Consider the following 111,312-nt stretch of genomic DNA (forward strand, 5'->3'; position numbering starts at 1 on the left):
GTCGCGGCAGAAATACCCGTCTTCCCAGCGCCAGGTGCCACTGATGGCCCAGCCCAGGGCGGTGCCGTTGATCTTGCCGTCCGGCGTGACCTTCAGGGTCAGATTGTACAGCCCGATGCGCAGATCCTTGTCCTTGACCAGCGAGAGGAACTGATCCTTGTCGCGCACCGGTGAATAATCGTTGGCCTGCGCCAGACCGGGCAGGATCACCATCAGGACCGCAAACAGAAACCGTCGCATTCTTTGCCCCCGTGTTCAACGCATCTGGTATACGCAGGCTTGCAGGTTTTGGTTCACAACGGATGAATTATATACCCAGAACATCCATCATATCATAGTGCCCGGGTTTCTGGTCCTGCCCCCACAACGCCGCGCGCAGCGCACCCCGGGCAAAAATCGCCCGGTCGGTGGCCAGATGGCGCAGCACGATCCGCTCGCCATCGGCGGCAAAGATCACATCATGTTCGCCCACCACATCACCGCCGCGAATCGCCGAAAACCCGATGGTTCCCCGCTCCCTTGCGCCGGTCATTCCGTCGCGGCCCGACACCATGGCCGCGTCCAGCGTGACCCCGCGCCCCTCTGCCGCGGCCTGCCCCAGCATCAGGGCGGTGCCCGAGGGCGCATCCACCTTCATCCGGTGATGCGCCTCCACCACCTCGACATCCCAATCGGCATCCAGCGCCTGCGCCACCTTCTGCGTCAGCCGGACCAGCAGGTTCACCCCCAGGCTCATGTTGCCGGCCCGCACGATCACCGCATGCCGCGCCGCCGCCTCAAGGGCCGCGATATCCGCAGCGGTCAGCCCGGTGGTGCCGATCACATGCACCGCCCGGGCCTGCGCGGCCAGAGCGGCAAATTCCACGCTGGCGGCGGGCGCGGTAAAGTCGATCACGCCCTGCGCCTGCGCAAAAACCTCGAGCGGGTCATCGGTCACCAACACGCCCAAAGGGCTGCCGCCCAGACAGTCGCCCGCATCGCGCCCGATCCAGGCGTGGCCCGGTCGTTCCAGACAGCCCACCAGTCGCGCCTTGCCCGACCCGGCAATCGTGCGGATCAGCATCTGCCCCATCCGGCCCGACGCCCCTGTCACCACCAACCCCGGCAGATTCTGCATGGTCATTTCCTTTTTGCCGCCCGTTCCGCCGGCGCGGTGTAGCGCGAAGGCGCGCGGGGCAAAAGCCCGCCGTTGCGGGGCGATCAAAAACAGCTTACATGCCCCGCTATGTCGAACAAACGCAATTCTCAGGGCGATGGCCCCAATCAACGCCAGCTGCGCGTCGGCGAACTGATCCGCCGGACGCTGGCCGATGTGCTCAACCGGGCCGAAATCCATGATCCCGACCTGAACCGCATGTCGATCACGGTGGGCGAAGTCTCGGTCTCCAATGACCTCAAGGTCGCCACGGTTTACGTGATGCCGTTGATGGGCTCTGTCCCGGTCGAAGACGCCATCGCGGCCCTCGCCCGGAACAAGGGTGAGCTGCGCCACCGCGTCGCGTCGCAACTGACGCTGAAATTCGCGCCCGATCTGCGCTTCCGCCCGGATGAAACCTTTGACCGGCTGGACGAAACCCGCCGCCTGTTCTCGGACCCGAAGGTGGTCAAGGATCTGTCCGCCCCGGATGAAGACGATGCTGCGCCAGAGGGTGGCACGCCCCCCGACCGGGACGCCTGAGCCGATGCTGCGCCTCGCCGCCCTCTTTGCGCTCCTGATGCCGCAGGTGGCTGGTGCCACCTCCTGCGAAACGGTGCGCTTTGAAGGCAGTTCTTTCACGATGTGCGAAGTGGGCACGGATGAGGATCTGCGCCTGTTCCACACCGGCCCCTCTGGCCCGCTGGGCAGCTTTTCTGCGGTGAACAACGCGCTGGCCGCCGAGGGCAAGACCCTGGGCTTTGCCATGAATGCGGGCATGTATCACGAGGATCGTGCGCCGGTGGGCCTGTTCGTCGAAAATGGCGTCGAGCAATCGGCCATTGTCACCGCCGAAGGTCCGGGCAATTTTGGCCTGCTGCCGAATGGCGTGTTCTGCATCGGTGACAGGTTCCGTGTGGTGGAAAGCCGCGCCTTTGCCGCCAACCCGCCCGCCTGCCGCTTTGCCACGCAATCCGGCCCGATGCTGGTCTTGGATGGCGCATTGCACCCCCGTCTGATTCCCGACAGTGACAGCACCTATATCCGCAATGGCGTGGGGGTCAGCGCCGATGGCGCGCGGGCCGTCTTCGTGATCTCGAATGATCAGGTGAACTTTCACCGCTTTGCGCGGTTTTTCCGCGACGCGCTGGGCCTGCCAGATGCGCTGTATTTCGACGGAAAGATCTCGCGGCTTTATGCGCCTTCCATCCGCCGCAACGATTTTGGCTTTGCCATGGGGCCGATGGTCGGCACCGTCATCAACAGGAACTGAGCCATGGGCCGTGTGAAAAAAGGCCGTGCCGTTTCCGGCTGGGTCATCATCGACAAGCCGGCGGGCGTCGGGTCGACCACGGTGGTCAACAAGGTGAAATGGGCGTTTCAGGCGCAAAAGGCCGGCCATGCCGGCACGCTGGACCCCGACGCCACCGGTGTGCTTGCCATTGCGCTGGGCGAGGCAACAAAGACCGTGCCCTTCGTCACCGACGGGCTCAAATGCTATCACTTCCGGGTGGTCTTCGGGGCCTCTACCAGCAGCGATGATGCCTCCGGCACCGTTCTGGACACCTGCGACCTGCGGCCTTCGGATGCGGAGATCGAGGCCGCGCTGGCCGCGTTCCGCGGCGATATATTGCAGGTACCGCCACAGGTGTCGGCGGTAAAGGTCGATGGGGAACGCGCCTATGATCTGGCGCGCGACGGGATCGAGATGGATCTGGTGGCCCGCCCCTTGTGGGTGGAAAAGCTCGCCATTCTGGCGCGACCGGATGCGGACCATGTCGATCTGGAAATGATCTGCGGCAAGGGCGGTTACGTGCGGTCCGTCGCGCGCGATCTGGGGCAGGCTTTGGGCTGCCTCGGCCATGTCGCCAGCCTGCGCCGGGTCTGGTCCGGCCCGTTCGATGCGGACGGGGCCACGACCATGGAAGAGATTGAGCGTCTGGCCCGCACGGAAGAGATCGACAGCCTGCTGCGCCCGCTGGAACTGGGCTTGACAGACCTGCCAGAACTGCCGGCCACGCCGGAAGGGGCGGCCCGCCTGCGCAACGGCAACCCCGGCATGGTGCTGGCCTCTTCGGTGGAATGGGGCGACGAGGCCTGGGCCAGCCATCAGGGCCGCGCCGTGGCCGTGGGGGTCTACAAGGCCGGAGAGCTGCACCCCAGCCGGGTGTTCAACCTGTAAACCGGGTGCCGCCGCGCGGGGCATCGAGCCCCGCCCGGCGGCGTTGCCACGGAAAGGCCGTCTGGTGGCGGTCTTGGCACGACTGTTGGCGCGCGCCGCGCAAGAGCATTTGGGAAAGCTGCAATGCACAGTGACGGACTGGTCGAGCGGGCACATCAGAAGGGCGATGCGGCGTCCGAGGCGGTGTATTCACCCTGCGAGCGCTATCGCTATCTGCTGACGCGGGTCTGGGACCTGGCCGGCGCACGGGCGCTGTTTGTGATGCTCAACCCTTCCACCGCCACAGAGGTGCAGAATGACCCCACGGTGGAGCGGTGCGAACGCAGGGCACGGGCACTGGGCTTTGGCAGCTTCCGGGTGGTGAACATCTTTGCCTTCCGCGCGACAGACCCCCGGGTCATGCGCGCAGCCCCCGATCCGGTGGGGCCGGGGAATGATGCGGCCATCCTGTCATCGGTGCTGGACTGGCAGCCTGACCGGGTGATTTGCGCCTGGGGGGGGCATGGGGCCTATCTGGGACGGGGCGATGCCGTGGCGCAGCTGTTGCGCGGCACTGGCCAGCCGCTGTGGCATCTGGGGCTGACCGCCGCGGGGCAGCCGAAACATCCGCTCTACATCGGCTATGCCGAACAGCCCAGGCTGTGGCATTAACCGGCGCGCAAGCTGATCTGTTCCAGGTCAAGCTCCGGCGCGTTGCGGATCAGCGCCACGGCGACGCCATCCAGCATCAGCGTCACATCCCCGGAGCCTTCCACCGGTTCAGCGCTCAGCACAGGGGCCGAATGCAGGCTGGCGTCGTAAATCAGCACCAGCTGGTCCTCTGCCGGGTTGTAATCGGCAATCTCGGCCAGTGGCAGGCCCGGCCCGAACTCCTGCAGCTGGAACAGATCCGCCCCCTCGCCGCCCGTGCCGATATCGCCGGGCCCGAGCGCCAGCAGATCATCGCCTGCGCCACCGTTCAGCCAGTCCGGCGCGCCGTCGCTGGCCCCTTCAGACCCGCCCCACAAGGTATCATGCCCGGCCCCGCCATCCAGCGTGTCGCGCCCGGCACCGCCCATCAGAACATCATCGCCCGCGCCCCCGGCCAGCCAGTCATGCCCGATGCCGCCGTCCAGCCTGTCCTGCCCTTCGCCGCCCAACAGAGTATCCGCCCCGCCGCCGCCAGACAGCCGGTCATCGCCGTCGCCCCCGGCCAGCTGATCCGCGCCCCGTCCTCCCGACAGCCGATCATCCCCCGCGCCGCCGTGCAGCACATCATCACCGCCCTGACCAGAGAGGCTGTCATCGCCCGCGCCGCCCTCCAGCCAATCGCGCCCCGCGCCGCCCGACAGCCGGTCATCACCGCCGCGCCCGGTCAGCTGATCGGCCCCGTCGCCGCCCCACAGCCGGTCCGCCGCGCCCCCGCCGCTCAGAATGTCGTCGCCCGCGCCGCCGGTCAGATCCAGCGGCACCGGCACCGGCTCGGCAAGATCATCCGACACCGGCATCCCGTCCGCGACAAAGCCCGAAGGCGTGCCCGCGCCGATGCCGGCATCCAACTCCCTGCCCAGAAGCGGCGCGTCCGCGTCCTCCTCCGCATCGGCACCATCCTCCGCCTCATCCGGCGGGTCAGCATCGCGGGTCAGGCTCTCTGCCACGATCCCCGCACCAAGCGCCCCCATAATCGCCAGCAAAGCCAACATGACCCGTCCCCCTGACGCTGCCCGGTCTGCTCTGCCCGGTCCCTGGTCTGCCCTGCCGCTCAGGGCCTGCGCTGAAAAACCATGCGCGCCCCTTTGGCACAGGCCTCTCCCTGCGCCCAGACCATGACCCTAGAATCTTGATCCGTCGTTAACGCAGCCCCGGCCCGGGCCACAGGGGGGCTTTCCTTCGCGCGCGATTTCCCCTATACGCGCGCATCCCCCGGATTTCGGGGGGCCTATGGGTCTTGCTGGACGACATCCCGGCCTGCACCTCCACCCTTCTGCACAAGGAGATTTCCGATGTCGATCACCGTCGAAGAAAAAGCTCGCCTGATCAAGGAATACGCCACCAAAGAGAACGACACCGGCTCGCCGGAAGTTCAGGTGGCCATCCTGTCGTCGCGCATCGCGACCCTGACCGAGCATTTCAAGAGCCACAAGAAAGACAACCACTCGCGTCGTGGTCTTTTGATGATGGTCGCCCAGCGCCGCAAGCTGCTGGACTATCTGAAAGCCAAGGAAGAGTCCCGCTACACCGCCCTGATCGCCCGCCTCGGCCTGCGCCGCTGAGCGGAGCCGGGTAAGGTTTGCGGAACGCCCGCCCCGAAAGGGGTGGGCGTTTTGCGTTTGGGGGTGGACCTTCAGCGCGCTGTCTTTTTTAATAACCTTAGGAATCAAAACCCGAACGCAAGTTTATCGTAGAATGAGCATAGTTTTCTGTAGAAAGACGAGTATGGATCGATGAAATCACTCGGCTTGTGGTTTAGAATGAATTCCCGTAGAGCAGTGAGGTCTACATCTTTTGGGTCTTGATGGGGAATAAAAATTGCGACTTTTTCTGTAGCGGCATCTGCAATAATTTCAGCGGTTGTTTTTCCGGCCCAGTATTTTTCGTACTGGCCTTTGTAGGAAGGCAGCGCATAACTTTTTTTGCAATTTTTTCACAGACAGCGCGTACGGACGTATAAGGCGATCCTTTTAGATCCTCTGCGTTATTTATTCCAGCATCGCGAAGATATCGGAAAACAGGTATAAAGGTCGTGCTCGATCTCCGAAATATTGGGAAAGCAAGCCTAAGAAGTTTGTCTGAGTCAAAGACAGATTTGTCCTTGGCGAAATCGGTGTATATGTCAGAAAGATTAATGCCTTGGTAGCCACTCTCCGCGAGTGCCTTCTCCTCTTGCTCGGCGAGTTTTTCCTTCATATGAGATTGAGCTTGAGCAACACCTACGCCAACAACAAATTCCACTTCCTCGCTGGTGTCCAGTTCGTCAATATCGATTACTGACATTTTTTTCTCTGGATGCTCAGCTTTTACAAGCTCATACATTTGCTCCTTGCAGTATCGTAGTATGCGGGCGGGGATTTTTCTCTTATTTTCACAAATCGCGGCATAAACTTTAGAGAAATCATCTGTCTCAAGAACGGTGGCCGCAATGTTTCTCCCGCCCTCGCTAAATGTGAACTTTTGAACGGAATCTTCTTTTTCGTGTGCGCGTCGAATGAAAATAAGATTCTCACTGAATTGCTCCAATTTCTCTGGTGTGAGGCACTGCGCTATTGAAAATATGATAGATTGAATGTGAGGGTCTGTGACGGAGTATCCGACAAAGAAAATTGGATGCTCAATAAACAAAGTGATAAGTTTCGCTGCTAGATAGGGATTCTTCCCCTCGAAATTTTCATAGTCCTCTGCAGTCAGTACGAGACTCTTAGGTCTGCTTGCGCAACCATGAATTTTATATATTTCCGCAATGGCTTGCGGATTTGAGAATAATAACTCTTCTTGTCCAACGAACACACGGTACTCAGGGAATATTTCTTCAAGGAGGAAGTCCCAATTTGTTGTAATGATGCCATCGACATTGATTTCCTTCAATATGGACAACTCTTTTTGAATATAGTCTGCAGCGACTCCAGAGGTATCGACATCGGACAAATACTCGCATATCTCATTTTTTAATGCATCAGAAACTGACTTTGTGGTGCTCTTGTATTTTTCTCTAGACCCGGCATACTTAGCGTCTTTCCACCATACTTCATGAAAATCCTTTGCTATAAGTCCTGCAGCTTCCGGCAAGTTCCCATTTGCGGTAGCTGAATAATAGTCAAAATCACCGATTCGCTCGCAGAAGCGAGAAAGAAGGCCCCGCCAATCCTCCAAGCCGAGGTATCTTCTTGAAAAACCAGAACCCACGAAGAGAAATGGCGATCCAGGCTTTGATTTAAGTAGTTTTGTCGTTTCTTCTTTCAGGTTTACCATTCGCTCCGCGCTTTCTAAAAGACTTCAGTGCTCGCTGGTTTCAGGACAGTTTTGAACGCGAACGTGCAGTTGAGGATAAATTGGACTTTCGCAAACAATGTATCAATGTCAACTCAAGATGGTCCAGAGTGTCGCGCGACTAATGGAGGCTGAACTAACTTGCGGCGCAGAACGCTGAAGATGCGCTCCATAGTGTTATTCTATTGCGCTTTGTGTCCGCTGTACTGCGACGGAAGGACCGACAGTCTTCTTCCCCCATCAATCTTTAACAACCCCTTAAACCCCACACCCTAACCCCTTGATATCCCTTACTCCACCCTCTTGTAACACAGTGAGCACCACGCCTGCCCCTTGCATCCTTGCCCCCTTCAAGCTAACCCAAACCCGCATATTCCAGGGGGACGCGCGATGGACCTGACCACCCTTCGGGGCAAGTATATTGAGGCCGTGGCCGGTGCGGCCTCCGAGGCGGCGCTGGAAGAGGTGCGGCTGGCGGCCCTTGGCAAGAAGGGCGAGATCTCGGCGCTGATGGCGACCCTCGGCCGCATGGACCCCGAGGAACGCAAGGCCGCCGGGGCCGCGATGAACAGCCTGCGCGATGAAATCGACGCCGCCCTGCGCGCCAAGAAGGCGGGCCTCGCCGACGCCGCCCTGAACGACCGGCTGCGCTCGGAATGGCTGGACGTGACCCTGCCCGGCCGCCCCCGCCCGCGCGGCACCATCCATCCCGTCAGCCAGGTGATGGAAGAGCTGACCGCCATCTTTGCCGACATGGGCTTTGCCGTGGCCGAAGGCCCGCAGGTCGAAAGCGACTGGTACAATTTCGACGCGCTGAACATCCCCCCCGAACACCCCGCACGGCAAGAGCATGACACCTTCTTCATGCACCGGGCGGACGGCGACACCCGCCCCCCCCATGTGCTGCGCACCCACACCAGCCCGGTGCAGATCCGGGCGATGATGGACCAGGGCGTGCCGCTGCGGGTGATCGCGCCGGGCCGGGTCTACCGGATGGACATGGACCAGACCCATACGCCGATGTTCCACCAGGTCGAAGGCATCGCCATCGACCGCAACATCAGCATGGCCAACCTCAAATGGACGCTGGAAGAATTCTGCCGCGCGTTCTTTGAGGTGGACAAGGTGGAACTGCGGTTCCGCGCGTCACATTTCCCTTTCACGGAACCGTCGGCCGAGGTCGATATCCGCTACTCCAACGTCGGCGGCCAGCTGCGGATCGGCGAGGGCGACAAGTGGATGGAGATCCTCGGGTCCGGCATGATGCACCCCAAGGTGCTGCAGGCGGCGGGGGTGAACCCCGATGAATGGCAGGGCTTTGCCTTTGGCATGGGGATCGACCGGATCGCCATGCTGAAATACGGCATCCCCGACTTGCGGGCGTTTTTCGAGTCCGACCTGCGCTGGCTGCGCCACTACGGCTTTGCCGCGCTCGACATGCCTGATCTGGCCGGCGGCCTTTCCCGCTGAGCGGCCCTAGGGGCGCCGCGCCACACCCTCTGTCAGTGTATGCGCCTCCTGCGCGGCAAGGATAAAGCACAGCGCCGTGATCCCGATCATCAGGATCAAGGCCCAGGGCGATCTGGGGCGGCGTGACTTGGGTTTGTTGTGCATCGGATCCATCATGATCCGGAGCTAGCGCGTGGTCGTAGCAAAAATGTGGCGAACTCCCCCGATTTGAGAGGACAACGCGTTTCTGGGCCGGAAACCCCCTCCGCCCGGCTTTCCCTTGGGATCGCTTTGCGATAAGCCCGGGCGCAGGAAATCCAAGGGATATCACGATGAAATTCACCCTCTCCTGGCTCAAGGATCATCTCGACACCGCAGCGTCGCTTGATGACATTCTCTATGCCCTGACCGATCTGGGGCTGGAAGTGGAGGAGGTGGTCAACCCCGCCGCCAAGCTGGCAAGTTTCACCATTGCAAAGGTGCTTGCGGCAGAGCAGCACCCCGATGCCGACCGGCTGCGGGTCTGCAGCGTGCTGACGGATGAGGGGGAAAAGCAGATCGTCTGTGGCGCTCCCAATGCGCGTGCCGGGATCACGGTGGTTCTGTGCAAGCCGGGTGACCATGTGCCGGGCATTGATACCACGCTGGGTGTGGGCAAGATCCGGGGCGTCGAGTCGCATGGCATGATGGCGTCCGAGCGCGAGTTGGAGCTGTCTGACGAACATAATGGCATCATCGAATTGCCGTCGGGTGAGGTGGGGCAGCGGTTCATTGACTGGCTCGCTGCGCACCGGCCTGATGCGGTGGACCCGATGGTTCACGTCAAGGTCACGCCCAACCGGCCCGATGCGCTGGGGGTGCGTGGCATCGCCCGCGATCTTGCGGCGCGGGGAATCGGCACCTTGAAGCCCCTGACCATTCCGCAGATTGACGGGCAGTTCGACTGCCCGGTTGTGGTGCAGATCGACCCGGCGCTGAAGGCGAAGGGCTGCCCGCATTTTGCCGGCCGCCTGATCAGGGGGGTTACCAACGGCCCGTCTCCGGCCTGGCTGCAGCAGCGGCTGAAGGCGATTGGCTTGCGCCCAATTTCGGCGCTGGTGGACATTACCAACTATTTTACCTTTGGCCTGAACCGCCCGCTGCACGTCTTTGATGCGGCCAAGGTCAAGGGCGCGCTGCGCATTCATCCCGCCGAGGGGGGGGAGCAGATGCTGGCCCTGGATGGCAAGACCTATACGCTGCGTCCGGGGATGATGGCGATTTCGGATGATGTCGGGGTAGAGTCTTTGGCCGGGATCATGGGCGGTGAGGTGTCGGGCTGCACGCCGGAGACCACCGATGTGTTCCTTGAATCTGCCTGGTGGGATCCGATCACCATTGCCGCCACGGGCCGGGCGCTGAAGATCAACTCCGATGCGCGCTATCGCTTTGAACGTGGGGTCGATCCAGCCTTCACGCTGCCGGGGTTGGACCTTGCGACCCAGATGGTTCTGGACCTGTGCGGCGGCACGCCAAGCCATCTTGCACAGGATGGCGGGCCGATCGACACCAAGCGCGCCTATCGCCTGACTCCGGCGCGGGTGATTTCGCTGGTCGGGATGGATATCCCCGAAGCAGAGCAGCGGGCCACGCTAGAGGCGCTTGGCTTCACGCTCAACGGCGATATGGCCACCCCGCCAAGCTGGCGCCCGGATGTGCTGGGCGAGGCGGATCTGATCGAAGAGGTTGCTCGTGTCGCCTCGCTTACCAAACTGGTCGGGACGCCCTTGCCACGCGTCTTGGCCGGAGTCCCAAAGCCGATCCTGACGCCGCTGCAACAGCGCGAACGCAGTGCACGCCGCACGATTGCGGCGCTGGGGTATAATGAATGCGTGACCTATAGTTTCATCGATGAAGCGGCGGCAAAACTGTTCGGCGGCGGTGAAGATGCGGTGCGGGTGGATAACCCGATCTCGTCAGAGATGAGCCACCTGCGCCCCGACCTGCTGCCCGGTCTGCTCCGCGCGGCAGCCCGCAATCAGGCGCGTGGCTTCATGGATCTGTCGTTGGCGGAAATCGGCCCGGCTTTCTTTGGTGGTGAGCCGGGCGAGCAGCACCTGCAAGCCACCGGTCTGCTCATCGGGCATGTGGCGCCGCGGGATCCCTATGGCAGCCGCCGTCCGGTGGATGTCTTCGACGCCAAGGCCGATGCCGAAGCGGTGCTGTCCGCGCTTGGCGCGCCTGCGCGTGTGCAGATCACCCGCAAGGTGGCAGGGTGGTGGCATCCGGGCCGGTCGGGTGTGATTGGCCTTGGACCGAATGTGCTGGCGACCTTTGGCGAGGTTCACCCGAAGGTTCTGGCCGAAATGGGGATCAAGGGGGCGGCGGTGGCCTTTACCATTCTGGTCGCCAATATCCCATATCCCAAGGTGAAAACCCCCACCCGCCCGGCGCTGACCATCAGCGATCTGCAGGCGGTTGACCGAGATTTCGCCTTTGTGGTCGACAAGGAAGTTGAAGGTCTGACGGCGGTGAATGCGGCGCTTGGGGCGGACAAGACCCTGATTGCATCCGTGCGGATCTTTGACCAGTTCACCGGTGACAAGGCCGAGGCGCAAATGGGCGCGGGCAAGAAATCCATCGCCCTGACCGTGCGGTTGCAGCCAACAGACAAGACTTTGACCGAGGCCGAGATCGAGTCGGTGTCGGCGCGGGTAATTGACAAGGTGACCAAGGCCACCGGTGGTGCCCTGCGGGGCTGATCGGGCGCTCTGTCGGAAGGGGACGAAGAAACCGCCGCGCAGTCCTGCTGCGCGGCGGTTTCAGTCTGCAGCACAACCTGTGTGGCCTATCTGCGCGGCTTTCGGCGCCAGGTTGCCAGCCAGGCGTTGATGCGGCCAAAGACGCCCTTTGCCCGATCACGTGCAGCATCGGCGCGCGCATCAACCGAGTCCCATACCTCGCCCGCATCTGTCAGGACCGGGTCGATCGCCCGTTCGCGGAACTGCGCCCACATGCGCCAAAGCAGCAGCGCGACCAATCCCAGAAAGACGAAGAAAAAGATATTGAACCAGGGTATGATCGTCACATCCGGACCCTCGACCGGGCGGATGCCCACCGCGTTCGGGAAGATCGAAATCAGCTCGTTCCGCCAGCCATAATGCGTGATCACTGCCCATTTCGGCACTTCGGCATTTGACTTCAGATCATCGGCTTCGGTTTGCAGGCTGGCCGTATCAAATTTGAAATAAGGCGGCCAGCGCCAGCCGGTATCTTCGTTGCGATAGACCATTGGCCTGCCGTTAGGCCGGACAGATTGGATGAACTGCACATCGCGGCTTGCAAGAGTGCCGGACTGATCATCGGGCTGTGACCAGAACATGCTGGTCCAGTCGTTCAGATCCTGCCGTTCCTGATAGGTGCCGACGATGCGCACCACATCATGCTGAGGCAAGGTGTAGTGCAGGAACGATCCGAAGATCACAAAGATCATGGCCCAGAAGGCCCATTTTACATATCGCATCACACCCTCATGCGTAATTCACTAGATATAAGAGCGTGCCGATGGCAAGGAAAGGCAGCACGACCACGCCCCACAAAAGTTTGCGCCGCAGGCTGCCTTCATAGGCTGACATGCCCTCTTCGATGAAAGCACGGCGCATCGCATCTGTGGCCCCTTCCGGCGGATCAGCATCCCATTGTTTTTCCAAGGCTTCGCGGCGCACAGACCGGGAATAGATCAACAATGACCAGTAGGCGATGGCGGCAAAGGCCGACCAGAACACCAGCAGCCGCAGAAACCCTATCATCGCCGCCCCCGTGCCTTGCCCCATGGACCCGCCACCGGGCCAAGATCGCGGGCCGGTTTCAGGTTGGGCCGCGGATCGTCATCCATTCCCGGTTCGGGCCCGAACAGAGCCAGGCGGGCACCCTGCTTGTCGACCGCATACTCGCGTGCCAGAAACTCCGCCACATAGTGCCGTTTGCGGTCGGACCAGCGGGCGTAGCTGGCATAGAACAGCTCTTTGTGTACGATAAACATCTGGCGCACATCCATCGGGGCCAATTCGGACAGCAGCATGTTGACCAGGTCGCGGTCTTTGTGCGGTCGCGCCCGCAAGGTGTAGAAATAGGCAGGGTGTTCGCTGGTGATCCGCGGCCATGTGCCGCCCGCCTCTATCCAGCGCAAGAGGGCGGCAAGGGCCTGAAATTCGGCGGGCAGGTCGCCGCCAAGGGTATGGGCGATCTTGCGCAGCTCGGTCCGCCGCGCGTCTCCGATATCAAGGTTCAGCCTGTCCGCCGCCTCGACCAGGATGAAATCCATCTTTTGACGGATCACTGCTGCGGCATCCATGCCGCGGGCCTGAACGATGGGCTCGGCCAGTTGGTTCCGCTCCAGCCAGTCGGCAATCTGGTTGCGCAGGGACAGGTCGAACACCGGCAAGACCGGCCCCGCCCCGAGGGTTTCGCGCGGCTGGGCAGAGATGACGGCAGGCGCGGCCACGTCGCGGAACACATACAAGCCGCCGAAATGGCTGGTCCAGAAATTCGGCTGCTCGAACACCATCTTTGGCAGGTGGACAGGCACCCGCGTCACATCACCGGTTTTCTGGGCAAGGCTGATCATTTTGGCAATCAAAAGATCATCGCGCCAGCCATCCGGTTCTTGCCGGAACCGGTTGATCAGCGCGGCCAGCTTGCCCGCATCGGCGACATGACCACCGATTGTATCGGCCTCGACCGTGATGCGGCGGATGTCGAGCAGCTTGGCGGGGGTCGAGAGTTCATAGACCGAGTTCTGCAATTCCCCCGCCACCGCATCGCGGGCGGTCAGGGCAAAAAGCTGCGCCTCATTGGTGTCGATGAACTGACGGATGATCCCGCGGCTGGTTGAGAATTTGGCATTCAGCAAGGGCGCAGTCTTCTGCGCCGTGGTCAGCAGGATGAACTGCCGGTTGGCCCCGTTGGGGTTGAGATAAAGATCATCCCCCAACTCTGCCCCGATTTCCGGCGAATAGCCGGAGATGTCGATGTGAAAGTCGGTAAGCGCGGTTTCCCGCCCGCACAGATGTTGCATCGCCCGCTTGTAGCGGTCGATGAGGGCAGGGGAGGTGACCTCAATCAGGTTGCCGAACATCAGCCCCTTTTCAATCAACCTACGCATCGGCTGATCCCGCGTTCATCTGGACAAAAGTTGCCGTGGCGTCGTTCTGCAGAAGTACGGTCATGGCTTTCCCTCCATCCACCGCCGCTTCGCCTCTTCCGTCCGCCGATACTCCCGCACCATGCCTTCGATGGCCACCTCGTCAGACGTGTCGGCATAGCGGAAGTCGGAATCAGCGTAGCGGTTTACCTCTTGAATCACCATTTCCACCGTGATCGGTGTCATCAGGTCGCGGATCATGGTCAGTTTGTCTTCATAGGGTTTGAACAGGAACAAGTCCGGTTGTTCCATCCACTCATCCGGCAGCTCAAAATCCATCGCCCGCACCTTCACCGCATCGGTGATGTTCTTGATGGCGCGGCCGGTGAAACGCGCGTCCGCCTCCTGAATGGCTTTCAGATAGCGGCCAATCTTAGCGATCGTGTCCAAGGGGCCAAGATCGGCGGCAACCTTGTCCCAGACTCGCAGCAGCGCGGCTTCCTGCGGCCTCGCGTGGCCGTCATAGCTGGCGGCGACCGCCTTTCTGATTTCCTGTGCGGCAAACAGATCGTGGTCACCCAGCGGAATGGCGTGGGTCTTGCCCAGCAGCAGCGAAAGGATGTCGATGTAATCTTCCCGTGTCTGTGGTCCATCGACCAGAAACCGTGCCCCTGCCCGCTGGCGCAGGGCGTCGTCCACGTTTTCCGGGTAGTTGCTGAACATACCAAAGGTGCAGTTGCCGCGCACCACGGTGCCCGCCCCGGCGAAAGCCTGCATGAAGACTGCGGTCACTTCCTGCTGTCCGGCCGAGGATTGCCGGTCGCCGCGTTTGCCTGCGACCTGATCAATGTCGTCGATGGTGCCAAAGCCGATCACACCGGGGTCAAGCACGGTGTCGATAAAGGCCTTGGCATTTTGGCCGGATTTGCCCTGATAGCTGTCGATCTGGTCAATGCTGAAATTCTGGTAGCGGAAGGGATAGCCCGCGTTGGTGCAATACTCATTGAGCAGACCTGCCATCATCTGGATCAGCGTGGTCTTGCCGGTGCCCGGCTTGCCGTCCCCCATGAAGGTGAAAATGAAGCCGCCAAGTTCGGCAAAGGGGTTCAGCTTGCGCTCAAAGTCATAGGCCATCAGCATCTTGGCCAATCTCAGCGACTGATATTTGGCGATGTGATTGCCCACCACCTCATGCGGTTTCTTGAACTGCATGGTGATGGTGCTGCCCTTGCGCGCGCGGGCGGGCGCGAACCCTCCAATGGCAAGCCCATCCGCTTCTACCTTCCAGCTTGCGCTGGTGAACGCCTCCAGTCGGGGCGCAGTCTGCGCACGCAGGGCAACCTTCTCCATCAGCGCCTCGGCAAAGCCGGAGACGGTGGCAGCAAGGCGCGGCTCATCCGTGGCAAAGCTGGCGATGTCCTGATCCAGCTCCCACAGCACGCCTTGCAGGGCCAGCGGAGCGTTGTCGGTGAGAATTTCATCGACCGTGCCGACCTCGACCGCAAGGGGGCCCAGATGCGGGGCCAACAGATAGGCGGTGGCATTGGCAAAGGTGTAGAGCACCAGCAAAGCCTCGGCGGCCAGCAGATCGCTGAATTCGGAGCGTTTCAGGTCCGGCAGACGGCCTTCAAGGTTGGCCTTTTTCAATTCGCCCAAGGGTGATTGCGCGGCAAAGGTTTCGCCCATTGCCAGTGCGATGGCCACGGCACGGCGCAGGGCGTGCAGGACAGCGGCCTGGGCGGGCGAGACAAGACCATCTGACCCTGCTTCGACCCGCTCCACCAATCGAACGCCACCGGGCCGGGTGGTCGGGCGAGTGGTCAGACCCGGCGTGGTCGGGCGAAACCGGGGGCGGCTGCCAAGGCCGGGCGAACGCTCCTCTACCCGGACCGGGGCCGTTGCTTTTGCAAGGCGTGGCGCATGGTCAAACCCGGTCAGCAGGGCAAGCGCCGCTTCATACTGCGCCCGGATCAGCTCTTCCTTCAGTTCCATCGTGTCGCGCGGTGTCATGCTGCCCCCTAGCGTGTTGCGATGATGCGCCCGCCTGTGCCCACCACGAATTTGCGCACATCCCGAAACCCGGGCGGGTTCAGGTCGGCCAGCGCCTGATAGGGCTGCTCCGGCAGCACCACCATACGGTCCATCCGCGTTGTGCCGGTATCGGCGCCTTTGCCGGCGAAAGGGTCCAGCGCGAAGATCTGCCGCTCCACGGTGCTGAACCAGCCATCCTTGACCTGTTCCACCCTGTCGGCCTGCAAATCTTCAACCGTCCAGACCAGCGCCCAGTCCTGCCCCTCTGGCGCGCGGGCGGTGGCAAGCACATCGGAGATGGGCCCTGATTGCAGGGTAAAGCTGTGCGAATACATTGGGCCAAGGTGAACCCGGCACAGCCGTTTGGGGTGGAGGGTGCCGAAATCGGTGTCAAACCCCTGCGCGATGGTCAGCAGTTTCAGCCCAGCGGCGGATTGCGCCATCAGATGGTGCTGTGCCTGAGGCCAGCGGCTGTCATCTGTCGGCAGAGGACGTTTGCCGCTGTCTTCCAGGTTCAGCAGATAGACCACCGGCAGATTGATCTGCGTGTCATAGACCGCCCAATGCACCAGATAGTCGCGTCGGCCATTGCGGTCTTCGATCCACTGCGCATCAGGGTCGTTGCGGGCCAGAAACAGCCCGCCCTGCGCCAGAGCCTCATAGTACAGCCGCTGCGACAGGGCGAATTGCAGATCTGTGGGCAGGGCCAGATCGCCGACGATCCGGCGGATCATCCGGTCTTTCAGCTCTTCGACCGAGGCGCTGCCGGACAGGTGTTTGTCCACCTGGGCCGCATCGACCGCCATCATCATCACCTCCTGCGCCACCGGAAAACCGCTTTCGTGGCGGTCAAACGTCAGCCGCTGCGCCGCGTCTGCGCGCCCTGTCATCAGGTATTTGTAAGACAGGGCCCGGAAGGTTGTGGCAAGGGCCGTGATGTAACGGCCCATGACCCGGGCTTCGGTGCGCGTCAGTCTGCCCTCACCCTCCAATTCACCGGCAACCCGGCCAAGATGGCCGGTGATGCGGTCGAATTTGGCAAAATAGCGTCGGGCGACAGCCGTGTCATAAAGTTCGCTATGGTCACCCGTCAGCTGATCCTTGACCTGCTTTGCCACTTATTCCCCGTAAGCATTCTTGTCGTGCTTTTCGACGATTGCGGCAAAGCGGCGGTTGAAGCGTTCATCCGCCTTGGCCTTCTGCTCCAGGATTTTCCGGGCAAAGACCATGTGGCCCTCATGCGCCTCCAGCATCCCGGCCATACGGTCATTTGTGGCTGATCCGATGGCCGCCATGGCGGCCTGCGCCTCCTGATCGGTCTTCACGCCGATTTCGTTGATCCGGTGCGCAACATCCTGCTGCTGCGCGGTCTTCAGGCTGCTGGACAGGGCGTCATACAGCACCACGCGCTGCTTGGTGTCGGTCTGCAGCTTGTTGATCAGCACCAGCTGGGTGGCCGCCTGATTTTGCAAGCTGTCCATCCAGGTCTTGCCCTTTTCGATATACCGCTCCAGCGTCTGGCTCTTGGCCAGCTGAACCTGCTCGTCCTGAACCAACGCGTTGAATTTGGTGTTGATTTCGGCAAGCTGGGTTTCCAGCCTGGTGCGCATCGCGGCGTCCTGTTCGACACTGATCCGGTTTTCCAGATCAATGATCATCGGGTCCATTCCGGCAATCTCGGCCCGCACAGCCTCCAGCGCGGCCACGGTCTGCTCACGGTCTACCAGAGTCGCCGACAGGTTTGACTCCACGCTTTCCTTCTGGCCATTCAACAGATCAAGCTGACCCTGCAACAATTTGACGATCACGTCGGATTTTGCGATGAGGTCCTGCAGCTTGTCGTCGATGCTGGCAGTGCGCATCCGTTCCTGCCGCATGGACTCCGACTTGGCGCTGCTGAAGATGCCGACAAAGCTCTCCATCCCGGTTTTCGACCGCATCTCGTCGAAATCCTTGGAAAAGCCTTCTGTCACATCATCCAGCCCCATGATCAGCTCGGCGATATTGGCATTCATCAAATCGGTGTGCTTGTGCACATCTTCCAGCGTGGCATTTTCGATATCGATGGCTGCCTCGCCCTGATCCAGCTTTTGCCGGGACTGTTCGATCCTGCTGGTGATGGCGCTGATCTTGGCCTGCGCTGCAGCCACCTGTTTCTGGCTTTCCTGAATCTGCGTGTTGAAATCGGCCATCATATCCTCCGCTGGACTGCGCCACAGTGTTGATATGGGAATGTAAATATGGATTACATTCCCCATCATAGGGAAATTCGAATAAAAAATCACAAGACAGAGGCGACCGCAGCCCGCATGTCAGATACGCCAGTCTTGCCGCAGTCCGTGCTGGACGCCAAGACCCTATTCGCCCTGCGGCACCGACAACAGACGCAGCAAAAGGTCCGGGGGTTTGGCCCCGGACCGATGCAGTGTAACCTTACCAGACAGACTATTCCGCAGCGTCCTTCAGACCGAAGTCATAGCCAGAAACGCTTTTGGCCTCGAGGAACTCTTCCAGCCCCCAGACCCCGCCTTCACGGGCGCGGCCAGATTGCTTGACGCCGCCAAAGAATGACCCCGCGCCGCGCGATTTTCCATTCATCTCGACCATGCCGGATTTCAGCGCATGGCCCAGACGGTTGGCGCGACGGGCATCGCTTGTCTGCACATAGTTGGTCAGGCCATAGGGCGTATCATTGGCGATGCGGACCGCCTCGTCCTCGGTTTCGAAGGGGAGGATGGACAGCACCGGGCCGAAAATCTCTTCACGTTCGATGGTCATGCCGGACTTTACATCCGCAAAGACCGTGGGCTTGACATAGAAACCCCGGTTGAATCCTTCCGGCAGGCCGGTGCCACCGGCAACCAGACGTGCGCCTTCATCAATGCCCTTCTGAATAAGGCCCTGAATTTGGTCCCATTGGCGCTTGTTGACCACCGGGCCGATATGCGGCCCCGCTTCGTGTGCCGGGCCGACGGTGATGCTGTTGGCGACCTCGGCCGCCTTGGCAACCGCCTTGTCATAGACGCTGCGTTCGACCAGCAGCCGCGACGGCGCGTTGCAGCTTTGGCCGGTGTTTTCCATCATCCGGCGCACGGACCATTCCACGGCATCATCCCGGGCATCGGCGAACAGCAGGTTTGCACCCTTGCCCCCCAATTCCAATGTAACCCGCTTGAGCGTTTCGGCGGCGGCCTTGGAGATCGCCTTGCCCGCGCGGGTTGAGCCGGTAAAGGAAATCATCTCGACATCAGGGTGGCTGGACAGCTGGCTGCCCACCCCCGCGCCATCGCCGTTCACCAGATTGAACACGCCCGCCGGAATACCGGCGTCGTGGCAGAATTCGGCAAACATCATCGCATCCAGCGGGCTTTCCTCGGATGGCTTGAGCACGCAGGTACAGCCTGCCAGCATGGCCGGGATCGCCTTGAGCGCAATCTGGTTCACCGGCCAGTTCCATGGCGTGATCAGGCCAACCACCCCAATAGGCTCCATCACGACAGCAGAACCGGGGGCCTGCGCGCCCAGTGGACGGACCCATTCGATATGCTCGAAGGCCTTCAGAAAGTTCTGGGTGTGCCAAGGCAGGCAGGGGGCCTGTTCTTCTAGGGCAAAGTCAATCGGCGCACCCATTTCCATCGAAATGGCTTCGGCAAACTCTTGCAGCCGCGCCTCATACTGATCCAGGATCGCAGCCACCAGCCGGGCGCGTTCCCTTGGCGGGGTCGCGGCCCAGCCCGGCAATGCGGCCTTGGCAGCCGCCACTGCGGCGTCAGTATCGGCCTGATCCCCCAGCGAGATGATGGCGCAAGGCTCTTCATTCGATGGGTTGATCACCTGATAGTCGCGCGCGGTTGCCGGGGCGACCCAGGATCCGTTGATATAAAAATCGCGTTTCGTCAGCATTGGTGTGCTCCCGCTGTGAATTTGATCATATGGTGGACCGATGCCCCCAATGCCGCAAGCAGCTTTGCGACCTGCCCCGACGTTCGTCTGCCGTGTTCTGACCATTCTTCGTGTCAGATTGCGCGTTTCCCTGTCTTGCCATGGCGGGACTATACGGAAAAATCCTTTCGCCTTATGGCTTGTCAGTGGTCTGATGTTCTCATTCTTCGCCGTGCTAACGCCAGGGGATGCAATGACGTTCCAAAACCACTAACTTTCGTCTGACAAACGAAGGAGTCGTCCATGTCGATCCGTATCAATGACATTGCCCCAGATTTCACCGCCGATTCAACCGCCGGCACGATCAACTTTCACGAATGGCTCGGCGAGAGCTATGCCATCATCTTCAGCCACCCGCGTGATTTTACGCCGGTCTGCACCACCGAGTTCGGCGCAGTTGCCCAGCTGGCCGGGGAATTTGCCAAGCGCAAGACCAAGGTGATTGGCGTTTCGGTGGATTCTGTGCAGGATCACGGCAAGTGGAAGCGCGATATCGAGGCGTTCGCAGGCGCACCCGCCGATTTCCCGATCATCGACGATACCAGCCTGACCGTGGCCAAGGCCTATGACATGCTGCCCGCAGAATTCTATCTGCCGGCCGAAGGCCGCACCCCTGCAAATACCGCGACCGTGCGTACCGTCTATATCGTCGGGCCGGACAAGAAGGTGCGGCTGACCATGACCTATCCGATGTCAGTCGGGCGCAATTTTGCCGAGATCCTGCGCGCACTCGATGCGGTGCAGGCCACTGATGGTGTGCCGGTGGCCACACCGGCCAATTGGGTGCCTGGGCAGGACGTGATTGTAGCATTGTCCCTGACCGATGAGCAGGCCAAGGAAAAATTTGGCCCGCTGGATATCAAGCTGCCCTATCTGCGCTTTGCCAAGCAGCCGGGGTAACGCGCTGGAAAGAGCAGAGGTCCCGGATGTTTTCCGGGGCCTTTGTCACTGGGGGTAATCAAGTCCCCAAACCTGTGCCGCCTCACGCCGCAGGGTGGCGCGTTCGGCAGCCGAAAGCCGGGCAAGGGCGGCATCAGGGCAACCTGTCTCGCGCAATGCGCGGTGCCAGAGCTTGCGCAAGGACGCTGCGCTCCACGGCAAGGCCGCCTGTGTTGCCCATGCCCGCAGGGGAGGCGGCAGTCCGTCATGAGCTGCCATGGCATTGCCTGACCGCCATCTGGCCCGTGGAGAAGCAAGGTTACGCATCACGCCGCCTGCTGCCGCCGCCAGGTTGGGAACGGATCTGTCAAGCCTGCCCACAGGTGCGGTTCATAATCCACCGTCTCGACCAGTGCCGCATCCAGAGCCGCCGTCAGCGCAGCCTGATCCAGACCCGCGCCAATAAACACGATCTCTTGCCGCCGGTCCCCCCACGGGTCTTGCCAGTGCTGTGCCACTTCGGCCAGCGCGTCCGGATGGGTTGGCCACCGCTCCTGCGGCACCGATGCCCACCATCCGCCCAAAGGGGTGACGGAAGATATTGATCCGGCCAGAGAGAACTCTGCCACCCAATTCGGGCGCGTCGCCAGCCAGAAATGCCCCTTGGCCCGGATCACCCCCGGCAGATCCCCGTTGAGCACCGCATGCACCTTGCTGGGGTCAAAGGGGCGGCGCGCGCGATAGACGAAAGAGCTGATGCCATATTCGTCGGTTTCCGGCGTGTGATGCGCAAAGCCATACAACTCCTTGGCCCACAGCGGATGTTCCTGTGCGCGGTCAAAATCGAACAGACCGGTGCCAAAGATCGCCTCCGGGTCCACTCGGGAATGGTCCGCCTCGATCAGCCGCGCATCAGGATTCAGAGCACGGATGATCTTGCGTGCGGCGTCCACCCGGTCTGGCCCGGCATCGGCGCATTTGTTCAGAATGATAACATTGGCAAATTCAATCTGGGCCGTCAGCAGGGTGACCAGCGTGCGCGTGTCGCCTTCGCCCATCACTTCACCCCTGTCGGCAAGGAAATCATGACTGGAAAAATCGCGCAGCAGGTTGATGGCATCGACCACTGTGACCATCGTATCCAGTTCCGCCACATCGGACAGGCTGTCGCCCGCCTCATCCCGGAAATCAAAGGTGGCGGCCACCGGCAGCGGTTCGGCTATGCCGGTGGATTCGATCAGCAGGTAGTCAAACCTCCCCTCGGCCGCCAAGCGCCGAACCTCGACCAACAGATCATCGCGCAGGGTGCAGCAGATGCAGCCGTTGGTCATCTCCACCAGCTTTTCCTCGGTGCGCGACAGACCGGCCCCGTCGCGGATCAGGTCGGCGTCGATGTTCACTTCGCTCATGTCATTGACAATGACCGCAACGCGCCGCCCTTGGCGGTTGTTCAGCACATGATTGAGCAGGGTGGTCTTTCCAGCACCCAGAAATCCTGAAAGGACAGTGACGGGGAGGCGATCACGCATGGCTGCTCCTGATAGTTATGATATAACATATCTATCGTAGAGTGCGCGTGACCTCAAGCCGAAACATGCGTGGCGGTTTCGCGACTGCAAAAGCGGAGGGGCAGGTGGTTTGACGGACCGGCCCCTTGTCTCAGGCCACCTGGCGTTTGGAATAGAGCACCACATTCGCCCCGATCGGCACCAGGTCATACAATTGCTGAATATGGTCATTCACCAGACGTACGCAGCCATTTGAAACTGCCGACCCAACGGTCCAAGGTTCCGGTGTTCCGTGGATGCGCAGGAAGGTATCTCCGCGGCGCTCGTCAAACAGATAGAGCGCCCGCGCACCCAAAGGATTGCCGGGGCCGCCGGGCATGCCATCGGCATATTTGGCATAAGCAGCCGGATTGCGTGCGATCATGTCTTTGGTCGGTGTCCAGCTTGGCCATTCCTTCTTGGCTCCGATGGTGAACTGCCCCGCCTCATACAGATCACCCCGCCCGACACCCACAATGAACCGCAGGGCCCGGCGCGGCTCCAGCAGCCAGTACAGCGAAAACGTGTTCGGATCGACCAACAGCGATCCAGGTTCAAAGGCATCGCGCAGCCGGACGATCACCGGCGCGTGCTCTGGCGGAACGACATAGGTTGCAAGGTTGGGTTTGGACTGTGCAATCGCCGGACTGGCCAGCAAAGCGGCCGACGAGGTGAGAAACAGGCGGCGTGAGAGCTTGGACGACATGCGGCATTCCCCGTAAGTGTTTGGACAGTCTTGTCACAGATACGTTTCCAAGACACCCGTTGTGACCAAGCTCACGCGCATGTGTAGGATCTTGGTGGTGCCTTGGGTTCAGAATACAAAAAAGCCCCGGCAATCGCCGGGGCTTTCTGCAGGTCCTGGTCGGGGCGATTATGCCTCGGAGGACTCTTCCTTCTTTTCAGCGACTTCTTCGCCGGTTTCCTGATCGACCATCTTCATGCCAAGGCGAACCTTGCCACGGTCGTCAAAGCCCAGAAGTTTGACCTTCACTTCCTGGCCTTCTTTCAGGATCTCGTTCGGATGGGTCAGGCGCTTGTTGGCGATCTGGGACACGTGCACCAGACCATCACGCTTGCCGAAGAAGTTCACAAATGCGCCGAAATCGACCAGCTTGACGACCTTGCCGGTATAGATGCGGCCTTCTTCCGGCTCTGCTACGATCGAATAGATCATGTCATAGGCCCGTTTGATGGCCGCTGCGTCGCTGGAGGCAATCTTGATGATGCCTTCGTCGTTGATGTCGACCTTGGCACCCGAAAGCTCCACGATCTCGCGGATGACCTTGCCGCCAGAACCGATCACTTCCCGGATCTTGTCGGTCGGGATCTGCATCGTCTCAATCTTCGGAGCATACTGGCTGAAGGCCTGCGCCTGAGTCAGGGCCTTGGCCATTTCACCCAGAATGTGCATCCGGCCATCTTTTGCCTGCGCAAGCGCCTGCTCCATGATCGCGGGCGTGATGCCGGCAACCTTGATGTCCATTTGCAGGCTGGTGATGCCATTGGCGGTGCCTGCGACCTTGAAGTCCATGTCGCCGAGGTGATCCTCGTCGCCAAGGATATCGGTCAGGACCGCGTAACGACCATCATCTTCCAGAATCAGGCCCATCGCCACACCGGCGACCGGTGCCTTCAGCGGAACACCCGCATCCATCATCGACAGCGATCCGCCGCAGACCGAGGCCATCGAGGACGAGCCATTCGACTCGGTGATCTCTGACACCACGCGGATGGTATAGGGGAAGTCGGTTGCCGCAGGCAGAACCGCCTGAAGCGCGCGCCATGCCAGCTTGCCATGGCCGATCTCGCGCCGACCGGGCGGGCCGAAACGCCCGACTTCGCCGACCGAATAGGGCGGGAAGTTGTAGTGCAGCAGGAAGTTCGACCGCGAATTGCCATGCAGCGCGTCGATGATCTGCTCATCCTCACCGGTGCCCAGCGTGGTCACGACCAGGCCTTGGGTTTCCCCACGGGTAAACAGGGCAGAGCCGTGGGTCCGTGGCAGGATGCCGGTTTCCGATACGATCGGACGGACGGTCTTGGTGTCACGACCGTCGATCCGCGCGCCACCATTGATGATGTCGCCGCGCAGGATGCTGCTCTCCAGCTTCTTGATTGCCGAGCCGAGGTTCTCGTTGCCAAGGTCTTCCTCGGACAGCGCGCCCTTGATCGCCGAAACAGCGGCCGAGATGGCGTTGGTACGTTCCTGCTTGTCCTTGATGCCGAACGCGGCACGCATCTGCGCTTCGCCCGCAGCTTTCACACGTGCATAAAGCTCCGAGTAGTCGGCGGGCTGGAAATCAAACGGTTCTTTGGCGGCATCTTCGGCAAAGTCGATGATCAGGTCGATCACCGGCTGCATCGCCTCGTGGCCAAATTTCACGGCCCCCAGAATTTCGGCTTCCGAAAGCTCGTAAGCCTCGGATTCCACCATCATCACCGCGTCTTTGGTGCCGGCAATGACCAGATCAAGGCGCTGATCCGGGTTGCTGCGCAGGTTTTGCATGTCTTCGACATCGGGGTTCAGGACGTATTCACCGTTCGAGAAGCCAACGCGCGCGGCGCCGATCGGGCCCATGAACGGCACCCCCGAAACGGTCAGGGCGGCGGAGGCAGCGATCATGGCGAGGATATCGGGTTCGTTGACCAGATCGTGGCTCAGCACGGTCACGATCACCAGCACTTCATGCTTGAAGCCATCGACGAAGAGCGGGCGGATCGGGCGGTCGATCAGACGCGAGGTCAGCGTTTCCTTTTCAGAAGGACGGGCTTCGCGTTTGAAGAAGCCGCCCGGGATCTTGCCGGCGGCGTAATAGCGTTCCTGGTAGTGCACGGTCAGCGGGAAAAAGTCTTGTCCCGGCTTTGCCTGCTTGGCAAAAGTCACGTTGGCCATGACAGAGGTGTCGCCCATGGTGGCGATCACCGAGCCGTCGGCCTGACGGGCAACCTTGCCGGATTCCAGTGTAAGGGTTTCTTTGCCCCACTGGATGGATTTACGAGTCACGTTGAACATCTATCGTTCCCTATATGGAAGCACTCACGGCCCCTGCCGTGGCTTCCCTTTGCATGGCGGCCCCATTGCCGCCGCCCCCCAATCCTTTGCATGCGGCCGGGGGCGGGCCTCACGTCGCAGATTGTGGGGCCTTACAGGAAAATCGTCGCTTTGGGAAGCGGGCTGTGAGAGCCGGGTGGCTTCCCCCTGTGTTACAAGACCCTAAATCACATGAAATCAAAGGCTTGACCCTGTGGAATTCATGAGTTGTTAAGATTTGGGTCCGTCTGCCTGCGCCGTGCGACAGACAGATCAGCCCGGCAGGGTGACGATGATGGGGCCACTACGGGTTGCCACCACAGTGTGTTCATACTGCACAACCGCTGCGGCCGGCGTGCTGTAAAGCGTCCAGTCATCCGATGGTCCCTGTTCTGCCCATAGCCCACCGCGCGACAAAAACGGCTCGACCGTCAACACCAGACCGTCATGAATCCGCCGCCGGTCTCGGCGTGTAGGCCATGTCGGAATCTCTTCGGGGTCTTCATGCAGGGCCCGGCCCACGCCGTGACTGGCCAGATTGCGGATCAGCGTGTAGCCGCGCCTGGCTGCGAAGGCCCCGATGGCGTTGCCGATGCCGGCCAGCGGTTTGTCATGGCCGACCTGCGCGATGCCGATCTGCAGCGCGCGTTGCCCATCGCGGCACAAGCGGTCGGTGGCGGGTGACACCGGCCCCAGACCAAAACTGGAGCCCGTATCGGCGAAATATCCATCCTTGGACGCAGAGACGTCGATGTTCACAAGATCACCCGTCTGCAACACCCGGTCGCCCGGAATGCCGTGGGCCACTTCTTCGTTCACGCTGATGCAGGTGGCTCCGGGGAAACCGTAGGTCAATTCAGGCGCGGATTGTGCGCCGTCACGCTCCAGATGCGCGCGGCCGATCTGATCCAATTCGCGCGTTGTCATTCCGGGTTCCATGGCGCGGGCCATGGCGTGCAATGTGTTCGCGACGATACGGCCAATGTGCTGCAGTCGGTCGAGATCGTCTTGCTGGGTAATGGTCATGGGTACGATCCGCCTGAGGGCCAGCCATGAACATAGCTGGCCCGACACACGTCTGCAATCGAGGCAAGCGGCGCGCGCCGCAGGCGAGGCAGCGCGGCACCGCGATTTGCCTTAGTCGCGCCAGACCGGCAGATCCTGCACAGCGGTGCCGTCGGCGAGGGTCATGGCGCTGCCGTCAAAGGTGAAGGCGGTCAGCGGAATGACGCGGTCTTCCGGGCCATAATCTGCGACCGAGTCTTCGAACTCGACCACCAAGGCATCGGCCTGATCCGGCGTGCTGCCAACGACCTCTTCAACTTCGCCGATCTTGCGCCCGGCCACATCATAAACGTCCAGATCATCGGCCAGATCAGCGTTGATGTTGAAGCCGGCGAGGGGCGTCTGATCATTGACCTCATAGAGCCGGTCTTGTGCCAGAGCCGGGGTGGAGAGCAGGCCGAGGGCGACGACGAGGTGCATACGCATAAAGATATCCTTTCAATTTGATGCCCGAGACAACGCTTTTGGGGCTGTCGCGTTCCAAATGTTCCGGCATTTTGGCAGCATCGGTTGCCAGTGCCGCGCCCGCCCGCCCGCGCGGCCCTGCGCCAAAACAAAAAAGCCCCGCCTGAGGGCGGGGCTTTTCAAAGCGATCTTGAATCTGTCAGGCCAGAGCTGATTTCGCCTGGGCTGCGATGGCGTTGAACGCCTCGGGCTCGTGCACGGCGAGGTCGGCAAGAACCTTGCGGTCCACTTCGATGCCGGCTTTGGACAGGCCGTTGATCAGGCGCGAATAGGTCATTTCGATGTCGAACAGACGCACGGCGGCGTTGATCCGCTGAATCCACAGGGCGCGGAACTGACGCTTGCGAACCTTGCGGTCGCGGGTCGCATACTGCTGGGCCTTGTCGACGGCCTGCGTGGCGGTGCGGAAGTTGGTCGAGCGGGCGGCGTAGTAACCGGCGGCTTTCTTGATGACCTTGCGGTGACGTGCGTGGGTGACGACACCAGATTTAACGCGTGACATGGGTGTCTCTCCTCAGCGGTCGTAGGGCATGTACTTCTTGACGATCTTGGTGTCCGAAGCGGACAGCAACATCGTGCCAGAAGCATCGCGAATGAACTTGGTCGTACGCTTGATCATGCCGTGACGCTTGCCGGCGACACCAGCTTTTGCACGACCGGACGCGGTGAAGCTGAAGCGCTTCTTCGCAGCGGATTTGGTCTTCATCTTGGGCATTTCGATCTCCAATCGTCATATGCGCGACTCGGCATGCCTAAGTTGGCCGGCCCCGCAGGCTTTCCAGAACGGCTCCTATAGGGGGGGCCTGCCTTGGGCGCAAGGCAAAAGAGTCAGGCAGGCCTGAGCGCCGGGCAAAAGGATCAGTTCACGACACGGGCGATGACGCGAAAGAAGATATCAGGGATCTGCGCCAGAGCCACGCCGCCGGGCTTCTGGCCAAGGGCGATCACAACCAGCGTGCCGCCTATCAACAGAATGATGACAGCCGCCCGGGGTGGGCGGCTGTCGGCAAAGGCGGACACCATCGACGGGATGGACAGGGCCAGAAGCACAGCCCCTATGACGAAGATCACATCAGAGTCCATCGCCATTCCCCCGCTCAATATGGTGAGGGATTATTCAGGATCGGCTTTGTAAATCAATCGTTCATCACAGGGGGCCACGCGCAGGATGTTTGTGGTACCCTGCACATTGAAGGGCACCCCGGCGGTCAGCACGATCTGGTCAGTTTCCGTGGCAAAGCCATGCTGGCGCGCAGCGCGGACAGCCGAGATGACAGCCCCTTTGAACCGGTCCTGCTCTTCGGTCATCACGCAATGGGTGCCCCAGGTCAGGCACAGCCGGCGCGCGGTGCCGATCAGCGGGGTCAGCGCGATGATCGGAACGCGCGGGCGTTCGCGCGACACCAGGTTGACGGTGGTGCCGGTCTGCGAGAACACGGCGATGGCCTTGATATCGGCCGATTCCGCGATTTCGCGCGCGGCACCGACAATGCCATCGGCCACGGTGGAGCGGACCACCTGACGGCTGGACTCGATGATCTGGCGATAGGTCGGATCGCTTTCGACCGAGATCGCCACGTTGTTCATCGTGGTCACCGCCTCGATCGGGAATTTCCCGGCGGCAGATTCGGCGGACAACATGACGGCATCGGCGCCTTCATAGATCGCAGTGGCGACATCCGACACCTCGGCCCGGGTGGGCATCGGCGATTCGATCATCGATTCCAGCATCTGGGTGGCGACGATCACCGGCTTGGCGGCGGCGCGGGCCTTGCGGACCAGACGCTTCTGAATCGGCGGCACCGAATAGACCGGCAGTTCCACCCCAAGATCGCCACGCGCGACCATGATGCCATCCGACACCGCCAGAATGGCGTCATAGGCTTTGACGGCGGCAGGTTTTTCGATTTTCGACAACACCAGGGCGCGACCCTTCACCAGCTCTTTGGCTTCGGTCACATCCTCCGGTCGCTGGACAAACGACAGCGCGATCCAGTCAACGCCGATGCTGCAGGCAAATTCCAGATCCTTGAGGTCTTTGGCCGAGAGGGCCGCCAGCGGCAGCACCACATCGGGCACGTTCACACCCTTGCGGTTGGAAATTGCGCCGCCGACGGTGACGGTGCAATTGGCGTAATCGGTGCCGCACTCATCGACGATCAGGCGGATCTTGCCATCGTTGACCAAAAGAGAAGCGCCGGGTTCCAGGGCGGCAAAGATTTCGGGATGCGGCAGTTGCACCCGGGTGGCATCGCCAGGTGTGGCATCCAGATCAAGGCGGAACTTGTCGCCATCGGCCAGATCATAGGACTCTTGCGCAAAGGTCCCGACGCGCAGCTTTGGCCCCTGAAGATCGGCCAGAATGGCGATGGGCCGTCCGGTGTCCGCTTCGACCTGCCGGATCATGGCGTGGCGCGCGCGGATGTCGTCATGCGTGCCATGGCTCATGTTCAGGCGGAACACATCGGCCCCGGCCTCGAACAAGGCGCGGATCATTTCATAATCATTGGATGCGGGCCCCAGCGTGGCCACGATCTTAACATTCCGAAGGCGTCTCATGCCTTGTTCCTTCTTCGGTTATCACTTCGTGGTGGGCCACGGGTGGGGATAAAGCAATCGGACGTGCGGAGCAACTGGCGCTTTTGGCCCAAAGCGCCTAAACGGTTAAAAGCATGGCGGAGTAAAGAAAGCATGACGGAATTTCGCCCGGAAATCAGGCATGAGGCGTTTGAAGTCCTTGGGGCAACGCGGCCAGGGCCCTGGCTGGTGACCTGTGATCACGCCACGAACCGGGTGCCGGAGTGGCTGGGTGGCACGCTGGGGATTGCGGCCGAAGATATGGCGCGGCACATCGCCTATGATGTGGGTGCGCGCGGTTTGGCAATTGCCCTTGGTGAGGCACTGGACAGCCCGGTCATCTGTTCCGATTTCAGCCGTCTGGTGATCGATCCGAACCGGGGCGAAGACGATCCCACGCTGGTGATGAAGCTGTATGATGGCACGATCATCCCCGCCAACCGCCATGTCGGTCCGGCGGAGGTGGAGGACCGGTTGGCGCGGCTGTATCGGCCCTATCATGCGGCGCTGGCGCAGCAGGCCGAGGGGCGGGCCATCCTTGCCATCCATTCCTTCACCCCTTGCCTGAAAGGCCGTCCGCCCCGGCCGTGGCACATCGGCGTGCTGCACAGCCCGGAGGATGAGCGTCTGTCGCGTGCGTTGATCACAGAATTGCAGACGGTGCGCGACTGGTGCGTGGGCGATAATGAACCCTATTCCGGCCATCTGCCCGGCGATGCGATTGACCGCCATGCCTTGCAGGCGGGGCGGCACAACACCTTGATCGAGGTGCGCAATGACCTGATCGTGACCGCGGAGCAGCAGCAGGACTGGGCGCGGCGGCTGGCCCCGGTGCTGACGGCGGCGCTTGCAGCGGTGACGGGCTGAACACCGGGCCGGCGCGGTCTTGGCAACAGCGGCGCGGCATCAACGGCGATTGGATCGAATCCTTTGTCCAATCTTTCAAAGTTCTTGACCAGCCGGGCAAGCTGCTGTGCATTTGAAGCGAATTGGATGAAGCTGTTTTCCTTTTGTGGAGTGTGCCGTGGAGCTTTTGCTTTTTCTTCCCCTGTTGCTGGCTGGGGGGCTGGTGCTTGGCGGTGGCGGCGGCGGAGAGAACGATGCCTCGGATGAGCCTTCGGAAGAGGCGGGCGAGGTTCAGGTCGGAACGTCAGACGGAGAGGAACTGGCGGGAACGGTCCTGAATGACATTCTGCTTGGTGGCAACGGCCGGGATCTGATCGAAGGTCTTGATGGCAATGATGTCGTCGCCGGAGAATTTGGCAATGACATGCTGACCGGGGATGCTGGTGACGATATTGTTCTGGGCGGTGGCGGAAACGACCTGCTGGACGGTGCCAGCGGCGCTGACCTTCTGATCGGCGGCGCTGGAAATGATACGCTGTCGGGGGGCAGCGGCGATGATGTTCTGATCGGTTCCAGCGGATCGAATGTCCTGCGCGGAGGCGGCGGTGACGATACTCTGATCGGCTTTGAATATGACCGCCTTGGCGACCAACTGCAGGAGGTGTCAGGAGAATTGCGCGGCGCTTTGGACCGCAGTTTCGGCCCTTTGGTGACGGACCCGCAGCTGGACCGGGTGAGCAACAGCGTCACGTCGGGCAGTGTCGATGAGCGTGGCGCGGATGCTTTGTTTGGTGGCATCGGCGACGACCTGCTTTTGGGCGATGATGGCGACACCCTGACCGGGGGCGAAGGTGATGATGATTTTGACATCGCCTATCGGCCGGGCGATGCGGTGACCACGATTACGGATTTCGACTATCGGATTGAGAGTCTGTTTCTGTATGTGGATAATCCCGACAGTGCATCGGTCAGCCTTGTGGGCGATGGGCCGGACACGACATTAATCCTTATTGATGGCGTCGTGGCCGTTCGGCTGATCGGACAGTCGGTCGCGGATTTGTCGGCCAACACGCAGCCTTGGCTGGACCTGCAAGCCGCCTGAGTGCCCAGCCGCAGTCAGCCGCCCGCGCCTTGATCCTTTTGTTCTTATCGGACATGCTGACGGCAGGAGGCACACATGACCGATGATGACCAGACCCGAACCGAGCTTGAGGCCGCTGCGTTCCGCGCGCTGATGCATCATCTGCTGGAAAAGCGGCCCGATGTGCAGAACATCGATCTGATGACCATGGCCGGGTTTTGCCGCAACTGCCTGAGCCGGTGGTATCAGGAAGCGGCAAACGCGCGCGGGATCGAGATGGACAAGGCCGCCGCGCGCGAGATTGTCTATGGCATGCCCTATGAAGACTGGGTGGCGGCGCATCAGACACCTGCCGATGCCGACAAGCAGGCGGCGTTTGCCGACGCTTTTGCCACCAACGTCGGCAAACCGGAGTAAGGGCCGGCCCGCCTTGGGCCGACCGCCATGTCAGATCGCGGCTTTGCGCATTTCTTCGAGATAAAGCTCGCGCAGGCGCTGGGCGACGGGGCCGGGTTTGCCGGTGCCCACCGCTTTGCCATCAATTTCCACCACAGGCATGACGAAGATCGATGCGGCGGTGGAAAACGCCTCATCCGCGTTTTGCGCTTCTTCAATGGTAAAGGGACGTTCCTCCACCTCAAACTGCGCTTCGGCGGCAAAGCGCAGCACGGCGACGCGGGTGATGCCGTGCAGGATGTCGGTGGACAGCTGCCGCGTGATGATGCGGTTGCCCTTGACGATATAGGCGTTGTTCGAGGTGCCTTCGGTCACAGCCCCATCCTCGACAAACCAGCTGTCATCGACCCCGGCCTTTTTGGCCATCATCTTGCCCATCGATGGGTAAAGCAGTTGCACGGTCTTGATATCGCGCCGATCCCAGCGCAGATCGGGGATCGAGATGACGCGGAAGCCGGTTTTCGCGGCGGGCGCATCGGCGAGGTTGGGGATGTCCTGCGTGAAGGCCACGATGGTCGGCGGCAGGTCTGCGGGCGGAAATACAAAGCTGCGGTCGCCGGGATTGCCGCGCGTGACCTGCAGATAGATCATGCCCTGATCGATTTTGTTCACGGCCACCAGTTCGCGGTGCATGGCCACAAGCTCGTCATCCGAACAGGGCGCGGCGATGTCGAGTTCGGACAGGCTGCGGTGCAGGCGTTTGATATGGCCGTCAAAGTCGATCAGCTTGCCATCAAGGACCGAGGTCACCTCATAGACTCCATCAGCCATCAGAAAGCCCCGGTCAAAGATCGAGACGGTGGCTTCGTGTTCGGGCAGGTACTGGCCGTTGACATAGACGGTGCGGGTCATGGTGCACTCCCCATAGGGCCGGATGCGGCGGGTGGATGTTGCTGTGGGTTTGGGCCAGCGGGAGCGGCGCGTCAAGGTCTGCGAAGGATGCTGTTCATTCTGGCGAGTCATTCGGCGGATCAGGGGGCAGGCGCACGGACACGGCGCGATGCTGCATCTGCAAACAAGGGATTGCAAGCGTGCGCGCAATAATCTATCGCTGCCGTGCATAGTCGTGAAATTAACTTGCCTGAGGCCGCCGATGAGCTTTCGTATCCAACCCACACCGCCCGCCCGCCCGAACCGGTGTCAGTTGTTCGGCCCCGGATCGCGCCCGGCCTTGTTTGAAAAGATGGCGGCGTCGGCGGCGGATGTGATCAATCTGGATCTTGAGGATTCGGTTGCGCCGGGTGACAAGGATGCCGCGCGGGCCAATATCATTGCGGCGATCAACACGGTGGACTGGGGGACCAAAACCCTGTCGGTGCGGATCAACGGTCTGGATACGCCGTTCTGGTATCGCGATGTGGTTGATTTGCTGGAACAGGCAGGCGACCGGCTGGACCAGATCATGATTCCCAAGGTCGGCTGCGCGGCGGATGTCTATGCGGTGGATGCGCTGGTGACGGCGGTGGAGCGGGCCAAGGGGCGCGCCAAGCCGATCAGCTTTGAGGTGATCATCGAAAGTGCGGCCGGGATCGCGCATGTCGAAGAGATTGCCGCCAGCAGCCCGCGCCTGCAGGCCATGAGCCTGGGTGCGGCGGATTTTGCGGCAAGCATGGGGATGCAGACCACCGGCATCGGCGGGACGCAGGAAAATTACTACATGCTGCGCGAGGGGGCAAAGCATTGGTCGGACCCGTGGCACTGGGCACAGGCGGCGATTGTGGCGGCCTGCCGCACACATGGGATCTTGCCGGTGGACGGGCCGTTTGGCGATTTTTCGGACGACGAAGGCTTTCGCGCGCAGGCGTGGCGGTCGGCCACGCTGGGCATGGTTGGCAAATGGGCGATCCATCCCAAACAGGTGGCGCTGGCCAATGAGGTCTTTACCCCATCAGAGGCTGCGGTGACCGAAGCACGCGAGATTCTGGCCGCGATGGAGGCGGCAAAGGCGCGGGGCGAGGGGGCGACGGTGTTCAAGGGCCGGTTGGTGGACATTGCCAGCATCAAACAGGCCGAGGTGGTGGTGCGTCAGGCAGAAATGATCGCCGGGTGACGCTGTGTGGTGTCGGAGTCGTTGACAAGATGCCACGGGCTGGTCAATGCTTCGTTATGAGCGCCTGAAATACTGGCAGATTGAAAAGAATACCCGCGCTGCGCATCAGGGGAGAGGAGGCCCCCGCGCAGCAAACTGGGAGGATGCACGCCCCGAACCAGCGGTTCGGGGCGCTGCTGTTTTCAGAGGGTCCCGGGGGCAGGTCAGCGGCCTGCTGCAGATTGCGGGCGGCCGAAACGGGGCGCGGTTGCATTGCCCGGCAGGCAGAGGCATATAGTGCCCTGTCCTTCACGGAGTGCCCGATGAATTACCTTGAGTTCGAAAAACCCCTCGCCGAAATCGAAGGCAAGGCCGAAGAGTTGCGGGCCATGGGGCGCAGCAATCCGGAGATGGATATTGCCAAGGAAGCCGAGGCTCTGGACAAGAAGGCCGAGGCGATGCTGCGCGATCTGTACAAGGATCTGACGCCCTGGCGCAAATGTCTGGTGGCACGCCACCCCGAGCGCCCGCATTGCAAGGATTACATCGAGGCGCTGTTCAGCGAATACACGCCTTTGGCGGGCGACCGGAATTTTGCCGATGACCATGCGGTGATGGGCGGGCTTGCGCGGTTCAACGACCAGCCGGTGGTGCTGATCGGGCATGAAAAGGGCCATGACACCAAAAGCCGGATCGAGCGGAATTTCGGCATGGCGCGGCCAGAGGGCTATCGCAAGGCGATCCGGCTGATGGATATGGCAGACCGGTTTCGGCTGCCGGTGATCACATTGGTTGATACGCCCGGTGCCTACCCCGGCAAGGGCGCGGAAGAGCGTGGGCAGGCCGAAGCGATTGCACGCAGCACCCAGAAATGCCTTGAAATTGGCGTGCCGCTGATTTCGGTGGTGATTGGGGAAGGCGGGTCCGGCGGGGCGGTGGCCTTTGCCACCGCGAACCGGGTCGCGATGCTGGAGCATTCGGTCTATTCGGTGATCTCGCCCGAAGGCTGCGCGTCTATCCTGTGGAAGGATGCCGAAAAGATGCGCGAGGCCGCCGAGGCCTTGCGACTGACGGCGCAGGATCTGCAAAAGCTGGGTGTGATCGACCGGATCATCAAGGAACCCATGGGCGGCGCACAGCGCGGGCGGCGCGAGGCCATCGACGCGGTGGGCAAAGGCATCGAGGCGATGCTGAAAGAGCTGTCGGGCAAGAAGCCCGAGGCGCTGATCAAGGATCGCCGGTCGAAGTTCATTGAAATGGGAACAAAAGGTCTGGCGGCATGAGCCCTTGGATTCTGGTGCTGTTGGCCGGTTTGCTGGAAACCGGCTGGGCGATCGGGCTGAAATACTCTGACGGGTTCAGCCGACCGGTCCCGACGGTGTTGACCATCATCGGGGCTCTGGCCAGTTTCTGGCTGTTGTCGCTGGCGATGAAAGAACTGCCGGTGGGCACGGCCTATGCCGTCTGGGTTGGCATCGGCACGCTGGGCACTGCCATTCTGGCCGTGATCCTGTTTAGCGAGCCGGTCAATGCGGTGCGGGTTCTGGGGATCTTGCTGATCCTTGGCGGGATCATCGCGCTGAAACTGGCCTGAGGCTTTACCACATGGTCTTGGCGGCGCGGACGGGCCATGCGGTATCATAGGCGGTGCCGTCGATGCCACCATTGGTGATTTCACGCAGCATATCGCCCACGCTGGGCAGGCCCGCCGATTGGTCCCCCGATGTCCACAGCCCGGCGCGGATCAGCGCGCGGGCGCATTGGGAATAGACTTCGGCGATGGTGATCACAATCACGCTGCGGGGCTGTTTGACCTCACGGTTGAACCGCGCACGCAGGGTTGCGTCGGCGGTGACGATGGCCGTGCCGTTGACGCGCATGGCATTGACGCTGCCCGCCACCAGAAACAGCAGGCTGACCCGGCCATCGCGGATGATGTTGCGCAGGCTGTCAATCCGTTCATTCCCCTGCCAATCGGGCAGGGCAAGGGTGCGGTCGTCCAGCACCATGACCACCGGGCCATCATCGCCGCGCGGGCTGCCATCGGTGCCTTCCGGACCGACGGTGGTCAGCACACAAAAGCGGGACCGTTCGATCCATGTCCGATAGGCAGAGGTCAGACCGGGGGTGACCTTGCGCCGCGCACTTTCCCCGGCGGTGCCATAGAGCGCGTGCAGACTCTCAAGATCGGTGATCGGGGTCATGGCCTGCATCCTTGTACCTTGAATGGACAGGGAGGGTCATGGCGTGGTCAGTCAACCGGGTCAAGCGCCACGCTGCGCACCAGCGGGTTTGCCTGAAGCGCTGTGCCGAGCGCATCCAGATCCAGGGGGCCCTTGGGCAATCTGGCGGTGGTCGTCACCGTCACATGGTCTTCGCCCCGGTCGACTGCCATTGGCCCGGCTTTCAGCTGTGCATCAGCCAGAAGGGCCAGCAGATCGGCCGCACGAAACCCTGGCAGGGCCGAGACACGGATTTTGAGGCTGAGATGCGCGGGAAACAAGTGCTGCAGCACCCGCAACATGACCAGCACGCCCAGAACGATCAGCGTGCCGATGACCGCCAGTTCCAGCATGCCGGCCCCATAGACGATGCCCAGCGATGCCGTGACCCAGAGCGAGGCAGCCGTCGTCAGGCCCTGCACCGACAGACCTTCGCGGAAGATCACCCCGGCGCACAAGAAGCCGATGCCGGTCAGGATGGCATGCGGCATGCGGGACATGTCGCTGACAATCTGGGTGGCGGGCAGCAGCGTGGTATCCCAGTCCGCCTGCCGTGCCGCGATCAGCATCATCAGCGCAGAGCCGAAACAGACAAGCGTATGGGTGCGCAGCCCTGCAGGCTTGCCCTGCAATTCACGCTCGGCCCCGATCAAGGCCCCGGTTATCAGACTGCCCAAAAGTGGCACCATCAGCGGGGCCGTGTGGAGCGTTGCGTATAGGCTTTCCAAGGTCATCCTGTCTAACGCCGCCTTGGCCAAGCGGTTCCGCGCCGTTATGATTTATGAAACCCGGCCTCAACCAGCAAAGCGTCGGAGGTGGTTTCGATATCCTGTTCCAGCCGTTTCATGAAGTCTGCCACACGCAGGCCGGGGTCTATCCGGGGCAGGAAGTGCACCACGCAGGTGCCAGGCTTGCGTAAAATGCCGCGCTTTGGCCAGAAAACGCCGATGTTGGTGGCCACGGGCACGCAGGGTTGGCCAAGTTGTTCATAAATCAGGCCTGACCCGACCTTGTAGGGCTTGTCAACGCCGGGCGCGACGCGGGTGCCTTGCGGATAGATCACCAGCTGGCCGGGATCGGCGGCGGTACGGGCAACATCGGCCTTCATCCGCGCAATCGCGGCACCGCGCTTGCCCCGGTCGACGAAGACACAGCCGATGCGCTGGGCATACTGGCCCAGGAAGGGGGCATAGATCAGCTCGCGCTTCATGATGAACTTGCCGCGCGGGATGGCGTTGAAGATCACCAGAATGTCGAAGAAACTCTGATGCTTTGCTGCGACGATCACCTCATCGCTGGGCGGCGTGCCGCGCACCTCGACCCGCAGGCCCAGCATGATGCGGGCGGTAAAGATCACCCAGCGGCAATAGGTGTGGCAGGCGGCAAAAGCGCCCGCGCGCGAAAACAGCGCCCAAGGGGCAAAGATCACGGCCAGAATAGCCATGGCCAGATACATCTGGATGTTGAACAGCAAAGACAGGATCCAGCGGATGGCAAGCATCAGGTCAACCCTTTCAGGGTGCGGAAGGCGGCAGCGCGCGTGGCGGCGAATGCCAGAATGGAAACGACGGGTGGCAGCAGCAAGGGCAACAGCCAGCCCGCACCCTCGAACCCCAGCCCGGTCAGGAAGGCACCGGCCGCGTCGGCGCGGGGCAGCAGGGCGATGCCGATCATCGCCAGAACCGTGCCGATAGCCGCCCCGGTCAAGGCGCGCAAGGTGAAGCGGCGCACAAAAGCGCGGACGATATAGGCGTCTTTGGCACCGACCAGCCGCAGCACCCGGATCACAGGCAGGTTCGCCGCGAGGGCGGAATTGGCGGCCAGTGTGATCATCGCCGCGGTCGATCCGGCGATCAGAAACAGCGACAGCGCGCCCAACAGGCGCAGCCGTTCCGCCGCCTGCGCCATCGGGCGGCGCCAGCGGGTATGATCATCGAGCACCGCACCCGGCGCTTCGGCGGCAAGCCGCAGGCGCAGGCCATCGCTGTCATAGCCGGGTGACGCTTCCGCCAGTTCGATCAGCCGGGGCAGCGGCAGGGCATCGATCGGCAGATCAGGGCCAAACCAGGGTTCCAGCAGGGCGCGCTGTTCGGCGCTGTCCAGCGCACGGGCCGAGGCGATGCCGGGTGTGGTGGACAGCAGGGCCAGCACCGCGGCCACCTGTGTGTCCAGCTGTTCCGGCGGTGCCGAAATGCGGATGGTGGCGGTGCCCGCGAGGGCAGAGGCCCAGCGGTCGGCCAGCCGCCCCGAGGCCAGGGATAGCGCCAGGGCAAACACGGCCAGAAAGGCCATGGACCCTGAGGTGAACAAGGTCAGCTGTGCCGTAAAGCCCGAGGGCGGTACGACGCGGTCTGCCTGCCGGTCGGCAGCGAGCAAAGCGGGAAGGACCAGTTTCACAGATCGGCCCCCGCAAGCTGGACCCGGCGGTTCTGGATGCGCAGCACCCGTGCCGCCAATTGCGACTTGGCCTGTCGGATCAGGTTCATGTCATGGGTGGCGATCAGGATGGTCTTGCCCATCCGGTTCAGCTCGACCAGCAGTGTCAGCAGGCGCAAGGACATCTCCCAGTCCAGATTGCCGGTGGGTTCATCGGCAAGGATCACATCGGGCGACATGATGATGGCGCGGGCAAGGGCGGCGCGCTGACGCTCCCCCCCCGAAAGTTGCGGCGGCAAGGCATCGGCCAATTTGCCCAGGCCAACCCAGTCGAGCAAGGCTGTCAGATCCTGAGCATCGCCGGTGCGGCTGGCCACCGTCAGCGGGAGCGCCACATTCGTGGCGAGGGGCAGGTGGTCCAGAAACTGGCAGTCCTGATGGACCACGCCGATGCGCCGCCGGCTGAGCGCAACATCATCGCGGGTCATCATGCGCGCGTCTCGGTCAAAGATCGACACCCGCCCTGCCGTGGGCCGCAACTCGGCATAGGCAAGTTTCAGGAACGTGGATTTCCCTGCGCCGGACGGCCCGGTCAGAAAGTGGAATGATCCCGGCGCCAGCCGCAGGCTGACATCTGACAGCAATTCCCCGCCGCCGTAGTTGAATCCCACATTCTCGAACGCGATCACTCGGTGGCCTCCCATGGCATGGCGGCAGAATTGCGCAAAGCGGAGGCGGATACAATCGCGGACGGGCAGGACAGAGCGCCCTGTGTTGCGGATGCGCCGAAGGAACAGGGGTTTGCCGTGTCCGACAAACTCTTGGCCTTGCGCCACATCGTTGCTAGTGTTTGTTAACATCCGGGAATATCCGGGAAGGGGTTTTGTGGCATGCGCCTGATCTGTCCGAACTGCGACGCCCAGTATGAGGTGGACGACAGCGCCATTCCGGACACCGGGCGTGACGTGCAATGCTCGAACTGCGGCCATGCCTGGTTTCAGACTCCGGAGAGTTCCGAAGATGATCTGACCGATGCGCTGTACCGCGAGCCCGAGCCGGAAGCCGTGCCGGATGCGCCCGCCGCCGTGGCCCAGACCGATGCGCCCGATGACGACGCCGAGGACGAGGACGGTATGGACCCCCTGCCGCCACCACGGGCGGGGGCTGCGCCGGTCCGGCGCGTCCTTGACGCGGATGTTCTGGCCATTCTGCGCGAGGAGGCCGAACTGGAGCTGGCCGCCCGCAAGGCGGAGGCTGTGGGCATCGAGGTGCAGGGAGACCTGGGGCTGCCGCCGCCGGTGTCGCCGGTGGTGGGGTCAGCCGCCGCCGCTGCGGCCGCCACCGCCGCGGCGCGGACCGAAACCGACCGGCGGATTGCCACAATGAAGGGGGAAGCGGTGCCGCAACCGCGCGCGGCGGCGCGGCGCGATCTGTTGCCGGATATTGAAGAGATCAATTCCAGTCTGCGACCCAATGATGCCTCTGGCAGCCGGGACCAGGGGCAGCACCTTGCGGGGGCGTCTTCGGGATCGGGGTTCCGTTCGGGATTTGCCCTGGCGCTGTTGCTGGCGGTTGTGATTGTGGCGCTCTATGTGATGGCCCCGCAGATTTCGGCGCAGATACCAGGCGCCGCCGATGCGATGACATCCTATGTTGCCATGATCGACTCGCTTCGCCTGTCGATTGACGGGCTGATGCGGCGCGCGACCGGGGCGCTGAACGGCCTGTCGAGCGGCTAGGCTGCGACCCTGACCGGCGGATGATCCTTGCAGATGACGCGGCGTAGCGGGTGACAAGCCTGCCGCCGATGCGGCATTCTGCGGCAAGGTTGCCGGAGGACACCATGACCACCTACCCCCATCTGCTTGCCCCGCTGGATCTGGGCCATATCCGCCTGCGCAATCGTGTGCTGATGGGGTCGATGCACACGGGGCTGGAAGAAACCGGCGACTGGGACCGGGTGGCTGCGTTCTATGCGGCGCGCGCGGCGGGGGGCGTCGGGTTGATCGTGACCGGTGGCATGGCCCCGAACCGCGAGGGCGGGGTGTTTCCGGGCGCAGCGGGGTTGTTCAACGCTGCCGACATCGCCAATCACCGCCGGGTGACAGATGCGGTGCATGCGGCGGGCGGCTTGATCGCGATGCAGATCCTGCATGCCGGGCGCTATGCCTATGGCAAGGACTGCGTGGCCCCGTCGGCGATCAAATCCCCGATCTCGCCTTTCGTGCCACAGGCCTTGGATGCGGCGGGGCTTGAAAAGCAGATTGCCGATATCGTCACTGCCGCCGCCCGTGCGCGGGAGGCGGGCTATGATGGTGTCGAGATCATGGGGTCAGAGGGATATTTTCTGAACCAGTTTCTGGTGCGCCACACCAACCGGCGCACGGATGACTGGGGCGGCAGCTATGAAAACCGCATGCGCCTGCCGGTCGAGGTGGTGCGCCGCGTGCGGCAGGCGGTGGGCCCGGATTTCATTCTGATCTACCGGATCAGCCTGATTGACCTGATCCCTGACGGTTCGACCTGGGATGAGGTGGTGGAGCTGGCAAAGCAGGTGGAGGCTGCGGGCGCCACGATGCTGAACACCGGCATCGGCTGGCACGAGGCGCGGGTGCCGACGATCGCCACATCGGTGCCGCGCGCAGCCTTTACCTGGCTGACCGCGCGGCTGCGTCCGCATGTGGGGATTCCGGTGATCACGTCGAACCGGATCAACACGCCGGGGGTTGGGGAGCAGATCCTGGCGGCGGGGCAGGCCGACATGGTGTCGATGGCGCGGCCTTTCCTGGCCGATGCCGATTTTGTCGCAAAGGCGGCGGCGGGACGCGCCGAGGAGATCGCCCCCTGCATCGCCTGCAATCAGGCCTGTCTGGACCATACGTTCAGCGGCAAACTGACCAGTTGCCTTGTCAACCCGCGCGCCTGTCATGAGACCGAACTGGTCTATGAACCGACTGAAGCGCCCAAACAGGTGGCTGTGGTCGGCGCGGGGCCTGCGGGGATGATGGCGGCGCTGGTGGCGGCGGAGCGCGGGCACCGCGTGGTGCTGTTCGACCGGGCAGATCGCGTGGGCGGGCAGCTGCATCTGGCGGCATCCGTCCCCGGCAAGGAGGAGTTTCGCGGGCTGATCGCCTGGTTCACCACCATGCTGGGCCGGTCAACGGTGGAGCTGGTGCTGGGCACAAATGTGACGGCAGAGCGTTTGGCCGGGTTTGATGCGGTGGTGATCGCCACCGGCGTCGCGCCGCGTGACCCCGGGATACCTGGGCAGGACCGGGCCTTGGGCTATCTTGAAACCTTGCAGGGGGCCGCGGTCGGCCGGCGGGTGGCGGTGGTCGGTGCCGGGGGCATCGGTTTCGATGTGGCCGAATATCTTGTGCATCAGGGGGAAAGCCCGACGGTGGATCTTGCACTGTGGCGGCGCGAATGGGGTGTGGGTGACCCGGCAGAGGTGGCCGGGGGCCTTGCGGTGCCCGCGCCCGAGGCTCCGGCACGCGAGGTCTGGCTGTTGCAGCGCAAGGCGGAAAAGCCGGGGCGGGGTCTGGGCAAGACCACCGGCTGGATTCACCGCGCGGCCCTGGCGGCCAAAGGCGTGAAGATGCTGGGCGGGGTCACCTACAGGTCGATCACCGAGGCCGGGCTGCTGATCGAGCGGGATGGGGTGGAAGAGCTGCTGCCGGTCGATGATGTGATCCTGTGTGCCGGGCAGGTGCCGGAACGCGGGCTGGCCGATGCCCTGATGGCAAACGGGATCACGCCGTATATCATCGGCGGGGCCGATGTGGCGGCAGAGCTGGATGCCAAACGCGCGATAGATCAGGGGGCTCGGCTGGCGGCGAGACTTTAATAGTTGTTGGGATTGCCGGGCAGAATGGTGCCGGTGCCTTCATCGCCGGCAGAGCCGACCCAGACCACGCTGCGGCCCGAAACCCGGACGGCCCAGCAACTTGCCGGGTTGCCATCATAGCCAAAGCACATGCGGTTCCCGTCAATCGACCATTGACCAGAATAGTCGGGCCCCCGGATCGCGCCATCGGGCGCGTAATACTCGGTAAAGCCGCCCGAGGCGACCATCGAGCCGCGCACGGTATTGCCGACAATGGCCGCACGGATCGCGTCCGCCGAGGCGAGATCCTGTGCCAGGGCCGGCAGCGGCACTAGGGCAGCAAGGCAAAGCAGACTGCGGACGGCGCGCATTGGAACCTCTTTCACATGTTCGAAGGTTAACGCAGTACACAGCGGTTTCGAAACCCCGGCAAGGTCAGGTTTTCGGCACCGTGATGTGCAGTTTTGTTGCGAGGGCATCCAGCGTTGCGCTGCTCTGCGCGGTCCACTCTGCCTTATGCGACAGGAACAGCACAGCCTGACTGGAATGGATCGCCGCGTCAGACAGCACCTTGAGATGGTTGGCACGCAGGGTCTCGCCCGAGGAGGTGATGTCGGCAATCGCCTCGGCCGTGAGGTTCTTGACCGTGCCTTCGGTCGCACCCTGCGAGTCGACCAGCTGGTAATCGGCGACGCCATGGGTGGTCAGGAAATCGCGGACCAGCCGGTGGTACTTGGTGGCGATGCGCAGGCGAAAGCCGTGGGTGCGGCGGAAGGCGGCAGCGGCGGCGTCCAGATCATCCAGCGTATCCACGTCGATCCAGGCGACCGGGACGGCGATGATCAGATCGGCATGGCCAAAGCCCAAAGGGGCCAGTTCCGCCACCTGTGACGGCCAGTCGGCCAGTTTCTCGCGCACCAGATCAGAGCCGGTGACGCCCAGGTGAATGCGCCCGGCGGCCAGTTCGCGCGGGATCTCACCCGCCGACAGCAGCACAAGTTCCACACCGTCGATGCCATCGACCTTGCCTGCGTATTCGCGTTCCGCCCCAGACAGGCGCAGTGTGACGCCCCGCGCGCCGAACCAGTCGAAGGTTTTCTCCATAAGCCGACCCTTGGACGGCACGCCGATCTTGATCATGTCTGGCTCTCCATCAGGCGGGCCATCACCCCGGCGCGGATCACGCCGCCAACGGCAGGGATGGACCTTCCCTGGCCCAGGACGGCCGTCAAGGCATCATACCGCCCGCCGCTGGCCACCGGGGGCAGGCCGGGGTCGCTGGCGTGGAAGCTGAAGACAAAACCGTCGTAATATTCCAGCGTGCTGCGGCCATGGCTTGCCTCAAACGGCAGGGCCTCGACGTCGATGCCCTGAAGCTCCAAGGCATCAAGGCGCGTGGCGAACCTGTCTACCGCCGGGATGATGGCGGGCAGCATCGGCGCGATGCCGCGCAGGTGAAGCAGGGCTGCGCGTGACGGCGCTTGCAGCGACAGCAGATCATAAAGCAGCGCGGCTTCGGGCGCGTTCAGCGGCGGGGTCTGCGCGTCTTCGGTCAGCGCCTGCACGCGGGCGGCGATCTCGGACTCGGACCGCAGGCCGGTGAAGGTACCCGCCTGCGCGATCAGCGCGGCGGGGGTGCCTTGCGCCAGACGGTGAAGCAATTGTGCGCGCGCCTCGGGCAGCGGTGCGCGACCGGAAAACCGGTCAAGCAGGGCGCGGAAGCGCCGGGGTCGCCAGATGTGGCGCAGCAAGGCCTGTTTGCGCCGCTCGGTGGTGGCAAGGCCACGCACGGCGGCCATCAGAATGCCGATATCCCCGGTCACCGGCCGCACCATCAGGCCGTGATCGGCCAGCACCTGTGCGATAAGCGCAAAGACCCGGGCGTCGGACTGTTCCGGCTGATCGCGGCGGAAAATCTCGATCCCGGCCTGATGATATTCGGACGGGCGGTCGCCCGCGTGGGTCTGCTTGCGAAACACCGGGCCGGAATAGGCATAGGTGGCGGGGTCGGCCCCGTCTGCCATGTGTTGCTGCACCACGGGCACGGTAAAGTCGGGGCGCAGCATCATTTCGCCCCGCAGCGGATCAAGCGTCACATAGGCGCGGGCGCGGATATCCTCGCCATAAAGGTCCAGCAGGGTTTCGGCGGGCAGCAGGATATCGGCCTCGACCAGCGTGGCCCCCTGTTCGGTGAACCAGGCCGCCAGACGGTCGGAAAGGCTGCGTTCCTGCCCGGGCCTGCGCATCAGTTCTGGTCCAGCATCCGGCGCACGGCGGCGACAAGGTCGCTGCGTGGGACTTCCACCTGTGCGGGGCGGTCTTTCCATTCCTCCAGCGTGGCGTTCTGCGCGATTTTTGCGCCGAGGATCAGGTCTTTGAGGATGACCGTGCTCGCGTCGGCCTCGTTCCCGCCTTGGATGATGGCGATGGGGGCGTTGCGCTTGTCGGCGTATTTGAGCTGGTTGCCGAAGTTCTTCGGGTTGCCGAGATAGGTTTCGGCGCGGATGCCGGCGGCCCGCAACTCGCCGACCATGGCCATGTAATCGGCCATGCGGTCGCGGTCCATGACGGTGACGACGACCGGGCCGGTGGTGTCGGCACTGATCCGGCCCTTTGCATGCAGGGCGGCGAGCAGGCGGTCAACGCCGATGGAAACGCCGGTGGCGGGGACGGATTGGCCGGTGAAGCGTTTCACGAGGTCATCGTAGCGGCCACCGCCAGCGACGGAGCCGAACTGGCGCTTGCGGCCCTTTTCGTCGAGGATTTCGAAAGTCAGTTCGGCTTCATAGACCGGGCCGGTGTAGTAACCCAGGCCGCGCACGACGCCGGGGTCAATCACGATGCGGTCGGGGCCATAGCCTTGGGCAGCGAGGAGCGCGGCGATCTGTTCGAGTTCGTCGACGCCTTCGCGGCCAAGGGCCGACGCGCCCACGAGGTCTCGCAATCGGGCAACGGTGTCTGCCCCCGTTTCGCGTTTTGCCGTGGTGAACCCCATCACCACGTCTGCCTGCGCATCCGACAGCCCGGCCCCTTTGGTGAAGTCGCCGGAATCATCCTTCCGGCCCTCGCCCAGCAGCGCCCGCACGCCCTCGGCCCCCAGTCGGTCGATCTTGTCGATGGCGCGCAGGACGATGCCGCGTTCGGCTTCCTTGTCGTCGCCCGACAGGCCCGCCACCTCCATCACGCCGTTCAGCACCTTGCGGTTGTTGACCTTGACCACATAGTCGCCACGCTCGATCCCCGCTGCCTCCAGCGCGTCGGCCAGCATGGCGCAGATTTCGGCGTCGGCAGCGACGGAAGGCGCGCCCACGGTATCGGCATCGCATTGATAGAACTGGCGGAATCGGCCCGGTCCGGGCTTTTCGTTGCGCCACACCGGGCCCATGGCATAGCGGCGATAGGGCGACGGCAGGTCGTTGCGGTATTGTGCGGCGACGCGGGCCAAGGGCGCTGTCAGGTCATAGCGCAGGGCCAGCCAGTCGGCCTCATCCTCCTGCCAAGCGAACACGCCTTCATTCGGGCGGTCCACGTCCGGCAGGAATTTTCCAAGCGATTCAACGGTTTCCACCGCGCTTGTTTCCAGCGGATCAAAGCCATAGCGGTGATAGACCTCGGCGATCTTGTCCAGCATGGCTTTGCGCTGCGTGACCTCGGCACCAAAGTAATCACGGAACCCCTTGGGGGTTTCGGCGCGGGGTCGGCGGATTTTCGCGTCGGACATGGCGGTTTGGCCCTTCGATCTTTGCCGGGCATCCTGTAACGGATGGGGGGGATGGCGGCAAGCGGCACGGGGTGCGGATGGTGGACCGGGTTGACGGAATCGAGGAACGGGTGGCGCATCTGCAGCGGGCGGTTGACGATCTGTCAGATGTGGTGACGGCGCAGGGCAAGGAAATTGACCGGCTGACCCGCCTGGTCGGTCTGCTGGTGGAGCGTGAGGCCGAACGCGAGGCCGGGGCGGGGGAGACCCCCGCCGCAAATGTGAGGCCGCCACATTGGTAAGCAGAGGTGTGGACTTCCCGGCGCTGGCCCTGACGCTGGCGATCGGGGCGGCGGGCGGGGTGCTGGCGGCGGCTTTGGGGCTGCCGCTGGGCTATCTGCTGGGGTCGCTGCTGGCGGTTGGGGTGACGGCGGCGATGGGCTGGCGGCCGTTTGGCCGCACTGTCACGCTGCCCATGCGGCTGCGCATGTCATTCGTGCCGGTGATCGGCGTGGCGATCGGCGGGGCCTTCACGCCGGAGGTCGCGCGCGAGGCCTTGGGCTGGGGGCCAAGCCTGCTGGCGCTGCTGGTCTTCGTGCCGGTCGCACATGGGCTGGGCTATGTGATCTTCCGACTGGGGGGGCTGGCCCGTGTGGACGCCTATTTCAGCGCGCTGCCCGGTGGGCTGATTGAAAGCGTGCAACTGGGCGAAGAGGCAGGGGCCGATGTGCGGCTGCTGACGGTGTTGCAGTTCTTGCGCCTGATCCTGACGATCATTGCGGTGCCGCTGATCTTTCTGGGGGTCACAGGGCATTCGGTGGGCTCTGCTGCCGGGGTGCAGCTCACCGGGGCTGATGTGCCGCTGACCTTGCGCGATGTGCTGGTGCTGCTGGTCTGTGGCGGATTGGGCGTCTGGCTGGGGCGGTTGTGCCGGATCCCGGCAGCCATCATCACGGGGCCGCTGATCTTGTCAGCTTTGGCGCATGTGCTGGGCTGGGTGGAAGGCGTGCCGCCGGGCTGGTTGATCGCGTTGACGCAGGTGGTGCTGGGCACCGGTCTGGGCGCGCGCTTCGTCGGGGTGACCGGGGCGATGCTGCGACGGGCCGGGCTGCTGGCGCTGCTGAACGGCGCAGCGGTGATGGCGCTGGCCTTTGGCTTTGCCTTTGGCTTGCAAGCGGTGGTGGGGCAGCCGGTTTCGGCGGTGTTTTTGGCCTTTGCGCCGGGCGGATTGGCCGAGATGAGCCTGATCGCGCTGAGCCTGAACATCAGTGCGATTTACGTGACCACGCATCATGTGGTGCGGATCGCGCTGGCGGTGTTTGCCGCGCAGATCGGGGCGCGCTGGTTTTTGAAGCACTAGGGGCGGTTCTGGACAGGCTGCGCCTTGCATGGCACTACAGGCGCGACCCAAGGAAGGCCCGCCCGATGGCTGATACGATATTGCCTGCACTGACTGCCGAGGCGCATTGCCGCGCCGCGACCCGTGTGCTGCGCGTGGAGGGCGAAGCGCTTCTGACGCTGGCAGCGGCGCTGCCGGATGATTTCGCCGGCGCAGTTGCGGCACTGCTGGATCTGAAAGGCCGTGCCGTGCTGTCCGGCATCGGCAAGTCTGGCCATGTGGCCCGCAAGATTGCGGCCACGCTGGCTTCAACCGGGACGCCCTCGCTGTTCGTGCATCCGGCCGAGGCCAGCCATGGTGATCTGGGCATGGTGACGCCCGATGACATCTGCATCCTTCTGTCGAACAGCGGCGAGACATCGGAGCTTCGCGACCTGATCGCGCATTGCGCGCGCTTTGACATTCCGCTGATCGGCATGTCGCGTGATCCGGAAAGCACGCTGATGCGGGCGGCGGATTACCGGCTGACCATTCCCGATCTGGCCGAGGCCTGTGCCATCGGCATGGCCCCCACCACCTCGACCACGCTGATGATGGGGCTGGGCGATGCGCTGGCCGTGGCGCTGATGGAGGCACGGCAGTTCGAGGCAGACCAGTTCCGCACCTATCATCCGGGCGGCAAACTGGGCGCGCAACTGACGATGGTGCGTCAGGTGATGCATGCTGCGGTGCCCTTGGTGCCAGAGGGCACGTCGATGCAAGGTGTGGTGCAGGCGATGACGGCAGGGGGGATGGGCGTGACCGGGGTGGTCGATGCCGAAGGCTTGCTGGTGGGTGTGGTCACCGATGGCGACTTGCGGCGCAATATCGTTGGCCTGCTGGACCGTACGGCGGGCGATATCGCCTCGCGCATGCCAAAGACCGTGGCCCCGCAGACGCTGGCGGCCGAGGCTCTGGCCCTTGTGAACAAGTCGAAAATCTCGGTCCTGTTTGTCTGCGAAGACGGGCGGCCGGTGGGGATTGTGCATCTGCATGATCTTTTGCGCATTGGCGTGATGTAGGGAACGAAAATGGATCAGCAAACAGTCACGGTCGGCGATATCGCAATCGGGGGACGCGCGCCGATTGCGCTGATCTCTGGCCCGTGCCAGCTGGAAAGCTCGGCCCATGCCCGGATGATCTGTGAAGGGTTGCTGGAGGCCTGTGCGCCCACGGGCACGAAGGTCATCTTCAAGGCCAGCTATGACAAGGCGAACCGGTCATCGCTGAGCACCAACCGGGGCCTGGGGATGGAGATGGGCTTGCGCATCCTGTCGGATATCCGTGCCGAATATGGCGTGCCGGTGCTGACCGATGTGCACGAGCCGGCGCATTGCGCGATTGCGGCGCAGGCGGTGGATGTGTTGCAGATCCCGGCGTTTTTGTGCCGCCAGACCGACCTGCTGTTGGCGGCGGGCGAGACCGGGCTGGCCATCAATATCAAGAAGGGGCAGTTCCTGGCCCCTTGGGATATGAAAAACGTGGCGGCCAAGGTGGAAAGCACGGGCAACCGGCGGATCATGCTGTGTGAACGCGGCACGTCCTTTGGTTACAACACGCTGGTCACCGATTTCCGGGGCCTGCCGACCATGGCAGAAACCGGTTGGCCTGTGGTGTTCGATGCCACCCATTCGGTGCAGCAACCCGGCGGGCTTGGCGGGTCTTCGGGCGGGCAGCGGCAGTTTGCACCGGTGCTGGCGCGGGCGGCCTGCGCGGTTGGGGTATCGGCGCTGTTCATCGAAACGCATGAAGACCCGGACAACGCACCCAGTGACGGGCCGAACATGATCCATCTGCACAACATGAAATCTCTGATCGGCACGCTTTGTGCCTTTGACCGTCTGGCAAAAGGGCTTTGACCATGGACGCCTGCATCATCATTCCGGCGCGGTTTGCCAGCACACGCTATCCCGGCAAGCCGCTGGTGGCCCTGACCGGGGCCAAGGGCGTGGCGCGCAGCCTGATCGAGCGGTCGGTCATGGCGGGACGTGCGGCGTCTGACGGCAAGATCCCGATCTATGTTGCCACCGACGATGACCGCATCGCCGATGAGGCACGCCGGATCGGGGCCGATGTCATCATGACCTCGGATCAGTGCCGCAACGGCACCGAACGGGTGGCCGAAGCGGTGGCCGCGGCCGGCATCACCGCGGATATCGTGGTGAACCTGCAAGGCGATGCGCCGCTGACCCCCGCCCATTTCGTGACCGCGCTGATCGATGCGATGCGGGCGGATCCCGACTGCGGGATGGCGACCCCCTTCCTGCGCTGCGATCCGGAAACGGTGGAAAACCTGCTGATGGACCGCCGCGCCGGGCGTGTGGGGGCGACGACAGTGGTGGCGGACCGGGCAGGGCGGGCGCTCTATTTTTCCAAGGAGGTGATCCCCTTCACCAACGGGCGCGGCATCGTGAATGGCAAGGTGCCGGTGTTTCACCATGTCGGTGTCTATGCCTATCGCCCTGCCGCGCTCGCTGCCTACCAAAGCTGGGAACCGGGGCCGCTGGAAGGGCTGGAGGGGTTGGAGCAGCTGCGGTTTCTGGAAAACGGCCATCCGATCCGGATGGTCGAGGTCTCCGCCCCCGGTGCAGTGTTCTGGGAATTGAACAACCCCAGCGACGTGCCGCTGATCGAAGGTTATCTGGCGCGGATGGGATGGGATTGAGCGTGGTCTGGGACATCGAAGTCGATGCCGCGGGCCTCTTGTGTCCGTTACCGGTCTTGCGCGCGCGCAAGCGGCTGAAGACGATGCAGGCCGGACAGGTGCTGAGGGTTCTTGCGACAGATCCTGCTTCTGTCATCGACATGCCGCATTTTTGCAGGCAGTCGGGAGACACTTTGCTCGCGGCGCATCAGGAGGGTGCCCTGCATGTGTTTCTGATCCGCAAAGGCTCAGATTAGCGCCTGTTCCATCAGACTGGCCTGGCCCGCGCCAATGATCCATCCTTCCTCTGGGACAGGGTGGGGGATGGTAAAAAGCTGGCGCATATCCCGGGGGCCAAGACGGGACAGACAGCTGGCCAGCAGGCGCACCTGTGCTTCATCCGCGACCATGCCGGTGGTGGCGCAATGGCGTTGAACCGCATCTGCCAAGAGCGAAGGATAAACCTCGGCCAGAACGATGGGCGTGGTGGGCGGCTCGAACGGCCAGACCGAGACCTGCCCTGCAAAGCGCTGCCGCAATCGGTTCAGCACGGGCAGGCCCGTCAGCACCTGCGCGCCAACGGCCCCCGCCCCTGCCAGTTGCCAGACAGGCTTTGGCGATGACCCCGGCTTGCGTGCGGCCAGATCGGTGGCGCGATGCGCCGACAGGCCCGGCGGGAGGGCGGGTTTCAGTCGCGGCAGTCCGGGGGTCGGCACGCGCTCGTTATTGCCCCAGAACGGGCCCTCCCCGGGGAAGACACTGTTCATTTCTGCGGCGATCCGGCGGTAATTGCTCACATTTCTGGGCGTGTCGGTCACCCGGTCCGCCAGCCAGGCCCACCATGACAGCGCGCAGCCTTGTCCCGTCAGGTGCGGGATGAATCCCACAGGCGCGCCAAAGGCAAAGTCAGCGCCAAGCAGCAGGCGGTGGTTCTGATCGAGGCTCTCCATCATCAGAGTCGCAAGGGCGGTTTCAGCGGCCGACCGGGTGGTTATGTTGCGGGCGATGCAACCGTCGCGCGATGCTTCCGCCAGCCAGATCGAATCCTTGCCGCGCTTTGGCCCTTTGGCGGCGGACCAGTCAAGAATTGCGATGCGATCAAAGATCACGGCGGCCCATCCGCGCGCGCGCCAATGTCAGATCTTCGGGCGTGTTGATGTTGAAAAACGGGTCTTCACTTGCGTCAAACACTGCGGGCCGTGCTCCGTTTTGCATCGCCCATGTGATCACCTTGCGCTGCCCTGCGCACAGATCTCGGCGCAGGTCATGACGCAGGTCGGTTGACCATAGGCCAAACACCGGATGCCAGTCAGGCGCGTCAGCGGCTCCGGTGGCGGCAAGACTGATACGGGCGGAGCCGGCCGCAGCCTGCAGACTGGCAACCAGATTGATTGGAAAGAACGGCGTGTCGGCAGCCACGGTCACAACCCTGTCGGCACCAAGTCCCGCTGCCCAATCCAGTGCAGCCAGTACCCCTGCCAACGGTCCGGGATGACCAGGCATCGGGTCTGGCAGCACCGGAAGGCCGAAGGAAAAGCGCGCAGCATCGCCATTGGCGTTGATCGCCATGTCTTTCACCTGAGACGACAGCCTGCGGATCACATGATGCAGGATGCTGTGATCATCCAGCATCAGCAGGCCCTTGTCGCCGCCTCCCATCCGCTGCGATTGACCGCCCGCCAGAATGACGCCAATCGGTGTGGCCGCTTGCATGATCTGTCTTGCCCCCAGCGGGCGCTTTCGCGCATCGCTGGCATCATGTAAGCAGGGCCGTCGAGTTTCAAGCGGGGCGGGCAGGTGAACATGCTGGCATTTGTGTCTGCTGCAGAGCGGGGAGAGGGCGATCGGCTTTTGGCCCGTGTGGCCCAGCGACTGAGTGTCGCCGGGGTTTCCCTGGGCGGTGTGGTCCAGATGAACACCGAGACAGACCCAGACCGGCCCTGCGTCATGGATCTGCGCGTTCTGACCGATAGCAGCATCGTACGGATCAGCCAAAGCCTGGGCCGTCATGCGCAGGGGTGTCGGCTGGACGCTGCCGGGCTGGAAGACGCCGTCGGGCGCGTCGCTGAAGCGCTTTTGGTGGCACCGCCGCAGCTTCTGATCCTGAACAAATTCGGCAAGCAAGAGGCCGAGGGCCGGGGCTTTCGGCCGGTCATTGCCCAAGCCATGGCGCTGGGCGTGCCAGTGCTGACGTCGGTGTCAGAGAAGAACAGGGCCGGGTTTGATCTGTTTGCCGGTGAGTGTGCCACGGCATTAGGGGCGGATGAGTCGGCAGTGATGGCGTGGTGCCAGCTTGCAACCATTGTGCCCCAAAGCGTCTAGAGCCGGGCTTGTTTGCCGTCTGGGCAGGGCATAGGCTGATCCGTGATCAGGCAGAGTCAGGGTGCCGGATCGATTGGCGCAATGGCCAAAAGGTCAGTGATTGCCTGCCGCGTGGCGGTGCTTTGATCCAGTTGCCTCTGGCCCGCCTGCAGGGGGGGGGCAGTGGCCAGGGCTTGATCCGGGTCAATCAGGCGGGCGACGGCGGCCCATGGGTCTGCTGCCGGTTCTGCATCGGCCGAGCCTGAAACGCCCACGGGTGCCGGGTTTTGCAGGCCATCCGCCTCATCTGCCGCGGATGTAAAGGTGCCCGACCAGCGCTGCAGACGTTGTGCCTCGGCTACATTCCCGGCCTCTTCCAGACGGTCGGCTGCCGATTCGAAATCGCCCAGGGCCGCGAAAGAGGCAGCCAGAAGATCGGCATCGGCATCAGGCAATGTTGGTGCCAGTGCCTGCAATGCCCCACGCGCATCGCCATTGGCCAAGGCGATTCTGGCAGCAAGATCAGGGTCGAGATCACCTTTTTGCGCCCATTCCGCCGCGATGTTGGGTAGCCCGGCGTCCAGGAGCCGTTCCGCCAGTTTGCTGCGGATGGCCAGTGGCAGGGTATCGCGTCGGGTCGGGTCAAGCCCGACGGCATGAAGCAACAGCTGTGTCTCGGCACCCACCTCACCCATCAGCATCCAGACATCCTGCTCCAGTGCGGGCGAACCTTCCGCATGACCGAAAGCCGACGCAAAATCCCCCCCCAGCGCGGCACCATGGGTCAAGGCGCGGTCCAGCCGGGGTCGGAGAGGACCATTGCCATGTTCGAAAGAAAAGGCCTCCAGCGATAGAATGTCTTTGCCTTCGACTGGTTTCCGTTGTCGAAACCGCGCTTCGACCAGGGTGAAAAGAGCCGCCATCGCGGTTTCCCCGGTCGCGCCCGCGGGCAGGGCGGCCTCCGCCTCTGCGGGCGCGCCTTCAAGCAGGGCACGGTCTGCCATCAGAAGATCGACCGTCGGATCATCCTGCGATGCCGCGCGGGCAAAGGAGTGCGTGACCACCTGGGCATTGGCAGCGTCGCCCGACCTCAGCAGTCGCTTCGCCACCTCTGGCCCAAGCATTGTGCGCAGATGGCCGGGCAGAGCCAGAAAGGTGCGGCTGATCGCAGGGCCGTTGACATAGGGCAGGATCTCTCCGTCAGGTGCCGCTAGCAGGGCCCAGAGCGCAGCCGCAGAGTCGCAGCTTTGCATAGAGAGAAACGGGTTGGCAGGCGGCTGGTCCCCATCCAGAAGATACGACAGCCCGATGCGCAAGGCCGTGTCCTGTCCTGCGGGCAGGAAGCTGGAGAGGAGAAGGCGTGCCTCGGCGCCAAAGCCAAAATGCAGATGCGTGTTCACGGCTTGCACCACACTCTCCCGGTCTGGGACGTCAAATTCGCTGAGCAGGGCGGCACGGGCGCGCGCCAGTTCTTGTGCGGCGTCTTCAGTCGCCGCCCAGGATCCGACATCGACTTCGGCAGGTGCAGGGCAATTGCTGCCCTGCACCATAAGATCGGGGGGCGAGTCTGGCCCCGATGTGATGCCTATGCCAGGCAACTCGAGGACGGCCGCGCGGGCATTGTCCGGCTGAGGAGCGGTGGTGTCTTCTGTAACCGGGTCAACCGGCCGTTCCCGCGGTTGCAACTCGACCACGCCTTGCGTCGCCCCGCGCCCCATTTCTTCAATCAGCATGGTGCGGAAATCCTGCAGCCGCAGGTCACTGTCCAGCCCGGCCACCTCGGGTTCCGCTGGAAGCGTGGAAGGGGATCGCTGACCCGGCATTGGCCGGGCAAGCCAGTCGTAGCGCGCGGTGCCACTGTTATCAGGGCGGGGCCGTATCGGCAGTGAAGGGCTGATCGGAGGGGCCAGAGTTCCATCGACAAGGCGACGTTCAAAGCTGGAATTCGGGGGGGGCGCACCGTCCCGGATGTCGATCACAAGAAACCTGCTGCCCAGTTCAAACGGAATGGCATGGCAAGGGCAATCAACGCCAAACAACAGATCACCATTGGCTGCGTCAACCCCGATGGAACGCAGCCTGTCCTTGGTGATCAGGTTGAACACCGACGACAGGTTGTAAGTGAGTCTTGGACCGGCAACTCGCAGGCCGTACCCCCCGGAGGTTCGCCCCAGAACCCAGTTTACCCGCGCCGGGAAGGTCAGCACGATGCGGGTAAATGCCCCGTGATCGCCGGTCCTGACCGAAACGCCCAATGTCTGCGCCTGCACCTGCCCGGCATAAAGGGTGAAGAGCAACAGCAGCAGCCTCATGCCGCCTCCTGCTTGAGACCGCGAAGCGCCTCTTCAAGATCACCGAAGCTGGGGCGCACGGAATGGGGTGTGTTCTGACGTCCCACCTCTATGCAGATATTGGCCGGGTGATTGTGCAGATTGGCAATCAGCACCTCGCGGATCAGCTGATAGAAATGCGCATCCTCATCCACCACGGCCTTCACACGACTGGCAAACGGTCCCACGATGCCATAGGCCAGAAACACGCCCAGAAAGGTGCCGACCAGTGCTCCACCAATCATTTTCCCCAGAATTTCAGGCGGTTGATCGATCGACCCCATTGTTTTGATCACGCCCAGAACCGCCGCGACAATCCCCAGGGCGGGCAGAGCATCGGCCATGGATTGCAGCGCATGGCTGGAATGGAGGGCGTGGTTCTGCGTTGCCTCCATCCGTTTGTCGAGCACCTCTTCCACCTGATGCGGGTCATCGTAATTCATCGAGGCAGCGCGGAACGTGTCACAGATCAGATCGACGGCCTCGTGGTCTTTCTGAATTTTCGGATAGCGCCCGAAGATGGTCGATGTTCCTGGGTTTTCGACATGTTCTTCGAGGCCGACTGGGTTGGACCGGGCGAGGCGGATCAGTTCAAAGAGCAGGCACAGCAGGTCACGGTAGTCTGACGGCTTCCAATGCGCGCCTTTGAAGACCTTGCCGACATCCTTGGCCGTGTGCTTGACCACAGAGATGTCGTTGGAAATCAGGAAGGCCCCTATGGCGGCCCCCCCGATCATCATCATTTCAAAGGGCAACGATTTCAGGATGATCCCCAATTTGCCGCCCGCCAGCATATAGCCGCCAAACACCATCACAAAGATCACGCCAATGCCAATGAACCCAAACATCCGGTTCCCATCCTGCTGTTGTTCGACGTGATCATTGCAGCCAAGCGTAAAGAAAGGCTGAGGTTATTCTTTCGGGGCAAGTGCATTGCGCCCGGCAATCAAGACGCTGATCGCATAGGCCGTTTCCGGTTGCATGCCCGCCAGGATTGCGGCGGCGGCATCAGGGCGCATGCGGCCGAGAAAGCCGGCGGCAAATTCTTGCGCCATCGTTTCGAAGATCGCAGCAGCCTCGGCGGGTTTCATCGCCTCATAAACCGTGGTCAGCCGCTGCAGGTCTTTTTCGGCGGCCCCATCCGCAATGGCGAGCGTCTCCCTGAGACTCGCCTCGGCAGCCTCAAGCTCCGCCAGTCGGGCCGTAAGCGCCGAGTCTGCAAGGGACAAGGCGGCAAGCCTGTCCTGCAAGGCGGCTTCGCGGGCTGCAAGGGCGGCGTCACGGTCGCGCAGCGCCTGTGCCAGTGCAGCGGGCGGCGCGGGACATTGCAGCGGTTCCGTACTGGCGACCGGGTCTTCGGCCGCCTGCAGCGCCATCGCGGTGCCAATGCCTTGGCCCAGTCGCAGGGCCCCGGCCGCCGCAAGGACCAATGCCAGCAATGCCAGTGTTCCGCGCCCGGCAAGTTTGGGGCGCAGCGTCATTCTGCAACCCTCAGCATCGTGCGCTCGGGTCGACGGCGCACGACTCGCAGGCGCTTGTCTTCAGTTGGCTCCTGCACGGGACCCGAAGCCTCTTCGGGCAGGTCGTGCATCGAGGCGAGAATCAGATCAAGCCGGGCGGCTGCCGCTTCGGCGCGGCGGACCTGATCCTCCAGTCCGGAGGCGGAGGTCTGGGCCGAGCTGCGTGCCCGTTCCAAGGCTTTCGTCATGTCGTCAACCTGCGCAGACAACACCGCAATCGCGCCGCCCATCGCAGATTCCAGCGCTGTAAATCGCCGAAGCCGACGGGACAGGACCAAACAGTAGACCGAGACAGAAAACGCGCCGGCGGCCATCAGAAAGTCAGCAATCAGGTTCATGACGCCCCCTTCAATTCAGGACAAATTCAGAAATCAGCAGGTCCCGCACCCGGTCTTGTCCGGTTACGATCTGCACCCTGCGCAGCATCTGTGCCTTGAGACGCATCAGCGCGGCGGGATCCTCTAGCTGCTCCAGTTCAACGGCGCGCAGGTAGCTGTTGAGCACATCCGCAACGCGGGGCAGCAACAGCTGAACCTCGGGGACATGCGCGGCACTCACCTCCAGCTGAGAGGCGAATCGCAGGTGGCGTGACCGGGACTGCGGGCCGAGGCTGATGATGATCGGGTCGACCGGAACAAAGACGATATCGGGCAGCGTCGTTGCCGCGCCGGACGCGGGGGAATGCGTCTTCGACTGGCCGAGAAGCAGCCCTGAATAGGTTGCATAAAATCCTCCGCCTCCGAGCGCGAGCGCCCCAGCCATACCGATCAGAAGGGGCAGCTTGCCCTTCTTTTTCGGCAGGTCTTCGGTTGGTGTATCTGCTTGGGTCATCGCGCGCTCGCTTCTGTTCGGCAAAGACCAAAATAGATCAAAGGTCACTAACCGATTGTTAAGGCACATCCTTCATTGATCAGGGAAAGCGCAGGCGGAGGTCTGCTAGACGGAGGACTGGTGTGAACAATCTCGTAACCTTGTGGCAGGGGCTGACGCTGGCCAAGCGGGTCGTGCTGGTTGCCGCGACCGTCGGGATGTTTCTGTCGGTGCTGGCGCTGGCGCGGATCGGTCAATCGGGCGGGCAAAGCCTGCTTTATGCCGGGCTGGATGGCCGGACGGCGGGGGATGTGATCACAGCCCTTGATCAGGCCGGCGTTGTCTATGATGTGCGTGGCGATTCCATCTACGTGCCCTCGGCGTTGCGGGACGGGTTGCGCATGCAGCTTGCCGGGCAGGGCCTGCCGGCGTCGGGCGGCGCAGGCTATGAACTGCTTGATGGGCTGACCGGCTTCGGCACCACCTCGCAGATGTTCGACGCGGCCTATTGGCGTGCCAAGGAAGGAGAGCTTGCGCGCACCATTCTGGCAATGCCGCAGATAAAGGCAGCTCGGGTGCATATCTCGCAAGGCAACAGAAGTGGTTTCCTGCGCGACCAAACCCTGAGCGCGAGCATCACAGTGACCACTGGTTCAGGGTCGCTCTCCGCAGAGCAGGCCAACGCCCTGCGCCATCTGGTGGCCAGCGCGACCGGCAATCTGAAGCCCGAAGATGTTTCGGTCATTGATTCAGTTGCCGGTCTGATCGCCGGACCGGCAGACGCGACTGCCGCCTCGTCAGGCGATGCGCGGGCGTTGGACATCAAACAAAATGTCGAACGTCTGCTGGCCGCTCGCGTGGGGCCCGGACGGGCCGCTGTGGAAGTGTCGGTCGATGTTGTGCGCGACCGTGAAGCCATCACGGAGCGGACCTTTGATCCGCAGGCGCGGGTCGCAATTTCGTCTGATACCGAGCAAAGCAGCGACAGCTCGAAAGACGGGCAGGCCGGTGTAACCGTCGCGTCCAACCTGCCAGATGGCGATGGTGCCGCCGGGGCCACGGGTGAGAGCCAGAGCACCACCAGCCGCGAGCGTGTGAATTTCGAGGTCTCGCAGACGGAGAGAGAGGTTTTGCGCGAACCCGGTGCCATTCGTCGGCTGACCGTCGCAGTTCTGGTGGACGGCGAGCAGATAACGGCAGAGGACGGAACGGTGAGCTGGCAACCGCGGTCCGAGGCCGAATTGGCCGACCTGCGCGAATTGGTCAGCTCTGCCGCCGGGCTGGATGAGGCGCGGGGTGATGTGCTGACCCTCAAATCCATGCAGTTCAGCCCGCTGCCCGCCGAAGGCGTTTTGGCCGAGGCAGGGCTGCTGTCGCAGATTGGGCCGATCGACCTGATGTCCGTGATTCAGCTTCTGGTTCTGGCAATCGTCTCTTTGGTGCTTGGCCTTTTTGTGCTGCGTCCGTTGCTGACCCAGCGCGCAGCACCCTCAGAGCTGCCGGGCGCTGCTGGCGGTGCCCTTGCCTTGGCGGGGCCGCCGGAGGCGGAGCGTTTCGCGGGGCTGACCGGCGAGATTTCGGAGGGGTTCGATCTGCCCGACATGCCCATGGTCAATTTTGACGATGCCGGCGTCTACGGCACGCCACCGCAGAACGACCCTGTGTCGCGCCTGCGTCGTCTGATCGACGAACGCCAGAGTGAATCGGTTGAAATTCTGCGCAACTGGATGGAAAAAGAAGAGGAGCGCAGCTGATGCCACCGCTCAAGCTGGAAGTGTTTGAATCGCCCTTGCCGCGTGGCGGCAGTCAGATCGTGGTGATGGACAACGCGGCCATCGAAGACGCCCGACTGCGCGCCTATGAGACGGGCTATTCGGCAGGCTGGGAAGATGCGACGGCGGCAAGTCAGGATGATCAGAGCCGGATCAGCTCTGAGCTCGCCAACAACCTTCAGCAGATGGGTTTCACCTTCCAGGAGGCGCGCGCGCATATCCTGCGATCCGTGCAGCCCCTTCTGACCCAGCTTTGCACCCGGTTGCTTCCTCCGCTTGCCCAAGAGGCCTTGGCTCCTGTGGTGCTTGAGACGGTCATGCCGCTGCTGGAGGATCTGGCGGACACTCCGCTGCATGTGACGCTGAACCCTGCTTCCCGTCCTGCGGTGGAGCAGCTTTTACGACAGGCCGCAGGTGTGCCGCTGGTGATTGTCGAGGAAGCGACACTGGGGGAGGGGCAGGTCTATCTGCGGCTGCCTCAGTCGGAACACCGTGTCGACCTTGATCATGCGGTCGTCCGGATCACCCAAGCCGTACATGATTTTTTTGAATATTCCGAAAAGGAAGACATCAATGGCTGATCCGACGGATGCAAACCCGTTTGCACAGGTGCCGATCGAAATCACGGTTTCGGTTGGCAAGGCGCGGCCTTTGGTGCGCGATCTTCTCAAGCTGGGGCAAGATGCTGTTTTGCCGCTCGACCGGCGGGTAGAAGACCCGGTGGAGCTGTATATAGGCGACCGGTTGATCGCGCGAGGCGAACTGCAGGAGCTGGAGGGAGACCAGGCCGGGCAACTGGCGGTGCGGCTGATCGAAGTGGCAAACCTGCGCGGTGGGCTGTGAAGCAGACAATGGCTGTCCTGCGCGCCATTCTCCTCTTGGGTCTGATTGCGCTGGCTGGGCCTGCCCTGGCACAGGAACTGACGCTTGACCTTGGTGACGGGCCATCGCTTTCAGCACGGTCTGTGCAACTGATCCTGCTTCTGACTGTGCTCAGCCTCGCGCCAGGGCTGGCGATCATGGTGACCTGCTTTCCCTTTGTGGTCACGGTACTGTCGATCCTGCGGCAGGCCATCGGGTTGCAGCAGGCCCCGCCCAACATGTTGCTTGTCAGTCTGGCCCTGTTCCTGACGTGGTATGTGATGGACCCGGTGTTCACCGAAGCCTGGACGAACGGTCTTGGCCCACTGAGCCGCGAAGAGCTTGAGATCGGACCCGCCATCACGCTTGCAATGGCCCCGTTCCGCGACTTCATGGCGGCCCGGCTGGATCCAGAGACTTTTGCGCAGCTGGCCGAACTGCGCCCCGGCCCGATGCCACCCGATTTGCCCGACGCGCCTCTGTCTGTGCTGATACCTGCCTTCATGCTGAGCGAAATCAAACTGGCGTTCGAAATTGGCTTTCTGGTGTTTTTGCCGTTTCTCATCATCGATCTGGTGGTGGCTGCGGTGTTGATGTCGATGGGTATGATGATGGTGCCGCCCGCGATTGTCTCACTGCCGTTCAAGTTGGCGTTTTTCGTGGTGGCGGATGGCTGGAGTCTGATCGCACAGGCTTTGGTACGAAGTTACCTGTGATCTCTGCCGGTCTGACTGCGACGCGGCCAGGTGTCCGGGAAAGGCCGCAAATCTTTGGCCGCTAGGGCGCTGACAGGGCCGCCAGAATGGCCTTGGCGCTGTCACTGTCCCACTCTGCATCGCCGATCAGACGGGCAACTTCCTGCCCTTGCGGATTCAGGATCAGGGTTACCGGCAGGGCCATCACACTGGCAGAGCGCGACAGCTCTGATTTCGGATCACGCAGGATAGGCAGGTTGGTTATGTCCGCCTCGGCGTAGAATTTCTGGATGCCTGGCACAGCGTTGCGCCCCGTGGCGACCGGGACCACCGCAATATCGGGCAGGGCTGCCTGCAGCCGGTCCAGCGAGGGCATTTCGTGCCGGCATGGCGCGCACCATGTGGCCCAGAAATTCAGAACAACCCATTTGCCATGATAATCCGCCATGGATTTCGACATGTCGTCTGCATCCAGCAAGCTGACCTCTGCCAACGTCACCGGAGCGGAGTGAAACGCCAGTTTTTTCATGTCGCCATCGCGCAGGGCGGCGACATCAGCCGCCACCGGATTTGCACCAAGCGCCAAGGCCGTATAAAGGACAGCCAGAGATTTCCGCAGCATAACCCCTCCGAAAGACGCATCCATGACCGCACCCGCAGATCCCAAAACCGCCAACCAGATGTGGGGCGGGCGCTTCGCCGAAGGGCCAGACGCGATCATGACGGCGATCAACGCCTCGATCGGGTTCGACAAGCGGCTTTACGCGCAGGATATTGCCGGGTCGCGCGCCCATGCGGCGATGCTCGCCGCCACAGGTATCGTGACACCTAGCGATGCCGAGGCGATCGGGGAAGGCCTGCTCACCGTGTTGTCAGAGATTGAAACGGGCGGGTTCGCGTTTCGCACCGATCTGGAAGACATTCACATGAATGTTGAAAACCGGTTGAAAGAGCTGATCGGTGCGCCTGCAGGGCGGTTGCACACGGCGCGCAGCCGCAATGATCAGGTGGCCGTCGATTTCCGCCTTTGGGTGCGGGATCAATGTGATGCAGCGATTGAGGGGCTGACCGCGCTGATGCGCGCCTTTGTCGCGCAGGCAGAGGCCGGGGCCGATTGGGTGATGCCGGGGTTCACCCATCTGCAGACCGCGCAGCCTGTGACCTGGGGGCATCACATGCTGGCCTATGTCGAGATGTTCGCGCGGGACAGGTCCCGCTTTGCCGATGCGCGGGCGCGGATGAACGAATGCCCGCTTGGGGCGGCGGCCCTTGCAGGCACCGGGTTTCCGATCGACCGGCAGATGACGGCACGCGCGCTGGGGTTTGACCGGCCCACGGCCAACAGCCTCGATTCCGTCAGCGACCGCGATTTCGCGCTGGAGTTTCTGGCGGCCAGCAGCATCTGTGCGATGCACCTGAGCCGCTTTGCCGAAGAGTTGGTGATCTGGTCGTCGGCGCAGTTCCGCTTCGTGCGTTTGTCAGACAAATGGACGACAGGCAGCAGCATCATGCCGCAAAAGAAGAACCCCGATGCGGCAGAACTGTTGCGCGCCAAGATCGGGCGGATTCTGGGGGCGACGGTGGCACTGTTCACGGTGATGAAGGGCCTGCCGCTGACCTATTCCAAGGACATGCAGGAAGACAAGGAACAGGTGTTTGACGCCGCCGATACACTGATGCTGGGTCTGGCCGCAATGACCGGCATGGTGGGCGACATGACCGCCAACCGCCCCGTGCTGGCGCAGGCGGCGGCGAGTGGCTTTTCCACCGCGACCGATCTGGCCGACTGGCTGGTGCGGGAATTGGGCCTACCGTTCCGCGAGGCGCATCATGTGACGGGCACGCTGGTCGCCTTGGCCGAAGGTGCGGGTTGCGATCTGCCCGATCTGACCCTGGCGCAGATGCAGGGCGTGCATGCCGGCATCCGCGCCGATGTGTTCGATGTTCTGGGGGTGGAAAACTCGGTGCGCTCGCGGCAGTCTTATGGGGGGACAGCCCCCGAGCAGGTTCGTGCGCAGGTGGCGCGCTGGAAGGAGATTTTGGCATGAGGCGTGTTTTGGGGATGGTTGCCGTACTGTCGATGCTGGCAGCCTGCGGGGCTGATGGAGCACCCGAGCGCCCGCAGCCGGGCGTTACGATGACCGGCGACGCGCGGGTCGGGGTTGTGATGCAGTGACCGCTGGCCAGACCATCGCAGCGCGCTAGCTTTGTTCAGGGCCACGAAAGGGCAGGCGATGACACCGATCCGCATGATGTATCTGGCACTGGCCATCTGGGGTGCGGTGCATCCGATGTACTGGTTCGTGCGCCATATGCGCGAAACGGGGACTGGTCTTTCGGGCCTGATTGACGCCTGGTATGTCAATGCCTCGACCACCGGGCTGACCTGGGATCTGACCATAGCCGCGCTTGCGCTGACGGTCTGGGTGCTGGTCGAGACGGTGCAGCATAAGGCGTGGCGCAACCTGATCGCCGTTCCCGCCACGTTCTGCATCGGGGTCAGCTGTGGCCTGCCGCTCTATCTGTTTTTGCGGTCACGCTAGGGCGGCAAGGGGCCTGCACGGTTCCGTTTGAATTTGCGTGCGGCAGGGGATAGTGCTGGCGCGCGGGGTAGCCGGGGTTGCGGGGCACATGGACCATTTTCTGTATCAGAACGGGATGCTGCATGCCGAAGATGTGGCGATAGCTGATATTGCAGCCACGGTCGGCACGCCGTTCTACTGCTATTCGGCAGCGACGCTGACCCGGCACTATCATCTGTTCACCGAGGCGCTGACCCCGCTGCCACATCTGGTGTGCTTTGCCATCAAATCGCTGTCGAACGTGGCGGTGCTCAAGCTGTTGGGCGATCTGGGTGCCGGGATGGATGTTGTGTCGGGCGGCGAATACCGCCGCGCCCGTGCGGCGGGCGTACCCGGAGAGCGGATCGTGTTTTCCGGTGTCGGCAAGACGCGGGAAGAAATGCGGCTGGCGCTGACCGGGGGTATCCGGCAGTTCAATGTGGAATCGGAACCCGAACTGCGGGCGCTGTCCGAAGTGGCGGCGTCGCTGGGCGTTTTGGCCCCGATCACCATCCGGGTGAACCCGGATGTGGATGCGAAAACCCATGAAAAGATTGCGACCGGCAAAAGCGAGAACAAGTTCGGCATTCCGATTGCCCGCGCGTCGGAAGTCTATGCCGAGGCGGCGGCCCTGCCCGGCCTGCGCGTTATCGGCATTGATGTGCATATCGGCAGCCAGCTGACGGAACTGGAACCGTTCGAGCAGGCCTACCTCAAGGTCGCCGATCTGACCCGCCGATTGCGCAGCGAAGGCCACAGCATCGAACGCCTGGATCTGGGCGGTGGGCTGGGCATTCCCTACGCGAGATCGAATGAAGCTCCGCCTTTGCCGACCGATTACGGCGCGCTGATCAAGCGCACCGTCGGAGATCTGGGTTGCGAGATCGAGATCGAGCCGGGCCGGCTGATTTCCGGCAATGCAGGGATTCTGGTATCTTCGGTGGTCTATGTGAAGAACGGCGAAGGCCGGGATTTTCTGATCGTCGATGCGGCGATGAATGATCTGGTGCGCCCGTCGATGTATGGCGCGCATCATGATATCGTGCCTGTGATCGAACCTGCGGCGGCACAGGAGATGCAGCCATATGACGTGGTGGGCCCTGTGTGTGAAACAGGGGATACCTTTGCCAAACAGCGCAGCCTTGCTCCGCTGGCCGAAGGCGACCTGATCGCCTTTCGCAGCGCCGGGGCGTATGGGGCGGTCATGGCCTCGGAATACAACACACGGCCGCTTATTCCCGAGGTTCTGGTCAAAGGGGATCACTTCGCTGTCATAAGGGCGCGTCCGACCTTTGACGAAATCCTTTCGCGCGATACCATCCCTGCATGGCTGTGACACCCCGTCCGGCCGATGGAAAGGCTGGCATGGCGGTTTCCGATCCTGATGACCTGATGAAACGCATCGCATGGCCGCTGCGTCTGACCCATCTCGGGCTGTGGGCGGAGCGGGTGACCCGTGCGTTCTGGCCGCTTTGGACCTTGGTGCTGGCGGTGTTGGCGGCCTTGGCCTTCGGGGTGCAGGATCATGTTTCGATTGAATATCTTTGGGGGGCCGCGGCAGTCATATCTGCTGCGGCGCTGGTGGCTTTGGGCTACGGCCTGCGCGCGTTTCGTGCGCCCCATCGGGCGGAGGCGCTGGTGCGGCTTGATTCGCGGCTGCCCGGCAATCCGATTGCCGCGCTGACCGATGTACAGGCAATTGGCGCGGGCGATGCGGCTTCGCTTGCGGTGTGGCGCGCGCATCAGGCGCGGATGGCGGCACGGGCCGCTCAGGCCCGCGCGGTGGAGCCTGATCTGCGGCTGTCATCGCGTGATCCGTTTGCGTTGCGCTATGTGGCGCTGACCGCTTTTGTCATGGCGCTGATGTTCGGATCGCTGTGGCGGGTGACATCGGTGGCAGCGCTTGCCCCCGGCGCAGTGGGCGGTTTGGCGGCGGGGCCGACGTGGGAAGGTTGGGCACAACCCCCCGCCTATACCGGCAAGCCGACGCTGTATCTGAACGATGTGACCGCAGAAACGCTGGAGGTGCCGGTGGGCACCCGCATGCAGTTCCGTCTCTATGGCGAGGTTGGCGCGCTGACACTGACCGAAACTGTTTCGGGTGTACTTGATGCGCCCGCCGATGCCGTGCAAAGCGTGGCGCGCGATTTTGTTCTGAATACCTCTGGCTCTGTTGCAATCGACGGCCCCGGCGGGCGGGCCTGGGCTTTTACCGCCACGCCCGATCAGGCCCCTACGATCACCCCCGAGGGCGAGATCGGGCGCGAGGCCGACGGGCGGTTCCGCCAAGGGTTTGCCACCAGTGATGATTATGGCGTTGTTGCCGGGCAGGTCAGCATTGCGCTGGATCTGGCGGGTATTGATCGCCGCTTCGGCCTGGCGGCCGAGCCGGAGACCCGAGAGCCTGTGGTTCTGGACCTGCCGATGCCGGTAACCGGCGACCGCGCTGCGTTTTCCGAAGTCTTGGTTGACGATCTGTCGCAGCACCCTTTTGCCAATCTGCCGGTTGTCATGACATTCTCGGCTACCGATGCGGCGGGCCAGTCTGGTGAAGCGCCCCCGCTGAACGTGACCCTTCCGGGCAAACGCTTCTTTGATCCTCTGGCGGCCGCGCTGATCGAAATGCGGCGTGACCTGTTATGGACACGCGAAAATGCAGCTCGGTCCGCGCAGGTTCTGAAAGCGGTGACACATGAACCCGAAGATTTCATCCGCAACCAGCGTGCCTATCTGCGCCTGCGGGTGGTGATGCGCCAACTGGATGCCGAAAAGGCCAGTCTCTCGCCTGATATCCGCGACGAGATTGCGGCAGAGTTGTGGGAAATCGCCCTGTTGGTGGAAGAAGGCGATCTGGCAAGCGCCATGGAACGCCTTCAGCGTGCGCAGGACCGGCTGGATGAAGCGATCCGAAATGGTGCCAGCCCCGAGGAAATTGATCAGCTTATGCAGGAAATGCGTCAGGCGCTTGCCGATTACATGCAGCAGCTTGCCGAAGAATCCCAGCGCAACCCCGAAAGCCAGCTGTCCCAGAACATGGAGGGCATGGAAATGTCGGGCGACCAGCTGCAGCAGATGCTGGATGAGCTGCAACAGCTGATGGAAGAAGGCCGCATGGCCGAGGCGCAGGAGCTGATGGAGATGCTCCGTCAGCTGATGGAAAACATGCAGGTGGCGCAAGGCGAAGGTCAGGGCCAGGGTCAAGGGCAAGGCCAGGGCAACCAGGCCATGCGCGATCTCGGCCAGACGCTGCGCGATCAGCAGGGCTTGTCCGATGACGCGTTCCGCGATCTGCAGGACGGTCAGCCCGGCGGGCAACAGCCGGGCGAAGGGCAGGGCGGCGAGGGTCTGGCCGAACGCCAGCAGGAACTGCGCGACCGTCTGGGCCAGCTCGGTCGCGGGCAACTGCCGGGGGAAGGCAGCGAACGCGGCGAGGCGGGCCGTCAGCAGATGGATCGTGCGGGCCGCGCCATGCGCGAGGCCGAAGATGCCCTGCGCGGCGGCGATCTGCCCGGCGCGCTGGACCGTCAGGCCGAGGCGATGGAGGCCCTGCGCGAAGGCATGCGCAACTTTGGCGAAGCCTTGGCCGAAGAACAACGCGAGCAACAGAATGGCGCGGGTGAAGGCGAGGCCTTTGGCCGCGCCGATCCGAACAGCCAACGTGATCCGCTTGGGCGTGAGCCGGGCGATTCCGCCCGCATCGGATCAGACCGCAATATGCTGCAGGGTGAAGACGTCTATCGCCGCGCGCAGGATCTGCTGGACGAAATCCGCCGACGCACCGGTGATCAGCTGCGCCCAGAGGCGGAGCGGGATTATCTGCGCCGCCTGCTGGATATGTTCTAGGACTGGCTTAGCTTTTCAAAAGCCGTCACGCCTATGGGAACCCGGCTCAGCGCAGACGCCTCTCGGTCCTTGCATCGAAGGCCTTCACATGTGTCCGATCAAAGCTGACGCGCGATCCGCACATATGGCTATGGTGCGGCAGTCGCGCTGGTGCTGTTTGACATCGCGTTCCAGACAGGGTTTTGTGCAGTGTTGATGCGCAACTTCGTAAAGCTCTGCCTGTCGAGCGGGTCGACGCGGCGCAGGTGGAAGGTGTGGCGGAATGCCGGATTTTTTGCGCGATGTGACCACGGGGTACAAGGCCAACCGGGTCTGGATGATGGCTGGCACCATCCTGCGGCTGGACAGTGCCGACCCTGCGGTAACTGCCGAGATGCAACTGGCTGAGGGCGGCACCCGTTTTGTGGTTTTTGCCGGGCAGAATGCACAGACCGTGCAAGGCTTGCCGCGTCCCTTGCGGCTGACCGGGCTTGACCCTGCCGCCCGCTATCGTATCAGCCTGCGCAACGGGGTGGATAAGCCGCCCCTGTCGCGGGGGCCGAATGCCCTGAAAGACGGGCCGCTGACCCTGACCGGGCAGGCGCTGATGGCGCAGGGATTCCTGCTGCCCGTCGCATGGCCCGCAACGATGTGGGTGGTAGAGGGAGAACGGTTGTGACGCCAGACTGGATCGCGGTAGATTGGGGCACTTCCAATCTTCGGGCCTGGGCGATGGGACCAGAGGGAATTCTGGCGCAGGCGATGTCAGACGATGGCATGGGCCGGTTGAGTCCGGATCGCTTCGAACAGGCACTGCTGTCCGTGATCGCACCTTGGCTGGGCAGTGCCGTGATGCCGGTGATCGCCTGCGGCATGGTTGGCAGCCGTCAAGGCTGGCACGAGGCCCCCTATCGGGCCGTGCCCTGTCCTCCGCTGGACCGGGCGGGGATGGTGCGGGTTCCGGTGAATGATCCGCGCATCGCGGTTTATATCGCCCCGGGCCTGAAACAGGTCCAACCCGCCGATGTCATGCGCGGTGAGGAGACACAGATCGCCGGGGCCTTGGCCCTGCACCCGGGCTTTGATGGCGTGATGTGCCTGCCCGGCACCCATTCCAAATGGGCGCAGATCAGTGCCGGAGAGGTGGTCAGCTTTCAGACTTATCTGACGGGCGAGTTGTTTGCCTTGCTGTCGGAGCACTCCGTCTTGCGGCACGGAATGGCGGGCACAGGCTGGGACGATGCCGCCTTTGATGCAGGCCTGTCCGCTGCGCTGTCGCGCCCCGACCGGATCGGCGCGCAGCTGTTCACCCTGCGGGCCGAGGGGCTGCTCGCGGGCCTGTCCCCCGACAGCGCGCGCGCGCGGCTGTCGGGCCTGTTGATCGGCGTCGAACTCGCGGCGGCCAAACCCTATTGGCTGGGCCAGGCGGTGACCCTGATCGGGGCCGAGGCGCTGTGCCGCAGCTATGCCCGTGCCCTTGCGGCCCAAGGGGTCGAGGCGCGCACTCTTCCCGCGACCGAATGCACTCTGGCCGGGCTCGCCAGCCTTGCCCGAACCTTGGAGACAGCCCGATGACCCATCGCAACCTGATTGCCATTCTGCGCGGCATCACCCCGTCTGACGCCTTGCCGGTGGCCAAGGCTTTGGTTGCCGCTGGCATCACACGCATTGAAGTGCCGCTGAACTCACCCGACCCGCTGGTGTCGATTGCGGCCATGGCGCAGGCCCTGTCGGACCGTGCACAGATCGGCGCGGGCACGGTGCTGAGCGTGGCAGATGTGGCGGCGGTACAGGCGGCGGGTGGCACGCTGATTGTGTCCCCGAACTGCGATGCCAAGGTGATCGCCGCCACCAAAGCGCGCAGCATGGACTCTTGGCCTGGGGTCATGACGCCCAGCGAGTGTTTTGCGGCGTTGAAGGCAGGGGCGGACGGGCTGAAGATTTTTCCGGCATCGCTGATCGGACCCGATGGCATCAAGGCGATGCGGGCCGTTCTGCCCCGCGCGACACCAGTTTACGCGGTCGGCGGTGCCGGGCCGGACAATTTTGCCGATTGGATCCGGGCCGGTGCAGATGGCTTTGGCATCGGCACTGCCATTTATACGCCCGGCTTGTCGGTGACCGAGGTCACCGCGCGCGCGCAGGCGGTTGTCAAAGCATTTGATGAGGCCACAGTATGACCGTTTTCAACACCACACCCTGCACGCTTGGCGAAGGCCCGCTCTGGCATCCGGAGCGTGGTGAGTTGCTTTGGTTCGACATTGTCGGCAAGCGCCTGCACTCCGCCAGCCGCCAGTGGGACTTTTCCGAAATGGTCAGCGCCGCCGGTTGGGTCAGCCGCGACGCAGTTCTGATCGCCTCCGAGACGCGGCTGTTCCGGTTCAATCTGGAAACCGGGACCGAAGAAACACTGTGCGGGCTGGAGGCTGATACGCCCGCCACCCGGTCAAACGATGGTCGTGCCGACCCGATGGGCGGGTTCTGGATCGGCACCATGGCCAAGGCGGAAGCCAAGGGGGCAGGCGCATTCTACCGCTACCACAAGGGCGCGTTGCGCAAGCTGTGGGATGGCATCACCGTGCCCAATGCGCAGTGCTTTGCGCCCGACGGACGCACCGCCTATTTCAGCGACACCCCCACACATCAGATCATGCGCGTGGCGCTGGATGCCGAAGGCTGGCCCTGTGCGGAACCGCAGGTGGCCTTGGATTTCAATGCCCAAGGCTGGTATCCCGACGGGGCGGTTACAGATGCGGCGGGAAATCTGTGGGTCGCGTTCTGGGGGCGTGGCTGCGTCGAGGGCTATTCGCCAGCCGGTGAAAAACTGGCCGGCTTTGACTTCCCTTGCCCGCAAACCACCTGCCCGGCCTTTGGTGGCGCGGATTTCTCCCGGCTATACTGTACCTCTGCGGCGCGCGACCTGACCGATGGCAATGCCGCAAATGGCCAGACCTTTGCCGTTGAGACCATGTTCAAGGGCCGCGCCGAGCCGCGCGTCCTGCTCTGACCGCCATGTGAACCTTAATGGAAGCAGGATGCCAGCCACATGGCCACGCTTGGTTGGGCCGTCTTCCCCGCTTTGATCGCTGCGGGCGGCCTGCACTATCTGGCGGGATGGCCGATTGGGCAGGTGTGACCATCCCTGCGGGCGTGCATTGGGTCGCGCTGTAGAGGCTCTTTACTTCGGCGGATCACAGGATCAGAACGGCCCCGCAATCCGTGTGGGGCCGAAATGTTTGAAGTGACTGCCGAGCTTGTGGCCTTGCTGGTGATGGCCGCCTTTGTCGCCGGCTTTGTCGATGCCATCGCTGGCGGAGGGGGGCTGATCACGATGCCGGCTCTGCTGTTGGCCGGAGCCAGCCCGGTGGAGGCCTTGGCGACCAACAAGCTGCAGGGCAGTTTTGGGTCTGGCACCGCGATGATCAGCTATGCGCGTGCCGGGCATGTGCAACTGCGCGACCAGGCGGGAATGGCGCTGGTTGCCTTGCTGGCCGGGGCGGGTGGAGCGCTGGTGGCGCATCTGATCCCGGCGGAAGTCTTGCGGGTGATCATGCCGGTGGTCCTCGTCGCGGTGGCCCTGTTCTTCGCCATCAAGCCCGGCCTGACCGATCTGGACCGGGTGCAGCGGATGGGGCCGGGACTGTTCACCGTCACTGCCGTGCCGCTGATTGCCGCCTATGACGGTTTTTTCGGGCCCGGGACCGGCAGCTTTTTCATGATCGGGTTCATTATGCTGGCGGGGTACGGGGTGTTGAAGGCGACGGCCCATACCAAATTGCTGAACTTCGCCTCCAACCTCGGCTCGCTGGCAGTGTTTGTGTTTTCCGGTGCAACCTGGTGGGCGGTGGGACTGGTGATGGCACTGGCTCAGACAGCCGGGGCACTGCTTGGATCACGTCTGGCGATGCGGGTGGGTGCCCGGCTGATCAAGCCCTTGCTGGTGACCACATCCACCCTGATGGCGGCCCGGCTTTTGTGGCAGGTCTGGACGTAAGTCCGCCTTCAGCGCAAAAGTCAGGGACCGGTAAAATCAATAGCCGAGAGGTTTGACAGTGCCGTCCCTGCCCATGCCGCTGAGCAGACACCGCAGCACATCGGACCCGGTGATCATCCGTTTCTGATCTGGCGACCACAAAAGAATGACGGTTTCATCATGCCCCGCATCCTGTTCGCGGTGGGTGGCCAGCAGGCTGAGTGCCTTGTCCAAGGTATCGGTTGGCTGGTGCATCACGGCCGGTCGGTGGCAATAATCGGCCGGGTCAACCCCCCGCCCCAGAGCCAGAAAGTCGCGCAAGAACGTGTTTGCATTCAACAGCAGGCGCGGCTGGGCCTGATCGTCGGTCAGCACGATCCATTTCTTTTGTGACGCGGCCAGTTTGCGCAGAAAGGAATCGTCGCGGTCATGAGTGAGCGTGGGGAACACCACGCGCCCTGCCTCGAAGGGCAGCCGCACGATACTGTCGGGGTCAAGGGCGTTGCCCTGATCCTGAACAACCAGATCGTCGAACGCCAGAAAATTGGTGGCCCCGATGGCCTCGACCCGGCCCACTTCGCTGCCGGTGTTTTCGGCGTGATAGGTCAGGATCTCGCGCAGTTCGCGTTCCCGGAACCATGGCACCGCCTCCTTGCCGACCCACAGGTCCAGCAACAGCGCTGTGGGTTTGGCGATGGGCCATAGCAGGATACGATAAAACCGAAGGATCGGCGCAAACAGGGCCACCGCCCGCAATGCATTGCGCGAGAAGTAGGCCTGCGGCACGATTTCACCGATAGCGGTGATCAGAACGGTGGAAAACAGAAAGGCCGCAATGCCTGCCATCACCGAGTCGGCCAGCATGGTCAGAAGCACGTTGATCGAGACATTGCCGATCAGAATGGTGACAAGCGTGAAATTCGCGTCGCGCCGAAGGTCGAGGGCACTGGCAGCACTTTTGTCCCCGGCCGCCGCCGACGCCTCCAGCCGCAGCCGGCTGAGGCTGAACACAGCGATGTTGCAGCCCGAAAACAGCGCCGACTGGGAGATGCAAAACACAATTCCCAGCCAGATAAGCAAGTCATTCATGAAAATCTCCCGGTTCGGGGTGAACGGAACAAGGCTGCAAATGGTTCCGGTCCCTTGGAAATGTGTGGTGCGGTCAGCCTCCACGCCGCCGATTGCCAGACCATGCAGCGCATGAGATAAGCCTGCCATGTCGATCGCACGCATCAGAGCCATGACCCACCGGGCATTTCTTGCCTGGCTCGTTGTGGTGGCGATGGTCTTTGTCTGGACGGGCGCGCCGCAGGCCCCGCTGATGCTGCCACAGGTTGCAGCGCAGACTGGGCTCAGCCTGACTCCTGCCCCCGATCTTGCGGCGACACAGGTCAAGCCAAGCCTTGTGCAACGCGCAACGGATGATCGTTTTGCGACAGTGCCGGATGCGGACCTTGGGCTGGCACAGGCGGGCCCGCCGGGCGTACCGCCGTTGGCGGACCGTTCCCCGGTGGCCACGGCGGTTCTGCTGCCGGCGCATGGGCATGCACGGCCGGAGCCGCGCGCACCGCCCGTTCTTTGATACGCCTGCGCGGTGCCTGACGGCGGGCTTTGTCCCGCGCGTCGGCCTATTCCCTTCATTCTCTATGTCTGACCCCGCTTTGCGTTGGCCGTGCCGCGCAAGGCGTTGCGGGTCGTGAGGACCATTCATGTCAAGAACTGTTGTCTGGAAACGCCTGTTTATCTGGGCTGTCTGTATCTGGGGGCTGCTGTTTGCGCTGCCCAATGCATTTTATCCGCGGGTGGAGTGGCACAATGATGCCCACGCGGCCCTGACCGAAGGTCTGCTGCCGGCGCAGGCCGATCTGGCGGGCTGGCCATCGTGGCTGCCATCCAACCTTGTGGCGCTTGGGCTTGACCTGCGCGGCGGCGCGCATCTGCTGGCCGAGGTCAAGGTGGCCGAGGTGCATGCCGCGCGCATGGATAGCCTGTGGCGCGACGTGCGCGAGGTGTTGCGCCCGCTGCGCGATCAGGTCGGCGCTGTGCGGCGCGATGGTACGGCCCCCGCAGACACGTTGCGCGTGGTGCTGACCGAGCCTGCGGGGATGCAGGCAGCGCTAGAGGCGGTGCGGGCACTTGCAAGGCCGGTTGCTTCGCTGACCGGGGCGGGGCAGAGCGATTTTGTGGTGCAGGCAGATGGGGCTGCCCTGGTGTTCGTGCTGTCGGAGGCGGAAAAAAAGCTGTCGGATGACCGCACGGTACAGCAGGTGCTGGAGATCGTCCGCCGACGGGTGGACGAGGTGGGCACGCGCGAGCCGACGATTCAGCGGCAGGGCGAAAACCGTGTGCTCATACAGGTGCCTGGCATCGGGTCGGCAGCAGAGCTGAAGGCGCTGATTGGGACAACGGCAAAGCTGACCTTTCATTCCGTCCTGGGAATGGGGACTGGGCCAGAGGCGGGAGATCTGCTGCTGCCATTGGCAGAGGACCCGGGCGTGATCTACCGGCTGGAGGCAGAGCCGGTGATCAGCGGAGAGGATCTGGTGGATGCACAGCCTGCCTTTGACCAGAACAACCGGCCTGCGGTGAATTTCCGCTTTGATGCTTCGGGCGCGCGGGTGTTCGGCGATTACACGGCCGCCAATATCGGCAAGCCCTTCGCCATCGTGCTGGACGGTGCGGTAATTTCTGCCCCGGTGATCCAGAGCCATATTGCGGGGGGATCGGGGATCATCACCGGCAGCTTCACGGTGGAGGACAGCACCGAACTGGCGGTGCTGTTGCGCGCGGGGGCCTTGCCGGCCGGGATGGAGTTTCTGGAAGAGCGCACCATCGGGCCGGAGCTTGGGCAGGACAGCATCGACGCGGGCAAGACCGCGGCAGTGATCGGGATGGTGGCGGTCGTGGTGTTCATGATGGCCTGCTATGGCGGTTTCGGGGTGCTGGCCAATGTGGCGCTGTGCATCAACATGCTGCTGCTGTTTGCCGCTCTGTCGGTGATGGGGGCGACGCTGACCCTGCCCGGCATTGCGGGGATTGTGCTGACGATGGGCATGGCGGTGGACGCCAATGTGCTGATCTTCGAGCGGATTCGCGAAGAGCTGCGCGCCGGCCGCACACCGGGGCGAGCGGTGTCTGTGGGGTTTGACAAGGCGCTGTCGGCGATCATGGACAGCAACATCACCGGCTTGCTGACGGCGGTGATCATGTTCGCCATCGGGTCTGGTGCCGTGCGCGGCTTTGCGGTGACGCTGGGGCTGGGGATCCTGACCTCGATGTTCACTGCCGTTTATGTGACGCGGCTGTTGGTCGAAAGCTGGATGGTCTGGCGCCGGCCAAAGGTGCTGCGGCTGGCAGGGCTGATCCGGCTGGCCCCGGTGCGCAGCGCGTTCAACTTCTTCCGCTGGCAAGGGGCGACCTTCGGCGCGTCGGTGGTGGCGGTTGTGGCATCGGTCGTGCTGGTCGCCGTGATGGGGCTGAACTTCGGCATCGACTTCAAGGGCGGCACCACGTTCCGCACCGAATCCGCTCAGGCGGTGGATGTGGCGAAGTACCGAGAGGCATTGTCGGGGCTGGGCCTTGGCGATGTCGCCATCGCACAGGTGTTTGATCCGGCTTTTGCTGCGGATCAGCATGTGGCGATGATCCGGGTGCAGGCGCAGGACGGGGCCGAGGCGATTTCGGCTGCCACCATTGCGCAGGTCGAGGATGCATTGCGCGCCGTGGACCCCGGCATCAGTTTTCCGGCAGTGGAATCGGTGGGCCCGAAGGTTTCGGCCGAGCTGATCTGGCTGGCGGTGATGGCGGTGGGCGCGGGGGCGGCAGGCATTCTGGCCTATGTCTGGCTGCGGTTCGAATGGCAGTTCGCAGTCGGCACCGTAGCGGCGCTGGTGCATGATGTGGTGGTGACCGTGGGCGTCTTCGCCCTGTTCCAGCTTCGGTTCGATCTGACCATCGTGGCTGCCTTGCTGACCATCCTCGGCTATTCGGTGAATGACACGGTGGTGATCTTTGACCGCCTGCGGGAAAACCTGACCAAATATAAGGATATGCCGCTGCGCGACTTGATGAACCTGTCGGCGAATGAAACCCTGAGCCGGACGATCATGACCGCGTTGACCACTCTGATTGCCTTGGTGGCCCTGTTGATCTTTGGCGGCGACGTGATCCGGGGCTTCGTGTTTGCGATGCTGTTCGGCGTTGTCATCGGGACCTATTCCAGCCTCTATGTGGCAAAGAACATCGTGCTGTTTCTGGGACTGGACCGCACGGAAAAGGCCGGACGCAAGGATGATCACGAGTTTGCGCACATCGACGCGTAAGCCGTGCCGCAGCGGGGCATGTACCCGCTGCGGCACTATGTGCGGATGGTGAAGCCGCGGGCGATGTGGTTGCGCACGAACCAGATCATCGCAAGACCGGGCAACAGCGAAAACACGGTCATTGCCATTACAAGGCCGATATCGGTTTGAAAGGTGAACAGCGCATTGATCGCCATGGTGATCGGCTTGCCCGCGGTGACAGTCAGGATGCGGGCGAATACCACTTCGACCCATGAAAAGATAAAGCAGAAGAAGGCCGCAACGCCAATGCCCGGCGCGATGGCGGGAACCAGGTGGCGCAGGAAGAAGCCGGGCAGGGAATACCCGTCGAGAAAGGCGGTTTCGTCAAATTCGCGTGGGACGGCGCGGATGAAGCTTTCCAAAATCCAGATCGCGATCGGCAGGTTGAACAGGCAATGCACCAGCGCAATGCCGACTGGGCTGTTGATCAGGTTGAATTGCGCGAACAGGATGAAGATGGGAAGCGACAGCACAACCGGCGGCGTCAGACGGAAGGCCAGCATCAGGAACAGGAAGTGCCGGTCGCCGACAAAGCGATACCGGGCAAAGGCATAGGCCGCGGGCAGACCGGCAGCAAGGCAAAGCGCCACATTGAGCAGGACATAGATCAACGAGTTCAGCAGTGCATCGACCAGCGCGGGGCTGGCAAAGATATTGCGGTAGTTGATCAGGCTGAAGCTGCCCTCAAGGGTCCCGTCATGCGGCAGTGTGGCGGTGAAGCTGAGCACGATGGTCTGCGCCAGAGGAAGCAGGATGAAGCCAGCCAAAACCAGCAGGGCGGCTGCGCGCAGAACGCTCATGCGCTTGCCTCTGGTCGCTGGCGGTTGCGGTGGTCGGTGACGGCGACGAAGATGCGGACCACACTCAGCACGATCAGGAAATAGACCATGGCGCGGGCGGCAGCCGAGCCGTAGCTGAAGCCCTTGATGTCTTCGCCAAGATCCAGCGACAGGAAGGTGGTCGCATTGTCCGGGCCGCCCGCGTTGATGGCAAATGCTTCGGTATAGATCATGAAACTGTCGACAAAGCGCAGCAGGATCACGATGAACAGCGCGCTGCTGATCCGCGGCAATTCGATGTAACGGAACAGCGCCCAGCGGGAGGCACCATCAATGGCGGCGGCCTGGTAATAGGGACGCGGAATGCCGGACAGGCCAGCATAGGCAAGGATCACCACAAGCCCGAGCCAATGCCATGTGTCCATCACCACCAGCAGCATCCATGTGTGAAGTGCGGTGAACTTGTAATCGAACATGATGCCCAAGGCGGCCATCGCCTGCCCGGCAAATCCGGTTTCGGGGTTGATCAGGGACAGCCACATGATCGGGATCATGTTCCAAGGCACCACCAGCGGCACCGCAACAAGCAACAACATCAACAGCCCCGCACGCCCCGCCCGCACCAGCAAAAGGGCGACGGCGATACCCAAAGGCAGCTGTACCCCCAGCACAAGGGCGGAAAACAGCAGGCTGCGGGCCAGACTGGCGTGAAAGCGGCCAGAAGTAATGATCGATTCATACCATTCGGTGCCGACCCAGTGCAGCGAGTCGAGGGTGAAGATATCGTGGAATGAGAAATTCAGGACGGTCACCAACGGCACTACCCCGACGAACCCCATCACCGCGGCGGCGGGCACCAACAGGAGCCACGCCCGGTTGTCATGGGATTTCATCTGGAACGGTCCTGCGCTTGGTCTGATCTGTCGGGATGTTCCTTAAACCGGGCGCTGCTGGCAAGTGCAAAGGTCGTCAAACCGATCTGCGGCAGGGTAGCAGTCCGGCGATCAGGCAGAGGCGTCTTGCGAGGGTGCGTCCGCCCCGGCCCAGCCCGCACTTTGCATCTCGCGCAACCGGCTGGCGGTGCGTTCGAATTCGAAACTGCCTGTGCCTTCCATATACAGCCGTTCGGGTTCGTCAGCGGCAGAGCAGATCAGGCGAACCTTTGCCTCATATAGCGCGTCGATCAGCAGGACGAAGCGCTTTGCCTCGTTGTAATTGCTGGCCGACAGTTGCGGGATGTCTTCGAGGATCAGCACACGGACGGCGGCGGCGATGGCAAGGAAATCGGCGGCCCCCAGGGGTCTAGCGCAAAACTCCCAGAAGGTCGCGCGGCCGATGCCATTGGCAAATCGGGGAATTTCCACTTCGCGCCCGTTGACCGGCAGTCTCAGCGGTGCCCCAGACGTGCCGCCGGTCAAATCTGCCCAGATTGCGTCGATCTGGCTGCGCGCCTTGCCTGCGGGGTGGAAATAGACCTGCGCGCCAGACAGGCGGTGCTGTCGGTAGTCGTTCGGGCTCTCCAGTTCATGCACGGTCAGGCGGTCGCGCAGCATGGCGATGAAGGGCAGGAACAGCGCGCGGTTCAGCCCGTCCAGATACAGATCCTCGGGCGGCCGGTTCGAGGTGGTGATGATGACCACTCCGGCGGCGAACAGCCGTTCGAACAGGCGGCCCACAATCATCGCATCGGTGATATCGGTGATCTGCATCTCATCAAAGCACAGCAGACGGGTGTCCTTGATGATCGCATCCGCTACCGGGGCGATGGGGTCATCCACCCCGGTCTGGCGCGCAATGTGAATGCCGTGGTGAATCTCCTGCATGAAGGCGTGGAAATGCACCCGGCGTTTTTTCGGAATGTCGGTCGCATGATAGAACAGGTCCATCAGCATGGATTTGCCACGCCCGACCCCGCCCCAAAGGTACAGGCCTTTCGGCGGCGTCAGGGGTCTGGCGAACAGGCCCGCAAACAGGCCGGTGCGGCGGGTGGCGTGTTCCTCCAGCCAACTGCGCAGCGCCTCCAGCGACGGCAGCATGCCGTGCTGTGCCGGGTCGGGGCGCAGGGTGCCCTCGGCGATGCGGGCGTCGTAGATCTGGGTCAGGGTTTGGCGCATGGTGAGCGGTATACATCTGTATGCGAAGGGCGGGCAACGGGGGCAGGCTCGGATTCCGGCTTGAAGCCCAGATTCAAAACGGTTTGAGTGGCGCAAACGGTGCAGGGGACGGTGAGATGGCAGAGTGGTGGCGCGGATCGGTGACCTATCAAGTCTATCCGAGGTCGTTTCAGGATACCAATGGCGATGGTATCGGCGATCTGGCCGGCATTACGGCGCGTCTGCCCCATCTGGCGGATTTGGGAGTGGATGCAGTCTGGCTGTCGCCCATCTTCAAAAGCCCGATGGCGGATATGGGCTATGACGTATCTGATTACACCGATGTTGACCCGCTGTTCGGTGATCTGGCAGCCTTTGATGCGCTGGTGGCGCGCGCGCATGATCTTGGGCTGAAGGTGATCATCGATCAGGTGATTTCGCATTCTTCTGACCAGCATCCGTTTTTCCGTGAAAGCCGGACAACGCGCGACAACCCGCGCGCTGACTGGTATGTCTGGGCGGATGCGCAGGCCGATGGCAGCCCGCCCAACAACTGGCTGTCGGTGTTCGGCGGCTCCGCCTGGGAATGGGATTCGCGGCGGCGGCAGTATTATCTGCACAACTTTTTGCCCAGCCAGCCAGATCTGAACTTTCACAACCCGGATGTGCAGGACTGGGCGCTGTCGGTGCTGCGGTTCTGGCTGGACCGCGGCGTGGATGGGTTCCGGCTGGACACGGTGAACTATTATTTTCACGACCGGGAGTTGCGGTCAAACGGGCCGATGCCGCAAAAGGACAACCGTCCGCCGGTGAACCCTTATGACATGCAGGATCACCTGTTTTCCAAGTCGCGCCCCGAAAACCCCGGCTGGTTGGAGCGGTTGCGCGCGCTGACCGATGATTATCCCGACCGCACCATGGTGGGTGAGGTGGGCGATGCGCCATGGCGCAATGTGGCGATCATGGCGGAATATACCCAGCCGGGGCGGCTGCATATGACGTACAGCTTTGACATGCTGGGACCAGAATTTACGCCCGCGCATTTCCGCGAAAAGATTGAAGGCTTCTTTCAGGGCGCACCTGATGGCTGGCCGATGTGGGCGTTTTCCAATCATGATGTGATCCGCCACGCCACCCGCTGGGCCGATCATGGTGCCCCCGATGCGGTGGCCAAGCTGGCGGCGGCGATGCTTTTGTCATTTGAAGGCTCGGTCTGCCTGTATCAGGGGGAAGAGGCCGGGCAGGTCGAGACGGACATCGACTATGAAGAGCTGACCGATCCGCCAGGCATCCGGTTCTGGCCCGATTACAAGGGCCGCGACGGGTGCCGCACACCGATGGTGTGGGACAGTTCAGAGTTTGGCGGCTTTTCCAGGGTGAAGCCGTGGTTGCCGGTCAAGGCACCGCAACTGGCGCGCAATGTGGCGGCGCAGGATGGAGTGCCGGGATCGGTGCTCGAATTCTACCGTGAGATGCTGGCCTTCCGGCGTGCAACACCGGCGCTCCGTGTCGGGCGGACACGGTTTTTCAACCTGCCCGAGCCGGTATTGGGCTTTGCTCGCGGCGACGGGCTGGCCTGCGTGTTCAACCTGTCTGTCCGTCCGGTCACATTGGCGGCGCGTGGCGTATTGATGCCTGGCGCGCCGTGCCATGCCGCTCATCTGGAGGGCGACCGCCTGCTGTTGGGGCCGAATGGCTTTGCCTTTGTGCAGGGCGATGCCGCGTTGCTGCTTAGCGCAGAGTGATCTTGCGGAAGATGCGCCCGACCACCTGCCCGCTAGAGAGCGCATAGTCCGGCTCGGCCCCGACATCAACAAAGCCGAGGCGGGCGTAATAGGCCAGACCGGGAATATTGTCGGCGCGGATGGCGGCAAAGACCTCGGTGATCCCCTTGGCGGCGCAAAGCGCACGGGTCTGGTCGAAAAGCTGTGCGCCAATGCCCTTGGCCTGGGTGCCCGGGCTGACAAAAGTGCCGATATGGACCTCGCCATGGACCTGGTCCACCGCCTGCCAGCCTAGGATGTGTCCCGCGTCGTCGGCGACAACGCAGGTCAGGGTGCCTGGCCCGTCGATATAGTCGTGGCGCACCGTTTCAGGACTTTTGGGGGTTTCATGCGCTGTGGTGCCGCCGATGGCGATGATGGCGTTCAGCAGATCGGCCATCTGTGGGGCGTCCTGCGGGGTGGCGATGCGGATGATCATGCGGCAAACTCTTCACGCCGATAGCCTTGCAGATAGAGCAGGGCAGTCAGGTCACCGTGGTTGACGCGCAGGCTGCATTTCGCCGCCACCAAGGGTTTGGCGTGCAGCGCCACACCCGCACCGGCCCGGGTCAGCATGGCAAGATCATTGGCCCCGTCGCCCACGGCCATGGCGTCATCGGGTGAGATCCCCAGACGGGTGGTGATCTCCAGCAGCGCATCCAGCTTGGCCTGCTTGCCAAGGATCGGATCGGCGACATGCCCGGTCAGTTTCCCATCTGAAATGAGCAGCGTGTTGGCACGGTTCTCGTCAAAGCCAAGGGTCTCGGCGATGCGAGCGGTGAAGGCGGTAAATCCGCCCGAAACCAGCGCGGCATAGGCGCCAGTCGCGCGCATGGTGGCCAGCAGGGCCGGACCGCCGGGCATCAGCGTGATGCGGTCACGGATCACGCGGCTGATGGTTTCGGCGGGCAGGTCGCGCAACAGGCCCACCCGCTCGCGCAGGGCAGTTTCGAAATCCAGTTCGCCGTTCATCGCGCGGGCGGTGATGCCTGCCACATGGGCCCCGACACCCGCCTCATCCGCCAGCTCGTCAATACACTCCTGCCGGATCATCGTGCTGTCCATATCCGCGATCAGCAGGCGCTTTTTGCGGTTGGCGGCGGGCTGCACGGCAAGGTCGATCCGCAGCGCCTGCAGGCCCTCCCAGGCCTCCCACAGGTTTTTCGGGACTGCTTCCAGCGGGAATTCTGCCGCCACGCCCGGATCGAGCCAGCGGGCATCGCCGCCACCCCAGGCATTGCGCAGCGACTCGACCGTCATGCGGTCCAGGACCGGCGTTTCGGGATTGGTCAGCAGCGTGGCGATGAACATGGGCAAGGTCCGTCCGGCAGGTGTTGTCGCTTTCGCGCGGTGATGCGCCGCATTACGACGATTTTCCCCCTTGCACCAGAGGGGCCGGCTATGTAGACGCGGCAGTGGGACACCCTTCCCCAACGAAGGGCATTTATCTGTGAGGATACCATGGCTGATCTGATCGCCCCGGCATTGCGCCCGGCCAACCCGCGCTTTTCTTCTGGCCCCTGCGCCAAGATCCCCGGTTATTCCCTGTCGATGCTTGAAGACGCGCCCTTGGGCCGCTCGCATCGTGCGGCTGTGGGCAAATCCAAGCTGAAGGAAGCGATCGACCTGACCCGCGAAGTTCTGGGCGTGCCGGCAGAATATCGCATCGGCATCGTTCCCGGGTCTGACACCGGTGCTGTGGAAATGGCGATGTGGTCCTTGCTGGGCGCGCGCCCGGTAGAGATGCTGGCGTGGGAAAGCTTTGGCGAAGGCTGGGTGACCGATGTGGTCAAGCAGCTGAAACTGGACGCGGTGGTGAAGAAAGCCCCATACGGCCAGATCGTGGATTTCTCGACGGTCGATTTCGACAAGGATGTGGTGTTCACCTGGAACGGTACCACTTCTGGCTGCCGCCTGCCGAATGCCGACGCCATTCCCGCCGCGCGGGCAGGGCTCACCATCTGTGATGCCACCTCTGCCGCCTTTGCGATGGAGATGGACTGGGCCAAATTGGATGTGGTGACATTCAGCTGGCAGAAAGTCCTGGGCGGAGAGGGGGCGCATGGCGTGCTGATCCTGTCGCCCCGCGCAGTGGAACGGCTGGAAAGCTATACTCCAGCCTGGCCGCTGCCCAAGATTTTCCGGCTGACCGCCAAGGGCAAGCTGATCGAGGGCATATTTGTCGGCGAGACCATCAATACCCCATCAATGCTGGCGGTCGAGGACTATCTGGTTGCGCTGAAATGGGCGAAATCGGTCGGAGGGTTCCGCGGTCTGGTAGACCGCGCGCGCGCCAATGCTCAGGTGGTCTGGGATTTCTGCGCCGCCAACCCGTGGCTGCAGAATCTGGCGGAAACACCGGAAATTGCATCGACGACTTCGGTGTGCCTCAAGTTCTCTGATGCGCGGATTGTGGACGGTGAGGCTTTCGCCAAGGCTGTCGCCAAGCGGCTGGAAAAGGCCGGGGTCGCGTTTGACATCGGCGCCTACCGAGATGCGCCCGCCGGTCTGCGGATCTGGTGCGGATCGACGGTGGAGACCGCCGATGTGCAGGCGCTGATGCCGTGGATCGCCCATGCGTTTGAGGCCGAGCTTGCCGCGCAGGCGCAGGCCGCCTGACCGGGATGGCGGGGTGAACCCCGCCCTACCCCATCCTCAGGGCGGGGTTCACCCCGCCGGCCCCTTTTCATTTTTCAAGGACTTCCAAAATGGCCCCCAAGGTTCTCGTTTCCGACGAACTCTCTGAAACCGCCGTCCAGATCTTCCGCGACCGCGGAGTCGAGGTGGATTACATGCCCAAGCTGGGCAAGGACAAGGATGCGCTGCTGGCAGTGATCGACCAGTATGACGGCCTGGCGATCCGCTCGGCGACCAAGGCCACCGAAAAGCTGCTGGCCGCTGCCACCCGGCTGAAAGTGATCGGCCGCGCCGGCATCGGTGTCGACAATGTCGACATTCCGGCCGCGTCGAAGAAGGGCGTGATCGTGATGAACACGCCATTCGGCAATTCGATCACCACCGCCGAACATGCCATCGCGATGATGTTCGCCGTGGCGCGTCAATTGCCCGAGGCCAATGCCAGCACCCATGCCGGCCTGTGGGAAAAGTCGCGTTTCATGGGGGTGGAGCTGTTCAACAAGACGCTGGGCGTGATCGGCGCAGGCAATATTGGTGGCATTGTCTGCGACCGCGCCGTGGGTCTGAAAATGAAGGTCGTGGCCTATGACCCCTTTCTGTCGGAAGAGCGCGCCAAGACCCTTGGCGTCACCAAGGTGGAGCTGGATGAGCTGTTGGCGCGGGCGGATTTCATCACCCTGCACGTGCCGCTGACCGACAAGACCCGCAATATTCTGGGCCGGGAAAACCTGGCCAAGACCAAGAAGGGCGTGCGCATCGTCAATTGCGCCCGCGGCGGTCTGATCGACGAGGCAGCCCTGGCCGAGGCCCTGATTTCGGGCCATGTCGCAGGCGCGGCGCTGGATGTGTTCGAGGTGGAACCGGCCAAGGAGAGCCCGCTGTTCAACCTGCCCAATGTGGTCGTCACCCCGCATCTGGGCGCCTCCACAACTGAGGCGCAAGAGAATGTGGCACTGCAGGTTGCCGAACAGATGTCCGACTACCTGCTGACCGGCGCCGTCACCAATGCGCTGAACATGCCCAATGTCACCGCCGAAGAGGCTGCCGTGATGGGCCCCTGGGTCAAGCTGGCCAGCCATCTGGGCGCTTTCATCGGTCAGATGACGGATGAACCGATCAAGGCCATCAACATCCTGTACGATGGCCGTGTTTCGGATATGAACATCGCCGCCCTGAACCAGTCGGTGATCGCGGGGGTGCTGAAGGCCCAGAACCCAGATGTGAATCTGGTGTCGGCCCCGGTTGTGGCCAAGGACAAAGGCATCCAGATTTCAACCACCCGCCAAGACAAATCGGGCGCGTTCGATGCCTATATCAAGGTGACCATGGTGACCGACAAGCGCGAACGCTCGATCGCGGGTACCTGTTTTTCCGATGGCAAACCGCGCTTCATCCAGATCAAGGGCATCAACATCGACGCCGAGGTCGGCGAGCACATGCTCTATACCACCAACGAAGACGTGCCGGGCATCATCGGCCTGTTGGGCATGACGCTGGGCAAGAATGGCGTGAACATCGCCAACTTTACCCTAGGCCGCTCGTCCATCGGGCAGGATGCGATTGCCCTGCTGTATCTGGATCAGCCGATCAATCCAAAGGTTGTGGAAACCCTTGATAACACCGGCATGTTCCTGCAGGTCAAACCTCTGGTGTTCGAAGGCGCGTAAGCGGGCCTTCTTCCTTACCTGTTTTCAAATATCCCGGGGGTCCGGGGGCAGCGCCCCCGGGCTTTCCGCAAAGCAAAGGCCCGGTCATGCAGCCCCGTCACACCTATGCCATCGGCGACATTCACGGCCATCTGACCCTGTTGCATGGTGCACATGACCTGATCGCACGGGACATGGCCCGCCATGGCGCAGGGCAGGTGGTGCATGTCGGCGATCTGGTGGATCGCGGGCCGGACAGTGCCGGGGTGGTGGAATATCTGCGGGCTGGAATCGCAAAGGGGCAAGATTGGGTTGTTCTCAAGAGCAATCATGACCGGTTGTTCACAATGTTCATGAGCGACCCCATGGCCAGCGATCCGGGGCTTCGCGCCGATTACAGTTGGCTGCATCCAAAGCTGGGCGGCGGGGAAACGCTGGCCTCTTATGGTGTGCCCAACGCGTCGGATCGTCCGATTTTCAAGGTGCATGCCGAAGCATTGGGTGCGGTACCTCAGGCGCATATTGATTTTCTGGCCACCCGCCCGGCATGGCACCGGGCGGGTGGCGTGATCTTTGTACATGCAGGGGTGCGGCCCGGTATCGCAATCGAGGATCAGGCAGAGGATGATCTGGTCTGGATCCGCAAGGGATTTCTCGACCATGACGGCCCTTTCGAGGCGCTGATCGTGCATGGCCATACCGCGGTCGACGCCGCGACGCATTATGGTAACCGGGTGAACATCGACTCTTCTGCTGCGTATGGCGGGCCGCTTTCGGCCATTGTGATCGAAGGCGAAGACGTGTTCCGTTTGACCGCCGAGGGTCGGGTACCGTTGCGGCCTGCGGGGCGGTGACAGGCCGACCCGTCAATCGTCACCGCCGCAAAACTGTCGGCCTCAGTGCTGCAATTCGGGCAGACGGCGGCACAGATAAAGGCTGAGAACGGCGCAGGTGGCGGAGACAATGGCCAGAGCGGTAAAAAATCCTCCGCTGCCCAGACGCTCCAGTACCGGCGCCAGCACCACCGGGGCGGCAATGCCGCCCACCAACCCGGCCGCAATGATGGTGGGCGCGGTGCGTGGGTCGTCGCCCATGCGGCGGCTGGCAGCGACGTAGAAGCCCGGGAAGAACAGACCTGCCGAGAGACCCATGGCCACGAAGAACACGCCGGGGCTGACGAAAATTGCCAAGGTGGCAGAAACCGTCGCGGCGATCATCGCCCCCACATAAAGCAGAAAGGGGGCTGTCAGATGCGCCGTAAAGATCAGCACAGTCCGCGCACCAAGAAACGCCACGAAAAACGCGCTGAGCAACCGGGCCGCGGCGGCTTCTGACAGGCCAGAACGGATCAGAGCACTGGGGCCAAGACCGATCAGGGCGGCCTCGATGCCAATGCCCGCAACGGCAAACATCTGAAAGGCCAGCATCGGGCGGAAGGGGCCTGTGCTTCCGGCAGCCGGCGGCGGGGCCGCGCGCCCGGCGGGGCCGGCGCCCAGCCAGATCAGCGCGGCCAGTCCAGCGACCAGCGCATAAGACAGCGCGGGATTTGACCCCAGCCAGACAAAGACCAGCGGTGCGACAATCGCACCAGCGCCAAAGCTGGCATTCACCAGGCTGACCATGGCCGTGCCGCGCGCACCATAAGCCCGCAGGATGCGCGGGTTGAACACCACCGTCGCCAGTCCGTAGCCGGTGCCGAATGTGAGCGCGCCGACGAAGGTCACCGCTGTGCCCAAGGCGGCGGCGATCAGGGCAGCCCCGCCAAGCATGATGCCGATGCTGATCCGGGGCGAGACTGCTGCGCCCCAGCGGTACATGGCGGCAACGCCGATGGCGCAGCCGATCCAATGCGCCGAGACCAGCCACCCGGCTTGCGCTGCGCTGAGCGACAGCGACCGGCCAAAGGCAGGGAGCGCAGGGCCATAGAGGGATTGTCCCGCCCCCATCATGACAAAGGTGGCGATCCCCACCAGCAACAGGCCAGTGTTTGCCCGGTTCACGTCTTTCATCATGGCCCTTTTGCGCGTTGTGACGGCTCTCCTTCTCTTGGCGCGGGCGGAGTGTCAATCGACGCCGCGTCATCTTTCCCCCCGGCGCGAAATGCCGTTAGGATTGCTCAAACTCCAGGAGGTTTCGATGGCCAGCTTTCCGCAAGACGTTTTTATCCTCTCCGCCACGCGCTCTGCGATTGGCGGTTTCGACGGCACCCTTGCTGGGGTGTCGCCGATTGATGTGGCCACTCAGGTGATCAGCTCTGCCCTGCGGCGGGCTGGCATTGGCGGGGCGCAGGTGGGGCAAGTGGTGATGGGCCATGTCATCAACACCGAACCGCGTGACATGTATCTGAGCCGGGTGGCTGCGATGCAGGCCGGAATCCCGGAAACTGTGCCCGCGATGAATGTGAACCGTCTGTGCGGCTCGGGGGCGCAGGCGGTGGTGTCGGCGGTGCAGGCGCTGGTGCTGGGCGACTGCAGGATCGCGGTGGCGGGCGGGGCCGAAAGTATGAGCCGGTCTCCTTACATTCTACCGGCTGCGCGATTCGGGCAGAAGATGGGCGATGCAAAAGCTCTGGATATGATGACAGGGGCGCTGACCTGCCCGTTTGGTACCGGGCATATGGGAGTGACGGCAGAGAATGTCGCCGCGCAATATGGGATCAGCCGTGCCGCGCAGGACGCTTTCGCGTTGGAAAGCCAGAAGCGCGCGGCGCGGGCGATTGCCGAGGGCATCTTTGCAGCCCAGATCACGCCGATGCGGGTCGAGACGCGCAAGGGTGTGGTGGAATTTGCGGTGGATGAACACCCCAAGGCAACATCGCTCGACGCCTTGGCCGGGTTGCGCCCGGTGTTTCAGAAGGACGGCACGGTGACGGCGGGAAATGCCTCTGGTATCAACGACGGAGCGGCAGCGCTTGTTCTGTCACGCGGCTTGTTTCCGGGCGCCAAACCCCGGGCGCGGGTGATGGGTTATGCCCATGCCGGGGTAGACCCGAAGGTGATGGGCATTGGTCCGGTGCCGGCCGTCGAGGCGCTGTGCGCGCGGCTGGGATTGAAGCCTGGCGATTTTGATCTGGTGGAATCGAACGAGGCTTTTGCCGCGCAGGCCATTGCGGTGAATCGCGAATTGGGGCTGGATGCGGCCCGGGTGAACCCCAACGGCGGTGCGATTGCGCTTGGCCATCCGGTGGGCGCAACCGGGGCAATTCTGGTGGTCAAGGCATTGCACGAACTGGAGCGGACGGGCGCGCGCACCGCGCTGATCACCATGTGCATTGGCGGCGGCCAGGGCATCGCACTGGCGATTGAACGGGTCTGATCACCAGCGCGTCTGTTCTCCGCCTTCTGCGCCATGAAAGCGTCTGCACGAAGGCAGCGGCATCGGTCTGCGCGCTAAAGGGGTCCGTCAGTCGCTGTGGGTAGCATTGCCGCTGCTGCGGACTGCCACCACCGGCACAGTGAATGCCCGGCACAAGGGATCACAGGTCAAACGCCCTGCAAGCCCGGGGCGGATAACCGTATGGCAACACCACGCCTCTGGGTCGGCGCAGGGTGCGTCCGGCCGTCCGCCGGCGCCATGTCCCTGGCACTGATGACATGATTTGTCATGTTAATCAGTCTTTCATGCTGCCGCCCCTAAGGTCCGCCATGGCCCCGCGGCAGAAAGCGGAACGGGGAACGGATCGTGATGGATATGACGGAACGTCTGGCAAAGGAACGGCGCGCCCGGCTGGCCGCTGAACGTTTGCTGGACCAGAAAAGCCGTGAATTGTTTGCCGCCAACGAAAAGCTGGCCATGCATGCGCGCGCGCTGTCTGATCAGATTGTCGAACAACGCTCCGTCGCGCGCGAAGCGCGGTCTGAGGCGCAGGCGCTGAAAGGCCAGAACGCCGATATCGCCACCGCGCTACAGGAAGCACATTCCGCAACCGTCGTGGCTGAGCGCAGGTTGTGGGACTCGGTTGACACCATTCGTGATGGCTTTGCCGTATATGACGCCGACCTTCGGTTGGTCGCCGCGAACACCCCCTACCTGCAAGCCTTTGAAAACCTGAAGATCAGCCCCGGCATCAGCTATTCTGCGCTGATCACCATGTGTGCCGAGTCAGGTCTTGTCCGGTTGAACGGAACGCCGATCAAGGACTGGGTCACAGACATGCTGGCGCGGCTGGAGGCTGAGGTGATCGAGCCCATCGTCGTGCAGATGTCCAGCGGCAGTTACTATCGGCTCATGAACCGGCGCACCCTCGATGGCGGGATGGTCACACTTGCGATCGACATGACCGACCAAATGCGAATCTGGGCCGCAGTGGAAGCGATCCCGGATGGTTTTGTACTTTTTGACAGGGAGGACAGGCTGTTGACCTGCAATCAGCAATACCGTGACATTTATCCCGAAGCCGCCGATATCCTGCGGCCGGGTGTGACATTCGAGGATGTGCTGCGCCATGGCCTGGCGCGCGGCAAATACGCCGAGGCAGTGGGACGAGAGGCGGAATGGATGTCGGAACGCCTGGCTGCGCACCGTGCCCCTTCGTCCATCCACGAGCAGAAGCTGTCAAACGGCCGCTGGCTGCGTGTGCTGGAGCAAAGCACGCCGGATGGGGGCCGCGTCGGGCTGCGGGTGGATATCACCGACTGGAAGGAACAACAGGCGGCGCTTGAGGCGGCGCGCCTGCAGGCCGAAGCCGCAAATCGGGCAAAATCGGCATTTCTGGCCAATATGAGTCACGAAATCCGCACGCCGATGAATGGGGTCGTGGGTATGGCCGAACTGCTCTGCGATACCGAGCTTTCCGAAGAGCAGCGTCTGTTTGCCGAAACCATCCGCTCTTCGGGCGAAGCGCTTCTGGTGATCATCAATGACATTCTGGATTATTCCAAGATCGAGGCGGAGCGGCTGACGTTGCACCCTGAACCCTTTGATCTTGAACGAACGATCCACGAGGTGGCGATGCTGCTGCAACCCCGGGCGCGGGCCAAGGGCATCCGACTCATGATCGATTACGACATGTTCCTTCCGACTCGCTTCGTCGGCGATCCGGGCCGGATACGGCAGGTGATGACCAATTTGATGGGAAATGCCGTCAAATTCACCGATACGGGTCATGTGCTGGTGCGCGTGGTGGGGCCTGAAGGGGCGGTGGATGTGCAACAGGTGCATGTCACGGTCGAAGACACCGGGATCGGCATCTCTGCGGCGAACATCGACCACGTCTTTGGCGAATTCATTCAAGTGGAGGATCAGCAAAACCGCAAGTTTGAAGGTACTGGCCTGGGTCTGGCAATCACCCGCCGCCTGATCGAGCAGATGGACGGCACGATCTGGGTCGACAGTGAGCAGGGCAAGGGGTCGTGTTTCGGCTTCCGGATTTCGCTGCCTGTGTCAGAACCTGCGCCCGAGGTGCGTTTGCCGATCACATTGCGCCGCGCCCTGGTGGTGGATGACCAGTTCATCAACCGCACCATTCTGGACCGCCAGCTTGCCCCGCACGGCATTGCGGTCACCCTGTGCCGCTCTGGGGCCGAGGCGCTGAAAACCCTTGCGCAGGATTCGCGTTTTGATGTGGTACTGACCGACCATGACATGCCCGAGATGGACGGCGTTGCCCTGGCGCGCCAGATCCGTGCAGCCGGGCATCAGATGCCGATCGTATTGCTGTCATCGAACCCGCTGCTTGCCCGTGCCGAAGGGGAGGATGCAGGGCTGGATGTGGTTCTTCAAAAGCCCCTGCTTCGGGCCGATCTATACCGCCAACTGCAGGCGTTGTCGGTTGCTGCGCCCGCGCCGCTGGCCACAACAGCGGATCCGGCGCCGCCCGCGCCCAAACCGACGCAGCGGCAGATGCGGGTGCTTGCGGCCGAGGACAACCGCACCAACCAGCTGGTCTTTGCAAAAATGGTCAAGGATGTTGATATCGAGTTGCGCTTTGCCGCCAACGGCTGCGAAGCAGTGGAGCTGTTTCAGAGCTGGCAACCCGATCTTGTCTTCATGGATATCTCGATGCCAGAGATGGACGGGTTCGAGGCTGTGAGGGCAATCCGGGTGATGGAGGATGGTCAGGGTTCAGTGCCGATCGTCGCCCTCACCGCTCATGCGATGGAGGGCGACGCGGCAGAAATTTTGGCGGCGGGGATGGATCGGTACCTGACCAAGCCGTTGCGCAAATCCGTGATTCTGGATGTGCTGGCCGCCTATTGCCCCCCGGATGTGCGACCGGTCGCGCCGCGATAATCTGGGGGCCTTTTGCGCCCTGCCTCAGGCTGCCTGCTGCGCTGGGGACTCACGGCGGAACACCATCTTTCCGTCGGTGGACGTGCCGGGATCGTGGCGGTAGCCGCCGGTATTGAACCCCCGCAGATCGGCCGGGTCGGTGATCTGATTGTCACAGATATAGCGCGCCATGCTGCCGCGGGCCCGCTTGGCCCAGAAGCTGATGGTTTTTGCCTGCCCGTCGCGGTCTTCCAGAAAGACCGGCGTGATGACCGGCAGGTGCAGCGTGCTGCGGTCAACGGCGCTAAAATACTCAACCGAGGCACAGTTGATCAGGGCTTTGGCCCCAGTTTCTTGCGCAAGGGTGTTGAGCGATGCCGCGATTTGGCAACCCCAGAACGCATAGAGGTCGGCCCCCCGCGCATTTACCAGCCGGCTGCCCATTTCCAGCCGGTAGGCCTGGATGGCGTCGAACGGGCGCAACAGCCCGTAAAGGCCCGACAGGATGCGTAAATGCCCGCTCGCCCAGTCCAGCGCGGGCGCAGACAATGTGCGGGCGTCCAGGCCTTGGTAAGTATCGCCTGCAAAGCAATGCATCGCCGGAAAGATTGTGCCCGGTGCAGGGGTCGCGCTGAAGGCGGCGAACCGGTCGCGGTTCAGTCGGGCAAGCGGCTCGGAAATGTGGCTGAGCTTGCGAAGCTCATCAACCGAAAGGCCGCGCGCAATTGTGGCGAGTTCCAGCGCCTGTGCGCTGAATTCCGGATCGGTCATCTGATGCCCGTCGGGCAGGGCCTGCGGCACTTCGTTCAGTTTCTTGGCGGGAGAGATGACGGTCAACATGGCAGGCCCTTTCCTTGAACGCGCAAGATATGGTGTGGCGCTGCGGTGTAAACCCCGACGGGTCAGGCATCGCGCAGAACATCCAGAAATGCGGGTCCGAAGCGTTCGATCTTGGCCGGACCCAAATCCCCCACACGATCAAGGTCTGACAGGGTGGAGGGGCGCGCTTCGGCAATGCGGCGCAGGGTTGATGGCGACAGGCTGAGCGGTTTGCCCGTGCCATCCTCGCCGCGCAGCAGCGACAACTGCACCTCCGCCAGACGGTCGTAAATCGGGCCAGAGGCGCGACCTGCGAGGCGTTGGCGGGCAGGGTGCAGCGGCTCACTCGCGCCATTGATCACCGCAAGAAATGCCAGGCCATAGCTTTCCAGCTTTTTCGCCCCAACCCCGGTTACACCGGCCATGTCATCCAGTGTCGCGGGCTTGCGTTCGGCCATTTCAATCAGGGTGCGGTCGGGAAAGATGACATAGGCCGGCACGCCCTGCGCCTCGGCCAGCGCCCGGCGTTTGGCCTTGAGCGCTGAAAGCAGCGGCGCATCCTCATCCGAGACCAGCGTTTTGACAACGGTACGCGGGATGGCAGAGGTGATGGTGTCGCGGCGCAGCGAAATGCTCTCTTCGCCGCGCAGGATAGGACGGGCGGCATCGGTCATCCGCAGCGCCCCAAAGCGGTCACCGTCGGGGCGCACCAGATCGCGGCCCATCATCTGCCGGAACACCGCGCCCCAGGCCGGTTTTGACAGGTCACGCCCGACGGCAAAGGTGGGCAGTTGGTCGTGCCCTTTTTCGCGGACCTTGGCAGTGGCATTGCCCGTCAGAATGTCGATCAAGTGCCCCGCACCAAACCACTCTCCGGTGCGCAGAATGGCGGAGAGGGCCTTGCGCACGGATTCAGTGGCATCGAACACATCCACCGGGCGGTCACACAGATCACAATTGCCGCAGGGGTCAGAGGCCTCGCCAAAATAGCCCAGCAGCACCTGACGGCGGCAGGCCACAGCCTCGGCCAGACCAAGCAGCGCGTTCAACCGGCCGTGATCGGCGGCCTTGCGGTCGGGTGGGGCGGCCCCTTCGTCGATTTGGGTGCGGCGCAGGCGGATGTCATCGGGGCCGTAAAGCGTGAGCGTTTCGGCAGCGGCACCATCCCGCCCGGCGCGGCCGATTTCCTGGTAATAACCTTCGATCGACTTTGGCAGGTCGGCGTGGGCCACCCAGCGGATATCGGGTTTGTCGATGCCCATGCCAAAGGCGATGGTGGCGACGACGATCAGACCGTCCTCCTGCTGAAACCGGATTTCCACGCGGCGGCGCTCTTCGGCCTCCATCCCGCCGTGATAATGGCAGGCCGAATGCCCAGCCTCGCGCAGCGCCTGTGCCAGCACTTCGGTGCGGGCGCGCGACGCGGTGTAGACGATGCCGGATTGGCCCTTGCGGGCAGCGGCAAAGCGCAAGATCTGGTCGCGCGGCTTGTCCTTGACGGCAAAGGCAAGGTGGATGTTGGGGCGGTCAAACCCGCGCAGGAAGGTTTCTGGTGCCGCGCCATCAAACAGCCGGGTGACGATTTCGGCGCGGGTTTCTTCATCTGCGGTGGCGGTAAAGGCGGCAAGGGGTACGTTCAGCGCACGGCGCAATTCACCGATACGCAGGTAGTCGGGGCGGAAGTCGTGTCCCCATTGCGACACGCAATGAGCCTCGTCCACGGCGATCAGCGTCACGTTGGCCCGGCGCAACAGGCCCATGGCTCCGCCGGAGGCAAGCCGTTCGGGGGCCATGTACAGCAGCTTCAGCCTGCCCGCATCAATGGCGGCGAACACATCCTCGGTTTCCTGATCGGTGTTGCCCGAGGTCAGCGCCCCCGCCTCCACCCCCGCCGCCTTCAAAGCGCGAACCTGATCGCGCATCAACGCGATCAGCGGCGAAATGACCACAGTCACCCCGTCGCGGCACAGCGCAGGCAGTTGAAAACACAACGATTTACCACCGCCCGTCGGCATGATGGCAAGCGTGTTGCGACCCGCCAATACGGCCTGCACAATCTCTTCCTGCCCCGGTCGGAAACCGGGAAAGCCGAAGATCTGCTGCAACAGCTGGTGGGGATCGCGCATCAGGGGGTGTCTTAATAGAAGGCAGCGGCGTTGTTGATCAGGACAATACGCAGCGCATAGATTGCCAGAAGGACCACCAACGGTGCGAGGTCGAGCCCGCCAAGATTGGGCAGAACGGACCGGACGCGGGAATAGACCGGCTCCAGCAAGCGGTTGATGCCATACCAGATCTGCGACACCAATGGCTGGCGCAGGTTCAGAACCTGAAAATTGATCAGCCAGCTCATGATGATATGGGCAATGATGATCCATTGCGCGATGTCGAGGATCAAGAGCAGGATCTGCAGAAGCGAGGTCATGGTCGGGCCCCCTGAAGCCATGGATGTGGTGGTGCCGCACTCTGGCACAAGCAGTTGTGGCAGTGGTATCAACCGGCCCCCCAAAGGGCAACCGCCTTCCGCCGCGTCTGGCTTGACCTTTACGTCAGGCTTGGGCAGGGGAAAGCGGTCAAACCGAGGTGGCCGCGCATGTATCCCTATGTCCGAATGTTCAAGGAAGTCTTCAAATTCCGCAATGCCCCACAGCTGGGTCTGTTTGACACACATGTCAGCCATCACATCTGCTGGCCCTGGGATATTGATCCGTGGTTGGAGCTGAACAACGGCCGGACATTGACGCTATATGATCTGGGGCGCATTCCGTTGGGGCAGCGGATGGGCCTGCACAAGGTGCTCAAGGCGCGCGGCTGGGGGCTGGCGGTGGCGGGCAACACCACGCGGTATCGCCGCCGGGTCAAGATGTTCCACAGGCTGGAAATGCGGACCCGGATCATCGGCTGGGACGCGCGGTTTTTGTATATCGAACAGTCGATGTGGCGCGCGGGCGAATGCACCTCGCATATCCTGATCCGGTCGGCGGTGACCGGCGCGGGCGAGCGCGGCAAAGGTGGAATGGTGCCCCCGGCCGAGATGGCGCGGGCCTTTGGCCTGCCCGAGCAAAGCCCCGCCTTGCCCGATTGGGTGACCGCCTGGGTCACGGCCGATGCACTGCGGCCTTGGCCTCCGATGCAATAAGCCTTTGCATTCAGGCCGTCTTGCGCCCGTTCTCCTTTTCGGGCTTTGATCCGGGTAATCGCCCGGAAGGGCGCGTGGGGGAAGGCAATGACGGCTGCAAAGAAACGGATCTGGGGCTGGTATTTCTTTGACTGGGCCAGCCAGCCTTACAATACGCTGCTGCTGACGTTCATTTTCGGGCCTTATGTGGTGTCTGTCATCGGCGATGGCAGTGCCGCGCAGGCGATCTGGGGCTATGGGATCGGCACCGCCGGACTGATCATCGCGGTTCTGTCGCCGTTGCTGGGGGCGGTGGCAGACAAGTCTGGCGGGCGGATGTCTTTCATCTGGCTGTTTTCCGCGCTTTATGTGCTTGGGGCATGGATGCTGTGGTTTTCGGCCCCTGCAGATTTCAACGTCTGGTTCGTGATGCTGTTTTTCTGCATCGGCCTGATCGGAATGGAATTTGCCACCACCTTCACCAATGCCATGCTGCCCGATCTGTGCCCGCGCGATGATCTGGGCCGCATCTCGGGCAATGGCTGGGCCTTTGGCTATCTGGGCGGGATTGTCGCGCTGATCATCATGCTGTTGCTGCTGGCCGAGGGGACATCAGGGCGCACATTGCTGGGGATTGCGCCGATCTTCGGGCTGGACCCGGAAACGCGCGAAGGCACGCGGTCGGTCGGGCCGCTGGTGGCGCTCTGGTATGCGCTGTTCATGATCCCGTTCTTTCTGTGGGTGAAAGAGCCGCGTAAATCAGATGCGCTGCCCATTGGTCAGGCCCTGCGCGCCGTGTGGCCCGAGCTGAAACGCACCTTGGCGCGCTTGCCACATCAACGCAGCCTGTTTGCCTATCTGGCCTCATCGATGTTCTACCGCGATGCGCTCAATGGAATGTATGTCTTCGGCGGCATCTATGCTGCGGGCGTGCTGGGCTGGTCGGTAACCAATGTGGGGATCTTCGGCATCATCGCGGCTCTGACCGGGGCAATCTTTGCCTGGCTGGGCGGCAAGATGGACAGCCGGATGGGGCCGAAGCCGGTGATCGTCCTGAATGTCATTGTGCTGACGCTCGTGGCGATAGCGGTGGTGTTCGTCAGCCGGCAGAGTGTCTTTGGCATTGCGGTCGGGCCGGACAGCATCTTGCCAGATGTCGGGTTCTATGTCCTGGGCGCGCTGATTGGCGCGGGGGGAGGATCTTTGCAATCCTCCAGCCGCACGATGATGGTGCGGCAGGCCGAACCGGAGCGGATGACCGAGGCCTTCGGGCTATACGCTCTGGCCGGAAAGGCCACGTCTTTCATTGCACCCTTGTCGATCGGGGTGGTGACAGACCTGACCGGAAGCCAACAACTTGGCGTGACACCGCTGATCGTGCTGTTCCTGATCGGGTTGTTCCTGCTACTCTGGGTCAAACCGGATGGAGAGCCCGCATGATCAGAGCTTTGTTGCTGGCAGCCGCCCTCTGTTTGCCCGGTGCGGCCCAGGCACAGCAGCTGGCGAACCAGTTGTTTGGCGCGCATGCCGCGCCCAGCCAGCAAAAACCAATGCCGGTTGGGTCTTATGCCAAGGGCTGCGCCGCCGGGCTGGTAGAATTGCCGGAAAGCGGGCCCAGTTGGCAGGCCATGCGCCTGTCGCGCGGGCGTAATTTCGGCCACCCAGAGATGATCAACTTTCTGGTGAATCTGAGCCGCACGGCACAGCAGATCGGTTGGGCGGGCCTGTATATCGGCGATATCAGCCAGCCGCGTGGCGGGCCGATGACCAGCGGCCATGCCAGCCACCAGATCGGGCTGGATGCCGATATCTGGCAACTTCCGCCCGACCGGCTGAACCTGACGCGGCGCGAGCGCGAGAACATCTCGTCCATTCCAGTGCGGTCTGCGGATCAGAAATCGGTGACACGCAACTGGACGGCACGGCACCACGCGGTGATGAAGGCGGCAGCGTCCGATCCGAGGGTGGACCGGATTTTCGTGGCAGCGGCGGTCAAGATTGAAATGTGCAAAACCGCAACGCGTGCAGATACGCCGTGGTTGCAGAAGATTCGCCCGGTGGCCGGTCATGACACCCATTTTCATGTGCGGCTGAAATGCCCGCACGGGGCACGGCTGTGCGAGACCCAGACGCCGACGGTGAAAGAGCTGTCAAAGGGTGGCAATGGCTGCGATGAGACGCTGACATGGTGGGTGACCGATTACCTGAACCCGCCAAAGACCACGACGAAGAAACCTGTTGATCCCGATGTGCCCCGTAAGCGCCACCCGCGCCAGTTCACGATGAAAGATTTGCCCAAGCAATGTCAGGACGTTCTCGCCTCGCGGTGATCGCGGCGGCAGCTTTGATGGCCTTCGTGTTGCAGGGCAGTGCCAGTCCGACCATGCCGCCGGGGTTTTTGGGGGCCTTTCACTGGATGGATGCGGACCCGCAGTTCGGCGGGTTTTCGGCAATCGAGCTTTCGGCGGATGGAAACCGGTTTACCGCGCTGAACGACCAGGGGGCTTTTGTGCAGGGCCGCTTGCGCCGGGCGACTGACGGCACGATAGCCGCCGTTGAGGCGGGTCCGGTGACACGGCTGAAGTCGGTTCGGGGCGGCCCGCTGTCTGCGGAGGAAAGCGACAGTGAAGGGATGGCCATTGCGGCGGACGGGACCACCTATATCTCGTTTGAGGGAGTGGCGCGGGTTGTGCGCTACCGCAGCCTAAACGCTGCGGCCGAGCCGCTGCCAAGGCCACGGGCCTTTCAGGACCTTCCGCACAATGCGGCGCTGGAGGCACTGGCGATTGACGCGGATGGCGTGGTTTACACCCTTCCAGAAGATGTGGGGGCGTCAAGGCGCATCCGTCTGCTGATGGGGCAGCATGTCAACAAGACTGGTCCGGACTTTCCGGTCTGGCGCTTTTCAGAAGGGGTTTGGACGCAACCGTTTGATCTGCCGCGTGACGGTGTGTTCCTGCCTGTTGCCGCGGATTTCGGGCCGGATGGGCGGCTGTACCTGCTGGAGCGGTCTTTTCACGGGCTGGCCGGATTTGCCAGCCGGGTCCGCTCGTTCCAGGTGGGCCACGATGCGTTGAGTGACCAGCGGATGCATCTGCAATCTGCAACCGGCTTGCATGACAATCTGGAAGGGCTGTCGGTCTGGCGCGATGCCAGCGGCGCAATTCGGCTGACCATGATTTCGGACGATAACTTTTTGCGGCTGCAGCGGACCGAAATCGTGGAATACCGCTTGGTGGATTGAAGGCCGAATGGATTGACAGGCGGGGCGCGGTGCACTACGGCAGCGCGTCCCCAACCCATCGGGGGGCAAGTCTCCGCGACCTTGCATAAAAAACGGATCACATGATGCAAAAACTTCTGCCTGGCATTGTTGCCATGGCCGCGACTGTCGTGGCCTCTAATATTCTTGTGCAGTTTCTATTCGGCCAGTGGCTGACCTGGGGTGCATTCACCTATCCGCTGGCCTTTCTGGTGACGGACCTGACCAACCGTCTGTACGGTGCCCAAGCCGCGCGGCGGGTGGTGTTCACCGGCTTTGCCGTCGGTGTGGCCTGTTCTGTGATCGGCACGCAGATCATGGGTGAATTTGGTCCCTTGGTGACCTGGCGGATCGCGATCGGCTCTGGCGTGGCATTCCTGACCGCGCAACTGCTGGATGTCGCGGTGTTTGACCGCTTTCGCGGCGGGGTCTGGTGGCGCGCACCTTTGATCTCGACTTTGGTCGGATCATCGGTCGATACGGCGCTGTTCTTCTCGATTGCGTTTTCTACCACGCTGGCCGGGCTGGAACCTGGCAATGATGTCACTTGGGCCAATGAGGTTCTGCCGCTGCTCGGGCTGGGGCCTGCTGCCCCGTTGTGGGTGTCGCTGGCTGTCGCGGACTGGGGCGTCAAGCTGTTGCTCGCTTTGGTGGCACTTTTGCCATTCCGCATTATTGTCAGAAAATTGACCGCACCGATTGCGTAAAAGCATTTGACAGCCACAAAATCTGTGGCAGGCTCTGCATATCGGCAACCAATTGAAAGGAGGTGATCCAGTGTCTAGAGTGATATTGGAGAGACGTGTCGGGACAGTCATGGGGGGTGTTTTCTAGGGGCAACCCCTTAGTCAACCAACCTTTGATTGGGACAGGTTACCTAACTGGCCCATCTCCTTGAACTCGGAAAGGGTCGCCGCACACCGGCGATCCTTTCTCGTTTCCGGTGCCGCGCGTGACCGGCGGTTGCCAAATTGAGCGCGCAAGGCGCGCATGCCTTTATCTCGTTGGCGCTTGCGCGCCGCCTCGGACGTTGCCTCCGGCGGGGATATTTAACAACAGGAAATTGGCGGGCGGCCCTTTCGTTGGGGCGGGCCTTTGCTATGGTGCGGATATGTTGCGGATCACAGATACAGTGTCGCTGGCCGACTGGGAGTTGAGTGAAAGTTTCACCCGGTCACAAGGGCCGGGGGGGCAGAATGTCAACAAGGTCGAGACTGCGGTGGAATTGCGGTTCGAGGCCGAACGCTCGCCGCATCTGTCGGGGCCGGTCAAGGCGCGGCTGAAAAAGCTGGCCGGTCGGCGCTGGACGCTGGACGGGGCGATATTGATCCGGGCCGAAGAGACACGCAGCCAGGCCCGCAACCGCGAGCTGGCGCGCGAGCGGCTGGCCGAGCTGATCCGGGCCGCGTTGGTGGCCCCGAGACGACGGGTCGCCACCAAGCCAACATATGGCAGCACCTTGCGCCGGTTGAAGGCCAAGGCGGTGCGCGGCGATGTGAAGGCCGGGCGCGGCCGGGTGGAGGGCGAGGATGACTGAAGCGATGGAGGCCCGCCGGGCCCGGTTGATGGGTCCGAATGTGCCGACATTCTATCGAAGCCCGGTGCATATCGTGCGCGGGCAGGGGGTGTGGCTGTGGGATGCAGAGGGCAAGCGCTATCTGGATTGCTACAACAACGTGGCACATGTCGGGCATTGTCATCCGCGTGTGGTGGCGGCCATCGCACAGCAGGCGGCGGTGCTCAACACCCATACCCGCTATCACCATGATCTGGTGCTGGATTATATCGAGCGGCTTACCGCGACGCTGGGGCATGGGATTTCGCAGGCGATCATGGTCTGTACCGGGTCAGAGGCGAATGATCTTGCCTTGCGGATGGCGCAGGCGGTGACGGGCAAGACCGGGATCATCGCGACGGACGCCACCTATCACGGCAATACCGCGGCGGTGAGCCAGCTTTCCACGCGACGACCCCCGATTGGCGGCCGGGCACCGCATGTGCGGTTGGTGCCGTCACCCGAGACGCTGGCCCCTTTGGGCGGCAGCGCAGAGGCGCAGCCGGCGGCGTTTGCTGTGCATGTCGCTGCGGCGATTGGCGAGTTGGAGGCAGCGGGCTTTGGTTTTTCTGGCCTGATGCTGTGTCCGGTCTTTGCCAATGAAGGCTTGCCGGAGGTGGGGCCGGGATTTCTGGACCCGGTGGTGGAGGTCGTGCGCAAGGCCGGCGGGCTGATCCTGTGTGATGAGGTGCAGCCGGGCTTTGGCCGGGTGGGCAGCCAGTTCTGGGGGCACGACTGGCTGGGCTTTGCGCCCGATGTGGTGACGGTTGGCAAGCCGATGGCAAATGGACACCCGGTTGCGGCCTGTCTGGCGCGGCCCGAGGTGATGGCAGCGTTCCGCGACGCTTTTGGGTACTTCAACACTTTTGGCGGCAACCCGGTATCGGCGGCGGCCTGTCTTGCCACATTGCAGGTGATCGAGGAAGAGGGATTGCAGGCCAAGGGGGCTGCCACGTCGGCCTATCTGCTGGAGCGTTTGCGTTCCCTGCGCCACGGGCGGATTGCGAATGTGCGCGGCGTGGGCATGTTCTTCGGGCTGGAGTTCGGCGGTGAAAACGCAGGAGATTTTGCTGCCGATCTGGTAGAGGACATGGTGGCGCGCGGATTTTTGTTGAACCGGATCGGGCGCAACGGGGCGACGCTCAAGATCCGCCCGCCGATGGTGTTCGGGCGGGCCGAGGCCGACCTGTTGGCCGATGCATTGCAGACTGCCCTGGACGCGGTATGAGAGAGGCTGAAGAAGCGGCCGCGTTGTGGGGCGGGACGGTGGTGCGGCCGCTGCGCCTGCGTGAAAACGAGGTCTATGAACTGGCGCTGCCTGGCCATCGCGCGGCGCTGCGTCTGCACCGGCGCGGCTATCAGTCCGCAGCTGCGATCCGGTCGGAACTGTGGTGGTGTGCGGAACTGGCGCGGGCGGGGTTGCCGGTGCCTGCTGCGCTGCCCCTGCCGGATGGCGGGCATCTGGCGGTGCTGGGGTCCGGAAGGATGGCCTCGGTCGTCGCTTGGGTCGAGGGCGTGCCCTTTGGCGAGGCCGGGGTGCCGCTTGTTGGGGCTGTGGCAGATCAGGCGGCGCAGCATCATGCGCTGGGGCAGCTTCTGGCGCGTGTGCATGCGGTGACAGACCGGCTGACCTTGCCCGAGGGGTTCACCCGCCCCCGATGGGACTGCGACGGTCTGGTGGGAGAGAGACCGTTCTGGGGCCGGTTCTGGGAGCATCCGGGGCTGAGCCCGAAAGAGGCTGCGCTTCTGGCGGCGTCACGTGACTGGCTGACCGCACAGCTTTCGGATCACGGCGGTTCGACAGGGTTGATCCATGCCGATGTGCTGCGTGAAAACATCCTTGTGACCCGTGGCTCTCTTTCGCTGATCGATTTTGATGACAGTGGATTTGGCTACCGGTTGTATGACCTTGGCACCGTCCTGTCGCAGAACCTGTACGAACCTGGCTATTCCGAGATCCGGGCAGCACTGTGCGCGGGCTATGGTCTGGCAGATTGCGCGCAGGTCGATGCGTTTACTCTGGCGCGGGTGCTGGCTTCGGTCGGCTGGGCGGCTCCCCGCTTGCCGCCGGGCCATCCGGTCCATGCCAGCCACATCGCGCGGGCCGTGATGTTTGCGCGGCGCTGTCTGGGCTAGAGGTCAGACCACCACATCCATCGCAGCCTGTTCGCCGACATGGAACACCCGCTTGTAGCGCGCGATCTGATCCGCCGGGCCCATGGCCTTGTTGGGGTTGTCCGACAGTTTGACGGTGGGCCGGCCATCCGCCGCAATCGCCTTGCAAACAACGCTGAACGGGGCCAGGCCGTCATCAGGGGCAAGGCCACGGAAATCATTGGTCAACATCGTGCCCCAGCCGAACGACACTTTGACCCGGCCCGCAAACTGGGCATGCAGTTCGGCGATCTTGTTGACGTCGAGCCCGTCGGAAAAGATCACCAGCTTGTCCTGCGGGTTTTCGCCCCGGTCCTTCCACCAGCGGATTGCTGTTTCGGCACCCTTGGCCGGATCCCCCGAGTCGATGCGGATGCCGGTCCATTTTGCCAGCCATTCTGGCGCGCGGGCCAAAAAGCCTTCGGTGCCATAGGTATCGGGCAACATGATGCGCAGGTTGCCGTCATGCTCTTCATGCCAATCGGCCAGCACCTGATAGGGGGCTTGTGCCAGCTCGGCATCGGAATTTGCCAAGGCCGAATAGACCATCGGCAGTTCATGGGCATTGGTGCCGATGGCCTCAACCTCGCGTCGCATGGCGATCAGGCAATTCGATGTGCCGATGAACTTTTCCTCCATCCCCTCGATCAGGGCCTGCACCGCCCAATCCTGCCACAGGAAGGAATGGCGGCGGCGAGTCCCGAAATCGGCCAGCTTCAACCCGTCGATGCGGCGCAATGTTTCAATCTTTTCCCACAACTTGGTCATGGCGCGGGCATAGAGCACCTGCAACTCGAACCGGCCCATGGTGCGCAGCACCGCGCGCGAGCGCAGTTCCATCAACACCGCCAGAGCCGGGATTTCCCACATCATCACTTCGGGCCATTTGCCTTCGAATGTCAGTTCATACTGACCGTCGTGCTTTTCCAGATGATAGGCTGGCAGTTGCAGCCCTTCGAACCATTCCATGAAATCGGGGCGGAACATCTGACGCTTGCCGTAAAAGGTGTTGCCGCGCAGAAAGGTGCTTTCGCCGCGCGACAGGCGCAGACTGCGGATATGGTCCAGCTGTTCGCGCAACTCCCCTTCGTCGATCAGATCGGCCAGCCGGATGCTCTTTGTCCGGTTGATCAGGCTGAAGGTCACCGTGGTGTCGGGCCGGTTGCGAAACACCGACTGGCACATCAGCAACTTGTAGAAATCAGTGTCCAGCAGTGACCGGACGATCGGGTCGATCTTCCACTTGTGATTGTGGACGCGGGTGGCAATTTCGACCATCTTGCGGCTCCTGCACGGCAGTTTAGGCCGTTAAATCAACTGGGCGCTGCGCTGTCCAGTTCTGTCGGCGCTTTTCAGCCCTCCAGCCCGATCCCCTCGACCGCCAGCCGAGCCAGCATCGCGGTCAGGCTGCCGTCCAGATCAATGGCTCGGCACAGATCCAGGCGCACGGTCACCGCATAGCCCAGACGGACCGCGTCGAGCGCGGAATAGGCCACGCAAAAATCGGTGGCAAGGCCGGCCAGCACAAGCCGTGACACACCCCTGTCACGCAGATAGCCGTGCAGGCCGGTCTGTGTCTTTCGGTCATTTTCAAAGAAGGCCGAATAGCTGTCGATGGCCCGGCGATAGCCTTTGCGCAAGATCAGATCGGCGCGGTCCACCTGCAAGTCGGGATGGAAGGCCGCGCCGGTGCTGCCCTGCACGCAGTGGGTCGGCCACAACACCTGCGGGCCGTATCCCATCTGGATCTGGCTGAAAGGGTCGGCGCCGGGATGATTGGCGGCAAATGAGCTGTGGTCTTGCGGGTGCCAGTCCTGGGTCAGCACCACCGCGGAAAACTCGGCCATCAGGGCGTTGATGCCTGGCAGGATCGCGTCGCCCTCTGCCACGGCAAGCGCGCCGCCGGGACAAAAATCGTTCTGCACGTCGATCACGATCATAGCGTCACTGGATGGGTGCATCTTGGTCTCCGCTCATGGCTTGCAGTAGTGGTAGGGATCGGCACCCGCGTGTCAATTGCCGTTGCGGTTAGGGGCGCACTGGCTTGATCCTGCGCAGCGCTTGGCCTATTGCGCGGGCATGATCATCATCGCGGCCTTGTATCACTTTACCCGCTTTCCGGACCCGGCGGCCTTGCGCGCGCCCTTGGCGGGGCTATGCGCCGCGCAGGGGGTGAAGGGTTCGCTGCTGCTGGCGCAAGAGGGCATCAACGGCACGATTGCAGGCGCGCGCCACGGGATTGATGCCGTGCTGTCCCATATCCGCGCGCTGCCGGGCTGTGCCGATCTGGAGTGGAAGGAAAGCACCGCCGAAGGGATGCCCTTCGGCCGGATGAAGGTGCGGCTGAAGCGCGAGATCGTGACGATGGGCGTGCCTGATGTGGACCCGAAGGCGCGGGTCGGCCACTATGTGACGGCGGCAGAATGGAACGATCTGATCCGCCAGCCCGATGTGGCGGTGATCGACACCCGCAATGATTATGAGGTCGCCATCGGCACCTTTGCCGGCGCGGTAGACCCGGCCACCCGCAGCTTCCGCGAATTTCCCCAATGGTGGGCCGAAAATCGTGACCGCTTTCACAACAAGCGCATTGCGATGTTCTGTACCGGGGGAATCCGCTGTGAAAAATCGACCAACTACCTGATTTCGCAGGGGGTGGAAGACGTTTTTCATCTGAAGGGCGGCATCTTGAAATACCTTGAAGAGGTGCCGCAGGAAGACAGTCTGTGGCAGGGCGAATGTTACGTCTTCGATGGTCGTGTTTCGGTCGGCCATGGGCTGATCCCCGGCCGCAACGAAAGCTGCGGCGCCTGCCGCCGCCCGGTGATGCCCGAAGGCCGGGATGATCCGGCTTATGAAAAAGGCGTCTGTTGCGCGGCTTGCGTGACCGAATACACGCTCGAGGACCGCGCCCGCTTTCGGGAGCGTCAACGCCAGATGGAGCTTGCCGCGGCACGGGGTGAAACCCATCTGGGCGGCTGATCTGCGACGCCTGCCAAAGGTCATCCCCCGCCGATCAACACACCCGCCGCAAAGACCAGCGCGCCGCCCAGAACCACCTGCAGTGCCGCGCGCAGAAAAGGCGTCTCCATGAACCTGTTCTGTATCCACGCAATCGCCCAAAGCTCGACAAAGACCACGACAATGGCAACGCTGGTCGCGGTCCAGAAATCGGGAATCAGATAGGGCAGGGCATGGCCCATCCCGCCCAGCGTGGTCATCACGCCTGACGCCACCCCGCGTTTCCAGGGGCTGCCACGTCCGGACAACACGCCATCGTCATGCGCGGCCTCGGTAAATCCCATCGAGATACCAGCGCCGACGCTGGCGGCAGAGCCGACCAGAAAAGTGGTCCAGGTGTCTTGCGTGGCAAAGGCGGTGGCAAAGATCGGGGCAAGGGTGGAGACTGACCCATCCATCAGCCCGGCCAGACCCGGCTGCACCCAAGTCAGGATGAACTGGCGCTTGGCGGCACGGTTTTCCTGGTCTTCCGACTCGGGGTCAATATGGTCTGCGCTCAGCGAGGCTGCCTTGGCAGTGTGGCCCGCCTCCGCCGCCGCCAGATCGCCCAGCAGTTTGCGGGTGCCCGCATCTGTCGTGCCGGCTGCGGCGCGCAGGTAGAAGGCCTCGGCCTGCTTTTCCATCGCCTCTGCCTCAGCGCGGATGGTGTCGAGCGACAGGTTCTCCACCAGCCAGACCGGGCGGCGGGCATAGAACCCGGCGACATGTTCGCGGCGCAGCAGGGGGATCACCTCGCCAAAGCGCTGCCGGTGCAGGTCGATGAGGCGGCGGCGGTGGTCATCTTCCTCGGCCGCCATGCCGTCGAACACCATGGCGGTTGCGCCATAGCTGTCGCGCAGACGTTCGGCATAGCTGCGGTAGATGCGGGCATCATCCTCTTCCGAGGAAATGGCCAGCGCCAAAACCTCTTGTTCGGACAGATCCGAAAAGCGGCGCCGCAGGGTCAGGGAAGAGAGCATGATGAATACTTTCTGGAATCATTCTAAGATACTCGAGATGCACGCAAAGGCAACAGCCATAAATGAACCGTTTAGTTCATTTATGGCTTGAAATTGCGAACCATTAGGTTCATTTAATCTAAACCAAACAGTTCACTTATGGAGCTTCCCATGCGTTCCGTTCTTTTTGCCCTTGCCGTGTCTCTGACCGCAGCCCCTGCCTTTGCTTTTGGCGTGGCCATCGACCTGCCCAACCTGACCTGGCCGCAGGAGGATCAGAGCACCCAGTCGACCAAAGGCTGCGAGACTGCCACCCCGGCGGAGCCGGCCTGCAAGTAAGCTGACCGGATCGCCACCTTGCCGACAGGCCTGTTGCTGACCTATGGTCTGGCAAAAGGGGTGACCATGACTGAAGTCGCGGAACAGGGCGTGCGCCGGGGGCGCAAGTTTGATCAGGTGCTGGACGGCGCCCGAACGGTCTTTTTGCGCGACGGCTTTGACGGTGCCTCGGTCGATGACATCGCGCGTGAGGCCGGGGTCAGCAAGGCCACGCTTTACGCTTATTTCCCGGACAAGCAGATGCTTTTCAAGGAAATCTGCGCGCAGGAATGCCGTTTGCAGGCGGATGACGTTGAGGCAAGGATAGACCCGTCGATGACGGTAGAAGCCATGCTGACCTTGGCCGGAGAGCGGATTGCCGGGTTCATGATGTCGGAATTCGGGCAGAATGCCTTTCGCCTGATCAGCGGTGAAGGCGCGCGGTTCCCTGAACTGGCGCGTGACTTCTATCGCAACGGGCCGGGGTTGGTTCACGACAGGCTGGTGCATCACTTGCATCATCTGGTGCAGAGCGGGGCGCTGCGGATTGACGATCTGGATCTGGCGGCAGAGCAGTTCATTCAGCTGTGCAAGGCGTCGCTGGCGGAAAATCTCTTGTTCCGCATGGATCATCAGGTGAACGAAGACCGCATGCGCCGGTCGGTGCGCGGTGCGGTAGACATGTTCATGGCACGTTATGGCGTGCCGACAAAGGCTTAGCCGTTTTCCCGCAGGATGACGCCGGCCAGATAGAGCGAGCCACAGATCAGCACACGGGCCGCGGGGTTGATGGCGGTGATGGCCGACAAGGCATCAGCAACCGACGCCGCCGCTGTGGCGGGCAGGCCGGCCGATCGCGCCGCGTCACGCGTGATTTCCGCCGGTAACGTGTTCTTTTCATTCGGAATCGACACGGCGAAAAGATGCGTGGCCTGTGGTGCCAGCGGCCGCATATAGCCTGCCACATCTTTGGTGTTCAGCATGCCGCAGATCAGATAGGTCGGGCGCGTGGGCAAGCGGGCCAGCGTCGCCGCTATCGCTTGCCCGCCTGCCGGATTGTGGCCGCCGTCCAGCCAAAGCTCGACATCAGGGGCCATGTCCACCAGCGGTCCGCGGCGCAGGCGTTGCATGCGGGCGGGCCAGACGGCGCGGGTCACGGCGGCCTCGCAGGCGGCTTCGTCCCGGCCAAGCGCGCGCAGGGCGGCGATGGCACTGCCTGCGTTCTGGATCTGATGCGGGCCCGGCAGATTGGGCAACGGCAGATCCAAAAGACCGGTTTCATCTTGATAAATCAGGCGGTTGCGGTCTTCGGCCACATGCCAGTGCTGGCCATGGGCAAAGACGGGTGCCCCCATGCGCGCGGCGCGCGCCTCGATCACCGCCAAGCCCTCGGGCTCTTGCGGGCCGACGATCACCGGCACAGCGCGCTTGATGATCCCGGCCTTTTCGCCGGCAATTTCGGGCAGAGTGTCGCCAAGATATTGCTGATGGTCGATGCTGACCGGGGTGATGAGGGTCAGGCGGGGGGTGTCGATGACGTTGGTCGCATCCAGCCGCCCGCCAAGACCCACCTCAAGCAGGGTGAAATCGGCGGGGGTGCGGGCGAAGGCCAGCAGGGCGGCGGCGGTGGTGATTTCAAAAAACGTAATGGAGTCAGGGCCATTGGCCTGCACGCATTCATCCAGCAGCGCCGTCAGCGCGGGTTCGCTGATCAACTCGCCCGCCAGCCGGATGCGTTCGTGAAACCGTGCCAGATGCGGCGAAGTATAGGCGTGGACCGCGGCGCCCGACGCCTCCAGCCCGGCGCGGATCATGGCTTGGGTGCTGCCCTTGCCATTGGTTCCGGCGATGTGGATGACAGGGGGCAAGGCGCGTTCGGGGTTGCCAAGCGCGGCCAGCAGGCGGTGCATGCGGTCCAGCGTCAGGTCGATGACCTTGGGGTGCAGGGCCATCATCCGGTCAAGGATCGCGTCAGAACCGGGGGTCAAGATCAACCTGCTGTGGGGGCTGCTGGTGTGGCCACAACGGCTGGTTCCGGTGTCGGGGCGGGCAGGTCGCCTTTGACGGCAGGGGGTTGGTTGGTCAGCATCCGCAGGATGGTGATCAGCTCTTCGCGCAGAGACTTGCGATGCGTCACACGGTCCAGCATGCCGTGGTCCAGCAGATATTCGGCGCGCTGGAAGCCTTCGGGCAGCTTTTCGCGGATGGTCTGTTCGATCACCCGCGGCCCGGCAAAGCAGATCAGGGCATTGGGTTCGGAAATCTGCACATCGCCCAGCATGGCGTAAGAGGCGGTCACCCCCCCGGTTGTGGGGTGGGTCAGCACGACAACATAGGGCAGCCGCGCCTCTTTAAGCATTTGAACTGCAACGGTTGTTCGCGGCATTTGCATCAGTGACAGAATGCCCTCCTGCATGCGGGCACCACCGGCGGCGGAGAACAGGATGAGGGGGCGTTTGAGCTTTACGGCGCGCTCAGCCGCGGCAAGGATGGCGTTGCCGACATACATGCCCATGGAGCCTGCCATGAAGCTGAAATCCTGTGCCACGGCAACCACTTGGGTGCGGCCGATCTCGCCTTCGGCGACCAGCATCGCCTCTTTCTCGCCTGTCGCCTTCTGTGCGGCCTTCAGACGGTCGGGGTATTTCTTCTGATCCTTGAAATGCAGCGGGTCCACGACCGCCTCGGGCACCTTCACTTCGGTGAAAATACCCGTATCAAACAAGGACTTGAACCGATCGCGCGGGCTGATCGCCATGTGGTGGTCGCAGTTGGAACAGACGTTCAGATTCTCGGCCAATTCGCGGTGGAACAGCATGGTTCCGCATTCGGGGCACTTCGTCCACAGGTTTTCCGGCACTTCCCGACGCGAGAAGAGCGAGTTGATTTTCGGGCGGACGTAGTTCGAGATCCAGTTCATGCGGGCGGGCCTTTCGGGTGCCGGTCTTTGGTTTCAGATAGAGCGCCGGGGCGGGATTTGCAATCGGCAGCGGCGTAGGGATCGCGTCTGGCGGGCGTATGGTTTGCGTATGGCTTACGTCATGACGTTGGTGCGCAGGGTGTTTGAGCGGTCAGGACAGGATGAAAGCGCTGTCGGGCAAGCGCAGGATCAGGTTGGGGTCGGGGCAGATGGACTGCCAGACATCCCACAGACTGCTGTGGCCGACGCCATAGAAGTTGCCGCCGGTCTGGCCCAGCATGTCGGTCATGATCTGGAAATGCACATGCGGGGCCCAGCCGCCATTCTCGGGCCAGTCGCCCAAGTCGGCGATGTGCTGGCCTGCGGCGACCGGTGCGCCGGGTTCGAGAAGATCGGGAAGGGTGGCGGCGAGGTGGCCGTAGAGGGTGTAGAACGGGACATCCCCGGCGCAGTGTTGCAGGATCAGCGTATGGCCATAGTCCAGCGGGTCTGCGTTGTAGGTCAGGTGCAGGACACGGCCCGGCAGGGGTGCATAGAGCGGGGTTCCGGCGGGCGCGAAGACATCAATGCCAAGGTGGCGGGTGCGGCGTTCCGGGCTGATGGCATCGGCGAACTGGGCGGTGCGGTAGACCGAGCGATCCTCGCCATAGGTGCCGATGCCGTAGGGGATGCCCTTTGCCGCAAACCACGCGTCAAAGGCGCGGTCCGAGAAGGCGGGCATGTCGGGGTGTTCGCCATTGGTCAGCAGGGCGAGGGTAGGGCCGCTGGCGATATCGGGGCGGAACAGCGGCGCAAAGCTCTGGCCTTGCAGATGGGCGGAGATCTGCGGGGCGGTGGGAATCGCAGGCTGGCCGCGCCCTGCGCGCAGGATCGCGCGCAGCAGGCCATGGTCGGCCACGCGCAGCCGGGCGGCCACCGGGGCGGGGCTGGCGGCGATGAGGGCGGGCAGATCCTGCGGGGCGGCGCCGCTGGCGCGCAGGGCGGCGTAGAGGTCGGGCTGGTCGGGAAGCGGGTGCATGGCGGCCTACAGGTAGCGGGTGAAGAGGTAGACCGCGCCGAACAGCACGGGCTGGTGGATCAGGTAGATGGCAAGGCTGTGCCTGCCGGGCCAGAGCATCGCGCGACCGAGGCGCCCCGGTTGCCAGCGGCGCAAGGTATCCCATGCGCCGGCGCGGGTCATCAATTTGGCGATGGCGATGCCAAGCAGGACCGGGCAGAGCCAGGGCAGCAGCGGTTCATAATCCATCATCGGCGGGATGGTGGTGGAGAGGCCGAGCCAGATCCAATAGGGGTCGTTGAAGAGGTCAGAGCGGAGCAGATGCGGGGCGGTGAAGGCTGCCGCCGCGACGGCGACGGTCAGGATGATGGGCGCGCGCAGGAACAGCAGCCCGATCAGGCTGCCCGCCGCGATGGCATGCAGGATGCCCCAGCGGATGAACTGGCCGCTCATGGCGACATAGGTGGCGATGGTCACAAGGGCGGCGGCTCCGGCCAGCATGGCAAAGCGCTTCCAGAAGGCAGGCCAGCGGATGCCAGTGCCATGGGCCAGCCAGAGCGAGACCCCGGCGAGAAACAGGAAGCTGGAGGCGATGGCGCGGGCGATCAGCGGCCATGGCCCCTGAAAGACGAAGCCCGGGGGCAGATGGGCAAAGAGCATCAGGTCGAAGGTAAGGTGATAGCCCGCCATCGCCAGAAGGGCGAGGCTGCGGGCAAGGTCGATGGCCGGGATGCGGTGCGATGTCATGGGGCGGCACAGTAGCCATATGGGCGGCGGAGGGAAGGGGCGGTGTTGGGGGCGGAGGCCGCTCCGCCGATGCGGGGACGGGTGGCGGGGAGACCCCCGCCCTACCGGCACGGCAAACGCATCGCGGTGTGTCATGGCGCGGCGTGTGCCAGCCACGGGGTAGGGCGGGGTTCACCCCGCCTTGGGGGACGGGTGGCGGGGAGACCCAAGCACGACCCGGAATTGGGGGCGTGAAAGACAGTTGCCACGCCAGAGTATGAGGCGGTGGCGTTGATGGGTAGGGCGGGGTTCACCCCGCCACATCGCGCGGCAATGGCGGGGTGAACCCCGCCCTACGCCCGCGATTCGGTTTTATACCCTGTTTTCGCGGCTTGCCCCCGGGGGGTTCGCCGATTATTCCCGTTCCAGCCAGTCATTACGGGAGGATGCCCATGTCCACGAACCAGCGTTTCGACAAGTCGAAACTTCCCAGCCGCCATGTGACCGAAGGCCCGGCGCGCGCGCCGCACCGGTCGTATTTCTATGCCATGGGCATCACCGAGGAAGAGATTCACCAGCCCTGGGTCGGCGTGGCCACCTGCTGGAACGAGGCGGCACCCTGCAACATCTCGCTCAACCGTCAGGCGCAGATCGTCAAGCATGGGGTGAAAAAGGGGGGCGGCACGCCGCGCGAGTTTACCACCATCACCGTGACCGATGGCATCGCGATGGGGCATGAGGGGATGCGCTCATCCCTCGCCTCGCGCGATGCGATTGCCGATACGGTGGAGCTGACGATGCGCGGGCATTGCTATGACGCGCTGGTGGGTCTGGCCGGCTGTGACAAATCCCTGCCCGGGATGATGATGGCGATGGTGCGGCTGAACGTGCCATCGGTGTTCATCTATGGCGGGTCGATCCTGCCGGGCCGCTACAAGGGCCAGGACATCACCGTGCAGGACATGTTCGAGGCGGTGGGCAAGAACCAGGCCGGGACGCTGTCAGCGGCGGAGCTGGAGATCATGGAGCGGGTGGCCTGCCCGTCCTCGGGGGCGTGCGGCGCGCAATACACCGCCAATACCATGGCCTGCGTGTCCGAGGCCATCGGGCTGGCGCTGCTGAACTCCTCCGGCGCGCCTGCCCCTTACGAGAGTCGGGATCAGTATGGCGAGGCGTCGGGCGTCGCCGTGATGAACCTGATTGAAAAGAACATCCGGGCGCGGGACATTGTGACGCGCAAGAGCCTTGAGAATGCGGCGCGGGTTGTGGCCTGCACCGGGGGCAGCACCAATGGCGCGCTGCACTTGCCGGCGATTGCGCATGAGGCGGGGATTGATTTCGATCTGTTCGACGTGGCCGACATCATGCGCGACACGCCCTATTTCGTCGATCTGCGACCGGGCGGGAAATATGTCGCCA

At 62.8% G+C, this 111,312-nt stretch carries 114 protein-coding genes and 1 pseudogene (2 of these 115 cut by a window edge); 58 read left to right on the forward strand and 57 right to left on the reverse strand.

Annotated elements, in window-relative coordinates:
- Together CXR43_RS00830 and dapB are read right to left on the reverse strand one after the other, a co-directional pair.
- On the reverse strand, nt 1-240 hold the 5' portion of the coding sequence (locus CXR43_RS00830) for an MBL fold metallo-hydrolase (protein ID WP_103332161.1). It extends 123 nt beyond the left edge of the window; the window shows 240 of its 363 coding nt (coding positions 1-240); its start codon is at nt 238-240; its stop codon lies off the left edge, out of view.
- Between the two features lie 67 nt (nt 241-307).
- A complete protein-coding gene (gene dapB / locus CXR43_RS00835; RefSeq protein WP_103332737.1) occupies nt 308-1,117 on the reverse strand; it encodes a 4-hydroxy-tetrahydrodipicolinate reductase in 810 nt (269 codons plus the stop codon).
- Nucleotides 1,118-1,225: 108 nt separating this feature from the next.
- Here dapB and rbfA point away from each other — a divergent pair, with 108 nt between their 5' ends.
- From rbfA to CXR43_RS00855, 4 genes are all read left to right on the forward strand, one after another.
- Nucleotides 1,226-1,678, forward strand: a complete 453-nt coding sequence (gene rbfA / locus CXR43_RS00840; protein WP_103332162.1) for a 30S ribosome-binding factor RbfA — start codon at nt 1,226-1,228, stop codon at nt 1,676-1,678.
- A gap of 4 nt (nt 1,679-1,682) precedes the next feature.
- Nucleotides 1,683-2,408: a phosphodiester glycosidase family protein gene (locus CXR43_RS00845; protein WP_103332738.1), complete on the forward strand. Its 726-nt coding sequence runs from the start codon at nt 1,683-1,685 to the stop codon at nt 2,406-2,408.
- A 3-nt stretch (nt 2,409-2,411) separates the two neighbouring features.
- The gene (gene truB / locus CXR43_RS00850; protein WP_103332163.1) at nt 2,412-3,317 is read left to right on the forward strand and encodes a tRNA pseudouridine(55) synthase TruB; all 906 of its coding nucleotides are present in this window, start codon (nt 2,412-2,414) and stop codon (nt 3,315-3,317) included.
- A gap of 123 nt (nt 3,318-3,440) precedes the next feature.
- Nucleotides 3,441-3,968 (forward strand): DUF1643 domain-containing protein, encoded by a 528-nt coding sequence (locus CXR43_RS00855; protein ID WP_435530774.1) that lies wholly within the window; start codon nt 3,441-3,443, stop codon nt 3,966-3,968.
- Here CXR43_RS00855 and CXR43_RS00860 read toward each other — a convergent pair.
- Nucleotides 3,965-4,999 carry a calcium-binding protein gene (locus tag CXR43_RS00860; protein WP_103332164.1) on the reverse strand — a complete coding sequence of 345 codons (1,035 nt, stop codon included), beginning with the start codon at nt 4,997-4,999 and terminating at the stop codon, nt 3,965-3,967. The genes CXR43_RS00855 and CXR43_RS00860 overlap by 4 nt on opposite strands.
- 300 nt (nt 5,000-5,299) lie before the next feature.
- Between CXR43_RS00860 and rpsO the strand changes: the two genes are divergently transcribed.
- Nucleotides 5,300-5,569, forward strand: a complete 270-nt coding sequence (gene rpsO / locus CXR43_RS00865; protein WP_103332165.1) for a 30S ribosomal protein S15 — start codon at nt 5,300-5,302, stop codon at nt 5,567-5,569.
- Nucleotides 5,570-5,792: 223 nt separating this feature from the next.
- Here rpsO and CXR43_RS00870 read toward each other — a convergent pair whose 3' ends face one another.
- Complete coding sequence (locus CXR43_RS00870; RefSeq protein WP_103332166.1) at nt 5,793-7,262, reverse strand: SIR2 family protein; 1,470 nt, start codon at nt 7,260-7,262, stop codon at nt 5,793-5,795.
- A 408-nt stretch (nt 7,263-7,670) separates the two neighbouring features.
- On the opposite strand from CXR43_RS00870, the gene pheS reads away from it, so the two are divergent.
- Nucleotides 7,671-8,750: a phenylalanine--tRNA ligase subunit alpha gene (gene pheS / locus CXR43_RS00875; RefSeq protein WP_103332167.1), complete on the forward strand. Its 1,080-nt coding sequence runs from the start codon at nt 7,671-7,673 to the stop codon at nt 8,748-8,750.
- A 6-nt stretch (nt 8,751-8,756) separates the two neighbouring features.
- Here pheS and CXR43_RS17800 read toward each other — a convergent pair whose 3' ends face one another.
- A complete protein-coding gene (locus tag CXR43_RS17800) occupies nt 8,757-8,894 on the reverse strand; it encodes a hypothetical protein (protein ID WP_168219716.1) in 138 nt (45 codons plus the stop codon).
- A gap of 167 nt (nt 8,895-9,061) precedes the next feature.
- Here CXR43_RS17800 and pheT point away from each other — a divergent pair, with 167 nt between their 5' ends.
- Entirely contained in the window at nt 9,062-11,470 is a 2,409-nt protein-coding gene (pheT, locus tag CXR43_RS00880) for a phenylalanine--tRNA ligase subunit beta (RefSeq protein WP_103332168.1), read from the forward strand.
- Nucleotides 11,471-11,556: 86 nt separating this feature from the next.
- Here the strand turns inward: pheT and CXR43_RS00885 are convergent, their stop codons facing one another.
- The 7 genes from CXR43_RS00885 to CXR43_RS00915 form a co-directional block, all read right to left on the reverse strand.
- Nucleotides 11,557-12,231 carry a DUF1523 family protein gene (locus CXR43_RS00885; RefSeq protein ID WP_103332169.1) on the reverse strand — a complete coding sequence of 225 codons (675 nt, stop codon included), beginning with the start codon at nt 12,229-12,231 and terminating at the stop codon, nt 11,557-11,559.
- A 7-nt stretch (nt 12,232-12,238) separates the two neighbouring features.
- Entirely contained in the window at nt 12,239-12,517 is a 279-nt protein-coding gene (locus CXR43_RS00890; protein WP_103332740.1) for a hypothetical protein, read from the reverse strand.
- Nucleotides 12,514-13,872, reverse strand: coding sequence for a DUF6638 family protein (locus CXR43_RS00895; RefSeq protein ID WP_103332170.1), 1,359 nt, complete (start codon nt 13,870-13,872; stop codon nt 12,514-12,516). Before CXR43_RS00895 ends, CXR43_RS00890 begins: the two co-directional genes overlap by 4 nt.
- 60 nt (nt 13,873-13,932) lie before the next feature.
- Nucleotides 13,933-15,861, reverse strand: coding sequence for an AAA family ATPase (locus CXR43_RS00900; protein ID WP_103332171.1), 1,929 nt, complete (start codon nt 15,859-15,861; stop codon nt 13,933-13,935).
- Nucleotides 15,862-15,869: 8 nt separating this feature from the next.
- On the reverse strand, nt 15,870-17,000 hold the full coding sequence (locus tag CXR43_RS00905; RefSeq protein WP_210402045.1) for a hypothetical protein: 1,131 nt from the start codon (nt 16,998-17,000) through the stop codon (nt 15,870-15,872).
- Nucleotides 17,001-18,074, reverse strand: a complete 1,074-nt coding sequence (locus CXR43_RS00910) for a hypothetical protein (protein ID WP_103332742.1) — start codon at nt 18,072-18,074, stop codon at nt 17,001-17,003.
- 253 nt (nt 18,075-18,327) lie between these two features.
- Complete coding sequence (locus CXR43_RS00915) at nt 18,328-19,785, reverse strand: aldehyde dehydrogenase family protein (protein WP_103332172.1); 1,458 nt, start codon at nt 19,783-19,785, stop codon at nt 18,328-18,330.
- 282 nt (nt 19,786-20,067) lie between these two features.
- On the opposite strand from CXR43_RS00915, the gene CXR43_RS00920 reads away from it, so the two are divergent.
- A complete protein-coding gene (locus CXR43_RS00920) occupies nt 20,068-20,724 on the forward strand; it encodes a peroxiredoxin (RefSeq protein ID WP_103332173.1) in 657 nt (218 codons plus the stop codon).
- Nucleotides 20,725-20,769: 45 nt separating this feature from the next.
- Here CXR43_RS00920 and CXR43_RS00925 read toward each other — a convergent pair whose 3' ends face one another.
- The 10 genes from CXR43_RS00925 to pyk all read right to left on the reverse strand — a co-directional run bounded on the left by CXR43_RS00925 (nt 20,770) and on the right by pyk (nt 29,373).
- On the reverse strand, nt 20,770-21,030 hold the full coding sequence (locus CXR43_RS00925) for a DUF6525 family protein (protein ID WP_267134626.1): 261 nt from the start codon (nt 21,028-21,030) through the stop codon (nt 20,770-20,772).
- Nucleotides 21,030-22,232, reverse strand: a complete 1,203-nt coding sequence (locus CXR43_RS00930; protein WP_103332175.1) for a GTP-binding protein — start codon at nt 22,230-22,232, stop codon at nt 21,030-21,032. Before CXR43_RS00930 ends, CXR43_RS00925 begins: the two co-directional genes overlap by 1 nt.
- Nucleotides 22,233-22,362: 130 nt before the next feature.
- Complete coding sequence (locus CXR43_RS00935; RefSeq protein ID WP_103332176.1) at nt 22,363-22,956, reverse strand: L,D-transpeptidase; 594 nt, start codon at nt 22,954-22,956, stop codon at nt 22,363-22,365.
- A 168-nt stretch (nt 22,957-23,124) separates the two neighbouring features.
- Complete coding sequence (gene pnp, locus CXR43_RS00940; protein ID WP_103332177.1) at nt 23,125-25,266, reverse strand: polyribonucleotide nucleotidyltransferase; 2,142 nt, start codon at nt 25,264-25,266, stop codon at nt 23,125-23,127.
- Nucleotides 25,267-25,557: 291 nt separating this feature from the next.
- Nucleotides 25,558-26,310 carry a type I methionyl aminopeptidase gene (gene map, locus CXR43_RS00945; protein WP_103332178.1) on the reverse strand — a complete coding sequence of 251 codons (753 nt, stop codon included), beginning with the start codon at nt 26,308-26,310 and terminating at the stop codon, nt 25,558-25,560.
- Between the two features lie 111 nt (nt 26,311-26,421).
- Entirely contained in the window at nt 26,422-26,775 is a 354-nt protein-coding gene (locus CXR43_RS00950) for a hypothetical protein (RefSeq protein ID WP_146036447.1), read from the reverse strand.
- 178 nt (nt 26,776-26,953) lie between these two features.
- Complete coding sequence (gene rplT / locus CXR43_RS00955) at nt 26,954-27,316, reverse strand: 50S ribosomal protein L20 (protein WP_103332180.1); 363 nt, start codon at nt 27,314-27,316, stop codon at nt 26,954-26,956.
- Nucleotides 27,317-27,328: 12 nt separating this feature from the next.
- The gene (gene rpmI, locus CXR43_RS00960; protein WP_100196796.1) at nt 27,329-27,529 is read right to left on the reverse strand and encodes a 50S ribosomal protein L35; all 201 of its coding nucleotides are present in this window, start codon (nt 27,527-27,529) and stop codon (nt 27,329-27,331) included.
- Between the two features lie 143 nt (nt 27,530-27,672).
- On the reverse strand, nt 27,673-27,903 hold the full coding sequence (locus CXR43_RS00965) for a hypothetical protein (protein WP_246831244.1): 231 nt from the start codon (nt 27,901-27,903) through the stop codon (nt 27,673-27,675).
- A gap of 24 nt (nt 27,904-27,927) precedes the next feature.
- Entirely contained in the window at nt 27,928-29,373 is a 1,446-nt protein-coding gene (gene pyk / locus CXR43_RS00970) for a pyruvate kinase (RefSeq protein ID WP_103332181.1), read from the reverse strand.
- 132 nt (nt 29,374-29,505) lie between these two features.
- Here pyk and CXR43_RS00975 point away from each other — a divergent pair, with 132 nt between their 5' ends.
- From CXR43_RS00975 to CXR43_RS00985, 3 genes are all read left to right on the forward strand, one after another.
- Complete coding sequence (locus CXR43_RS00975) at nt 29,506-30,258, forward strand: N-formylglutamate amidohydrolase (protein ID WP_103332182.1); 753 nt, start codon at nt 29,506-29,508, stop codon at nt 30,256-30,258.
- Between the two features lie 157 nt (nt 30,259-30,415).
- Entirely contained in the window at nt 30,416-31,339 is a 924-nt protein-coding gene (locus CXR43_RS00980) for a calcium-binding protein (RefSeq protein ID WP_103332183.1), read from the forward strand.
- A 75-nt stretch (nt 31,340-31,414) separates the two neighbouring features.
- Entirely contained in the window at nt 31,415-31,735 is a 321-nt protein-coding gene (locus CXR43_RS00985) for a DUF1244 domain-containing protein (RefSeq protein WP_103332184.1), read from the forward strand.
- A gap of 30 nt (nt 31,736-31,765) precedes the next feature.
- Here CXR43_RS00985 and CXR43_RS00990 read toward each other — a convergent pair whose 3' ends face one another.
- Nucleotides 31,766-32,626 (reverse strand): D-amino-acid transaminase, encoded by an 861-nt coding sequence (locus tag CXR43_RS00990; protein ID WP_103332744.1) that lies wholly within the window; start codon nt 32,624-32,626, stop codon nt 31,766-31,768.
- Between the two features lie 241 nt (nt 32,627-32,867).
- Here CXR43_RS00990 and CXR43_RS00995 point away from each other — a divergent pair, with 241 nt between their 5' ends.
- From CXR43_RS00995 to CXR43_RS01005, 3 genes are all read left to right on the forward strand, one after another.
- The gene (locus CXR43_RS00995) at nt 32,868-33,824 is read left to right on the forward strand and encodes an L-malyl-CoA/beta-methylmalyl-CoA lyase (RefSeq protein ID WP_103332185.1); all 957 of its coding nucleotides are present in this window, start codon (nt 32,868-32,870) and stop codon (nt 33,822-33,824) included.
- A 302-nt stretch (nt 33,825-34,126) separates the two neighbouring features.
- Nucleotides 34,127-35,086 carry an acetyl-CoA carboxylase carboxyltransferase subunit alpha gene (locus tag CXR43_RS01000; RefSeq protein WP_103332186.1) on the forward strand — a complete coding sequence of 320 codons (960 nt, stop codon included), beginning with the start codon at nt 34,127-34,129 and terminating at the stop codon, nt 35,084-35,086.
- Nucleotides 35,083-35,397: a DMT family transporter gene (locus CXR43_RS01005; protein ID WP_103332187.1), complete on the forward strand. Its 315-nt coding sequence runs from the start codon at nt 35,083-35,085 to the stop codon at nt 35,395-35,397. Before CXR43_RS01000 ends, CXR43_RS01005 begins: the two co-directional genes overlap by 4 nt.
- Nucleotides 35,398-35,401: 4 nt before the next feature.
- On the opposite strand, the gene CXR43_RS01010 is transcribed toward CXR43_RS01005, so the two are convergent.
- The 5 genes from CXR43_RS01010 to CXR43_RS01030 are packed head-to-tail and all read right to left on the reverse strand — an operon-like array spanning nt 35,402 to nt 39,090.
- Nucleotides 35,402-36,007 carry a pyridoxamine 5'-phosphate oxidase family protein gene (locus tag CXR43_RS01010; RefSeq protein ID WP_103332745.1) on the reverse strand — a complete coding sequence of 202 codons (606 nt, stop codon included), beginning with the start codon at nt 36,005-36,007 and terminating at the stop codon, nt 35,402-35,404.
- A gap of 47 nt (nt 36,008-36,054) precedes the next feature.
- Entirely contained in the window at nt 36,055-36,759 is a 705-nt protein-coding gene (locus CXR43_RS01015; protein ID WP_103332188.1) for an MgtC/SapB family protein, read from the reverse strand.
- A 38-nt stretch (nt 36,760-36,797) separates the two neighbouring features.
- A complete protein-coding gene (locus CXR43_RS01020; protein WP_435530775.1) occupies nt 36,798-37,526 on the reverse strand; it encodes a lysophospholipid acyltransferase family protein in 729 nt (242 codons plus the stop codon).
- Entirely contained in the window at nt 37,526-38,422 is an 897-nt protein-coding gene (locus CXR43_RS01025; protein WP_103332190.1) for a cell division protein FtsX, read from the reverse strand. Before CXR43_RS01025 ends, CXR43_RS01020 begins: the two co-directional genes overlap by 1 nt.
- On the reverse strand, nt 38,419-39,090 hold the full coding sequence (locus tag CXR43_RS01030) for a cell division ATP-binding protein FtsE (protein ID WP_103332191.1): 672 nt from the start codon (nt 39,088-39,090) through the stop codon (nt 38,419-38,421). Before CXR43_RS01030 ends, CXR43_RS01025 begins: the two co-directional genes overlap by 4 nt.
- 201 nt (nt 39,091-39,291) lie before the next feature.
- Here CXR43_RS01030 and CXR43_RS01035 point away from each other — a divergent pair, with 201 nt between their 5' ends.
- Nucleotides 39,292-40,140 carry a zinc-ribbon domain-containing protein gene (locus CXR43_RS01035; protein ID WP_103332192.1) on the forward strand — a complete coding sequence of 283 codons (849 nt, stop codon included), beginning with the start codon at nt 39,292-39,294 and terminating at the stop codon, nt 40,138-40,140.
- Nucleotides 40,141-40,244: 104 nt separating this feature from the next.
- A complete protein-coding gene (locus CXR43_RS01040) occupies nt 40,245-42,248 on the forward strand; it encodes an NADPH-dependent 2,4-dienoyl-CoA reductase (protein ID WP_103332746.1) in 2,004 nt (667 codons plus the stop codon).
- Here CXR43_RS01040 and CXR43_RS01045 read toward each other — a convergent pair.
- The 4 genes from CXR43_RS01045 to hisS all read right to left on the reverse strand — a co-directional run bounded on the left by CXR43_RS01045 (nt 42,245) and on the right by hisS (nt 45,948).
- A complete protein-coding gene (locus tag CXR43_RS01045; RefSeq protein ID WP_103332193.1) occupies nt 42,245-42,598 on the reverse strand; it encodes a hypothetical protein in 354 nt (117 codons plus the stop codon). The genes CXR43_RS01040 and CXR43_RS01045 overlap by 4 nt on opposite strands.
- Before the next feature lie 64 nt (nt 42,599-42,662).
- The gene (gene hisG, locus CXR43_RS01050) at nt 42,663-43,367 is read right to left on the reverse strand and encodes an ATP phosphoribosyltransferase (protein WP_103332194.1); all 705 of its coding nucleotides are present in this window, start codon (nt 43,365-43,367) and stop codon (nt 42,663-42,665) included.
- Entirely contained in the window at nt 43,364-44,473 is a 1,110-nt protein-coding gene (locus CXR43_RS01055) for an ATP phosphoribosyltransferase regulatory subunit (protein ID WP_103332195.1), read from the reverse strand. Before CXR43_RS01055 ends, hisG begins: the two co-directional genes overlap by 4 nt.
- Entirely contained in the window at nt 44,473-45,948 is a 1,476-nt protein-coding gene (gene hisS, locus CXR43_RS01060; protein WP_103332196.1) for a histidine--tRNA ligase, read from the reverse strand. Before hisS ends, CXR43_RS01055 begins: the two co-directional genes overlap by 1 nt.
- A gap of 77 nt (nt 45,949-46,025) precedes the next feature.
- Here hisS and CXR43_RS01065 point away from each other — a divergent pair, with 77 nt between their 5' ends.
- The 6 genes from CXR43_RS01065 (at nt 46,026) to CXR43_RS01090 (ending at nt 50,206) form a co-directional block, all read left to right on the forward strand.
- Nucleotides 46,026-46,229 carry a SlyX family protein gene (locus CXR43_RS01065; protein ID WP_103332197.1) on the forward strand — a complete coding sequence of 68 codons (204 nt, stop codon included), beginning with the start codon at nt 46,026-46,028 and terminating at the stop codon, nt 46,227-46,229.
- A gap of 8 nt (nt 46,230-46,237) precedes the next feature.
- Nucleotides 46,238-47,287 (forward strand): AbrB family transcriptional regulator, encoded by a 1,050-nt coding sequence (locus CXR43_RS01070; RefSeq protein WP_103332198.1) that lies wholly within the window; start codon nt 46,238-46,240, stop codon nt 47,285-47,287.
- Between the two features lie 65 nt (nt 47,288-47,352).
- Nucleotides 47,353-48,327, forward strand: coding sequence for a KpsF/GutQ family sugar-phosphate isomerase (locus tag CXR43_RS01075; RefSeq protein ID WP_103332199.1), 975 nt, complete (start codon nt 47,353-47,355; stop codon nt 48,325-48,327).
- A 9-nt stretch (nt 48,328-48,336) separates the two neighbouring features.
- The gene (kdsA, locus tag CXR43_RS01080) at nt 48,337-49,164 is read left to right on the forward strand and encodes a 3-deoxy-8-phosphooctulonate synthase (protein WP_103332200.1); all 828 of its coding nucleotides are present in this window, start codon (nt 48,337-48,339) and stop codon (nt 49,162-49,164) included.
- A gap of 2 nt (nt 49,165-49,166) precedes the next feature.
- On the forward strand, nt 49,167-49,970 hold the full coding sequence (locus CXR43_RS01085; protein ID WP_103332201.1) for a 3-deoxy-manno-octulosonate cytidylyltransferase: 804 nt from the start codon (nt 49,167-49,169) through the stop codon (nt 49,968-49,970).
- A complete protein-coding gene (locus CXR43_RS01090; RefSeq protein ID WP_354000997.1) occupies nt 49,961-50,206 on the forward strand; it encodes a sulfurtransferase TusA family protein in 246 nt (81 codons plus the stop codon). The genes CXR43_RS01085 and CXR43_RS01090 overlap by 10 nt, the downstream gene beginning before the upstream one ends.
- Here the strand turns inward: CXR43_RS01090 and CXR43_RS01095 are convergent.
- Both CXR43_RS01095 and mobA read right to left on the reverse strand, forming a co-directional pair.
- Nucleotides 50,198-51,058 (reverse strand): molybdopterin guanine dinucleotide synthesis, encoded by an 861-nt coding sequence (locus CXR43_RS01095; RefSeq protein ID WP_103332203.1) that lies wholly within the window; start codon nt 51,056-51,058, stop codon nt 50,198-50,200. The two genes, CXR43_RS01090 and CXR43_RS01095, sit on opposite strands and share 9 nt — an antisense overlap.
- Nucleotides 51,048-51,662: a molybdenum cofactor guanylyltransferase MobA gene (gene mobA / locus CXR43_RS01100; protein ID WP_103332204.1), complete on the reverse strand. Its 615-nt coding sequence runs from the start codon at nt 51,660-51,662 to the stop codon at nt 51,048-51,050. Before mobA ends, CXR43_RS01095 begins: the two co-directional genes overlap by 11 nt.
- A gap of 90 nt (nt 51,663-51,752) precedes the next feature.
- Here mobA and CXR43_RS01105 point away from each other — a divergent pair, with 90 nt between their 5' ends.
- On the forward strand, nt 51,753-52,271 hold the full coding sequence (locus tag CXR43_RS01105) for a DUF2478 domain-containing protein (RefSeq protein WP_103332205.1): 519 nt from the start codon (nt 51,753-51,755) through the stop codon (nt 52,269-52,271).
- Between the two features lie 56 nt (nt 52,272-52,327).
- Here CXR43_RS01105 and CXR43_RS01110 read toward each other — a convergent pair whose 3' ends face one another.
- From CXR43_RS01110 to CXR43_RS01130, 5 genes are all read right to left on the reverse strand, one after another.
- Nucleotides 52,328-54,562, reverse strand: a complete 2,235-nt coding sequence (locus CXR43_RS01110) for a hypothetical protein (RefSeq protein ID WP_103332206.1) — start codon at nt 54,560-54,562, stop codon at nt 52,328-52,330.
- Nucleotides 54,559-55,428, reverse strand: a complete 870-nt coding sequence (gene motA / locus CXR43_RS01115) for a flagellar motor stator protein MotA (protein ID WP_103332207.1) — start codon at nt 55,426-55,428, stop codon at nt 54,559-54,561. Before motA ends, CXR43_RS01110 begins: the two co-directional genes overlap by 4 nt.
- A gap of 63 nt (nt 55,429-55,491) precedes the next feature.
- On the reverse strand, nt 55,492-56,061 hold the full coding sequence (locus CXR43_RS01120) for a MotE family protein (protein WP_103332208.1): 570 nt from the start codon (nt 56,059-56,061) through the stop codon (nt 55,492-55,494).
- Complete coding sequence (locus tag CXR43_RS01125) at nt 56,058-56,438, reverse strand: DUF6468 domain-containing protein (RefSeq protein ID WP_103332209.1); 381 nt, start codon at nt 56,436-56,438, stop codon at nt 56,058-56,060. The genes CXR43_RS01120 and CXR43_RS01125 overlap by 4 nt, the downstream gene beginning before the upstream one ends.
- 10 nt (nt 56,439-56,448) lie before the next feature.
- Complete coding sequence (locus tag CXR43_RS01130; RefSeq protein WP_103332210.1) at nt 56,449-56,931, reverse strand: flagellar basal body-associated FliL family protein; 483 nt, start codon at nt 56,929-56,931, stop codon at nt 56,449-56,451.
- 122 nt (nt 56,932-57,053) lie between these two features.
- Between CXR43_RS01130 and fliF the strand changes: the two genes are divergently transcribed.
- From fliF to fliP, 4 genes are read left to right on the forward strand one after another with little or no spacing between them, the layout of a single operon-like run.
- Entirely contained in the window at nt 57,054-58,664 is a 1,611-nt protein-coding gene (gene fliF / locus CXR43_RS01135) for a flagellar basal-body MS-ring/collar protein FliF (protein ID WP_103332211.1), read from the forward strand.
- A complete protein-coding gene (locus CXR43_RS01140) occupies nt 58,664-59,263 on the forward strand; it encodes a FliH/SctL family protein (RefSeq protein ID WP_103332212.1) in 600 nt (199 codons plus the stop codon). The genes fliF and CXR43_RS01140 overlap by 1 nt, the downstream gene beginning before the upstream one ends.
- Entirely contained in the window at nt 59,256-59,525 is a 270-nt protein-coding gene (locus CXR43_RS01145) for a FliM/FliN family flagellar motor switch protein (protein ID WP_103332213.1), read from the forward strand. Before CXR43_RS01140 ends, CXR43_RS01145 begins: the two co-directional genes overlap by 8 nt.
- Nucleotides 59,526-59,533: 8 nt before the next feature.
- A complete protein-coding gene (gene fliP / locus CXR43_RS01150; protein ID WP_103332214.1) occupies nt 59,534-60,259 on the forward strand; it encodes a flagellar type III secretion system pore protein FliP in 726 nt (241 codons plus the stop codon).
- A gap of 61 nt (nt 60,260-60,320) precedes the next feature.
- Here the strand turns inward: fliP and CXR43_RS01155 are convergent, their stop codons facing one another.
- Nucleotides 60,321-60,860 (reverse strand): TlpA family protein disulfide reductase, encoded by a 540-nt coding sequence (locus CXR43_RS01155; protein WP_103332215.1) that lies wholly within the window; start codon nt 60,858-60,860, stop codon nt 60,321-60,323.
- A gap of 22 nt (nt 60,861-60,882) precedes the next feature.
- Between CXR43_RS01155 and argH the strand changes: the two genes are divergently transcribed.
- The 11 genes and pseudogenes from argH (at nt 60,883) to CXR43_RS01205 (ending at nt 70,615) form a co-directional block, all read left to right on the forward strand.
- A complete protein-coding gene (gene argH / locus CXR43_RS01160) occupies nt 60,883-62,286 on the forward strand; it encodes an argininosuccinate lyase (RefSeq protein ID WP_103332216.1) in 1,404 nt (467 codons plus the stop codon).
- A complete protein-coding gene (locus CXR43_RS18150; RefSeq protein ID WP_267134627.1) occupies nt 62,283-62,414 on the forward strand; it encodes a hypothetical protein in 132 nt (43 codons plus the stop codon). The genes argH and CXR43_RS18150 overlap by 4 nt, the downstream gene beginning before the upstream one ends.
- A gap of 58 nt (nt 62,415-62,472) precedes the next feature.
- Entirely contained in the window at nt 62,473-62,781 is a 309-nt protein-coding gene (locus tag CXR43_RS01165; protein WP_103332217.1) for a DUF2834 domain-containing protein, read from the forward strand.
- A gap of 88 nt (nt 62,782-62,869) precedes the next feature.
- The gene (gene lysA, locus CXR43_RS01170) at nt 62,870-64,135 is read left to right on the forward strand and encodes a diaminopimelate decarboxylase (protein WP_103332218.1); all 1,266 of its coding nucleotides are present in this window, start codon (nt 62,870-62,872) and stop codon (nt 64,133-64,135) included.
- 29 nt (nt 64,136-64,164) lie between these two features.
- The gene (locus CXR43_RS01175; RefSeq protein WP_103332747.1) at nt 64,165-66,642 is read left to right on the forward strand and encodes a DUF4175 domain-containing protein; all 2,478 of its coding nucleotides are present in this window, start codon (nt 64,165-64,167) and stop codon (nt 66,640-66,642) included.
- Nucleotides 66,643-66,786: 144 nt separating this feature from the next.
- A pseudogene (locus CXR43_RS18020) lies at nt 66,787-66,917 on the forward strand (carbohydrate ABC transporter permease); the annotation flags it as partial.
- 98 nt (nt 66,918-67,015) lie between these two features.
- Entirely contained in the window at nt 67,016-67,300 is a 285-nt protein-coding gene (locus CXR43_RS01185) for a GH36 C-terminal domain-containing protein (RefSeq protein WP_246831268.1), read from the forward strand.
- Complete coding sequence (locus tag CXR43_RS01190) at nt 67,297-68,196, forward strand: 2-dehydro-3-deoxygalactonokinase (RefSeq protein ID WP_103332220.1); 900 nt, start codon at nt 67,297-67,299, stop codon at nt 68,194-68,196. The genes CXR43_RS01185 and CXR43_RS01190 overlap by 4 nt, the downstream gene beginning before the upstream one ends.
- Nucleotides 68,193-68,801 carry a 2-dehydro-3-deoxy-6-phosphogalactonate aldolase gene (locus tag CXR43_RS01195; RefSeq protein ID WP_103332221.1) on the forward strand — a complete coding sequence of 203 codons (609 nt, stop codon included), beginning with the start codon at nt 68,193-68,195 and terminating at the stop codon, nt 68,799-68,801. Before CXR43_RS01190 ends, CXR43_RS01195 begins: the two co-directional genes overlap by 4 nt.
- Nucleotides 68,798-69,628 carry an SMP-30/gluconolactonase/LRE family protein gene (locus CXR43_RS01200; protein ID WP_103332222.1) on the forward strand — a complete coding sequence of 277 codons (831 nt, stop codon included), beginning with the start codon at nt 68,798-68,800 and terminating at the stop codon, nt 69,626-69,628. The genes CXR43_RS01195 and CXR43_RS01200 overlap by 4 nt, the downstream gene beginning before the upstream one ends.
- A gap of 225 nt (nt 69,629-69,853) precedes the next feature.
- Entirely contained in the window at nt 69,854-70,615 is a 762-nt protein-coding gene (locus tag CXR43_RS01205) for a TSUP family transporter (RefSeq protein WP_103332223.1), read from the forward strand.
- 36 nt (nt 70,616-70,651) lie between these two features.
- Here the strand turns inward: CXR43_RS01205 and CXR43_RS01210 are convergent, their stop codons facing one another.
- Nucleotides 70,652-71,683 (reverse strand): DUF21 domain-containing protein, encoded by a 1,032-nt coding sequence (locus CXR43_RS01210; RefSeq protein WP_103332748.1) that lies wholly within the window; start codon nt 71,681-71,683, stop codon nt 70,652-70,654.
- Between the two features lie 127 nt (nt 71,684-71,810).
- On the opposite strand from CXR43_RS01210, the gene CXR43_RS01215 reads away from it, so the two are divergent.
- Together CXR43_RS01215 and secD are read left to right on the forward strand one after the other, a co-directional pair.
- Nucleotides 71,811-72,176 carry a hypothetical protein gene (locus tag CXR43_RS01215; protein ID WP_146036449.1) on the forward strand — a complete coding sequence of 122 codons (366 nt, stop codon included), beginning with the start codon at nt 71,811-71,813 and terminating at the stop codon, nt 72,174-72,176.
- 127 nt (nt 72,177-72,303) lie between these two features.
- Entirely contained in the window at nt 72,304-74,916 is a 2,613-nt protein-coding gene (gene secD, locus CXR43_RS01220) for a protein translocase subunit SecD (protein WP_103332225.1), read from the forward strand.
- 35 nt (nt 74,917-74,951) lie between these two features.
- Here the strand turns inward: secD and CXR43_RS01225 are convergent, their stop codons facing one another.
- The 3 genes from CXR43_RS01225 to zapE all read right to left on the reverse strand — a co-directional run bounded on the left by CXR43_RS01225 (nt 74,952) and on the right by zapE (nt 77,830).
- Entirely contained in the window at nt 74,952-75,737 is a 786-nt protein-coding gene (locus CXR43_RS01225) for a carbohydrate ABC transporter permease (RefSeq protein WP_103332226.1), read from the reverse strand.
- Nucleotides 75,734-76,609, reverse strand: coding sequence for a carbohydrate ABC transporter permease (locus tag CXR43_RS01230; protein WP_103332227.1), 876 nt, complete (start codon nt 76,607-76,609; stop codon nt 75,734-75,736). The genes CXR43_RS01225 and CXR43_RS01230 overlap by 4 nt, the downstream gene beginning before the upstream one ends.
- 111 nt (nt 76,610-76,720) lie before the next feature.
- Nucleotides 76,721-77,830, reverse strand: a complete 1,110-nt coding sequence (zapE, locus tag CXR43_RS01235; protein ID WP_103332228.1) for a cell division protein ZapE — start codon at nt 77,828-77,830, stop codon at nt 76,721-76,723.
- 116 nt (nt 77,831-77,946) lie between these two features.
- On the opposite strand from zapE, the gene CXR43_RS01240 reads away from it, so the two are divergent.
- A complete protein-coding gene (locus tag CXR43_RS01240; protein WP_103332229.1) occupies nt 77,947-79,554 on the forward strand; it encodes an alpha-amylase family glycosyl hydrolase in 1,608 nt (535 codons plus the stop codon).
- Here the strand turns inward: CXR43_RS01240 and CXR43_RS01245 are convergent.
- Together CXR43_RS01245 and serB are read right to left on the reverse strand one after the other, a co-directional pair.
- Nucleotides 79,541-80,011, reverse strand: a complete 471-nt coding sequence (locus CXR43_RS01245) for a GNAT family N-acetyltransferase (protein WP_103332230.1) — start codon at nt 80,009-80,011, stop codon at nt 79,541-79,543. The genes CXR43_RS01240 and CXR43_RS01245 overlap by 14 nt on opposite strands.
- On the reverse strand, nt 80,008-80,883 hold the full coding sequence (gene serB / locus CXR43_RS01250) for a phosphoserine phosphatase SerB (protein WP_103332231.1): 876 nt from the start codon (nt 80,881-80,883) through the stop codon (nt 80,008-80,010). Before serB ends, CXR43_RS01245 begins: the two co-directional genes overlap by 4 nt.
- A gap of 150 nt (nt 80,884-81,033) precedes the next feature.
- Between serB and CXR43_RS01255 the strand changes: the two genes are divergently transcribed.
- The 3 genes from CXR43_RS01255 (at nt 81,034) to CXR43_RS01265 (ending at nt 84,709) form a co-directional block, all read left to right on the forward strand.
- On the forward strand, nt 81,034-82,191 hold the full coding sequence (locus tag CXR43_RS01255; protein ID WP_103332232.1) for a phosphoserine transaminase: 1,158 nt from the start codon (nt 81,034-81,036) through the stop codon (nt 82,189-82,191).
- A gap of 89 nt (nt 82,192-82,280) precedes the next feature.
- Nucleotides 82,281-83,876 carry a phosphoglycerate dehydrogenase gene (gene serA / locus CXR43_RS01260; protein WP_103332233.1) on the forward strand — a complete coding sequence of 532 codons (1,596 nt, stop codon included), beginning with the start codon at nt 82,281-82,283 and terminating at the stop codon, nt 83,874-83,876.
- Between the two features lie 86 nt (nt 83,877-83,962).
- The gene (locus CXR43_RS01265; protein WP_103332234.1) at nt 83,963-84,709 is read left to right on the forward strand and encodes a metallophosphoesterase; all 747 of its coding nucleotides are present in this window, start codon (nt 83,963-83,965) and stop codon (nt 84,707-84,709) included.
- Nucleotides 84,710-84,751: 42 nt separating this feature from the next.
- On the opposite strand, the gene CXR43_RS01270 is transcribed toward CXR43_RS01265, so the two are convergent.
- The gene (locus tag CXR43_RS01270) at nt 84,752-85,864 is read right to left on the reverse strand and encodes an MFS transporter (protein ID WP_146036450.1); all 1,113 of its coding nucleotides are present in this window, start codon (nt 85,862-85,864) and stop codon (nt 84,752-84,754) included.
- Between the two features lie 127 nt (nt 85,865-85,991).
- Here CXR43_RS01270 and bktB point away from each other — a divergent pair, with 127 nt between their 5' ends.
- Both bktB and CXR43_RS01280 read left to right on the forward strand, forming a co-directional pair.
- The gene (gene bktB, locus CXR43_RS01275) at nt 85,992-87,170 is read left to right on the forward strand and encodes a beta-ketothiolase BktB (protein ID WP_103332236.1); all 1,179 of its coding nucleotides are present in this window, start codon (nt 85,992-85,994) and stop codon (nt 87,168-87,170) included.
- A gap of 369 nt (nt 87,171-87,539) precedes the next feature.
- Nucleotides 87,540-90,086, forward strand: coding sequence for a hybrid sensor histidine kinase/response regulator (locus tag CXR43_RS01280; protein ID WP_103332749.1), 2,547 nt, complete (start codon nt 87,540-87,542; stop codon nt 90,084-90,086).
- A gap of 24 nt (nt 90,087-90,110) precedes the next feature.
- Here CXR43_RS01280 and yaaA read toward each other — a convergent pair whose 3' ends face one another.
- The 3 genes from yaaA to CXR43_RS01295 all read right to left on the reverse strand — a co-directional run bounded on the left by yaaA (nt 90,111) and on the right by CXR43_RS01295 (nt 93,309).
- Nucleotides 90,111-90,905, reverse strand: coding sequence for a peroxide stress protein YaaA (yaaA, locus tag CXR43_RS01285; RefSeq protein ID WP_103332237.1), 795 nt, complete (start codon nt 90,903-90,905; stop codon nt 90,111-90,113).
- Nucleotides 90,906-90,967: 62 nt separating this feature from the next.
- Nucleotides 90,968-93,010, reverse strand: coding sequence for a DNA helicase RecQ (gene recQ, locus CXR43_RS01290; protein ID WP_103332238.1), 2,043 nt, complete (start codon nt 93,008-93,010; stop codon nt 90,968-90,970).
- Nucleotides 93,011-93,021: 11 nt separating this feature from the next.
- Complete coding sequence (locus tag CXR43_RS01295; RefSeq protein WP_103332239.1) at nt 93,022-93,309, reverse strand: YggT family protein; 288 nt, start codon at nt 93,307-93,309, stop codon at nt 93,022-93,024.
- 168 nt (nt 93,310-93,477) lie between these two features.
- Here CXR43_RS01295 and CXR43_RS01300 point away from each other — a divergent pair, with 168 nt between their 5' ends.
- The 8 genes from CXR43_RS01300 to CXR43_RS01335 all read left to right on the forward strand — a co-directional run bounded on the left by CXR43_RS01300 (nt 93,478) and on the right by CXR43_RS01335 (nt 100,955).
- Nucleotides 93,478-94,023 carry a thioesterase family protein gene (locus CXR43_RS01300; protein ID WP_103332240.1) on the forward strand — a complete coding sequence of 182 codons (546 nt, stop codon included), beginning with the start codon at nt 93,478-93,480 and terminating at the stop codon, nt 94,021-94,023.
- Between the two features lie 87 nt (nt 94,024-94,110).
- On the forward strand, nt 94,111-95,442 hold the full coding sequence (locus CXR43_RS01305) for an MFS transporter (protein WP_103332241.1): 1,332 nt from the start codon (nt 94,111-94,113) through the stop codon (nt 95,440-95,442).
- Nucleotides 95,439-96,332, forward strand: coding sequence for a penicillin-insensitive murein endopeptidase (gene mepA / locus CXR43_RS01310; protein WP_103332242.1), 894 nt, complete (start codon nt 95,439-95,441; stop codon nt 96,330-96,332). Before CXR43_RS01305 ends, mepA begins: the two co-directional genes overlap by 4 nt.
- Nucleotides 96,305-97,246: an esterase-like activity of phytase family protein gene (locus CXR43_RS01315; protein ID WP_103332243.1), complete on the forward strand. Its 942-nt coding sequence runs from the start codon at nt 96,305-96,307 to the stop codon at nt 97,244-97,246. Before mepA ends, CXR43_RS01315 begins: the two co-directional genes overlap by 28 nt.
- Nucleotides 97,247-97,347: 101 nt before the next feature.
- The gene (locus CXR43_RS01320) at nt 97,348-97,971 is read left to right on the forward strand and encodes a queuosine precursor transporter (RefSeq protein ID WP_103332244.1); all 624 of its coding nucleotides are present in this window, start codon (nt 97,348-97,350) and stop codon (nt 97,969-97,971) included.
- A gap of 404 nt (nt 97,972-98,375) precedes the next feature.
- The gene (gene arfB, locus CXR43_RS01325) at nt 98,376-98,801 is read left to right on the forward strand and encodes an alternative ribosome rescue aminoacyl-tRNA hydrolase ArfB (RefSeq protein WP_103332245.1); all 426 of its coding nucleotides are present in this window, start codon (nt 98,376-98,378) and stop codon (nt 98,799-98,801) included.
- Nucleotides 98,794-100,047, forward strand: a complete 1,254-nt coding sequence (locus CXR43_RS01330) for an aspartate aminotransferase family protein (RefSeq protein WP_103332246.1) — start codon at nt 98,794-98,796, stop codon at nt 100,045-100,047. The genes arfB and CXR43_RS01330 overlap by 8 nt, the downstream gene beginning before the upstream one ends.
- Nucleotides 100,044-100,955, forward strand: a complete 912-nt coding sequence (locus CXR43_RS01335) for a phosphotransferase enzyme family protein (protein ID WP_103332247.1) — start codon at nt 100,044-100,046, stop codon at nt 100,953-100,955. Before CXR43_RS01330 ends, CXR43_RS01335 begins: the two co-directional genes overlap by 4 nt.
- A 3-nt stretch (nt 100,956-100,958) precedes the next feature.
- On the opposite strand, the gene pncB is transcribed toward CXR43_RS01335, so the two are convergent.
- Both pncB and pncA read right to left on the reverse strand, forming a co-directional pair.
- Nucleotides 100,959-102,251, reverse strand: a complete 1,293-nt coding sequence (gene pncB / locus CXR43_RS01340) for a nicotinate phosphoribosyltransferase (RefSeq protein ID WP_103332248.1) — start codon at nt 102,249-102,251, stop codon at nt 100,959-100,961.
- 74 nt (nt 102,252-102,325) lie between these two features.
- A complete protein-coding gene (gene pncA / locus CXR43_RS01345) occupies nt 102,326-102,934 on the reverse strand; it encodes a bifunctional nicotinamidase/pyrazinamidase (RefSeq protein ID WP_103332249.1) in 609 nt (202 codons plus the stop codon).
- A gap of 118 nt (nt 102,935-103,052) precedes the next feature.
- On the opposite strand from pncA, the gene trhO reads away from it, so the two are divergent.
- On the forward strand, nt 103,053-103,955 hold the full coding sequence (trhO, locus tag CXR43_RS01350) for an oxygen-dependent tRNA uridine(34) hydroxylase TrhO (RefSeq protein ID WP_103332250.1): 903 nt from the start codon (nt 103,053-103,055) through the stop codon (nt 103,953-103,955).
- A gap of 20 nt (nt 103,956-103,975) precedes the next feature.
- On the opposite strand, the gene mbfA is transcribed toward trhO, so the two are convergent.
- Nucleotides 103,976-104,953, reverse strand: a complete 978-nt coding sequence (gene mbfA / locus CXR43_RS01355; protein ID WP_103332251.1) for an iron exporter MbfA — start codon at nt 104,951-104,953, stop codon at nt 103,976-103,978.
- A 150-nt stretch (nt 104,954-105,103) separates the two neighbouring features.
- On the opposite strand from mbfA, the gene CXR43_RS17805 reads away from it, so the two are divergent.
- Together CXR43_RS17805 and CXR43_RS01365 are read left to right on the forward strand one after the other, a co-directional pair.
- Nucleotides 105,104-105,271 carry a hypothetical protein gene (locus CXR43_RS17805; RefSeq protein ID WP_168219718.1) on the forward strand — a complete coding sequence of 56 codons (168 nt, stop codon included), beginning with the start codon at nt 105,104-105,106 and terminating at the stop codon, nt 105,269-105,271.
- Nucleotides 105,272-105,337: 66 nt separating this feature from the next.
- Nucleotides 105,338-105,970: a TetR/AcrR family transcriptional regulator gene (locus CXR43_RS01365; protein WP_103332750.1), complete on the forward strand. Its 633-nt coding sequence runs from the start codon at nt 105,338-105,340 to the stop codon at nt 105,968-105,970.
- On the opposite strand, the gene CXR43_RS01370 is transcribed toward CXR43_RS01365, so the two are convergent.
- The 4 genes from CXR43_RS01370 to CXR43_RS01385 form a co-directional block, all read right to left on the reverse strand.
- Nucleotides 105,967-107,241: a bifunctional folylpolyglutamate synthase/dihydrofolate synthase gene (locus CXR43_RS01370; protein WP_103332751.1), complete on the reverse strand. Its 1,275-nt coding sequence runs from the start codon at nt 107,239-107,241 to the stop codon at nt 105,967-105,969. The genes CXR43_RS01365 and CXR43_RS01370 overlap by 4 nt on opposite strands.
- Nucleotides 107,241-108,170 (reverse strand): acetyl-CoA carboxylase, carboxyltransferase subunit beta, encoded by a 930-nt coding sequence (gene accD, locus CXR43_RS01375; RefSeq protein ID WP_103332253.1) that lies wholly within the window; start codon nt 108,168-108,170, stop codon nt 107,241-107,243. The genes CXR43_RS01370 and accD overlap by 1 nt, the downstream gene beginning before the upstream one ends.
- A 151-nt stretch (nt 108,171-108,321) precedes the next feature.
- Entirely contained in the window at nt 108,322-109,188 is an 867-nt protein-coding gene (locus CXR43_RS01380; protein ID WP_103332254.1) for a peptidoglycan DD-metalloendopeptidase family protein, read from the reverse strand.
- A gap of 6 nt (nt 109,189-109,194) precedes the next feature.
- Nucleotides 109,195-109,914: an acetyltransferase domain-containing protein gene (locus CXR43_RS01385; RefSeq protein WP_168219719.1), complete on the reverse strand. Its 720-nt coding sequence runs from the start codon at nt 109,912-109,914 to the stop codon at nt 109,195-109,197.
- Nucleotides 109,915-110,345: 431 nt separating this feature from the next.
- Here CXR43_RS01385 and ilvD point away from each other — a divergent pair, with 431 nt between their 5' ends.
- Nucleotides 110,346-111,312, forward strand: partial view of a dihydroxy-acid dehydratase gene (gene ilvD / locus CXR43_RS01390; RefSeq protein WP_435530776.1) — the 5' portion only. 770 nt of this gene lie beyond the right edge of the window; the window shows 967 of its 1,737 coding nt (coding positions 1-967); its start codon is at nt 110,346-110,348; its stop codon lies off the right edge, out of view.

This window comes from Pseudotabrizicola formosa (genome assembly GCF_002900965.1).
Classification (GTDB): domain Bacteria; phylum Pseudomonadota; class Alphaproteobacteria; order Rhodobacterales; family Rhodobacteraceae; genus Pseudotabrizicola; species Pseudotabrizicola formosa.

Bases quoted from the DNA above. Each gene is read 5' to 3' on its own strand.
- dapB (WP_103332737.1), bottom strand. From the start codon at position 1,117: ATGCAGAATCTGCCGGGGTTGGTGGTGACAGGGGCGTCGGGCCGGATG.
- rbfA (WP_103332162.1), top strand. From the start codon at position 1,226: ATGTCGAACAAACGCAATTCTCAGGGCGATGGCCCCAATCAACGCCAG.
- CXR43_RS00845 (WP_103332738.1), top strand. From the start codon at position 1,683: ATGCTGCGCCTCGCCGCCCTCTTTGCGCTCCTGATGCCGCAGGTGGCT.
- truB (WP_103332163.1), top strand. From the start codon at position 2,412: ATGGGCCGTGTGAAAAAAGGCCGTGCCGTTTCCGGCTGGGTCATCATC.
- CXR43_RS00855 (WP_435530774.1), top strand. From the start codon at position 3,441: ATGCACAGTGACGGACTGGTCGAGCGGGCACATCAGAAGGGCGATGCG.
- CXR43_RS00860 (WP_103332164.1), bottom strand. From the start codon at position 4,999: ATGTTGGCTTTGCTGGCGATTATGGGGGCGCTTGGTGCGGGGATCGTG.
- rpsO (WP_103332165.1), top strand. From the start codon at position 5,300: ATGTCGATCACCGTCGAAGAAAAAGCTCGCCTGATCAAGGAATACGCC.
- CXR43_RS00870 (WP_103332166.1), bottom strand. From the start codon at position 7,262: ATGGTAAACCTGAAAGAAGAAACGACAAAACTACTTAAATCAAAGCCT.
- pheS (WP_103332167.1), top strand. From the start codon at position 7,671: ATGGACCTGACCACCCTTCGGGGCAAGTATATTGAGGCCGTGGCCGGT.
- CXR43_RS17800 (WP_168219716.1), bottom strand. From the start codon at position 8,894: ATGCACAACAAACCCAAGTCACGCCGCCCCAGATCGCCCTGGGCCTTG.
- pheT (WP_103332168.1), top strand. From the start codon at position 9,062: ATGAAATTCACCCTCTCCTGGCTCAAGGATCATCTCGACACCGCAGCG.
- CXR43_RS00885 (WP_103332169.1), bottom strand. From the start codon at position 12,231: ATGCGATATGTAAAATGGGCCTTCTGGGCCATGATCTTTGTGATCTTC.
- CXR43_RS00890 (WP_103332740.1), bottom strand. From the start codon at position 12,517: ATGATAGGGTTTCTGCGGCTGCTGGTGTTCTGGTCGGCCTTTGCCGCC.
- CXR43_RS00895 (WP_103332170.1), bottom strand. From the start codon at position 13,872: ATGCGTAGGTTGATTGAAAAGGGGCTGATGTTCGGCAACCTGATTGAG.
- CXR43_RS00900 (WP_103332171.1), bottom strand. From the start codon at position 15,861: ATGACACCGCGCGACACGATGGAACTGAAGGAAGAGCTGATCCGGGCG.
- CXR43_RS00910 (WP_103332742.1), bottom strand. From the start codon at position 18,074: ATGGCCGATTTCAACACGCAGATTCAGGAAAGCCAGAAACAGGTGGCT.
- CXR43_RS00915 (WP_103332172.1), bottom strand. From the start codon at position 19,785: ATGCTGACGAAACGCGATTTTTATATCAACGGATCCTGGGTCGCCCCG.
- CXR43_RS00920 (WP_103332173.1), top strand. From the start codon at position 20,068: ATGTCGATCCGTATCAATGACATTGCCCCAGATTTCACCGCCGATTCA.
- CXR43_RS00925 (WP_267134626.1), bottom strand. From the start codon at position 21,030: ATGCGTAACCTTGCTTCTCCACGGGCCAGATGGCGGTCAGGCAATGCC.
- CXR43_RS00930 (WP_103332175.1), bottom strand. From the start codon at position 22,232: ATGCGTGATCGCCTCCCCGTCACTGTCCTTTCAGGATTTCTGGGTGCT.
- CXR43_RS00935 (WP_103332176.1), bottom strand. From the start codon at position 22,956: ATGTCGTCCAAGCTCTCACGCCGCCTGTTTCTCACCTCGTCGGCCGCT.
- pnp (WP_103332177.1), bottom strand. From the start codon at position 25,266: ATGTTCAACGTGACTCGTAAATCCATCCAGTGGGGCAAAGAAACCCTT.
- map (WP_103332178.1), bottom strand. From the start codon at position 26,310: ATGACCATTACCCAGCAAGACGATCTCGACCGACTGCAGCACATTGGC.
- CXR43_RS00950 (WP_146036447.1), bottom strand. From the start codon at position 26,775: ATGCGTATGCACCTCGTCGTCGCCCTCGGCCTGCTCTCCACCCCGGCT.
- rplT (WP_103332180.1), bottom strand. From the start codon at position 27,316: ATGTCACGCGTTAAATCTGGTGTCGTCACCCACGCACGTCACCGCAAG.
- rpmI (WP_100196796.1), bottom strand. From the start codon at position 27,529: ATGCCCAAGATGAAGACCAAATCCGCTGCGAAGAAGCGCTTCAGCTTC.
- CXR43_RS00965 (WP_246831244.1), bottom strand. From the start codon at position 27,903: ATGGCGATGGACTCTGATGTGATCTTCGTCATAGGGGCTGTGCTTCTG.
- pyk (WP_103332181.1), bottom strand. From the start codon at position 29,373: ATGAGACGCCTTCGGAATGTTAAGATCGTGGCCACGCTGGGGCCCGCA.
- CXR43_RS00975 (WP_103332182.1), top strand. From the start codon at position 29,506: ATGACGGAATTTCGCCCGGAAATCAGGCATGAGGCGTTTGAAGTCCTT.
- CXR43_RS00985 (WP_103332184.1), top strand. From the start codon at position 31,415: ATGACCGATGATGACCAGACCCGAACCGAGCTTGAGGCCGCTGCGTTC.
- CXR43_RS00990 (WP_103332744.1), bottom strand. From the start codon at position 32,626: ATGACCCGCACCGTCTATGTCAACGGCCAGTACCTGCCCGAACACGAA.
- CXR43_RS00995 (WP_103332185.1), top strand. From the start codon at position 32,868: ATGAGCTTTCGTATCCAACCCACACCGCCCGCCCGCCCGAACCGGTGT.
- CXR43_RS01000 (WP_103332186.1), top strand. From the start codon at position 34,127: ATGAATTACCTTGAGTTCGAAAAACCCCTCGCCGAAATCGAAGGCAAG.
- CXR43_RS01005 (WP_103332187.1), top strand. From the start codon at position 35,083: ATGAGCCCTTGGATTCTGGTGCTGTTGGCCGGTTTGCTGGAAACCGGC.
- CXR43_RS01010 (WP_103332745.1), bottom strand. From the start codon at position 36,007: ATGACCCCGATCACCGATCTTGAGAGTCTGCACGCGCTCTATGGCACC.
- CXR43_RS01015 (WP_103332188.1), bottom strand. From the start codon at position 36,759: ATGACCTTGGAAAGCCTATACGCAACGCTCCACACGGCCCCGCTGATG.
- CXR43_RS01020 (WP_435530775.1), bottom strand. From the start codon at position 37,526: ATGCTTGCCATCCGCTGGATCCTGTCTTTGCTGTTCAACATCCAGATG.
- CXR43_RS01035 (WP_103332192.1), top strand. From the start codon at position 39,292: ATGCGCCTGATCTGTCCGAACTGCGACGCCCAGTATGAGGTGGACGAC.
- CXR43_RS01040 (WP_103332746.1), top strand. From the start codon at position 40,245: ATGACCACCTACCCCCATCTGCTTGCCCCGCTGGATCTGGGCCATATC.
- CXR43_RS01045 (WP_103332193.1), bottom strand. From the start codon at position 42,598: ATGCGCGCCGTCCGCAGTCTGCTTTGCCTTGCTGCCCTAGTGCCGCTG.
- hisG (WP_103332194.1), bottom strand. From the start codon at position 43,367: ATGATCAAGATCGGCGTGCCGTCCAAGGGTCGGCTTATGGAGAAAACC.
- CXR43_RS01055 (WP_103332195.1), bottom strand. From the start codon at position 44,473: ATGCGCAGGCCCGGGCAGGAACGCAGCCTTTCCGACCGTCTGGCGGCC.
- hisS (WP_103332196.1), bottom strand. From the start codon at position 45,948: ATGTCCGACGCGAAAATCCGCCGACCCCGCGCCGAAACCCCCAAGGGG.
- CXR43_RS01065 (WP_103332197.1), top strand. From the start codon at position 46,026: ATGGTGGACCGGGTTGACGGAATCGAGGAACGGGTGGCGCATCTGCAG.
- CXR43_RS01075 (WP_103332199.1), top strand. From the start codon at position 47,353: ATGGCTGATACGATATTGCCTGCACTGACTGCCGAGGCGCATTGCCGC.
- kdsA (WP_103332200.1), top strand. From the start codon at position 48,337: ATGGATCAGCAAACAGTCACGGTCGGCGATATCGCAATCGGGGGACGC.
- CXR43_RS01085 (WP_103332201.1), top strand. From the start codon at position 49,167: ATGGACGCCTGCATCATCATTCCGGCGCGGTTTGCCAGCACACGCTAT.
- CXR43_RS01090 (WP_354000997.1), top strand. From the start codon at position 49,961: ATGGGATTGAGCGTGGTCTGGGACATCGAAGTCGATGCCGCGGGCCTC.
- mobA (WP_103332204.1), bottom strand. From the start codon at position 51,662: ATGCAAGCGGCCACACCGATTGGCGTCATTCTGGCGGGCGGTCAATCG.
- CXR43_RS01105 (WP_103332205.1), top strand. From the start codon at position 51,753: ATGCTGGCATTTGTGTCTGCTGCAGAGCGGGGAGAGGGCGATCGGCTT.
- CXR43_RS01110 (WP_103332206.1), bottom strand. From the start codon at position 54,562: ATGAGGCTGCTGCTGTTGCTCTTCACCCTTTATGCCGGGCAGGTGCAG.
- motA (WP_103332207.1), bottom strand. From the start codon at position 55,428: ATGTTTGGGTTCATTGGCATTGGCGTGATCTTTGTGATGGTGTTTGGC.
- CXR43_RS01120 (WP_103332208.1), bottom strand. From the start codon at position 56,061: ATGACGCTGCGCCCCAAACTTGCCGGGCGCGGAACACTGGCATTGCTG.
- CXR43_RS01125 (WP_103332209.1), bottom strand. From the start codon at position 56,438: ATGAACCTGATTGCTGACTTTCTGATGGCCGCCGGCGCGTTTTCTGTC.
- CXR43_RS01130 (WP_103332210.1), bottom strand. From the start codon at position 56,931: ATGACCCAAGCAGATACACCAACCGAAGACCTGCCGAAAAAGAAGGGC.
- CXR43_RS01140 (WP_103332212.1), top strand. From the start codon at position 58,664: ATGCCACCGCTCAAGCTGGAAGTGTTTGAATCGCCCTTGCCGCGTGGC.
- CXR43_RS01145 (WP_103332213.1), top strand. From the start codon at position 59,256: ATGGCTGATCCGACGGATGCAAACCCGTTTGCACAGGTGCCGATCGAA.
- fliP (WP_103332214.1), top strand. From the start codon at position 59,534: ATGGCTGTCCTGCGCGCCATTCTCCTCTTGGGTCTGATTGCGCTGGCT.
- CXR43_RS01155 (WP_103332215.1), bottom strand. From the start codon at position 60,860: ATGCTGCGGAAATCTCTGGCTGTCCTTTATACGGCCTTGGCGCTTGGT.
- argH (WP_103332216.1), top strand. From the start codon at position 60,883: ATGACCGCACCCGCAGATCCCAAAACCGCCAACCAGATGTGGGGCGGG.
- CXR43_RS18150 (WP_267134627.1), top strand. From the start codon at position 62,283: ATGAGGCGTGTTTTGGGGATGGTTGCCGTACTGTCGATGCTGGCAGCC.
- CXR43_RS01165 (WP_103332217.1), top strand. From the start codon at position 62,473: ATGACACCGATCCGCATGATGTATCTGGCACTGGCCATCTGGGGTGCG.
- lysA (WP_103332218.1), top strand. From the start codon at position 62,870: ATGGACCATTTTCTGTATCAGAACGGGATGCTGCATGCCGAAGATGTG.
- CXR43_RS01175 (WP_103332747.1), top strand. From the start codon at position 64,165: ATGGCGGTTTCCGATCCTGATGACCTGATGAAACGCATCGCATGGCCG.
- CXR43_RS01185 (WP_246831268.1), top strand. From the start codon at position 67,016: ATGCAACTGGCTGAGGGCGGCACCCGTTTTGTGGTTTTTGCCGGGCAG.
- CXR43_RS01195 (WP_103332221.1), top strand. From the start codon at position 68,193: ATGACCCATCGCAACCTGATTGCCATTCTGCGCGGCATCACCCCGTCT.
- CXR43_RS01200 (WP_103332222.1), top strand. From the start codon at position 68,798: ATGACCGTTTTCAACACCACACCCTGCACGCTTGGCGAAGGCCCGCTC.
- CXR43_RS01205 (WP_103332223.1), top strand. From the start codon at position 69,854: ATGTTTGAAGTGACTGCCGAGCTTGTGGCCTTGCTGGTGATGGCCGCC.
- CXR43_RS01210 (WP_103332748.1), bottom strand. From the start codon at position 71,683: ATGAATGACTTGCTTATCTGGCTGGGAATTGTGTTTTGCATCTCCCAG.
- CXR43_RS01215 (WP_146036449.1), top strand. From the start codon at position 71,811: ATGTCGATCGCACGCATCAGAGCCATGACCCACCGGGCATTTCTTGCC.
- secD (WP_103332225.1), top strand. From the start codon at position 72,304: ATGTCAAGAACTGTTGTCTGGAAACGCCTGTTTATCTGGGCTGTCTGT.
- CXR43_RS01225 (WP_103332226.1), bottom strand. From the start codon at position 75,737: ATGAGCGTTCTGCGCGCAGCCGCCCTGCTGGTTTTGGCTGGCTTCATC.
- CXR43_RS01230 (WP_103332227.1), bottom strand. From the start codon at position 76,609: ATGAAATCCCATGACAACCGGGCGTGGCTCCTGTTGGTGCCCGCCGCC.
- zapE (WP_103332228.1), bottom strand. From the start codon at position 77,830: ATGCGCCAAACCCTGACCCAGATCTACGACGCCCGCATCGCCGAGGGC.
- CXR43_RS01240 (WP_103332229.1), top strand. From the start codon at position 77,947: ATGGCAGAGTGGTGGCGCGGATCGGTGACCTATCAAGTCTATCCGAGG.
- CXR43_RS01245 (WP_103332230.1), bottom strand. From the start codon at position 80,011: ATGATCATCCGCATCGCCACCCCGCAGGACGCCCCACAGATGGCCGAT.
- serB (WP_103332231.1), bottom strand. From the start codon at position 80,883: ATGTTCATCGCCACGCTGCTGACCAATCCCGAAACGCCGGTCCTGGAC.
- CXR43_RS01255 (WP_103332232.1), top strand. From the start codon at position 81,034: ATGGCTGATCTGATCGCCCCGGCATTGCGCCCGGCCAACCCGCGCTTT.
- serA (WP_103332233.1), top strand. From the start codon at position 82,281: ATGGCCCCCAAGGTTCTCGTTTCCGACGAACTCTCTGAAACCGCCGTC.
- CXR43_RS01265 (WP_103332234.1), top strand. From the start codon at position 83,963: ATGCAGCCCCGTCACACCTATGCCATCGGCGACATTCACGGCCATCTG.
- CXR43_RS01270 (WP_146036450.1), bottom strand. From the start codon at position 85,864: ATGAAAGACGTGAACCGGGCAAACACTGGCCTGTTGCTGGTGGGGATC.
- bktB (WP_103332236.1), top strand. From the start codon at position 85,992: ATGGCCAGCTTTCCGCAAGACGTTTTTATCCTCTCCGCCACGCGCTCT.
- CXR43_RS01280 (WP_103332749.1), top strand. From the start codon at position 87,540: ATGGATATGACGGAACGTCTGGCAAAGGAACGGCGCGCCCGGCTGGCC.
- yaaA (WP_103332237.1), bottom strand. From the start codon at position 90,905: ATGTTGACCGTCATCTCTCCCGCCAAGAAACTGAACGAAGTGCCGCAG.
- recQ (WP_103332238.1), bottom strand. From the start codon at position 93,010: ATGCGCGATCCCCACCAGCTGTTGCAGCAGATCTTCGGCTTTCCCGGT.
- CXR43_RS01295 (WP_103332239.1), bottom strand. From the start codon at position 93,309: ATGACCTCGCTTCTGCAGATCCTGCTCTTGATCCTCGACATCGCGCAA.
- CXR43_RS01300 (WP_103332240.1), top strand. From the start codon at position 93,478: ATGTATCCCTATGTCCGAATGTTCAAGGAAGTCTTCAAATTCCGCAAT.
- CXR43_RS01305 (WP_103332241.1), top strand. From the start codon at position 94,111: ATGACGGCTGCAAAGAAACGGATCTGGGGCTGGTATTTCTTTGACTGG.
- mepA (WP_103332242.1), top strand. From the start codon at position 95,439: ATGATCAGAGCTTTGTTGCTGGCAGCCGCCCTCTGTTTGCCCGGTGCG.
- CXR43_RS01315 (WP_103332243.1), top strand. From the start codon at position 96,305: ATGTCAGGACGTTCTCGCCTCGCGGTGATCGCGGCGGCAGCTTTGATG.
- CXR43_RS01320 (WP_103332244.1), top strand. From the start codon at position 97,348: ATGATGCAAAAACTTCTGCCTGGCATTGTTGCCATGGCCGCGACTGTC.
- arfB (WP_103332245.1), top strand. From the start codon at position 98,376: ATGTTGCGGATCACAGATACAGTGTCGCTGGCCGACTGGGAGTTGAGT.
- CXR43_RS01330 (WP_103332246.1), top strand. From the start codon at position 98,794: ATGACTGAAGCGATGGAGGCCCGCCGGGCCCGGTTGATGGGTCCGAAT.
- CXR43_RS01335 (WP_103332247.1), top strand. From the start codon at position 100,044: ATGAGAGAGGCTGAAGAAGCGGCCGCGTTGTGGGGCGGGACGGTGGTG.
- pncB (WP_103332248.1), bottom strand. From the start codon at position 102,251: ATGGTCGAAATTGCCACCCGCGTCCACAATCACAAGTGGAAGATCGAC.
- pncA (WP_103332249.1), bottom strand. From the start codon at position 102,934: ATGCACCCATCCAGTGACGCTATGATCGTGATCGACGTGCAGAACGAT.
- trhO (WP_103332250.1), top strand. From the start codon at position 103,053: ATGATCATCATCGCGGCCTTGTATCACTTTACCCGCTTTCCGGACCCG.
- mbfA (WP_103332251.1), bottom strand. From the start codon at position 104,953: ATGCTCTCTTCCCTGACCCTGCGGCGCCGCTTTTCGGATCTGTCCGAA.
- CXR43_RS17805 (WP_168219718.1), top strand. From the start codon at position 105,104: ATGCGTTCCGTTCTTTTTGCCCTTGCCGTGTCTCTGACCGCAGCCCCT.
- CXR43_RS01365 (WP_103332750.1), top strand. From the start codon at position 105,338: ATGACTGAAGTCGCGGAACAGGGCGTGCGCCGGGGGCGCAAGTTTGAT.
- accD (WP_103332253.1), bottom strand. From the start codon at position 108,170: ATGAACTGGATCTCGAACTACGTCCGCCCGAAAATCAACTCGCTCTTC.
- CXR43_RS01380 (WP_103332254.1), bottom strand. From the start codon at position 109,188: ATGCACCCGCTTCCCGACCAGCCCGACCTCTACGCCGCCCTGCGCGCC.
- CXR43_RS01385 (WP_168219719.1), bottom strand. From the start codon at position 109,914: ATGACATCGCACCGCATCCCGGCCATCGACCTTGCCCGCAGCCTCGCC.